General features: G+C 70.5%; 107 protein-coding genes, 1 tRNA gene and 1 pseudogene (2 of these 109 running past the window's edge). 48 read left to right on the top strand and 61 right to left on the bottom strand.

What is annotated here, in order from left to right; translation table 11 throughout:
- Both ACOZ90_RS04985 and ACOZ90_RS04990 read right to left on the bottom strand, forming a co-directional pair.
- Positions 1 to 57, bottom strand: the 5' end (the start) of a protein-coding gene (locus ACOZ90_RS04985; protein WP_422892542.1) for a hypothetical protein. The gene continues 717 nt to the left of window position 1, outside the view; 57 of the gene's 774 nt are visible here — the first part of the coding sequence; the start codon lies at positions 55 to 57; its stop codon lies beyond the left edge, outside the window.
- Positions 58 to 70: 13 nt separating this feature from the next.
- Positions 71 to 1792: a site-specific integrase gene (locus ACOZ90_RS04990; RefSeq protein WP_422892543.1), complete on the bottom strand. Its 1722-nt coding sequence runs from the start codon at positions 1790 to 1792 to the stop codon at positions 71 to 73.
- Between the two features lie 172 nt (positions 1793 to 1964).
- Here ACOZ90_RS04990 and mutS point away from each other — a divergent pair, with 172 nt between their 5' ends.
- The 3 genes from mutS (at position 1965) to ACOZ90_RS05005 (ending at position 6895) form a co-directional block, all read left to right on the top strand.
- On the top strand, positions 1965 to 4577 hold the full coding sequence (gene mutS / locus ACOZ90_RS04995; RefSeq protein WP_422892544.1) for a DNA mismatch repair protein MutS: 2613 nt from the start codon (positions 1965 to 1967) through the stop codon (positions 4575 to 4577).
- A gap of 94 nt (positions 4578 to 4671) precedes the next feature.
- Positions 4672 to 5280 (top strand): DUF937 domain-containing protein, encoded by a 609-nt coding sequence (locus tag ACOZ90_RS05000; RefSeq protein ID WP_422892545.1) that lies wholly within the window; start codon positions 4672 to 4674, stop codon positions 5278 to 5280.
- A gap of 109 nt (positions 5281 to 5389) precedes the next feature.
- Positions 5390 to 6895 carry a catalase gene (locus ACOZ90_RS05005; protein WP_422892546.1) on the top strand — a complete coding sequence of 502 codons (1506 nt, stop codon included), beginning with the start codon at positions 5390 to 5392 and terminating at the stop codon, positions 6893 to 6895.
- 92 nt (positions 6896 to 6987) lie between these two features.
- On the opposite strand, the gene ACOZ90_RS05010 is transcribed toward ACOZ90_RS05005, so the two are convergent.
- The 8 genes from ACOZ90_RS05010 to ffh form a co-directional block, all read right to left on the bottom strand.
- Complete coding sequence (locus ACOZ90_RS05010; RefSeq protein WP_422892547.1) at positions 6988 to 7386, bottom strand: RNA-binding S4 domain-containing protein; 399 nt, start codon at positions 7384 to 7386, stop codon at positions 6988 to 6990.
- Positions 7387 to 7413: 27 nt separating this feature from the next.
- Positions 7414 to 7713: a hypothetical protein gene (locus ACOZ90_RS05015; protein WP_422892548.1), complete on the bottom strand. Its 300-nt coding sequence runs from the start codon at positions 7711 to 7713 to the stop codon at positions 7414 to 7416.
- A 163-nt stretch (positions 7714 to 7876) separates the two neighbouring features.
- The gene (gene rplS / locus ACOZ90_RS05020) at positions 7877 to 8350 is read right to left on the bottom strand and encodes a 50S ribosomal protein L19 (protein WP_422892549.1); all 474 of its coding nucleotides are present in this window, start codon (positions 8348 to 8350) and stop codon (positions 7877 to 7879) included.
- Positions 8351 to 8461: 111 nt separating this feature from the next.
- A complete protein-coding gene (trmD, locus tag ACOZ90_RS05025; RefSeq protein WP_422892550.1) occupies positions 8462 to 9184 on the bottom strand; it encodes a tRNA (guanosine(37)-N1)-methyltransferase TrmD in 723 nt (240 codons plus the stop codon).
- Between the two features lie 2 nt (positions 9185 to 9186).
- Positions 9187 to 9708, bottom strand: a complete 522-nt coding sequence (rimM, locus tag ACOZ90_RS05030) for a ribosome maturation factor RimM (RefSeq protein WP_422892551.1) — start codon at positions 9706 to 9708, stop codon at positions 9187 to 9189.
- A gap of 37 nt (positions 9709 to 9745) precedes the next feature.
- Entirely contained in the window at positions 9746 to 10015 is a 270-nt protein-coding gene (gene rpsP / locus ACOZ90_RS05035; protein ID WP_422892552.1) for a 30S ribosomal protein S16, read from the bottom strand.
- An 89-nt stretch (positions 10016 to 10104) separates the two neighbouring features.
- Positions 10105 to 10878 carry an aminotransferase class IV gene (locus ACOZ90_RS05040; RefSeq protein ID WP_422892553.1) on the bottom strand — a complete coding sequence of 258 codons (774 nt, stop codon included), beginning with the start codon at positions 10876 to 10878 and terminating at the stop codon, positions 10105 to 10107.
- Positions 10875 to 12245 carry a signal recognition particle protein gene (ffh, locus tag ACOZ90_RS05045; RefSeq protein ID WP_422892554.1) on the bottom strand — a complete coding sequence of 457 codons (1371 nt, stop codon included), beginning with the start codon at positions 12243 to 12245 and terminating at the stop codon, positions 10875 to 10877. Before ffh ends, ACOZ90_RS05040 begins: the two co-directional genes overlap by 4 nt.
- 104 nt (positions 12246 to 12349) lie before the next feature.
- Between ffh and ACOZ90_RS05050 the strand changes: the two genes are divergently transcribed.
- Positions 12350 to 13138, top strand: coding sequence for a cytochrome C assembly family protein (locus tag ACOZ90_RS05050; protein ID WP_422892555.1), 789 nt, complete (start codon positions 12350 to 12352; stop codon positions 13136 to 13138).
- Positions 13139 to 13145: 7 nt separating this feature from the next.
- Here the strand turns inward: ACOZ90_RS05050 and ACOZ90_RS05055 are convergent, their stop codons facing one another.
- The 3 genes from ACOZ90_RS05055 to radA are packed head-to-tail and all read right to left on the bottom strand — an operon-like array spanning position 13146 to position 16061.
- A complete protein-coding gene (locus ACOZ90_RS05055) occupies positions 13146 to 14282 on the bottom strand; it encodes an alanine racemase (RefSeq protein WP_422892556.1) in 1137 nt (378 codons plus the stop codon).
- A gap of 60 nt (positions 14283 to 14342) precedes the next feature.
- The gene (locus ACOZ90_RS05060) at positions 14343 to 14645 is read right to left on the bottom strand and encodes a DUF817 family protein (RefSeq protein WP_422892557.1); all 303 of its coding nucleotides are present in this window, start codon (positions 14643 to 14645) and stop codon (positions 14343 to 14345) included.
- A complete protein-coding gene (radA, locus tag ACOZ90_RS05065) occupies positions 14646 to 16061 on the bottom strand; it encodes a DNA repair protein RadA (protein WP_422892558.1) in 1416 nt (471 codons plus the stop codon).
- A 169-nt stretch (positions 16062 to 16230) separates the two neighbouring features.
- On the opposite strand from radA, the gene ACOZ90_RS05070 reads away from it, so the two are divergent.
- Positions 16231 to 17901, top strand: a complete 1671-nt coding sequence (locus tag ACOZ90_RS05070; RefSeq protein ID WP_422892559.1) for a GMC oxidoreductase — start codon at positions 16231 to 16233, stop codon at positions 17899 to 17901.
- A gap of 51 nt (positions 17902 to 17952) precedes the next feature.
- Here ACOZ90_RS05070 and ACOZ90_RS05075 read toward each other — a convergent pair whose 3' ends face one another.
- The 4 genes from ACOZ90_RS05075 to ACOZ90_RS05090 all read right to left on the bottom strand — a co-directional run bounded on the left by ACOZ90_RS05075 (position 17953) and on the right by ACOZ90_RS05090 (position 22815).
- Positions 17953 to 18237: a hypothetical protein gene (locus tag ACOZ90_RS05075; RefSeq protein ID WP_422892560.1), complete on the bottom strand. Its 285-nt coding sequence runs from the start codon at positions 18235 to 18237 to the stop codon at positions 17953 to 17955.
- 156 nt (positions 18238 to 18393) lie between these two features.
- Positions 18394 to 18469: transfer RNA gene (locus ACOZ90_RS05080), tRNA-Thr, on the bottom strand.
- A 28-nt stretch (positions 18470 to 18497) separates the two neighbouring features.
- Entirely contained in the window at positions 18498 to 19448 is a 951-nt protein-coding gene (gene ispH / locus ACOZ90_RS05085) for a 4-hydroxy-3-methylbut-2-enyl diphosphate reductase (protein WP_422892561.1), read from the bottom strand.
- A gap of 4 nt (positions 19449 to 19452) precedes the next feature.
- The gene (locus tag ACOZ90_RS05090; protein WP_422892562.1) at positions 19453 to 22815 is read right to left on the bottom strand and encodes an Ig-like domain-containing domain; all 3363 of its coding nucleotides are present in this window, start codon (positions 22813 to 22815) and stop codon (positions 19453 to 19455) included.
- A gap of 182 nt (positions 22816 to 22997) precedes the next feature.
- Here ACOZ90_RS05090 and ACOZ90_RS05095 point away from each other — a divergent pair, with 182 nt between their 5' ends.
- Genes ACOZ90_RS05095 through ACOZ90_RS05105 form a run of 3 tightly spaced genes read left to right on the top strand, consistent with a single transcriptional unit; the run spans position 22998 to position 25707 of the window.
- A complete protein-coding gene (locus ACOZ90_RS05095; RefSeq protein ID WP_422892563.1) occupies positions 22998 to 24113 on the top strand; it encodes an OmpA family protein in 1116 nt (371 codons plus the stop codon).
- On the top strand, positions 24110 to 25018 hold the full coding sequence (locus tag ACOZ90_RS05100) for a hypothetical protein (protein ID WP_422892564.1): 909 nt from the start codon (positions 24110 to 24112) through the stop codon (positions 25016 to 25018). Before ACOZ90_RS05095 ends, ACOZ90_RS05100 begins: the two co-directional genes overlap by 4 nt.
- Positions 25019 to 25074: 56 nt before the next feature.
- Positions 25075 to 25707: an ECF-type sigma factor gene (locus tag ACOZ90_RS05105; RefSeq protein ID WP_422892565.1), complete on the top strand. Its 633-nt coding sequence runs from the start codon at positions 25075 to 25077 to the stop codon at positions 25705 to 25707.
- Here ACOZ90_RS05105 and ACOZ90_RS05110 read toward each other — a convergent pair.
- Positions 25696 to 28086, bottom strand: a complete 2391-nt coding sequence (locus tag ACOZ90_RS05110) for a protein kinase domain-containing protein (protein WP_422892566.1) — start codon at positions 28084 to 28086, stop codon at positions 25696 to 25698. The two genes, ACOZ90_RS05105 and ACOZ90_RS05110, sit on opposite strands and share 12 nt — an antisense overlap.
- A 62-nt stretch (positions 28087 to 28148) precedes the next feature.
- On the opposite strand from ACOZ90_RS05110, the gene ACOZ90_RS05115 reads away from it, so the two are divergent.
- From ACOZ90_RS05115 to ACOZ90_RS05130, 4 genes are all read left to right on the top strand, one after another.
- Positions 28149 to 30146: a YadA-like family protein gene (locus ACOZ90_RS05115; protein ID WP_422892567.1), complete on the top strand. Its 1998-nt coding sequence runs from the start codon at positions 28149 to 28151 to the stop codon at positions 30144 to 30146.
- A gap of 59 nt (positions 30147 to 30205) precedes the next feature.
- Entirely contained in the window at positions 30206 to 30778 is a 573-nt protein-coding gene (locus ACOZ90_RS05120; RefSeq protein WP_422892568.1) for a hypothetical protein, read from the top strand.
- A gap of 36 nt (positions 30779 to 30814) precedes the next feature.
- On the top strand, positions 30815 to 31456 hold the full coding sequence (locus tag ACOZ90_RS05125; RefSeq protein ID WP_422892569.1) for a hypothetical protein: 642 nt from the start codon (positions 30815 to 30817) through the stop codon (positions 31454 to 31456).
- Between the two features lie 77 nt (positions 31457 to 31533).
- The gene (locus tag ACOZ90_RS05130) at positions 31534 to 32121 is read left to right on the top strand and encodes a hypothetical protein (protein WP_422892570.1); all 588 of its coding nucleotides are present in this window, start codon (positions 31534 to 31536) and stop codon (positions 32119 to 32121) included.
- Between the two features lie 16 nt (positions 32122 to 32137).
- On the opposite strand, the gene lspA is transcribed toward ACOZ90_RS05130, so the two are convergent.
- Genes lspA through murJ form a run of 4 tightly spaced genes read right to left on the bottom strand, consistent with a single transcriptional unit; the run spans position 32138 to position 38100 of the window.
- The gene (lspA, locus tag ACOZ90_RS05135) at positions 32138 to 32644 is read right to left on the bottom strand and encodes a signal peptidase II (RefSeq protein WP_422892857.1); all 507 of its coding nucleotides are present in this window, start codon (positions 32642 to 32644) and stop codon (positions 32138 to 32140) included.
- Positions 32641 to 35445, bottom strand: coding sequence for an isoleucine--tRNA ligase (ileS, locus tag ACOZ90_RS05140; protein WP_422892858.1), 2805 nt, complete (start codon positions 35443 to 35445; stop codon positions 32641 to 32643). The genes lspA and ileS overlap by 4 nt, the downstream gene beginning before the upstream one ends.
- A 56-nt stretch (positions 35446 to 35501) precedes the next feature.
- A complete protein-coding gene (locus ACOZ90_RS05145; protein WP_422892571.1) occupies positions 35502 to 36455 on the bottom strand; it encodes a bifunctional riboflavin kinase/FAD synthetase in 954 nt (317 codons plus the stop codon).
- A 46-nt stretch (positions 36456 to 36501) separates the two neighbouring features.
- Positions 36502 to 38100: a murein biosynthesis integral membrane protein MurJ gene (gene murJ, locus ACOZ90_RS05150; RefSeq protein ID WP_422892572.1), complete on the bottom strand. Its 1599-nt coding sequence runs from the start codon at positions 38098 to 38100 to the stop codon at positions 36502 to 36504.
- Positions 38101 to 38257: 157 nt separating this feature from the next.
- Between murJ and rpsT the strand changes: the two genes are divergently transcribed.
- Positions 38258 to 38530, top strand: a complete 273-nt coding sequence (gene rpsT / locus ACOZ90_RS05155) for a 30S ribosomal protein S20 (protein ID WP_422892573.1) — start codon at positions 38258 to 38260, stop codon at positions 38528 to 38530.
- 96 nt (positions 38531 to 38626) lie between these two features.
- Here the strand turns inward: rpsT and cgtA are convergent, their stop codons facing one another.
- From cgtA to rplU, 3 genes are all read right to left on the bottom strand, one after another.
- Positions 38627 to 39667, bottom strand: coding sequence for an Obg family GTPase CgtA (cgtA, locus tag ACOZ90_RS05160; RefSeq protein WP_422892574.1), 1041 nt, complete (start codon positions 39665 to 39667; stop codon positions 38627 to 38629).
- Between the two features lie 420 nt (positions 39668 to 40087).
- On the bottom strand, positions 40088 to 40348 hold the full coding sequence (gene rpmA, locus ACOZ90_RS05165; protein WP_422892575.1) for a 50S ribosomal protein L27: 261 nt from the start codon (positions 40346 to 40348) through the stop codon (positions 40088 to 40090).
- Between the two features lie 12 nt (positions 40349 to 40360).
- Positions 40361 to 40681, bottom strand: coding sequence for a 50S ribosomal protein L21 (gene rplU / locus ACOZ90_RS05170; RefSeq protein WP_422892576.1), 321 nt, complete (start codon positions 40679 to 40681; stop codon positions 40361 to 40363).
- Positions 40682 to 40950: 269 nt separating this feature from the next.
- On the opposite strand from rplU, the gene uvrA reads away from it, so the two are divergent.
- From uvrA to ACOZ90_RS05185, 3 genes are read left to right on the top strand one after another with little or no spacing between them, the layout of a single operon-like run.
- Positions 40951 to 43899, top strand: coding sequence for an excinuclease ABC subunit UvrA (uvrA, locus tag ACOZ90_RS05175; RefSeq protein WP_422892577.1), 2949 nt, complete (start codon positions 40951 to 40953; stop codon positions 43897 to 43899).
- Between the two features lie 2 nt (positions 43900 to 43901).
- The gene (locus tag ACOZ90_RS05180) at positions 43902 to 44312 is read left to right on the top strand and encodes an acyl-CoA thioesterase (protein ID WP_422892578.1); all 411 of its coding nucleotides are present in this window, start codon (positions 43902 to 43904) and stop codon (positions 44310 to 44312) included.
- Positions 44313 to 44370: 58 nt separating this feature from the next.
- Positions 44371 to 45135 carry an enoyl-CoA hydratase/isomerase family protein gene (locus tag ACOZ90_RS05185; RefSeq protein WP_422892579.1) on the top strand — a complete coding sequence of 255 codons (765 nt, stop codon included), beginning with the start codon at positions 44371 to 44373 and terminating at the stop codon, positions 45133 to 45135.
- A 45-nt stretch (positions 45136 to 45180) separates the two neighbouring features.
- Here ACOZ90_RS05185 and ACOZ90_RS05190 read toward each other — a convergent pair whose 3' ends face one another.
- The 4 genes and pseudogenes from ACOZ90_RS05190 to ACOZ90_RS05205 all read right to left on the bottom strand — a co-directional run bounded on the left by ACOZ90_RS05190 (position 45181) and on the right by ACOZ90_RS05205 (position 48225).
- Positions 45181 to 45693 (bottom strand): hypothetical protein, encoded by a 513-nt coding sequence (locus tag ACOZ90_RS05190; RefSeq protein ID WP_422892580.1) that lies wholly within the window; start codon positions 45691 to 45693, stop codon positions 45181 to 45183.
- Positions 45694 to 45764: 71 nt separating this feature from the next.
- Complete coding sequence (locus ACOZ90_RS05195; protein ID WP_422892581.1) at positions 45765 to 46619, bottom strand: sulfurtransferase; 855 nt, start codon at positions 46617 to 46619, stop codon at positions 45765 to 45767.
- Positions 46616 to 47439, bottom strand: a pseudogene (locus ACOZ90_RS05200) (NUDIX hydrolase). The gene ACOZ90_RS05195 and the pseudogene ACOZ90_RS05200 overlap by 4 nt, the downstream one beginning before the upstream one ends.
- A gap of 84 nt (positions 47440 to 47523) precedes the next feature.
- Positions 47524 to 48225, bottom strand: coding sequence for an FKBP-type peptidyl-prolyl cis-trans isomerase N-terminal domain-containing protein (locus tag ACOZ90_RS05205; RefSeq protein WP_422892582.1), 702 nt, complete (start codon positions 48223 to 48225; stop codon positions 47524 to 47526).
- A gap of 186 nt (positions 48226 to 48411) precedes the next feature.
- Between ACOZ90_RS05205 and ACOZ90_RS05210 the strand changes: the two genes are divergently transcribed.
- The 3 genes from ACOZ90_RS05210 to nth are packed head-to-tail and all read left to right on the top strand — an operon-like array spanning position 48412 to position 50227.
- Positions 48412 to 49194 (top strand): enoyl-CoA hydratase/isomerase family protein, encoded by a 783-nt coding sequence (locus ACOZ90_RS05210; RefSeq protein WP_422892583.1) that lies wholly within the window; start codon positions 48412 to 48414, stop codon positions 49192 to 49194.
- Positions 49191 to 49541, top strand: coding sequence for a hypothetical protein (locus tag ACOZ90_RS05215; protein WP_422892584.1), 351 nt, complete (start codon positions 49191 to 49193; stop codon positions 49539 to 49541). Before ACOZ90_RS05210 ends, ACOZ90_RS05215 begins: the two co-directional genes overlap by 4 nt.
- Positions 49542 to 49585: 44 nt before the next feature.
- A complete protein-coding gene (nth, locus tag ACOZ90_RS05220; RefSeq protein ID WP_422892859.1) occupies positions 49586 to 50227 on the top strand; it encodes an endonuclease III in 642 nt (213 codons plus the stop codon).
- A 6-nt stretch (positions 50228 to 50233) separates the two neighbouring features.
- Here the strand turns inward: nth and ACOZ90_RS05225 are convergent, their stop codons facing one another.
- A complete protein-coding gene (locus ACOZ90_RS05225) occupies positions 50234 to 50953 on the bottom strand; it encodes an energy transducer TonB (RefSeq protein ID WP_422892585.1) in 720 nt (239 codons plus the stop codon).
- A gap of 182 nt (positions 50954 to 51135) precedes the next feature.
- Positions 51136 to 51984, bottom strand: a complete 849-nt coding sequence (locus ACOZ90_RS05230; protein ID WP_422892586.1) for a 2OG-Fe(II) oxygenase — start codon at positions 51982 to 51984, stop codon at positions 51136 to 51138.
- A gap of 316 nt (positions 51985 to 52300) precedes the next feature.
- Here ACOZ90_RS05230 and ACOZ90_RS05235 point away from each other — a divergent pair, with 316 nt between their 5' ends.
- The 21 genes from ACOZ90_RS05235 to chaB all read left to right on the top strand — a co-directional run bounded on the left by ACOZ90_RS05235 (position 52301) and on the right by chaB (position 76013).
- On the top strand, positions 52301 to 53764 hold the full coding sequence (locus ACOZ90_RS05235; RefSeq protein WP_422892587.1) for a hypothetical protein: 1464 nt from the start codon (positions 52301 to 52303) through the stop codon (positions 53762 to 53764).
- A gap of 92 nt (positions 53765 to 53856) precedes the next feature.
- Positions 53857 to 56490, top strand: a complete 2634-nt coding sequence (locus tag ACOZ90_RS05240) for a TonB-dependent receptor domain-containing protein (protein WP_422892588.1) — start codon at positions 53857 to 53859, stop codon at positions 56488 to 56490.
- A 197-nt stretch (positions 56491 to 56687) separates the two neighbouring features.
- Entirely contained in the window at positions 56688 to 57455 is a 768-nt protein-coding gene (locus ACOZ90_RS05245) for a PDZ domain-containing protein (protein ID WP_422892589.1), read from the top strand.
- Between the two features lie 8 nt (positions 57456 to 57463).
- Complete coding sequence (gspD, locus tag ACOZ90_RS05250) at positions 57464 to 59599, top strand: type II secretion system secretin GspD (RefSeq protein ID WP_422892860.1); 2136 nt, start codon at positions 57464 to 57466, stop codon at positions 59597 to 59599.
- Complete coding sequence (gene gspE, locus ACOZ90_RS05255; RefSeq protein ID WP_422892590.1) at positions 59596 to 61080, top strand: type II secretion system ATPase GspE; 1485 nt, start codon at positions 59596 to 59598, stop codon at positions 61078 to 61080. Before gspD ends, gspE begins: the two co-directional genes overlap by 4 nt.
- Before the next feature lie 2 nt (positions 61081 to 61082).
- Positions 61083 to 62279 (top strand): type II secretion system inner membrane protein GspF, encoded by a 1197-nt coding sequence (gspF, locus tag ACOZ90_RS05260; protein WP_422892861.1) that lies wholly within the window; start codon positions 61083 to 61085, stop codon positions 62277 to 62279.
- A gap of 17 nt (positions 62280 to 62296) precedes the next feature.
- Complete coding sequence (gspG, locus tag ACOZ90_RS05265; RefSeq protein ID WP_422892591.1) at positions 62297 to 62743, top strand: type II secretion system major pseudopilin GspG; 447 nt, start codon at positions 62297 to 62299, stop codon at positions 62741 to 62743.
- A gap of 3 nt (positions 62744 to 62746) precedes the next feature.
- Positions 62747 to 63241, top strand: coding sequence for a GspH/FimT family pseudopilin (locus ACOZ90_RS05270; RefSeq protein WP_422892592.1), 495 nt, complete (start codon positions 62747 to 62749; stop codon positions 63239 to 63241).
- Complete coding sequence (gene gspI / locus ACOZ90_RS05275; protein ID WP_422892593.1) at positions 63238 to 63618, top strand: type II secretion system minor pseudopilin GspI; 381 nt, start codon at positions 63238 to 63240, stop codon at positions 63616 to 63618. The genes ACOZ90_RS05270 and gspI overlap by 4 nt, the downstream gene beginning before the upstream one ends.
- Positions 63618 to 64205: a type II secretion system minor pseudopilin GspJ gene (gene gspJ / locus ACOZ90_RS05280; protein ID WP_422892594.1), complete on the top strand. Its 588-nt coding sequence runs from the start codon at positions 63618 to 63620 to the stop codon at positions 64203 to 64205. Before gspI ends, gspJ begins: the two co-directional genes overlap by 1 nt.
- The gene (gene gspK, locus ACOZ90_RS05285; RefSeq protein ID WP_422892595.1) at positions 64202 to 65188 is read left to right on the top strand and encodes a type II secretion system minor pseudopilin GspK; all 987 of its coding nucleotides are present in this window, start codon (positions 64202 to 64204) and stop codon (positions 65186 to 65188) included. The genes gspJ and gspK overlap by 4 nt, the downstream gene beginning before the upstream one ends.
- On the top strand, positions 65185 to 66318 hold the full coding sequence (gspL, locus tag ACOZ90_RS05290) for a type II secretion system protein GspL (protein ID WP_422892596.1): 1134 nt from the start codon (positions 65185 to 65187) through the stop codon (positions 66316 to 66318). The genes gspK and gspL overlap by 4 nt, the downstream gene beginning before the upstream one ends.
- Positions 66315 to 66827 carry a type II secretion system protein GspM gene (gene gspM / locus ACOZ90_RS05295; protein WP_422892597.1) on the top strand — a complete coding sequence of 171 codons (513 nt, stop codon included), beginning with the start codon at positions 66315 to 66317 and terminating at the stop codon, positions 66825 to 66827. The genes gspL and gspM overlap by 4 nt, the downstream gene beginning before the upstream one ends.
- Positions 66824 to 67534 carry a type II secretion system protein N gene (gene gspN, locus ACOZ90_RS05300; protein WP_422892598.1) on the top strand — a complete coding sequence of 237 codons (711 nt, stop codon included), beginning with the start codon at positions 66824 to 66826 and terminating at the stop codon, positions 67532 to 67534. The genes gspM and gspN overlap by 4 nt, the downstream gene beginning before the upstream one ends.
- A gap of 121 nt (positions 67535 to 67655) precedes the next feature.
- Positions 67656 to 68798, top strand: a complete 1143-nt coding sequence (locus ACOZ90_RS05305; RefSeq protein WP_422892599.1) for an OprO/OprP family phosphate-selective porin — start codon at positions 67656 to 67658, stop codon at positions 68796 to 68798.
- 99 nt (positions 68799 to 68897) lie between these two features.
- Positions 68898 to 70040 (top strand): glycosyltransferase family 4 protein, encoded by a 1143-nt coding sequence (locus tag ACOZ90_RS05310; protein WP_422892600.1) that lies wholly within the window; start codon positions 68898 to 68900, stop codon positions 70038 to 70040.
- A complete protein-coding gene (locus ACOZ90_RS05315; RefSeq protein ID WP_422892601.1) occupies positions 70018 to 70578 on the top strand; it encodes a phosphatase PAP2 family protein in 561 nt (186 codons plus the stop codon). The genes ACOZ90_RS05310 and ACOZ90_RS05315 overlap by 23 nt, the downstream gene beginning before the upstream one ends.
- A gap of 40 nt (positions 70579 to 70618) precedes the next feature.
- Complete coding sequence (locus ACOZ90_RS05320; protein WP_422892602.1) at positions 70619 to 71476, top strand: 23S rRNA (adenine(2030)-N(6))-methyltransferase RlmJ; 858 nt, start codon at positions 70619 to 70621, stop codon at positions 71474 to 71476.
- Between the two features lie 112 nt (positions 71477 to 71588).
- Positions 71589 to 72140: a GNAT family N-acetyltransferase gene (locus tag ACOZ90_RS05325; protein ID WP_422892603.1), complete on the top strand. Its 552-nt coding sequence runs from the start codon at positions 71589 to 71591 to the stop codon at positions 72138 to 72140.
- A 31-nt stretch (positions 72141 to 72171) separates the two neighbouring features.
- Positions 72172 to 75687: a transcription-repair coupling factor gene (gene mfd / locus ACOZ90_RS05330; RefSeq protein WP_422892604.1), complete on the top strand. Its 3516-nt coding sequence runs from the start codon at positions 72172 to 72174 to the stop codon at positions 75685 to 75687.
- A 98-nt stretch (positions 75688 to 75785) separates the two neighbouring features.
- Positions 75786 to 76013: a putative cation transport regulator ChaB gene (gene chaB, locus ACOZ90_RS05335; RefSeq protein ID WP_422892605.1), complete on the top strand. Its 228-nt coding sequence runs from the start codon at positions 75786 to 75788 to the stop codon at positions 76011 to 76013.
- A gap of 24 nt (positions 76014 to 76037) precedes the next feature.
- On the opposite strand, the gene ACOZ90_RS05340 is transcribed toward chaB, so the two are convergent.
- The 11 genes from ACOZ90_RS05340 to rlmE all read right to left on the bottom strand — a co-directional run bounded on the left by ACOZ90_RS05340 (position 76038) and on the right by rlmE (position 87749).
- Positions 76038 to 77330: an adenylosuccinate synthase gene (locus ACOZ90_RS05340; RefSeq protein ID WP_422892606.1), complete on the bottom strand. Its 1293-nt coding sequence runs from the start codon at positions 77328 to 77330 to the stop codon at positions 76038 to 76040.
- A gap of 112 nt (positions 77331 to 77442) precedes the next feature.
- Positions 77443 to 77634 (bottom strand): DUF2065 domain-containing protein, encoded by a 192-nt coding sequence (locus tag ACOZ90_RS05345; protein WP_422892607.1) that lies wholly within the window; start codon positions 77632 to 77634, stop codon positions 77443 to 77445.
- A complete protein-coding gene (gene hflC, locus ACOZ90_RS05350) occupies positions 77631 to 78497 on the bottom strand; it encodes a protease modulator HflC (RefSeq protein WP_422892608.1) in 867 nt (288 codons plus the stop codon). The genes ACOZ90_RS05345 and hflC overlap by 4 nt, the downstream gene beginning before the upstream one ends.
- A complete protein-coding gene (hflK, locus tag ACOZ90_RS05355; protein ID WP_422892609.1) occupies positions 78494 to 79627 on the bottom strand; it encodes an FtsH protease activity modulator HflK in 1134 nt (377 codons plus the stop codon). The genes hflC and hflK overlap by 4 nt, the downstream gene beginning before the upstream one ends.
- Before the next feature lie 122 nt (positions 79628 to 79749).
- Positions 79750 to 81057: a ribosome rescue GTPase HflX gene (gene hflX / locus ACOZ90_RS05360; protein WP_422892610.1), complete on the bottom strand. Its 1308-nt coding sequence runs from the start codon at positions 81055 to 81057 to the stop codon at positions 79750 to 79752.
- A gap of 66 nt (positions 81058 to 81123) precedes the next feature.
- Positions 81124 to 81414, bottom strand: a complete 291-nt coding sequence (gene hfq, locus ACOZ90_RS05365; protein WP_422892611.1) for an RNA chaperone Hfq — start codon at positions 81412 to 81414, stop codon at positions 81124 to 81126.
- A gap of 145 nt (positions 81415 to 81559) precedes the next feature.
- The gene (gene miaA, locus ACOZ90_RS05370) at positions 81560 to 82528 is read right to left on the bottom strand and encodes a tRNA (adenosine(37)-N6)-dimethylallyltransferase MiaA (protein ID WP_422892612.1); all 969 of its coding nucleotides are present in this window, start codon (positions 82526 to 82528) and stop codon (positions 81560 to 81562) included.
- An 87-nt stretch (positions 82529 to 82615) separates the two neighbouring features.
- Positions 82616 to 84121 (bottom strand): sodium/proline symporter PutP, encoded by a 1506-nt coding sequence (putP, locus tag ACOZ90_RS05375; protein ID WP_422892613.1) that lies wholly within the window; start codon positions 84119 to 84121, stop codon positions 82616 to 82618.
- 120 nt (positions 84122 to 84241) lie between these two features.
- Positions 84242 to 85141, bottom strand: a complete 900-nt coding sequence (folP, locus tag ACOZ90_RS05380) for a dihydropteroate synthase (protein WP_422892614.1) — start codon at positions 85139 to 85141, stop codon at positions 84242 to 84244.
- Between the two features lie 15 nt (positions 85142 to 85156).
- Positions 85157 to 87073, bottom strand: a complete 1917-nt coding sequence (ftsH, locus tag ACOZ90_RS05385) for an ATP-dependent zinc metalloprotease FtsH (protein WP_422892615.1) — start codon at positions 87071 to 87073, stop codon at positions 85157 to 85159.
- 31 nt (positions 87074 to 87104) lie between these two features.
- Positions 87105 to 87749: a 23S rRNA (uridine(2552)-2'-O)-methyltransferase RlmE gene (gene rlmE / locus ACOZ90_RS05390; protein ID WP_422892616.1), complete on the bottom strand. Its 645-nt coding sequence runs from the start codon at positions 87747 to 87749 to the stop codon at positions 87105 to 87107.
- Between the two features lie 88 nt (positions 87750 to 87837).
- On the opposite strand from rlmE, the gene yhbY reads away from it, so the two are divergent.
- Together yhbY and ACOZ90_RS05400 are read left to right on the top strand one after the other, a co-directional pair.
- Positions 87838 to 88146: a ribosome assembly RNA-binding protein YhbY gene (gene yhbY, locus ACOZ90_RS05395; protein WP_422892617.1), complete on the top strand. Its 309-nt coding sequence runs from the start codon at positions 87838 to 87840 to the stop codon at positions 88144 to 88146.
- Between the two features lie 22 nt (positions 88147 to 88168).
- Positions 88169 to 88546, top strand: a complete 378-nt coding sequence (locus ACOZ90_RS05400; protein WP_422892618.1) for an Mth938-like domain-containing protein — start codon at positions 88169 to 88171, stop codon at positions 88544 to 88546.
- Positions 88547 to 88558: 12 nt separating this feature from the next.
- Here ACOZ90_RS05400 and ACOZ90_RS05405 read toward each other — a convergent pair whose 3' ends face one another.
- Genes ACOZ90_RS05405 through surE form a run of 3 tightly spaced genes read right to left on the bottom strand, consistent with a single transcriptional unit; the run spans position 88559 to position 90779 of the window.
- On the bottom strand, positions 88559 to 89317 hold the full coding sequence (locus ACOZ90_RS05405; RefSeq protein WP_422892619.1) for a peptidoglycan DD-metalloendopeptidase family protein: 759 nt from the start codon (positions 89315 to 89317) through the stop codon (positions 88559 to 88561).
- Positions 89317 to 89997, bottom strand: coding sequence for a protein-L-isoaspartate(D-aspartate) O-methyltransferase (locus ACOZ90_RS05410; protein WP_422892620.1), 681 nt, complete (start codon positions 89995 to 89997; stop codon positions 89317 to 89319). Before ACOZ90_RS05410 ends, ACOZ90_RS05405 begins: the two co-directional genes overlap by 1 nt.
- Entirely contained in the window at positions 89997 to 90779 is a 783-nt protein-coding gene (gene surE / locus ACOZ90_RS05415) for a 5'/3'-nucleotidase SurE (protein ID WP_422892621.1), read from the bottom strand. Before surE ends, ACOZ90_RS05410 begins: the two co-directional genes overlap by 1 nt.
- Positions 90780 to 90872: 93 nt before the next feature.
- On the opposite strand from surE, the gene ACOZ90_RS05420 reads away from it, so the two are divergent.
- Entirely contained in the window at positions 90873 to 91418 is a 546-nt protein-coding gene (locus ACOZ90_RS05420) for a Smr/MutS family protein (protein WP_422892622.1), read from the top strand.
- A gap of 27 nt (positions 91419 to 91445) precedes the next feature.
- On the opposite strand, the gene ACOZ90_RS05425 is transcribed toward ACOZ90_RS05420, so the two are convergent.
- The 10 genes from ACOZ90_RS05425 to ACOZ90_RS05470 all read right to left on the bottom strand — a co-directional run bounded on the left by ACOZ90_RS05425 (position 91446) and on the right by ACOZ90_RS05470 (position 99227).
- Entirely contained in the window at positions 91446 to 91691 is a 246-nt protein-coding gene (locus ACOZ90_RS05425; protein ID WP_422892623.1) for a hypothetical protein, read from the bottom strand.
- A gap of 95 nt (positions 91692 to 91786) precedes the next feature.
- Complete coding sequence (gene truD / locus ACOZ90_RS05430) at positions 91787 to 92863, bottom strand: tRNA pseudouridine(13) synthase TruD (protein ID WP_422892624.1); 1077 nt, start codon at positions 92861 to 92863, stop codon at positions 91787 to 91789.
- The gene (gene ispF, locus ACOZ90_RS05435) at positions 92860 to 93351 is read right to left on the bottom strand and encodes a 2-C-methyl-D-erythritol 2,4-cyclodiphosphate synthase (protein WP_422892625.1); all 492 of its coding nucleotides are present in this window, start codon (positions 93349 to 93351) and stop codon (positions 92860 to 92862) included. The genes truD and ispF overlap by 4 nt, the downstream gene beginning before the upstream one ends.
- A gap of 113 nt (positions 93352 to 93464) precedes the next feature.
- Positions 93465 to 94148 carry a 2-C-methyl-D-erythritol 4-phosphate cytidylyltransferase gene (gene ispD, locus ACOZ90_RS05440; RefSeq protein ID WP_422892626.1) on the bottom strand — a complete coding sequence of 228 codons (684 nt, stop codon included), beginning with the start codon at positions 94146 to 94148 and terminating at the stop codon, positions 93465 to 93467.
- Positions 94145 to 94498 carry a cell division protein FtsB gene (ftsB, locus tag ACOZ90_RS05445; protein WP_422892627.1) on the bottom strand — a complete coding sequence of 118 codons (354 nt, stop codon included), beginning with the start codon at positions 94496 to 94498 and terminating at the stop codon, positions 94145 to 94147. The genes ispD and ftsB overlap by 4 nt, the downstream gene beginning before the upstream one ends.
- A 12-nt stretch (positions 94499 to 94510) precedes the next feature.
- Positions 94511 to 95797, bottom strand: a complete 1287-nt coding sequence (eno, locus tag ACOZ90_RS05450; RefSeq protein ID WP_422892628.1) for a phosphopyruvate hydratase — start codon at positions 95795 to 95797, stop codon at positions 94511 to 94513.
- Between the two features lie 40 nt (positions 95798 to 95837).
- Entirely contained in the window at positions 95838 to 96671 is an 834-nt protein-coding gene (kdsA, locus tag ACOZ90_RS05455; protein ID WP_422892629.1) for a 3-deoxy-8-phosphooctulonate synthase, read from the bottom strand.
- Positions 96668 to 98362, bottom strand: a complete 1695-nt coding sequence (locus ACOZ90_RS05460; protein WP_422892630.1) for a CTP synthase — start codon at positions 98360 to 98362, stop codon at positions 96668 to 96670. The genes kdsA and ACOZ90_RS05460 overlap by 4 nt, the downstream gene beginning before the upstream one ends.
- 47 nt (positions 98363 to 98409) lie before the next feature.
- Positions 98410 to 98823 (bottom strand): globin family protein, encoded by a 414-nt coding sequence (locus ACOZ90_RS05465; protein WP_422892631.1) that lies wholly within the window; start codon positions 98821 to 98823, stop codon positions 98410 to 98412.
- Between the two features lie 137 nt (positions 98824 to 98960).
- Positions 98961 to 99227, bottom strand: coding sequence for a hypothetical protein (locus tag ACOZ90_RS05470; RefSeq protein ID WP_422892632.1), 267 nt, complete (start codon positions 99225 to 99227; stop codon positions 98961 to 98963).
- A 279-nt stretch (positions 99228 to 99506) separates the two neighbouring features.
- Here ACOZ90_RS05470 and parE point away from each other — a divergent pair, with 279 nt between their 5' ends.
- Positions 99507 to 101396: a DNA topoisomerase IV subunit B gene (gene parE / locus ACOZ90_RS05475; protein WP_422892633.1), complete on the top strand. Its 1890-nt coding sequence runs from the start codon at positions 99507 to 99509 to the stop codon at positions 101394 to 101396.
- A 126-nt stretch (positions 101397 to 101522) separates the two neighbouring features.
- Here parE and hutG read toward each other — a convergent pair whose 3' ends face one another.
- From hutG to ACOZ90_RS05500, 5 genes are all read right to left on the bottom strand, one after another.
- Positions 101523 to 102296: an N-formylglutamate deformylase gene (gene hutG, locus ACOZ90_RS05480; protein WP_422892634.1), complete on the bottom strand. Its 774-nt coding sequence runs from the start codon at positions 102294 to 102296 to the stop codon at positions 101523 to 101525.
- A gap of 198 nt (positions 102297 to 102494) precedes the next feature.
- Positions 102495 to 103856 carry a glutathione-disulfide reductase gene (gorA, locus tag ACOZ90_RS05485; RefSeq protein WP_422892635.1) on the bottom strand — a complete coding sequence of 454 codons (1362 nt, stop codon included), beginning with the start codon at positions 103854 to 103856 and terminating at the stop codon, positions 102495 to 102497.
- 1 nt (position 103857) lies between these two features.
- Entirely contained in the window at positions 103858 to 105105 is a 1248-nt protein-coding gene (locus ACOZ90_RS05490; protein ID WP_422892636.1) for an NAD(P)/FAD-dependent oxidoreductase, read from the bottom strand.
- 9 nt (positions 105106 to 105114) lie between these two features.
- Positions 105115 to 106356 (bottom strand): DUF418 domain-containing protein, encoded by a 1242-nt coding sequence (locus ACOZ90_RS05495; RefSeq protein ID WP_422892637.1) that lies wholly within the window; start codon positions 106354 to 106356, stop codon positions 105115 to 105117.
- A gap of 40 nt (positions 106357 to 106396) precedes the next feature.
- Entirely contained in the window at positions 106397 to 106876 is a 480-nt protein-coding gene (locus ACOZ90_RS05500; protein ID WP_422892638.1) for an FKBP-type peptidyl-prolyl cis-trans isomerase, read from the bottom strand.
- A 177-nt stretch (positions 106877 to 107053) separates the two neighbouring features.
- On the opposite strand from ACOZ90_RS05500, the gene ACOZ90_RS05505 reads away from it, so the two are divergent.
- A complete protein-coding gene (locus ACOZ90_RS05505; RefSeq protein WP_422892639.1) occupies positions 107054 to 107530 on the top strand; it encodes a C40 family peptidase in 477 nt (158 codons plus the stop codon).
- A 185-nt stretch (positions 107531 to 107715) separates the two neighbouring features.
- Positions 107716 to 108339 carry a C40 family peptidase gene (locus tag ACOZ90_RS05510; RefSeq protein WP_422892640.1) on the top strand — a complete coding sequence of 208 codons (624 nt, stop codon included), beginning with the start codon at positions 107716 to 107718 and terminating at the stop codon, positions 108337 to 108339.
- 70 nt (positions 108340 to 108409) lie between these two features.
- Here ACOZ90_RS05510 and ACOZ90_RS05515 read toward each other — a convergent pair whose 3' ends face one another.
- Positions 108410 to 109720, bottom strand: a complete 1311-nt coding sequence (locus ACOZ90_RS05515) for a dicarboxylate/amino acid:cation symporter (RefSeq protein WP_422892641.1) — start codon at positions 109718 to 109720, stop codon at positions 108410 to 108412.
- A gap of 130 nt (positions 109721 to 109850) precedes the next feature.
- On the opposite strand from ACOZ90_RS05515, the gene ACOZ90_RS05520 reads away from it, so the two are divergent.
- Both ACOZ90_RS05520 and ACOZ90_RS05525 read left to right on the top strand, forming a co-directional pair.
- The gene (locus ACOZ90_RS05520; protein WP_422892862.1) at positions 109851 to 111536 is read left to right on the top strand and encodes an alkaline phosphatase; all 1686 of its coding nucleotides are present in this window, start codon (positions 109851 to 109853) and stop codon (positions 111534 to 111536) included.
- A 109-nt stretch (positions 111537 to 111645) separates the two neighbouring features.
- Positions 111646 to 112015, top strand: the beginning of a protein-coding gene (locus tag ACOZ90_RS05525; RefSeq protein WP_422892642.1) for a 3-hydroxybutyrate dehydrogenase. The gene runs 416 nt beyond the window's last position; the window shows 370 of its 786 coding nt (coding positions 1-370); the start codon lies at positions 111646 to 111648; its stop codon lies off the right edge, out of view.

The following is a 112015-nucleotide window of genomic DNA, read 5'->3' on the forward strand; positions in this document are numbered from 1 at the left end:
CACGTCGGGACGTGGAAGGGTGTCCGGGTCCCGATGGAGTGGAAAGGTGCCGTCCATGGCGCCAGTGTAACTAGGCGGTTTGCGGGACGGGCAACAGAGGCCAGTCGACTGGCTTGGTCTCGTTGTAGAACGTGGGCGCGCTGGAGGCCATCAGCTGCTGAATTTGCGACAGCGCCCGCTCCAGCTCGTACCACTCCGGCTCCTGGTAGCGCCGCGATGACTGGGACCCCTTGTCTTGATCATCGTCCTCGTCTCGCGGTGGCAGGTGGTTGAACAGGCGGCTGGTGATGCGATCGGGCAAATCGAGCTTGCCGGAGTAGCGTCCCAAGGTCCTGCGCAGGTCGTGAGGCGTGGGGCCGAACTCCACGGGGAGTTCGCTGGCCAGGCCCTTGAGGATGGCCTTGCTGTCCTTGTAGTGCCCTTCCTTCGCCTTGGCGCTCCTGGCCGGATAGACCCACTTCGCCCGGGGGTCGCTGGCAGGCAGTCGGCGCTCGAAGCGGTGTCGGACCAACGCCAGGCCGAAGGGCCCCAGTGGCATGTTGTGGTCGAGGCGGTTCTTGGTCTTGGCGAAGAATGCCTGCGGACCCGACTTGCCCGTGCGCGGGTTGATGGATGGCCGGCCCTCGCGCATGGCGACGGGATCCATTTCATCGAGCCACACCCAGGACGTGGTCGCACGCAGATGCTCGGGCACGCGATCGAACCACGCCAGCCTCGCCGTCTCGTTCCTTCGAGCGCCCAGGAACAAGGTGGTCAGCAGGTAATACACCCCGCTTTCGTTCTGCCCCTTCTGGGCCCGTCGACGCGACCAGAGGTATTCGATAGCGGCCCCCAGGGTGCCGTCGGCTTGGCCCAAGGGATTGCGCACGCGTGCATCCTTGTAGTGCTGCTGCAATGCCTTGGCATCGCGCATCTTCCCTTCTTCCCAGAGCACCTGAAAATCGTTGCCGCGCAGCAGCGGATTCCTGCCCAGCTTCTTGGCCGCGCGCGACTCCTTGCTCAAGACGTAGTTCACCGCGCGATTGGCCGTGGCAAAGGTTTGCTCGGTGGCGGACACGCCTGCGGCCCTCACGCGCGCACGCTTGGCGTCAGTCTCCACCCCTAGACTCATCAGCTCCTCGTCGGTGAGATTCACGCGTCCGACCTTTCGCATGTAGTCCTTGACGGGCTGGGTCAGGCGGTTGGAGTTCAGCGCCGAGGCCAGGCGGCTTGCATCGAAGGCCCGGAGCACGTCGTCCTCGGTGATCTCCAAGATTCTGCGATCCCCAAGATCCACGCCCTTGCGGCTCAGTCGCATGATCGAGGACTTGAGCATGGTCATCGTCCCTTCGGAAACGGGCGGGCTGGTGCGCCTGGCCAACATGTCCCGGTAGGCCCGAATGGCGTCATTGACGGTGGTGGCGAGCACCTTCGCCTCTTCCTCGTTGCCTTTCTCCAACACGGTCGGATGGACGTCGGTCTCCTCGGCTTGGGCCGCCTTGGTCCGCGCCAGGTCGTGGGCCCGCTGAAGGGTCATATCGCGGGTGCTGCCGACCTTGAAGCGGATCACCTTGCCGTTGAGCTTGCGCTGGACCTCGTAAGTCGCCTTCGTCTTTCCCACATACACGCCAAAGCCGGTGGGCGCGCCTTGGCTGCCATCCAGGAAGCGCCACGCCTTGCCGTCCGGCGACGGCTCCAGCGTGGCCAGCCCTCCGCGGGTCAGGACGGGCTGACCCTGCTTGTCTAGCTTCGGGCGCTGGGTGCTGCGAAGCTGTCGGAGTTGTTCTTCGGTGAAGCGCAATCGGAACGCCATGGCCGCCCTCCAAGGTTTGGCTACCGCCCCGTCTAATGGGCCGGGTAGCCAAAGAATGCCAGCATTTCCACCTGCAGGCGATCCATGGCTACTTCTTGGCTACCCGATGGACGGATGAACCCTCCCAGGGGCTCCCATACACTCCCACTCGCTCCCTGACCAGTATTTCTAAATGTCTGATTCTGTTGCACAACGCCCAAGCAAAGCCGACGCGGTAGAACACACCCCATTAATGAAGCAATTCTTCGCCGCCAAGGCGGAGCACCCGGACGAGCTGCTGTTCTTCCGCATGGGCGACTTCTACGAGCTGTTCTACGACGACGCGCGCAGGGCGGCGCGGCTGCTGGACATCACCCTGACCCAGCGCGGCAATTCGGCCGGGCAGCCGATCCCGATGGCAGGCGTGCCGCACCATTCGGCCGAGGGCTACCTGGCGCGGCTGGTGGCGCTGGGCGAGTCGGTGGCGATCTGCGAGCAGATCGGCGACCCGGCCGCCAGCAAGGGGCTGGTGGAGCGCAAGGTGGTGCGGGTCGTGACGCCGGGTACGGTGACCGACGAGGCGCTGCTCAACGAGCGCCGCGACACGCTGCTGCTGGCGGTGGCGCGCGGCAAGCGTGGTTTCGGGCTGGCGTGGGCGGACCTCGCCGGCGGGCGCTTCCTGGCCAACGAGGTGGAGAACGAGGATCAGCTGGAAGCCGAGCTGGCGCGGCTGGATCCGGCCGAGGTACTGGTGCCGGACGAGGAAGGCCTGCCGGAGTTCCTGGACGAGCGCAGCGGGCTGCGCGCGCGTCCGCCGTGGCTGTTCGACGCCGACAGCGGACGTCGCCAGCTGCTGAAGTTCTTCAAGCTGCACGACCTCACCGGCTTCGGCATCGAGGATCGGCCGCTGGCGATCGCCGCCGCCGGCGCCCTGCTCGGCTACGTGGAGGAAACCCAGAAGCAGCAGCTGCCGCACCTGACCTCGATCGCGGTGGAAACCGGCGACGGCGCGATCGCGATGAACGCCGCCACCCGCCGCCATCTTGAGCTCGACACCCGCGTGGACGGCGACACCCGCAACACCCTGCTCGGCGTGCTCGACAGCACGGTGACGCCGATGGGCGGGCGCCTGCTGCGGCGCTGGCTGCACCGGCCGCTGCGCGACCGCCAGGTGCTGGAGCAGCGCCACCACGCGGTACAGACGCTGATCGATAGCGGCGCCGAGGCCGACCTGCGCGAGGGCTTCCGCGCGCTTGGCGACCTGGAGCGGATCCTGTCGCGCATCGCGCTGCGCTCGGCGCGCCCGCGGGATCTTTCGACGCTGCGCGACGGGCTGGCGATGCTGCCGGAAGTGCGCGGAACCCTGGCCCCCCTCGACTCCCCGCGGCTGCAGCAGCTGGCCGACGGCCTGGGCGAGCACGCGGCCGAAGCCCACCTGCTGGCCACCGCGCTGGTGGAGCAGCCGCCGGTGCTGGCGCGCGACGGCGGCGTATTCGCCGAAGGGCACGACGCCGAGCTGGACGAGCTGCGCGCCCTCTCGGCCAACGCCGACCAGTTCCTGGTGGATCTGGAAGCGCGCGAGCGCGAGGCCAGCGGCATTCCCAACCTCAAGCTCGGCTACAACCGGGTGCACGGCTACTACATCGAGATCAGCAAGGCGCAGTCGGGCAAGGCGCCCACCCACTACACCCGCCGCCAGACGTTGACCAACGCCGAGCGCTACATCACCGAGGAGCTCAAGCAGTTCGAGGACAAGGTGCTCAGTGCGCGCGAGCGGGCGCTGGCACGCGAGCGGCTGCTGTACGAGCAGCTGCTGGACGCGCTCAACCAGCGCCTTGAACCGCTCAGGCGCTGTGCCGGCGCGCTGAGCGAGCTGGACGCGCTGGCCTGTTTCGCCGAACGCGCGCAGGCGCTGGACTGGTCGCGCCCGGAGCTCACGGCCGAGCCGGGTCTTTCGATCCAGCGCGGCCGCCACCCGGTGGTGGAAGCGGTGCGCGAGGAGCCGTTCGAGCCCAACGACCTGGTGCTGCACCCGCAGCGCCGGATGCTGGTGATCACCGGCCCCAACATGGGCGGCAAGAGCACCTACATGCGCCAGAACGCGCTGATCGTGCTGCTGGCCCACATCGGCAGCTTCGTGCCGGCGAACAGCGCGCGGATCGGGCCGGTGGACCGCATCCTCACCCGCATCGGCGCCGGCGACGACCTGGCCAAGGGGCAGTCCACCTTCATGGTGGAAATGGCCGAGACCAGCTACATCCTCCACCACGCCACCGAGCAATCGCTGGTGCTGATGGACGAGATCGGCCGCGGCACCTCCACCTACGACGGCCTGGCCCTGGCCGAGGCCTGCGCGCGGCACCTGGCGGCGGCCAGCCGCAGCATGACCCTGTTCGCCACCCACTACTTCGAGCTGACCGCGCTGGCGGCGCCTGGCAGCGGCATCGCCAACGTGCACCTGGACGCGGTCGAACATACCGACAGGAGCGGGGGCGAATCACTGGTGTTCATGCACGCGGTCAAGGACGGCCCGGCCAACCGCAGCTTCGGCCTGCAGGTGGCCGCGCTTGCCGGCCTGCCGAAGACGGTGGTCGCCGACGCCCGCGCCCGCCTGGCCGAACTGGAGCAGCGCGGCGACGACACCCAGGCCGCGGGCATGCGCCCCGAAGCGCTGGACTCGCCCCGGCAGATCGGCCTGTTCGCGCCCTCCTCCGCGGTGCACGACGCACTCGCCGCGCTGGATCCCGACGAGCTGACCCCGAAGCGGGCGCTGGAAGCGCTGTACCGGCTCAAGGCGCTGAAATAGCGAAAAGGCCCCGGCGCCGCCTCGCGACCGCCGGCGGCCACATTCGACACATCCCGGGGGTAGGATGGTGGTTCATCCTTGACCGGAGCCGACCATGGCCGACCTCACCCAGCAATTGCTCGCCCAGCTCCAGGGCGCCCCGATGCAGCAGATGTCCAGCCAGCTCGGCATTGGTGAGCAGCAGACCAGCCAGGCGGTGGCAACGGCGCTGCCGCTGCTGCTGGGCGCGCTGGGGAAGAACGCCAGCCAGCCACAGGGCGCGCAGGCACTGCTGGGTGCGCTGCAGAAGGATCACGCCGGCGGCGGCAGCAACATCGCCGGCCTGCTGGGCAGCGTGCTGGGCGGCGGCGGCGGACGCCAGACCGACGGCGCCGGCATCCTCGGCCACATCCTCGGCAGCAGCCAGCAGCGCGCCGAGAGCGGCCTGGCCCAGGCCTCCGGGCTGGACGGCAACAAGGCCGGCCAGCTCATGAAGATGCTCGCGCCACTGGTAATGGCCTTCCTGGCCCGGCAGACCCAGCAGGGCGACGCCAGCCCGCAGGCGCTTGGCGCCATGCTCGGGCAGGAGGAGCAGCAGATCCGGCAGGAAGGCGGCGGCGCGGCCGGCCTGCTCGGCGCCGTGCTCGACCAGGACGGCGACGGCAAGCTGGGGTTGGGCGACGTGCTGAAGATCGGCGGCGGGCTGTTGGGCGGCAAGCGCTGAGGAACCGCATGTCGATAGTTCAGCGCTATCGATCCATTGCCTTCTATCGAATTCCCCTTGTCACGGGGCCGCGCTAAGGTAGGTCCACCACCCAACGGGAGCGCCAGCCATGAGCAAGCCGTCCGACGACAAGAAGTGTCCCGTCACCCACCTGACGACCCAGTTCGGCGCCCCGGTGCCGGACAACCAGAACAGCCTCACCGCCGGCCCGCGCGGGCCGCTGCTGTCGCAGGACGTGTGGCTGAACGAGAAGCTGGCCAACTTCGTGCGCGAGGTGATCCCCGAGCGGCGCATGCACGCCAAGGGCTCGGGCGCCTTCGGCACCTTCACCGTCACCAACGACATCACGAAGTACACCCGGGCGAAGATCTTCGAGAAGGTCGGCAAGAAGACCGAGATGTTCGCCCGCTTCACCACCGTGGCCGGCGAGCGCGGCGCGGCCGACGCCGAGCGCGACATCCGCGGCTTCGCGCTCAAGTTCTACACCGAGGAAGGCAACTGGGACATGGTGGGCAACAACACCCCCGTGTTCTTCATCCGCGACCCGCGCAAGTTCCCGGACCTCAACAAGGCGGTCAAGCGCGACCCGCGCACCAACATGCGCTCGGCCACCAACAACTGGGACTGGTGGACCCTGCTGCCCGAGGCCCTGCACCAGGTGACCATCGTGATGAGCGACCGCGGCATCCCGAAGTCCTACCGCCACATGCACGGCTTCGGTTCGCACACCTACAGCTTCTGGAACAGGAAGGGCGAGCGCTACTGGGTGAAGTTCCACTTCCGCACCCAGCAGGGCATCGAGAACCTGACCGACGCCGAGGCGGCCGAGCTGGTCGGCAATGACCGCGAAAGCCACCAGCGCGACCTGTACGACGCGATCGAGCGCGGCGACTTCCCGAAGTGGAAGCTGTACATCCAGGTGATGCCGGAGGAAGAGGCCGAGAAAGTGCCCTACCACCCCTTCGACCTGACCAAGGTGTGGCCGAAGGGCGACTACCCGCTGATCGAGGTGGGCGAGTTCGAGCTCAACCGCAACCCGGAGAACTTCCACGCCGACGTCGAGCAGAGCGCGTTCGCCCCCAGCAACCTGGTGCCGGGCATCAGCGCCTCGCCCGACAAGATGCTGCAGTCGCGCCTGTTCAACTACGCCGACGCGCAGCGCTACCGGCTGGGCGTGAACTACCACCAGATCCCGGTCAACGCCGCGCGCTGCCCGGTCAACAGCAACCACCGCGACGGCCAGGGCCGCGCCGACGGCAACTACGGCGGCCTGCCGCACTACGAGCCCAACAGCTTCAACCAGTGGCAGGAGCAGCCCGAGTTCCGCGAGCCGCCGCTGAAGATCAACGGCAACGCGGACTGGTGGAACTACCGCGACGACGACGACAACTACTACAAGCAGCCCGGCGACCTGTTCCGGTTGATGAGCCCGGAGCAGCAGCAGGCGCTGTTCGACAACACCGCCCGCGCCATGGGCGACGCGCCGGACTTCATCAAGCGCCGCCACGTGGACAACTGCAGCAAGGCCGACCCGGCCTACGGCGCGGGCGTGGAGGCCGCGCTGCGCAAGCTGGGTGCGTTCGCCGGTGAGGATTCGCCCAACAGCCTCGACTGAGGCCGGCCGGCTTCCCCCGCCACGGCGGGGGAGACCGGGAGTACGATCCGGGCCGCGACTCCGCAGGGAGCCGCGGCTTTTTTGTGCGCGCCTCAGCTCGCGTCGATGTCGCCCAGGGCGCGGATCAGGCGGCGGGCGCGCTTGTCCGGGCGCTGCTCCGGGGGCCGGTAGCCGGCGCGTTCGGCGCGCAGCCGGGCCAGGCGCTCGATCCGGGCCTCGCGCGACGGCTCCGATTCCACGTACAGCGCCTGCGCCACCCGTGCCGGCCCGCGCGTATCCGACAACCCGGCCACTTCGATCTCGAAGACCTCCTCGCCGCGCACCACGCGCAGGGCGTCACCGACGCGAACCGCACGCGCCGGCTTGGCACGCTGGCCGCCGACCTCGACCTTGCCGGTTTCCACCGCCTGCTTTGCCAGCGCCCGGCTCCTGAAGAAGCGCGCCGCCCACAGCCACAGATCCAGGCGGACGCTTTCGGCCGCGTTCGTCATGGCTTCACGGCTGGTACCGGGCGCTGCTCACCGCGGTCGCGGCGGCACCGGGGACGGAATCCGGTCGCGCCCGGTGAACTTGATTTCGGCGCCATGGGCGTCGTTCCAGGCCCGCTGGCACCTGAGGGACATGTGCTGGCCGCGCAGGGCCCTGGCCTCCTGCTCGCTGGCCTCCGCGGCGACCGGCTGGGCGCGGGCGGCACGCATTTCGCGCTCGCATACCGGATCGATGCTGGCCGCATCGCGGTGGGCGAGATCCGTATCGGTGGCACAGGCGCCCAGCGCAAGGGCCAGCAGCGCGGCGCAAAGTGGTCGTGTCGGATTCATCGGCGGCTTCTGCCTGTACCGGATCGGGAGACGCGTCCCATGGTACGCCGGTGCCCCGCGGCCGCAACCGGCCCGCGATGGCTGGCGCACAAACGCGGAAAGCCCGCTTTCGCGGGCCTTCCGGCTGGGCCTGGTGTCGTCGCCCGGGGAGGCGACGGCCCGATTACTCGGCGGCGGGCTCGGCAGCGGCTGCTTCGGCGGCCGGGGCCTTGGCGGCGGCGGCAGCGGCGGCCGCGTCCTCGCGGGCCTTGGCGTTCTTGGCGCGGGCGCGGGAGGACAGATCCTCCTTGATGCGCGCCTTGCGGCCTTCCAGGCCACGCAGGTAGTACAGCTTGCTGGCACGCACGGCACCGCGGCGCTTGACCTCGACCGAGTCGATCGCGGCGCTGTGGTTCTGGAACACGCGCTCCACGCCGAAGCCGTGGGAAATCTTGCGCACGGTGAACGAGGAGTTCAGGCCGGCGCTCTTGCGGGCGATGACCACGCCCTCGTAGGCCTGGACGCGCTCACGGTTGCCTTCCTTGACCTTGACGTTGACGACGACGGTGTCGCCGGGGCCGAAGTCCGGAAGCTCGCGGGTGGCCTGCCCGGACTCGAAGTCCTGCAGGAGGGTGTTCAGGGAAGGCTTGGTGTTCATGGCGATGGCCTGTTGGTGTCGTTGTAGGCGTGGTGCACGTGGACGCACGCTCTTGGCATGGGCTGCGCTTTGACGCAGCCGCCTATTATAGCCGGATTGCGGAGCGGGATTTCAAGAAGCCAGGAATTTGCGGTCGGCTTCGGTCAGTTCGGCGGCTTCCAGCAGATCCGGGCGGCGCTCGCGGGTGCGCAGCAGGGCCTGGCGGCGGCGCCAGAGGTCGATTTCGGCGTGGTTGCCGGACAGCAGCACCTGCGGCACGTCGCCCAACTCGTGGCTGGCCGGCTTGGTGTAGTGCGGGCAGTCCAGCAGGCCGTCGGCGCTGAAACTGTCCTGGCAGGCGGACTCCGCGTCGTTCAGCGCGCCTTCCTGCAGCCTGGCCACGGCGTCGATCACCACCGCGGCGGCCAGCTCGCCGCCGGACAGCACGTAGTCGCCGATCGACAGCTCCTCGTCCACCTCGGCCTGGAGCAGCCGCTCGTCCACGCCCTCGTAGCGGCCGCACAGCAGCATCAGGCGCTCGCGCGAGGCCAGCTCGCGCACTTTCGCCTGATCCAGGCGCCGACCCTGGGGGCTGAGGTAGACAAGCTTCGCGGGCGCCGGATCCGCGGCGCGGGCGGCGGCGATCGCCGCGCGCAGCGGGTCGATCATCATCACCATGCCCGGGCCGCCGCCGAAGGTGCGGTCGTCCACCCGGCGGTAGTTGCCCTGCGCGTGCTCGCGCGGATTCCAGCCGTGCACGGAGAGTAGGCCGCGCTCAACCGCGCGCCCGACCACGCCGAAGCCCGCGCAGTCGGCCACGAAGTCGGGGAACAGGCTGATCACGTCGATGCGCATGGTCAGAACTCCGGATCCCAGTCGACCGTCATGGTGCCGGATTCGAAATCGATGTCGCGCACGAAGTCGGGGCGCACGAACGGGATCATGCGTTCGCGGCCGTCGGCGCCGTCATGCACCACCACCACGTCGTTGGCGCCGGTGGCGAACAGGTGGGACACCGTGCCCAGGCCGACCCCTTCCAGGGTCTGCACCCGCAGGCCTTCCAGATCCACCCAGTAGAACTCACCCTCGGCCGGCGGCGGCAGCACCGAACGCGGCACGTACACCTCGCAGCCGCGCAGCGCTTCGGCGGCGTCACGATCCTCGACCTCGGGAAACCGCACCACGATGCCCTTGGCGGTCTGGCGCGCACGCACGCCGGACACCTCGCGCTCGCCGCCGCGGGCGTCGCGCAGGATCCACGGCTGGTAGCGCAGGATCTGTTCGCGCGGCTCGGTGAAGGAGTCGAGCTTGATCTCGCCGCGCACGCCGAATGCGCCGATGACCCTGCCCAGCAGGATGCGACGTCCGGAATCGTTCATGCGGGGAACGGCCGCGCGCGGGGCGCGGCCGGGGCAATCAGGCCGCGGCCGGGGCTTCGGCGGCGCCCTTCTTCGCTTCCTTGTACAGGGCGCGGACCTTGTCACTCATCTGCGCGCCCTGGCCGACCCAGTGGTCGACGCGGGCGGTGTCCAGCACGATGCGCTGCTCGGCACCGGCGGCCACCGGGTTGTAGTAACCCAGGCGCTCGATGTTGCGGCCGTCGCGCGCGCTGCGCGAGTCGGTGACGATGATGTGGTAGAAGGGGCGCTTCTTGGCGCCGCCACGGGTCAGGCGGATCTTGACCATTTCGGTGTATTCCTGTGTTGCCCAGTCGCCAGGACGGCGAGGTAAGCCGGAAATTGTAGCGCACGCCACTGGCCTGCGGTAGCCCCCGCCTACGCAGCCGATTCGGCCAGCGCCTGCGCCAGCAACCGCCGCAGCAGCTCCCCGGCCACCGGATCCCCGGGGAACCGGTGGCTGTCGATGGCGCGGATATCCCCGATCCCGGTGCTGTTGAGGGCGAAGGCGGCGCGAAGCCTGCCCAGCGCGCCCACAGTCACCGCCTCACGCCGCTGCGGCACGCCGGCCCGCTCCAGCGCGTCCGACAGCAGCTGCAGGGTCACCCCGCGCAGCGCGGGGGCGTCGGGCCAGACCACGGCCTGGCCGTCCCAGAAGGCGATATTCCAGAACGTGCCCTCACCGATGCGGCCATCGGGGGCCAGCAGCAGGGCGTCATCGAACCCCGCTTCACGCGCCCGCGCACGCGCGTCGTGCTGGGCATCCAGCGCCAGGTGCTTGACCTGCGGGAACGTCCGCAGGCCCTGGTGGCTGCGCACCCGAAGCGGCGACTCCGGCGGCTGCCGCGGCGGCTCAACGTCCACTTCAACCCGCAGCTCCGGATCGGGCCGGCCCGGAGCGGCTTCGCTTCGATAGCCGGGCCGCGGCGGCAGCACCCGCACCCGCAGCGTGCAGTCGCGGCCCTGCTGGCCGGCGGCCAGGAGCGTCTTGCGGATGTCACCGCACATCGCGGCCTTGCCGGGGTCGCCGCCGTACAGCGCGCGCGAGGCCCTCACCAGCCGGATCAGGTGCGCGTCCCGCCCCTGCACCCGGCCACCGCGCACCTGCATGGTGGTGAAGTGGCCGGCGTCGGCGGCCGCTTCGCGGCTCACCGGAACGGCATGCCCCCGCGCCCGCCCATCATGCCCTGCAGGCCGCGCATCATGCCCTTCATGCCGCCGCGGGCCATCTTGCCCATCATCTTTTCCATCTGCTGGTACTGCTTCATCAGCTTGTTGACCTCGGCCGGGGTGACGCCGGCGCCGGCGGCGATGCGCTTGCGGCGCGAGCCGTTGAGCAGGGCCGGGTTGCGGCGCTCCTTCTTGGTCATCGAGTTGATGATGGCGATCATCTGCGGCACTTCCTTGCCCTGCTGCACCTGCTGCTTGACGTGGTCGGGGATGTTGCCCATGCCCGGCAGCTTGTCCATCAGCCCGGAGATGCCGCCCATGTTCTGCATCTGGCCCAGCTGCTCGCGCATGTCGTTGAGGTCGAACTTGCGGCCCTTGGCGACCTTCTCGGCCAGCCGGGTGGCGGCGTCCTTGTCGACCTGCTGCTCGACCTGTTCGACCAGGCTGAGCACGTCGCCCATGTCGAGGATGCGGCTGGCCACGCGCTCGGGGTGGAACACGTCCAGGCCGTCGGTCTTCTCGCCGGTGCCGATGAACTTGATCGGCTTGCCGGTGATGTAGCGCACGCTCAGCGCCGCGCCGCCGCGGGCGTCGCCGTCGGTCTTGGTCAGCACCACGCCAGTCAGCGGCAGCGCCTCACTGAAGGCCTTGGCGGTGTTGGCCGCGTCCTGGCCGGTCATGGCGTCGACCACGAACAGGGTCTCGACCGGGTCGACCGCGGCGTGCAGGGCCTTGATCTCGGCCATCATCTGCTCGTCGATGGCGAGCCGGCCGGCGGTATCGACCAGCAGCACGTCGATGTACGACCTGCGCGCGTCCTCGATCGCCGCGCGGACGATGGCCTCGGGCTTCTGGTCGGTGGCCGAGGGGAAGAACTGCACGCCCACCTGTTCGGCCAGGGTCTTCAGCTGCTCGATCGCGGCCGGACGATAGACGTCGGCGCTGACCACCATCACCTTCTTTTTCTGGCGCTCCTTGAGGTGTTTGGCCAGCTTGCCCACGGTGGTGGTCTTGCCCGCGCCCTGCAGGCCGGCCATCAGGATCACCGCCGGCGGCTGCACGTTCAGCTCCAGGCCGCTGGCCTGGGCGCCCATCACCGCGGTCAGCTCGTCGCGCACGACCTTGATCAGGGCCTGGCCCGGGGTCAGCGACTTGAGTACTTCCTGGCCGACGGCGCGCACCTTGATGCGCTCGATCAGGGCCTGCACCACCGGCAGGGCCACGTCGGCCTCCAGCAGGGCGATGCGCACCTCGCGGGTGGCCTCGCGGATGTTCTCCTCGGTCAGCCGGCCGCGCCCGCGCAGGCGCTCCATGGTGCCGGACAGGCGCTGGGTCAGGGATTCGAACATGCGAAGAATGACTCGGGGACGGGACTGCCCATTATAGCGTTCCGGCCGATGCCGCCCTGGACGAATCCCGCCCCGCCGGGCCCGGCATATGCGACACTGGCGCGATGACAACGGTTCTCATTGCCGCCCTGCTCTACCTGGTCGCCGCCGCGCTGCTGGTGCGGCGGGTCGCGCGCGGCCTCGCGCACGGTTCGGCCTCATGGGCGCTGCCTGCGCTGGGCGCCGTGGCGGCCCACGCGGTGTACCACGCGCTGGTCTGGCGCGAGGTCGGCGGGGCCGACATGCACTTCTTCGCCGCGCTGTCGCTGACCGCGCTGGGCATGGCCGCGCTCACCGTGCTGGTCGGCCTGCGTGGGGAAACGGGCGCGCTCGGGGTGGTGGTGTTCCCGCTGGCCGCGATCGCCGCGGTGCTCTACGCCCGGGTTCCGCACGTGGGCCACGAGGGACTGGACTGGCGCCTGCAGCTGCATGCGTGGTCGGCCCTGCTGGCCTATTCCACCCTGGCGGTGGCGGCACTGCTGGCGCTGCTGCTGTGGGCGCAGGAGCGCGCCCTGCGCCGGCGTGAGTTCCATCGCTGGCTGCGCGCGCTGCCGCCGCTGACCGCGATCGAGACGCTGCTGTTTCGCACCATCGGGGTGGGCTTCGTGCTGCTCAGCGCCACCCTGCTGACCGGGATCCTGTTCGTGCACGACTTCTTCGCCCAGCACCTGCTGCACAAGACCGTGCTCAGCTTCCTGTCGTGGCTGGTGTTCGGCGCGCTGCTGCTCGGGCGCTGGCGCTACGGCTGGCGCGGCGCGCGCGCCAGCGGCTGGACGCTGACCGCGATGGCGCTGCTGGTGCTGGCGTTCTTCGGCACCAAGTTCGTTCTGGAACTGGTGCTGCAGCGCACCTGAGGCCCGGCTACCAGCCGTTGACGCGCGGCCAGGCCGCCTCGATCACGGTGCCGCCTGCGACCACGTGGTAGCGATCGTAGGCCGCGGCGGTCAGGCAGGCGTGGTTGGGCAGGATGCGCAGGCGGCGGCCGATGTGGAAGCCGGCGTGCTCGATGGCACCGTGGCTGCGGATGATGCCGTGCTCCTGCGAGACGCCGTGCACGTACAGGCCTTCGATGATGGTGCCGGTGTCGGCATCGGCGACCAGTCCATAGCCGCAGTCGCCGGCCGCGCCCAGCGCCGCGGTGCTGATGTCCTTGCTCAGCGCCAGCGCGCCGGCGTCGACCACCAGCTGGCCGCGCTCGGGATGGTTGCCGATCACGGTGGTGAGCACGCTGACGGCGATATCGTCGCGCCCGCAGCTGCCGATGGCGGCCTGGAACAGGTCTCCGAACACGTAAACGCCCGCACGCACCTCGGTCACCCCCGCCAGCGAGCGCGCGTGCACGGCCGTGGGCGTGGAGCCCAGGCTGACGACCGGGCAGTCATGGCCCAGCGCGCGCAGCCGCTCGGCGGCAGCCGTGACCGCGGCCCGCTCCTGCTCGGCCACGGCGGCATGCGCCTGCGCGTCGCGCCCGGCGTAGGAATGGCCGCCGTGGGTGAACACGCCCGCCAGCGCGGCCCCGCCGGCCAGCGCCCCGGCGATGTGCTCCAGCTGCGGCGCGTCGGGCGCGATGCCGGAGCGGCCGTCGCCGCTGTCGATCTCGACCAGCGCCTCGAACCGCGCGCCAAGCCGTTCCCCGGCCAGGCCGACTTCACGCGCCGCCTCGAACGAATCCACCGCCAGCAGGATCCGCGCCCCGCCCCGCTGCAGCGCGGCCACCCGTTCAAGTTTGTGCGGCGCGATCGCCACGGCGTAGAAGATGTCGGTGAAGCCGGCCTGGGCGAAGTACTCCGCCTCGCGCAGGGTGGACACGGTGACCGGATCGCCCTTGCCCGCCATGCACAGCGCCACGTCGACGCTCTTGCAGGTCTTCAGGTGCGGCCGCAGGCTGACGCCCAGTGCCGCGGCGCGCTCGCGCATGCGCGCGATGTTGGCGTCCATGCGCCCGCGATCGAGCACCAGGGCTGGGGTATCGAGCTGTTCGAGGGTCTCTGCCTGCATGCCGTCCACGCATCGTCCGAACCGGGACAGCGAGCATAGCGCGGCGTGCCCCGCGCGGCGTCAGGCCTGCTTCCGCGCCGCCGGCAGCACCGACACGGGCACGTCGATGCTCTGTTTGATGTGCTTGAGGCCGGCCACGATGGTGAAGGTCATCACCACCAGCAGCACGTCGTAGCGCGGCACCCCAAGCACGCCTTCGCGCGGCACCAGGAACAGGCAGGCGAAGAACAGCCCGGCGAACAGGCAGGCGCGCGCCTCCTTCAGCCCGAACCAGAGGAACTCGATCGCGAACCTGCGCGGCCCGGAAAGCCCGGCCGGCGGACGGGCGTCCATCAACCAGGCGTCGAAGCGGGCCAGTCCCACTCAGGCGGCGTCCAGGGCGTCGGAAAGCCGTTCCACCGCGACCACCTCCAGGCCCTTGAAGGTGCCGGACTTCGGGGCGTTGCCGCTGGCCACGATCGCGCGCCTGAACCCGTGGGTGGCGGCCTCACGCAGGCGCTCCTCGCCGTTGGGCACCGGCCGGATCTCGCCCGACAGCCCGACCTCGCCGAAGGCCACGGTCTTGTCCGCCAGCGGCCGGTCGCGCAGGGACGACAGCACCGACAGCAGCACCGGCAGGTCGGCCGCGGTCTCCTGCACGCGGATGCCGCCGACCACGTTCACGAACACGTCCTGGTCACCCACCGCGACCCCGCCATGGCGGTGCAGCACCGCCAGCAGCATCGCCAGCCGGTTCTGCTCCATGCCCACCGCCACCCGGCGCGGATTGGACAGCGGCGAGGAATCCACCAGCGCCTGCACCTCCACCAGCAGCGGCCGGGTGCCCTCGCGGGTGACCATCACGCAGCTGCCCGGCTGCTGCGAGGCGCCGGAGAGGAAGATCGCCGACGGGTTCGGCACCTCCTTCAGCCCCTTGTCGCCCATCGCGAACACGCCCAGCTCGTTGACCGCGCCGAAGCGGTTCTTGAACGCCCGCAGCACCCGGAACCGGCTGCCGCTCTCGCCTTCGAAATACAGCACCGCGTCCACCATGTGCTCGAGCACGCGCGGGCCGGCGATGCCGCCCTCCTTGGTCACGTGGCCGACCAGGAACACCGCGGCCCCGGTCTCCTTGGCGTAGCGCACCAGCCGCGCAGCGCTCTCGCGCACCTGGCTGACCGAGCCGGGCGCGGCGGTGAGGGTCTCCGTCCACAGGGTCTGCACTGAATCGGCCACGATCAGCTTCGGCCGGATCTCCGCGGCGTGGCGCAGGATGGTCTCCACCCCGGTTTCGGCCAGCGCCTGCAGCCCGTCCAGCGGCAGTCCCAGCCGCACCGCGCGCCCGGCCACCTGGGCCAGCGACTCCTCGCCGGTCACGTACAGCGACGGCAGCACCGGCGCCATCTTTGCCACCGCCTGCAGCAGCAGGGTGGACTTGCCGATGCCCGGATCCCCGCCCACCAGCACCACCGCGCCCTCCACCAGGCCGCCGCCCAGCACCCGATCCAGCTCGCCGATGCCGGTTGAAACACGCGCCTCCTCGGCGTGGCGCACGTCCTTGAGCGCGGTCACCTTCGGCGGATCGACCTTGCCGGCCCAGCCGCCGCGGCGGGTCGCCGGGCCGGCGCCCTTGCCCGCGGCCGTCGCCGGTTCCACCACGAACTCGCTCAGCGTGTTCCAGGCCCCGCACTCGCCGCACTGGCCCTGCCACTTCGAGTGGTCGGCGCCACATTCGTTGCACACATAGGCGATCTTGGCCTTGGAGGCTGCGCGGCCGGGCCTGGCGGCGGTCTGGGACATCGACGGGATCCTGGGAACACTCCCCGCCACTTTAGCCGCCCGCGGTCGCAGCCGGGGAGACGTGGCGATCAGAGCCAGCCTGCCTCCCTTCGGCAGGCCGCCGCGCTGACCGCTTCCGGCCCGGCTCCACGTTGCACCAATCGGTGCCGCCAACGACTGGAACCGCCCCTTGATCCTCGACTACCTCGATCCGTCCGCCCCCGATGACTACCACTGCGACATCTGCATCATCGGAGCCGGGCCGGCGGGCATTGCCCTGGCCAGTGCATTTGCGGACAGCCGCTTTCGCGTCTGCATGATCGAAAGCGGGGGATTCGACAGTGACGCCCTCACCCACGCCCTGAGCGAAGGCGAATCGGTCGGTCCCGCGGACTTCGACCCCGCCATGTGCCGCCTGCGGGCGGTGGGCGGAAGCTGCAGGCTGTGGGGCGGCGGCTGCGTGCCCTTGACCCGCCTGGACATGGCGCCGCGCGACTGGGTGCCGGCCAGCGGCTGGCCGATCGGGTTCGACGAGCTCGCACCCTGGTGGGATCGGGCCCGCGGCGTACTCGGCATCGGCCCGGAGCAGGCCATCGGCGATGGCAGTTTCGGCTACCAGCGCTTCACCGACGCGCTGCCGCTGCGAACCGGCCACGCCGTCGACCGGGTCTGCTACATCAGCCCGGTGAAGTTCCAGTCCCGGTACCGCAGCCTGCTGGGGAACTCCGCCAACATCACCCTGGTACTCCACGCCAACCTCATGGAGCTGGTTGCCGGCACCGCTGGCAACCGGGTGCAGGACGGCCGCATCGGCAGCCTTGCCGGCCGGCGGGGCACCGTCCGCGCGCGCCACTACGTGCTCGCCAGCGGCGGGATCGAGAACGCACGTATCCTGCTGGCGTCCGACGGCAGCCATCCACACGGGATGGGCAACCGCCATGACCAGGTCGGGCGCCACTTCATGGATCATCCACGCTGCGTCGCCGGCAAAGTGGTGGACGGCGACCTCCACTCGCTGCTGCGACCCTACAACAGCGCCGCCCAGCGCAGGGACTTCCCGTTCTACCGCGAACTGGCGCTGTCCGACGCCGTGCAGCGCGACCGGCACCTGCTCAACGGCCGGGCGCGCCCGTACCCGATCATCGCCTCGACGCCGGCGGGGCTGCAGGCCCTGCGCGAACTGCGGGCCAGCTTCCGCCGGGACGCCAACGCTGCACAGACCGACGTCGAAGCCACGGTGCAGGAGGCCCTGGACACCGGCATCCCGCTGCCGTCCAGCCGCCCGGCCCCGGCCGGATCCGGGCGCGCACGGTTGATGCTGCGTGCCGGCATGAACGCCGGCCACCTCGCCGGAGCGGTGGCGCGCAAGCTCCGCAAGCGCCCGCTGGAAACCTACAGCCACGTGGAGCTGATGACCTACTTCGAACAATCCCCGAATCGCGACAGCCGCATCACCCTGGCCAACGCCCGCGACGCGATGGGCATGCGAAAAGTGAGGGTGGACTGGCGCCTGTCCGACTTCGACTACTCCTCCTACCGCACCACCGCCGGGATCCTCGGCGAGGAGGCCGCGCGCGGCTGCGGCGGGCGTTTCGAGCCCGAGCCATGGGTACGCGACCCCGGACTGCGGCCCGAGCTCGCCGGCACGGCGCACCACCTGGGCACCACCCGCATGTCCGGGCGCCCCGAAGACGGGGTGGTTGATCGCGATTGCAGGGTGCATGGAATGGAGAACCTGCACGTGGCGGGCAGCTCCGTGTTCCCCACCGGCGGCTGGGCGTTCCCCACGTTCACCATCGCCGCACTGGCCCTGCGGCTGGCCGACCGCCTGCGCACGGGGCTGGAGATCATCGGCGTCTGATGCCTTGCCGCCACGCCGGCGCAGCGCTGCCACATCCGCGGGAAGCAACGCTCAGGCGGCCAGCCGGCGCCCTTCACCTGCCTGGCAGATGCGCTCCAGCGGCCAGCCCAGCAGCGCCGCGAACTCCTCGCCGGACACCACCGCGTAGCCGGACGCATCAATGTCGGCACGAATCTCCCGCCAGCTGGCCAGCCTCACCGTCCCCGCCGTTTCCTGCGACCAGCCGAACCGCAGCCCGCCCAGCGCCCCGCCCAGCTCGGCCGGCAGCGCCACACCGGCCGGCGCCACCACGTAGCCGTCGCCGGCCAGGTGGATGTCGATGTGGGAGATATGCATGAATCACGATCCGTCGTTTGCTGCCGGCAATGATCCGCACCGCAGTCGCAGATCCTGTGAAAACCGGATGTCGGATCAATGAAAGCGCGCCAGCCCGCCACAAGCCCCGGCGAAGGAGCACAAAAAAGCCCGCGCCAAAAACAGCGCGGGCCAAGTTGGTGCCGTTGAGAGGAGTCGAACCTCCGACCTACTGATTACGAATCAGTTGCTCTACCAACTGAGCTACAACGGCAAGGGAAGCGATTCTATCCGCTGCCGGGTCAGTCCACCAGCCGCACCCGCAGCTCCTTGGGCAGTGCGAACACCATGTTTTCCGGCTCGCCGTCCAGCTCGCGCACCCCGCCCGCGCCCATCTCGTGGAGCCGGTCCAGCACCCCCTGGACCAGGATGTCCGGCGCCGAGGCGCCCGCCGTCACGCCCACGTGGCCGCGCCCTTCCAGCCAGCGCGGATCGATCTCGTCCGCCCCGTCGATCAGGTACGCCTCCACCCCGTCGCGCTCGGCCAGCTCGCGCAGCCGGTTGGAATTGGAACTGTTGGGCGACCCGACGACCAGCACCAGGTCGCACTCGCGGGCCAGCTCGCGCACCGCGTCCTGGCGGTTCTGGGTGGCATAGCAGATATCGTCCTTCCGCGGCCCCTGGATGGACGGGAACCGCTCGCGCAACGCGTCGATGATGCCGCGCGTGTCGTCCACCGACAGCGTCGTCTGCGTGGTGTAGGCGATGTTGCCGGGCTGCCCCGGCTGCAGGCGGGCGACGTCTTCGAGGTCTTCGACCAGGAAAATCTGCCCTGCCCCGCCCTCGCGGCGCCATTGCCCCATCGTGCCTTCCACCTCGGGATGGCCGGCGTGGCCGATCAGCACCACGTCGCGCCCGGCGCGGCAGTTGCGGGAGACCTCGAAGTGGACCTTGGTCACCAGCGGGCAGGTGGCGTCGAACACTTTTAAGCCGCGGCGGTCGGCCTCGGCCCGCACCGCCTGCGACACGCCATGGGCACTGAAGATCACGGTGGCGCCGTCCGGCACCTCGTCCAGTTCCTCGACGAAGATCGCCCCGCGGCCGCGCAGGTCGTCGACCACGTAGCGGTTGTGCACCACCTCGTGGCGAACGTAGATCGGCGCACCCAGGGTTTCGATGGCACGCTTGACGATCTCGATCGCGCGGTCGACGCCGGCGCAGAAACCGCGGGGATTGGCGAGGACGATCTCCATGGGCCTATTTTACCTGCTTCGGGCTGTCTCGCGCGTCCGTCACCCGTGCCCCGCCTGCATGGAAGCTCCAGCGGACCGGATTCTCCATCACCCGCCCGTCCTCGTAGCGCAAGCCGGCCCCGAGGTGCACCGTGTACCGTTCGCCGGCCAAAAGCGGCTCGCGCGGGACCCCGTGCACGCCGTCGCCAGATGGCAGCAGCCGGGCATCCACCGGAATGGCGCGCCCCTGCGCGTCGAACAGCCGGATCGCGTCGGCACCGACGCTGTCGGCCTCCAGCGTGGAGTTGAACCAGGCGCCGATGCCCTCGTCATGCACTGGGGCGGCATCATCCACGGGGAATACCAGCATCGGCCGCGTGTCCTGGACCACCTGCACCCGCAGCAGGGTGCGCGCTTCGTGCATGCCTGAATGCGCGACTACTTCCAGGGTGGGCGAGGCGCCCGCGGGCAGCACTGCCAGGTCGATCGGAACCGCGGTGGCATCGACCAGCGCCGCCAGCACGCGTGGCGAGGCCTCCGGATCGGGCCGGTAGCGCACCGAGTACCGTGCGCCTTCGACATCGACGGGCTCCCAGCGAAGCCAGTCGCCGTGCGCCAGGCGCGCGCCGTCTGCGTGGGACGTGATCCTGGGCGCCCCGGGAGGGACCCGGGCAGCGACGTCGCCCAGCTCCTGGCGCCCGCGCTTGAGGGCGATGCGGGCCGGTTCACCCTCCACCTCCACCACCGCGGAGAAATAGGCGAACGCGTCGCCGTCCTCGTCCTGGACCACGACCGCGTCGCGCGTCGCCAGAAGTGCTCCGTTGGCCGCCTCGACCACCACGGTGAGGTCACCGCCCGGCTCCGGCAGGGGGCCCGCCTCCGGCAGGTCGACCGTGGGCATGAACCGGACCCGGTCACCCTCGATGGTGCCCGAGACCAGCATCCGGCGGCGGCCGCGTGCCGGGGCGGCGACCGGCCGGTCCAACAGGACCGAACTCGAGACATCGGGCGGGCGCCGGCCGTGGTGGCGCAGGTATCGCTGAACGCGCTGCGCGTTGAGCAGCCCGGGCAGATCCTTGACCAGGCGCTTGTAGTCCCTGTCGCTGATCCACCACCAGTCCCGGTGATCGTAGACGCACGGATACATCAGGTCCTTGAGCGTGTCCGGGTCCTGGGCGTTTCCCGTCGTGCTGGACTTGCTCCAGCCATGCTCTCCACCGGCAGCGATGCGAAAGCCCTCGATGCCCCCGGAACTGGCGGCGTAGGCGGCCAACGAGCCGCAGTGCGTCTTCCGCTCGACATCGTCATTGACGAATGGATTGTGGTCGAGCCCGAACACGTGGCCGTACTCATGCGTGACCAGCGGCATGCCCAGGATCGCGGGGTGCTCCTCGCCGTCCGACGCCCTGACCGGCATCAGCACGACGTTCGCCCGCTGGGCCGGGTACTTCGCAATGCCCTGGCCCCGCCCCTCCAGCATGTTCGGCGGGTAATAGCCGACCACGATGTCCGCGTCCGACTGCAGACCCACATGGTCATGAAGGATGCGCGCCTGCACTGCCAAGCCCACGCTGGAGCGACGCAGGTCCTCGGGCGGCATGAACACGCCGCCGTAGTGGCCCCGGACCCGGACCACCGGGAACAGCTGACGCGCGAACTCGTTGTCCTGCCGGAACGCGCTGATCACATTGGCAATGGTGCCCGCGTCCGGCGGCTGCGCCAGCCACTTCCAAAGGCGCACGACATAGGCCTCCACGCTGAGTTCGTCGACCTGGGAGGAAGCGAACTCCACCGACCGCTCGCCGGTATCCTCCGGCGCCTTGCGCCTGCCCGCACCCGGCCAGGGATCGTGCGGGGATACCCGCGCCACCAGTTGCCGGATGTCCCGGGCCCGCGGCGACCAGCCGAAGCGGTTGATGGAGTCCTCGGCCATGCGCCGGTCGCGATCGTCGTACTGGTCCGGCCGCAGCACGGTGTGGGTCTGCTGCGGGAACACCACGCCCTCGTGCCCGTCGCGGGTGATCTCCAGGTCGACCTCGTACGCACGCACCTGCCAATCGGTGTCGATCTCGGGATCCGCTTCCCAGTCCACGAACACCCGGGCCATCGCCGGCTTGCGCAACAGGAGCGGCGCATCGCGCGTGGTCTGGTAGACGTGCACTCGCACCTCGTCGGGCCGCACGCGCGTGCTGAAGAAGTTGGGTGGCACCTCGTCGAGTTCGTGGAACTGCGTGCTGCGCACCCCGCCCGGGCCATGCGCGACGTCCACCTGGTAGCGCACCCCACTGCGCAGCGGTCGGGAGGGAACGAAGCGCAGCGTCCGCGGCCCGTCCAGGTCGACCGTGCCCGGCACGTGCTCGCCGTCCGGATCATCGTCATCCATTGCCGGCACCATGTGCTCGGGCGTCCAGTCCAGCTCGACAGCGTGGCCCGGTGGGGCGGGTTCGGCCACTTGTGCCGGGAATTCCCATGACGCCTTGCGGAGCCGTTCCTGCAGCTCGGGCGGCAGGGCATCAAGCCACGGCTGGCGGAGTTCCAACGCCTTCAGCTTCGTGCGTACCACGACCAGGTCCGGATTCTCCAGGCTTTGCGGATGGATGTCCTGGTTGAACTCCAGCAGGATCTCCGGGCGCTCCAGCAGCACGTTGCCACGGCCGTCCTCCGGCAGGATCTTCACCATCTCGAACGGTGGAGGGGCGTCGCACAGGCTGGTACTGAATTCCGCATCGTTCTCCAGCGTGCGCTCCACCCGCGCCTGTGCCCGCAGGCGGATGCGCGCCGGCGTGGAGGCCTGCGGGCTGAGGGGTCCGCTGGACATCACCGCGTCGAGGCCGACCTCCAGGTAATCTTCCTCCAGCCGCAGCGACACCGTACCGGACTCGGCCGTGTACATGTCGTCCCGCGGAACCGGGGTCACTCCGGCCCGCCGTGACGCGATCGCCTGCGATTCGGTGAAATACACCTCCAGGCGCCCCGGAGGCTGCTGCTCGCCGGCCCTGCGCCGCACCCAGACCGGGTACGTCCGCGGCCCGGTTCCGCAGCTGACCAGACCACCGATGGTGATCCCATCGTAGTACGCGTGGGTATCGCCCAGGTAAAAGGCGATCTTGAGCCGGCCGTCCCCCGTCTCGAAGAACTTCAAACTGGCGGTCCCCTCCAGGGAGCGGCCGAACTCACCGCTGACCGAGCCTGTCCAGCTGGCGCTCACTCCCCTGATCTGGGCACTTGCCCTCGCAAAGAACGCATCTCGATCGAACCGCGCCTGCCCCCCTTCCGGATCATCGGCGGCTTGGACATTGGCCGGGACCAACCCGGCCACCAGCGACATGGCCAGCAGCACCGCGGCCAGTACGGGAAACGCAAACAGGGCAATCGGTTTTGGGCGCACGACCAGTTCTTATCCGATGGAGGACCGGAACATGTACGGCGCCCGATCGCTGGCGCGGACACGCGGCGCTGGTGCCGCAGCCACGGCGTTGTCGGACCCATGTCCGCGAACGGACCCGGGCATCGTATATGCAGGGCAAACCGGCACAGGCGCCGGCGCCATTCCGAAACGGAGCTACCTCGATGCGATACTTCCCTTCCGCCGCCCGGACCGCCGCGGTCCTGGCGATTGCCCTCGGGCTCGCCGCCCCCCACGCCATGGCCCAGAGTTTCCTCGACCGCCTCGGCCGCACCATCGAGCGTGCCGCCGAAAGCGAGGTCCACCGCCAGGCCGATCGCCGCACCCGCGAGGCCACGCGCTGCGCACTGGGCGACGAGCGCTGCATCGCCGAAGCCCGGCGCCAGGGCCGCGAGGTGGAGGTCATCGACAGCGGCACCCGTGGCAGCGCCGATCCCGGCGGCGACCACCCATTGATCACCCCCTATGCCGGTTCGCAGCGCTGCGCGCGCGAATACTCCGATTACGACGAGGCCACCCGCGTCATTGGCAAGGAGAACGGCCTCAACGTCACCGAAACCCTCGAAGGGCGTTACACCCGCCTGTGCTACACCAACCCGGACGGCCGCTCGGTGTTCGAGATCTTCCGCAACTACCGGGACGCGCTGGCCTCGCGCGGCCTGCAGATCGAATACGAGTGCTCCGGCCCTGACGCGTGCTCGAACTTCAACGTCCGCGGCGTCGCCCTGGGCGGCGTGATGAAGATCGGCCGCTTCCAGTCTTCCAACCAGCGCGACCAGCGCTACCTCACTGGCCGACTGCACCAGGACGACGGCACCGCATTCATTTCGCTGCAGGTGTACCCGCCTCACACACTGATCCATGTGGTCGAGACGAGCCAGATGGACACCGGCATGGTGTCGGTCAATGCCAGCGCGCTGGCCGACGGCTTGGAGCGCGACGGCAAGGTCACCCTGGAGGGGATCCATTTCGATACCGGCCGTGACACCCTGCGGGCCGAATCGGATCCGGCGCTGGCACAGGTGGGCCTGCTGCTGCGTGATCAACCCGCGTTGAACCTGATGGTGGTGGGTCACACCGACAGCACCGGCAGCGCCGAGGCGAACATCCAGCTGTCGCAGCGGCGCGCCGAGCGGGTCCGGGACGCTCTGGTGGTTCGCTACGGGGTGTCGCCTGCCCGCCTGACCGCGCAGGGCGTCGGCGCCGCGACGCCGGTGGCCAGCAACGACACCGAACACGGCCGGCAGCAGAACCGCCGCGTCGAGCTGGTGCGCCGATGAGCGCGCGCAAGCCGGGCATGGGCCTGATGGTCCCGGCACTGATGCTGCTGCTGTGCACGCCCCTGGCCAATGCGCAACCCCCCGGCGAGGCCACGGGGTTCGTCGAGGTCGACCCCGTCACGCTGGCCGGTCCCGGGTACTACGATGCCGCGCGATTCCCCGACATCGGCGCTTCGGTGTTCCATCCCGACGCCGAGCTGCCGGCGCCGGTCCGCGCGGTACTGCTGGTCGACGCCGGCGAACCGGAAGTCCACCATGCCCGCTACCGGGTGCGATACGACCTGGTTCCGGCCACAACCGAAGAGGCCGAACCGCTGGCACACGTGGAGGTGGTGCGCTTCAACCTTGGCCCGGCCATCCGGGCCGGGCTGGCCACCATGGATCCCGCACTGCCCCTGGCGCCGCCGGAGGCCTTCGGAACGGGACCGCACGTGGCGTTCCGCTTCACGATGGGCCCGGTACAGGGCATGCAGGCGGCAATCCACCATGCAGAGCGGCGGGAACTGGGCGATGCCGAGGCCAGCGCAATGGACTGCCTGGGTCGGTCCTGCCTGGCTCCGGACGCGTACGCCGGGCCCGATGGCGATTGGCAGCCGCTCGATCCGGCGATGCCACCACTGCCCTTCGGGACCGGAGGGGCGGATGGAGCCGGTCCTGCCGCGGTGCTTGCCTTCCTGCACGAAGCAATCGGCGAGGACGCGAGGCGGCCGATTCCGCGCATGGAGCCAGCGACGGCGCGGTTCGAGTTCATCCTGGACAAGGATCTGGAGGGCCAGGCAGGTGCGCGGCAGGGGCTGGCGCGCAACGCGGTGGTGCTGGACGACCAGATCGGGACACACTGGATCCGCTGGCGCGCCGCGGGTGGCGAGCCGTACGATGCGGCGATACTCGCGGTTCCCCGGTAGGTTGGCCTTCCGCCCCAGTGCTAGGATGGCCCCGTTGGCCAGAGGGGGAAGGAACCATGGAAGGACCAGCCGATCGGGCGCCGGACGCCGTCGACACCGCGGAGCTGTGTGAAAGCGCCGAAGCCCTGGCGCGGCAGCTTTACCCGGATCTCAAGCGCGCCGCCCACGGCGTGCGCGCCCGGGTCAGTTGCAACAGCACGCTGCAGACCACAGCCTTGATCAACGAGGCGTATATCAAGCTGGCGCGCGGCGGCAACTGGCAAAGCCGCCGGCACTTCCTCACCGCCGCCGCGGTGGCCATGCGCCATGTGCTGGTCGACCGGGCCCGGTCGCGGCTGCGCCTGCGCCGCGGCGAAGGCGCGGTGCATGTATCACTGGACGAGTGCGCGATCCAGGCCGACGCACCGCCTGGAAGCGGTTGGACAGCCCCGGACGAAGTGTGCGTTTCGGTGGGCGATGCCCTGCAAGCCCTGGCGCGGGTGGACCCCCGGCTGGCGCGCGTGGTGGAGTGCCGCTACTTCGCCGGATACACCGACGAGGAAACCGGCCGGATCCTCGGCGTCACGACGCGTACCGTCCGGCGGGACTGGGTCAAGGCACGGGCATGGCTGCGCAATGCGCTGGACGCCGAAGCACCCCGCTCCATACGGGACCAGCACACGCCGGACGCGGGCTCGCTACAGGATTGACGCCTCAAGTTCGGCCACTTGTGCCAGCGCACCGGTGGCGGGCGCCCCCAGGCTTTCCAGGTGTGCACGGGTCGACGCCAGGCGCTCGCGCGCCTCGCCGGTCCGGCCCTCGGCGTGCAGCAGGCGCGCCTGCGAGATGCCCAGCATCCCCGCCAGCAGGTGTTCCGGCCCGCGGCTTTCGTGCACCGCCGGTTCCAGCCACGTCAGCTCGCTGCGCGCCTGCGCCGGATCGCCGGCCAGTACGAGCGCATCGACCAGGCCCATCCCCGCCGACAACACAACAGTGCTGGTGTCACCCCCGGCATGCTCGCGGCCCATCCGGATCGCCTCGCGCAGCAACCCGATCGCCTCGTCGTGGCGCTGCAACTGCAACAGCGCCTTGCCGAGGTTGTTGAGCAGGGCGGCCATGGCCGCGGACGGACCGTAGAGCTCGCGGCGCAGCTCCAATGCCCGCTCGAACAAGCCGACGGCCTGTTCGATGCGCCCCAGGCGATACTCCGCCCCCGCCCAGTTGTTCAGCGTATTGAGGGCATCGGTGCTGCGCGAACGGCCAAGCGCACGCCAGATGGCGTCGGCTCGCTGGAAATGGGTAATGGCCTCCTCGAACCGGCCAAGCCGGAAATACGCGTTGCCGATGTTGTTGACCAGCACGGCGGTATCCCGGTGCCCGGCCCCGGACAGCTCCACCCGCTCAGGCAGCGCGTCGGTCAGGGTGAGCAGCGCCTGTTCGGCCTGTCCGTCGGCAAACTCGATCTGCGACTGCAACAGGCGGCTGTCGAGGAGCTGGTCGCGGTAGCGCCCCGGGTCGGTGGCCCAGAACGCCTGGGCCTCGCGCAGCAGCGAGGCCGCGTCGGCCTGGTGTTCGTCGCGGAAGCGCAGTTGGGCCAGGTCGTGCTGGGCCATCGCGCGCTGCCCGGGCGGCAGGCCTGGCTGCTCCAGCAGGCGGGTCAGCAGCGGGCGCGCACCGGCGTAGTCGTTCAACTGCAGGTACAGCTCAGCCAATGCCAGTGACAGGTCGGCATAGCTTTCGGGTGAGTCGGAGAACTCTTCGTGCAGGCGCTCCGCCGCCCGGTCCAGCACCATCCGGGCGGTGACGTCGGCGGTGCCTTCCAGCTCGCCGGCCGTGCGGAACATGAGGGACAGGTAGTCGGACACCGCCAGGTTGCGCGCTGCTTCCCGGCGGGCCATGTCGCGCTCAAGCGCAGCCTCGCGCGCCTGCCATGCGGTCGCGGCCAGGCCTGCGGTCAGGCTCAGCAGCACCGCGGCACCCAGCCCGGCCGCCAGCTTGTGGCGCTGGAGCGCGCGCAGCGCCAGATAACCCCATGTACCTTCGCGTGCCTTGACCGGCCGGCCGTCCAGCCAGGCACGCAGGTCGTCGGCCAGCGCGCCCATGGTGGCGTACCGGCGCTCGGGTCGCGTCTGCAGCGCCTTGAGCACGATGCTGTCGAGGTCACCGGCAACCAGCCTGCGGCGGGCACCGGCCAGGCGCGCGCTGGGGCGCGGCGGCTCCTGCGTGCGGAGGCGGTCCATCGCCCGGATGATGGGCAAGCCCCCGAGCTTCCAGGGGCGTTCCCCGGTCAGCAGTTCGAAGGCGATCACGCCCAAGGCGTAGACGTCGGTTGCAGTCGAGACGGGTTCGCCGCTGAGTTGCTCCGGCGCACAGTAGTCCGGCGAGGCGCGGATCACCTGGGTTGCCCCGTCCCCGCCCGTGCGATCCGGGGCCAGGCGCTTGGCGATGCCGAAGTCCAGCAGGCGCAGCCTGCCCTGGGTGTCGACCAGCATGTTCCCGGGTTTCAGGTCGCGGTGGACGACAAGGTGGCGATGTGCGTGTTCGACCGCCGCACAGGCCTGCAGCAACAGCAGGATCTGCTGCCGCAGGGACAGCTCCCGCGCGTGCGACGTGATCGACGCCCCCTCGACATATTCCATCACCGCGTAGGGCATACCTTCGTGCTCGCCGCCATCCAGCAGGCGGGCAACCCCGGGATGTTCGAGCCGTGCCAGGATGCGGCGCTCGGCCGCGAAGCGCGCCCGCTCCTCGGCCGAGTCCATCCGGCTCAGCAGCTTGAGCGCGGCCCGTTGCTCGAAGTCGCCGCCGATGCGCGACACAAGATAGACCTCGCCCATCCCGCCGCGGCCGATCAACGCCTCCACCTGCCATTTGTCCAGCACGGTGCCGGCGGCAAGGATCTGTTCCGGCGGAGCGCACTCCGCTTCTTCCCCCATCCGCTCGAACTCGGACAGCAGGGCCTTCACCTCCCGGCGCAGCGCCGGGTCCTGCGCCTCGCGTTCAAGCACCGCCTGCCGATCCCCGGCCGACAGCTCCACCAGGCGATCGAACAGCGCCCACGCGTGCGGGCAGCCTTCCGTTTCCTCCATCACTCCCCCTGGGATTTCGTTGCCGTAACCAGCACCCCCGACGGCGCGACACAGGCTAGCACGTGGGAACGACCTGTCGTGGCCGGGATGTCAGCTTTCCCCGATACCCGTCGTACATGTGGGTTCAGAGCCCCATGGCTGTGCAAACCTCATCGAACGGAGTGATTTCCATGCAGTGCAAATCTGATACCAGCGCCAAGCGCCGTCCGGCGCGCGTCCGCACCATCGCCCCCCTGGCCGCTTCGATCACCGCCCTGCTGCTGGCGATGACCGCCACCACGGTCCACGCGGGCAACGTGTGCGAGATGGACGGCGGAACGCCGAGCACCGCGGACGGCAACGGCGCGGTCGCCTGCGGCGTCGACAACGAGGCCTCGGGGGACTATTCCATCGCGTTCGGCCGCAACAACGAGGCCACTGGAAATTCCGCCACGGCGCTGGGCATAAGCAACCTGGCCGTTGGCGGTGCCCTCGCGGTCGGCATAGCCAACGAAAGCACCGCCAACAGCGCAACCACCTTTGGCTTCTTCAACGAGGCAAGCGCCAACTATGCGACTGCCATGGGCTTTGACAACCTGGCCGAGGGCTTGAGCGCAACTGCAATCGGCTGGGAAAACCACGCCGCCGCTGAAAACGCAACCGCAATCGGCCACAGCAACACGGGGGCGGATCTGCACGCAACCGCTGTCGGCTCGGGAAACCTGGCCGGCCGGGCATCCACCGCCGTCGGCCGCGGCAACGAGGCCAACAACGTCGGTTCCACTGCGCTCGGCAACATGAACATCGCCTCGGGCGCCAATGCCACCGCAGTGGGCATCGTCAACCATGCCACCGCCAACTGGTCCACCGCCCTGGGCAGCAGCAATGAGGCTTCCGCAGCGGGTTCCACCGCAGTGGGGCGCAGCAATCAGGCTACCGGCGAGAACGCATCGGCGTACGGACACGAGAACACCGCGTCCGGCGCCCACGCGACCGCCCTGGGGCGGGAGAACCTGGCCGCTGGCGATGCCTCCACCGCGGTAGGTTTCTCCAACACCACCAATGCCGGTGCCGGCAGCGCCTTCGGCTCCAACAACGTGGTCGATGGCGAGTTCGCCACCGCCGTGGGCTACCGCAACACCGCGGCAGGGAATTCGAGCCTGGCGATGGGCTTCGTCAGCGAAGCGCATGGGAGCAACAGCGTGGCGATGGGCTACGGGGCAATCGCCCACGCCGACGATTCGGTGGCAATCGGCACCGACAGCGTCGCCGATCGCGCGAACACCGTGTCGATCGGGGCGGCCGGCGCCGAGCGCAACCTGGCGAACGTGGCCGACGCGGTGCAGGCCACCGATGCCGTGAACCTGCGGCAGATGGAGGCCGCTGACGCCGCCACCCTGTCCTCCGCGAACGCCTACACCGACACGCGCGAGGCGGCGATTCGCGCCGACATCGCCCAGGGCAGCGCCGCGGCGGTGGCCACCGCCACCGACTACACCGACAGCCGTGAGGTCGAGATCCGCAGCGACATGGAGACCGCGGACGCCGCCACCCTGTCTTCGGCCAATGCCTACACCGACGACCGGGAGGGTGCGGTGCGCAGCGACATGGAAACCGCTGACGCCGCCACCCTGTCCTCTGCGAATGCCTACACCGACGACCGGGAGGGTGCGGTGCGCAGCGACATGGAGACCGCAGACGCGGCCACTCTGGCATCGGCCAACCGCTACACCGACCAGCGCATCGCCAGCGTCGCCGGCTTCGACCCGACCTCGATGCTCGATCGCATGGACCTGCTCGAGGACCGGTTCGACGACATCAGCTACCAGATGGAACGCATGGACCGCCGGATCGACCGCCATGGCGCCATGAGCGCGGCCATGCTGAACATGGCGATCAACGCGGCAGGGGGCCGCTCGGAGCGCGGAAGGATCGCGGTGGGCGCGGGTGTCCAGGGCGGGCGTGAGGCGCTTTCCGTCGGCTACGGCCGCCGGGTCGGCGAGCGCGCGTCGTTCTCCCTTGGCGCGGCGTTCAGTGGCAGCGAGCGCTCGGCTGGCGTCGGCTTCGGCGTCGACCTGTAATCCAGCCTGTCCGGGGCCGCGCGATGCATGCCCCGGACCAACCACGGAGATACACAGTCATGACCAACGCGGCACAGGCCAACACGCGACGCTTTGCATGGACGCTTGGACTCACCGGTTTACTGGCCGCGATCCTGGCGGGCTGCAACCAGAGCGCGACCGGCGGGACCGCCCTGAGCATCGACGGCGAGCACGGGCCCTGGAGCATTCCGGCGGGTTCCGCCGAGACCGGAAGCAGAGCCGGCGCCCAATTCAACCGCCACGGCGTGGCCACGGCCGTGAGCCTGCGCGCCCACAACGGGGATCGCTACGTGGAGGTGCACTCAACGTTTCTGGGCGAGGCTTCGGAACCGGTCTTTCTGAACCAGAAAGTGACATACCGCGATGACAGCGGAACCATCTTCGAGCGCGTGGGGCCGCGCGCTGCTGATGACGACAACAGCGGAATCCGCTGGAACCGCATGGACCTGGACGTGGACAAGGGCACCGGCCACGCCTCCGTTTTCCTGGATGTTCCGGTGTGCGTGGACCACTACACCGGCCCACTCGAGTACGAGACCCGATGCCATCAGGTCCACGGTGAGCTCAGTGCCCCACTGGAACGGAACCCGCACTTGGGAATAGATCCCTGATTCCCGCGCCCCCAACAGACCTTCTGGAGAACCCGCATGAACAACCCCTGCGTCATCCCTGGAGCCACCGCGGCCCTGGCCCTGCTCCTGTTTGCCGGCTGCAGCAACGGAACCGGCGAGGACCCGGCAAATGCCATGTCGACCACCGACACGCCACCGGTCACACTCCCCGCCAGCGCCAATGCTGCATCCAGCGCTCGGCCCACGATGGGCGAGCTCGTCACGCGCGTGGACGGCCGGGACTCCTCCTGGCAGATCCTTGCCGGTGTCCCCGGCGATGAACTGCGCCGGCCCTCTGCCAGCATCGCCGCGCAGGGGCCAATGATGCTGTTGTCGCTGCAGGGCATAGCGACGGAAGACCGCAGCCGGCAGGCGACGCTCTCGGCCACACTGATGTCGCAGGGAGATGATTACACCGTGACCAGCCACGAACTGTTCGTCTATACGGGCGGAGTGCTGCGGGAAGCACAGGAGCTGGAGATCGAATGGAACCGGATCGAGCTGGACGCCCAGGGCGGACACGTCGAAGGAAATTTCAGAGGCTTCCTGTGCCCGGACGGCTCGGCCACCGGGGCGGATGAGGGTTGCTCCCCCCTCGAAGGCAGCTTCAACAGCGAAGTGGCCAGCGACGATGTCCTGCAGGACATCCTTGACGGCGGCTCGGGAGGCCAGCCATGAGGTCCGTACGGAATTGGCTGCAGCCTTCGCGCCACCCAAGCGCGACCTCTCCGGCCGGCACTGCCGGACGGGCCATCATGCTGGCGACGCTCCTGTCATGCCAGGCCTGCACGGGCGTGGACGCCACCGAGGACCCGGACGTCGCCCCGGACAGCACCTCTGCAGTCGCGTTCACGGTCTCCGGGGCACTGGAAGCGGAGCATCGCGGTGTCGCCTGGGTTCGCCAGGTCGAGCATTCGCGGGGTCAGCTGTTTGTCATCCAGGTTGCGGACAGTCATGTCGAATCGGAGCAGACCTACAGCCTCCGGCTGACCGCCATGTCGGAGGCCGGAGGCGTACCGACTCCAGGCGAGTACCCGATCGTTTCGGAGACCGATGCTTCCCGCGGCTACGCCGGCGGCTTCACCGCCCACTTCATGGACATCATGGAAAACCGCGGAGGGCGCTACGCGAACGTGGCGCTGGAGTACGACATGCCCGAGGAGTGGAAGGGTCACGGACTGGAAGGAAAGCTCGTGATCGATCACGTGGACGCAAGCCAGGTGACTGGCCGGTTCGAGCTTGAACTCATGGAAGGAGCCTCGATCAACAAGGCACCCCGCAGGGACGACAAGATCCTGCGGGTCCGGGAGGGGCGGTTCACCGCCGTAATCCCGGAGTCCTGATCCCGGTGCGCCGCCCTTAACCGGGGCGGCGCTTCTCCGAAACCCCACCGATCAGGCCGAACAGGGCGATGCCGATGGCCCCGCCGACGATGGCCGCGTCGGCCAGGTTGAACGCCGGCCAGTAGTAATCGCGCCAGTGCCACTGGATGAAGTCGACCACGTGGCCGTGGAGCTGGCGGTCGATCACGTTGCCGATCGCCCCGCCGATCACCAGCGCGAACGGCAGCGCGGTCTTCCAGTCCGCGCGCGGCGTGCGCGAGAGCCAGAACGCCAGCAGCGCGCTGATGCCGAACGCGAGCACGGTGAAGAACCATTTCTGCCAGCCGCCGCCGCCGGCGAGGAAGCTGAACGCAGCGCCGGTGTTGTAGGTACGGTACCAGTTCCAGAAGCCTTCGATCACCGGGATCGCGGTGTACTCGGGCAGGCTGCTCAGCACCCACCACTTGGTCAGCTGGTCGAGCGCGATGACGATCACCGATACGACCAGCCACGGCAGCGCGTTGGGTTTGGGCGCGTTGTTCAGAACCACTGTCGATCCTCGCCTGGGCCTTCGATGTTGGACACGCAGCGGCCGCAGATCTCCGGATGCTCCGGGTTGTTGCCGATATCGCCGCGATGCTGCCAGCAGCGCACGCACTTGGGTTTGTCGGTGACCGTGGCGGCGATGCCGATGTCGACGGCATCCTCATCCGGCTCGATGGTCACGTCGCCGCTGATCAGCAGGAAGCGCAGTTCGTCGGCCAGGGGCGCAAGCCGGTTCTGGTCGGCCACGCCGCAGCGCAGCACGATCTCGGCCTGCAGCGCGGCGCCGATCTCGCCGCTGGCGCGCATCGGTTCAAGCGCTGCGGCCACCCGCTCGCGCAGTTCCAGCAGGCGGCCGAATTCCTCCGCCGACAGCGGCGCATCGGCCGGCAGCGGCGCCAGGCCTTCGTACCAGGTGGCGAACAGCACGTTGTCCGGCCGCGCGCCGGTGTCCGTCGCCTCCGGCATGTGCTGCCACATCTCGTCGGCAGTGAAGGCCAGGATTGGCGCGATCCAGCGCACGAAGGCCTCGGCGATCCGGTACATCGCGCTCTGCGCGCTGCGCCGGCCGCGCGAATCCTCGCCCATGGTGTACAGGCGGTCCTTGGTCACGTCCAGGTACAGCGAGCCCAGCTCCACGCTGCAGAAGTTGCTCAGCGCCTGCACGATCTCCGGGAAGTCGTAGCGTGCATAGGCGGCGGTGACCTTCTCCTGCAGCAGGTGCGCGCGGTGCACGATCCAGCGGTCCAGCGCGACCATGTCGTCGAGCGGGCGCAGGTGCGCGGCCGGATCGAAGCCGTTGAGGTTGCCCAGCAGGAAGCGCGCGGTGTTGCGGATGCGCCGGTAGGCATCGGCGCTGCGCTTGAGGATCTCGTCGGACACCGACATTTCCTGGCGGTAGTCGGCCGCGGCGATCCACAGCCGCAGCACGTCCGCGCCCATCGCGTCCATCACTTTCTGCGGGGCCACCACGTTGCCCAGCGACTTGGACATCTTGCGGCCGGCCGCGTCCACGGTGAAGCCGTGGGTGAGCACCTGGCGGTAAGGCGCCACGCCGTCCATGGCCACGCCGCTGAGCAGCGAGGACTGGAACCAGCCGCGGTGCTGGTCGGAGCCTTCCAGGTACAGGTCAGCCGGCTTGCGCAGGCCATCCTGCGGGCGCTGCTCCAGCACGCAGGCGTGGCTGACGCCCGAGTCGAACCAGACGTCGAGGATGTCGGTGACCTTGTCGTAGCGGGCGGCGTCCTCACCCAGCAGCTCGGCCGGATCCAGCGCGTACCAGGCATCCACGCCCTCGCGCTCCACCCGCTCGGCGACCTTGCGCATCAGTCCGGCCGAATCCGGGTGCGGCTCGCGCGTTTCGCGCTCCACGAACAGCGCGATCGGCACGCCCCAGAAGCGCTGGCGCGAGATGGTCCAGTCCGGGCGCCCGTCGACCATGCCGGCGATCCTCGCCTGGCCCCAGTCGGGGAACCACTGCACGTCCTTGATGGCGGCCAGCGCGTCGCGGCGCAGGCCGGCCTTGTCCATGGAGATGAACCACTGCGGGGTGGCCCGGAACGCCACCGGCGTCTTGTGCCGCCAGCAGTGCGGGTAGCTGTGCTGGAGCTCTTCGTGGGCGAGCAGGCTGCCGTTGCCGCGCAGCGTGTCCACGATCAGCGGATTGGCCTTCCAGATGTGCAGGCCGGCGATGGCGGCCTCGCCCGCCGGGGCGGCCGACTCCAGGTACACGCCGCGCGCGTCCACCGGGTTCAGTTCGGCGGCCGAATAGCGTTCGTTGATGCCGTAGGCCTGGCCGACGGCGAAGTCTTCCTGGCCGTGGCCGGGGGCGGTGTGCACCGCGCCGGTGCCGTCTTCGGCGGAGACGTGGTCGCCCAGGATGAGCGGGATCCCGCGTTCGTAGAACGGATGGTGCAGCAGCATGTTCTCCAGCGCCTGGCCCTTGGCGTGGCCCAGCACTTCGACCGATTCCACGCCGTAGCGCTTCAATGCCGGCCCGGCCAGCGCCTCGGCCAGCACCAGCAGCTGGCGGCCGCCTTCGCGCGCCGGCCCGTCCACCAGCACGTAGTCCAGCTCCGCGCCCAGCGACACCGCAACCGACGCCGGCAGGGTCCACGGAGTGGTGGTCCAGATCGGTACCGCCACTTGCGTGCCTTCATCGATCTTGGCGCCAAACGCGGCCGCCAGCGCCGCCGCATCCTGCGCCTGGTAGGCAACGTCCACCGCCGGCGAGATGCGGTCGGCGTACTCGATCTCGGCCTCGGCCAGCGCCGACTGGCAGTCGAAGCACCAGTGCACCGGCTTGAAGCCGCGGTTGACATGGCCGCGCTCGAAGATCCGCGCCAGCGCGCGCAGCATGTCGGCCTCGTAGCGAAAGTCCATGCTGCGGTACGGATTGTCCCAGTCGCCGAGCACGCCCAGGCGCTTGAAGTCCTGCCGCTGCAGTTCGATCTGCTCGCCGGCATACTCGCGGCACTTCACCCGGAACGCGGCCGCATCCAGCTTCTGCCCCACCTTGCCGTGCTTCTTCTCCACAGCGTGCTCGATCGGAAGGCCGTGGCAGTCCCAGCCGGGCACGTAGGGCGCGTCGAAGCCGGCCATCAGCTTCGACTTGACGATCATGTCCTTGAGCACCTTGTTGACTGCGTGGCCGATGTGGATCACGCCGTTGGCATACGGCGGGCCGTCGTGCAGCACCCACAGGGGCCGCCCCTTCGCGTTCTCCCGGATGCGCGCATACAGGTCCTCGTCGTACCAGCGGGCCAGGGTCTGCGGCTCGCGCCTGGGCAGGTCCCCGCGCATCGGGAAATCCGTGGCCGGCAGCAGGATGGTGGACTTGTAGCGGTTGGGGTCGGAGCTCACGCGCAGGCCTGTCGGGATGGGTGGGATTGCAGGACCCGGCGCGCCATGTCGGCGTCCCGGTCCATCTGCGCGACCAGGGTCGGCAGGTCGGGGTACTTTTCCTCGTCGCGCAGTTTGGCGACGAATTCGATCGATATCCGCTGACCGTACAGGTCGCCGTCGAAATCGAACAGATGGGCTTCCAGCAGCGGCTCCACCCCGCCGACGGTCGGCCGGGTGCCGAAGCTGGAGACGGCCGGCCACGGCCGGTCGCCGACGCCGTGCACCCAGGTGGCATGGATGCCGCCCAGCGCGGGCGTCTTGCCCGCAAAGCGCAGGTTGGCGGTGGGAAAGCCGAGCATGCGCCCCAGCTGGCGCCCGCGCACCACCCGCCCGGAAACGGCGTAGGGCGCGCCGAGCAGCCGCCCGGCGGACTCGAAGTCGCCCGCGCCCAGGGCCGCGCGGATCCGGGTACTGGAGACCCGCTCGCCGTCCACCAGCACCGGCTCGATCTCGTGGGCGGTGAAGCCGTGGGCGGCGCCCTCGCGGCGCAGGGTCTCCAGATCGCCGCCGCGCCTGTGGCCGAAGCGGAACTGCGGCCCGACCCACACCTCGCGCGCGCCCAGCCGCTCCACCAGCACCCGCCGCACGAACTCCTCGGCGGTGATGGCCGTGAACGGCCGGTTGAAGCGCAGCAGCCCGGCCACGTCCACGCCCAGCCCGGCCAGGCCTTCGACCTTGCCCCGCGGCAGCATCAGCCGCGGCGGCGGGTCGCCGGCGGCGAAGAATTCGCGCGGCAGCGGCTCGAAACCCAGCGCCACCGCCTCGACCCCCAGCGCACGCGCACGCTCGACGGCGCGGCGCACCAGCGCGCGATGGCCCAGGTGCAGGCCGTCGAAGGCACCGATGCAGACCACGCTGCCGCCAGGGCACACCGGCCCACCGTCGACGTCGCGAAATAGCCTGATCATTCGAGCCGGGCAGTATACCGGCCCAACCCCCGCAGCCACGCAGCCGCTACCCGCGCAGGTGGCGGGGGCGCAGGCCCAAGGCGACCATCGCCACGGCGTACGTCGCCGCGCCGGCCGCCACCACGGCCAGCAGCCAGCCCACCCGCAGCTTCCAGTCGTCCAGCGCCGTCCACTCGCCGACCCAGCCACGCGCGGCCAGCACCACCGCCGCCATCGCCGCGCAGGCCGCCAGCAGGCGCAGGGCGAACACGCCCCACCCCGGCAGCGGCCGGTACAGCCCGGCCCGGCGCAGGTAGCGCCACAGCAGCAGCGCGTTGACCATGCCGGCCAGCGCCGTGGCCAGGGCGATTCCGCCGTGGGCGCCCTCCACCCCGCGCAGCCACAGCGGCGTGGTGATCAGCACCGTGAGACCGACGTTGGCCGCCACCGTCCAGATCGCGGCGCGCATCGGGGTCTTCGTGTCCTGGCGGGAGAAGAACGCCGGCGCCAGCACCTTGGTCAGCATGAACGCCGGCACGCCCAGGCTCATCGCCGACAGGCTGATCGCCGCCATGCGGGCGTCGAAGGCGGTGAATTCACCGTAGTTGTAGACCGTGGCCACGATCGGCCCGGCCAGCAGCAGCAGCCCGAGCGCGGCCGGCACCCCGGCCAGCAGGGCCATCCGCAGGCCCCAGTCCAGCGATTTGTTGTAGCCCTCGGCATCGGCCGCGGCGTGCCGGCGCGACAGGTGCGGCAGGATCACCGTGCCCAGCGCCACCCCGAACAGCCCCAGCGGGAACTCCACCAGCCGATCCGAGTAGTACAGCCACTCCACGCTGCCCGCCGCCAGCAGCGAGGCGAAGGCGGTGCCCACGATTAGGTTGACCTGCGCCACCGAGGAGGAGAACAGCGTCGGCAGCATCAGCCGCCCGACCTTGCGCACCTCGGCGTGGCCGAACCCCATGCGCAGCCGCGGCCGCAGCCCCAGCCGCCCCAGCGCCGGCCACAGCAGGGCCAGCTGCAGGAACCCGGCGATGAGCACGCCCCAGGCCAGCCCCACCGGCGGCACCTCGAACCGCGGCGCGAGCCAGAACATCGCCGCGATCAGGGTCAGGTTGTGCAGCACCGGGGTGAAGGCCGGCAGCCCGAACTTCCCGTGGGTGTTCAGGATCGACGCCGACAGCGCCATCAGCGAGATGAACAGCAGGTACGGGAAGGTGATCCGCAGCATGCGGGCGGTCTGGTCCAGCAACTGCGGATCGTCCAGCCAGCCCGGCGCGAACAGCCGTGCCAGCCATGGCGCCGCCAGCATTCCCAGCGCGCACACCACCAGCACCACCGCGCACAGCGCGCCGGCCATGTTGTCGATGAAGTCCTTCAGCGCGGCCTTGTCACCCTTCTCGCGGATCTCGTTGAGCACCGGCACGAACGCCATTGCCATCGAGCCCTCGGCGAAGACGCGGCGCAGGAAATTGGGGATCCGGTAGGCCACGATGAATGCGCCGATCGCCCCGCCGGTGCCGAACAGGGTCGCCTGCAGCATGTCGCGGGCGAATCCGCTGATCCGCGACAGCAGGGTCATGGCGCTGAACACCGCCGTGGAGCGCAGCAGGCCGCCGCGGGCGGGCTGCCCGGGCGGCACGGCGGCCGGATCGGGCGCGCTCACGCCCCGACCCCGGCGCGACCGGCGGTGTTGACCCAACCCATTGAATCCCCCATAATTTCCTGCTCGCTTGTGTTTTCTACCGGGATTGCCCCGGAGATTCCGTTCCCGGGCCCGCTATCGTACGCGCCCCACCACCCGCAGATTCCAGGATTCCATCGTGGCCAACATCAAGTCTTCCAAGAAGCGCGCCAAGCAGGCCGTCGTGCGCAACCAGCGCAACAGCAGCCAGCGCTCGCAGCTCCGCACCGCGGTGAAGAAGGTGATCAAGGCGCTTGACGCCAACGACGCCGCCGGCGCGCAGGAGGCCTTCGCCGCCGCCCAGCCGCTGCTCGACCGCTTCGGTGCGCGCGGCCTGATCCACCGCAACAAGGCCGCCCGCCACAAGAGCCGCCTGAGCGCACGGATCAAGGCGCTGCAGACCGCCGCCTGAGGCAGCGCGTCCGGCTTCACGCGAAAGCCCGGCCATGGCCGGGCTTTTCGTTTGCGCGCGGGAAAAGCGTTCGCCCACCCCGGCTGAGCGGCCAGATCAGCCGGCGTCACCGGCTTCGCGTTCCAGCTCGTCCAGGCGGTCAAGTTCGGCCTGGACCTTGAGCATCACCTCGCGGGTGCCCTCGTGGGCAATGCCGGAGACGAGGAACCAGGGCTGCTCCCAGCCCAGCTCCGAGACGATGCGGTCGGCCTCGGCACGCGCCTCGTCCGGATCCATCAGGTCGGCCTTGTTGATGAGCAGCCAGCGCGGCTTGTCCAGCAGGCCGGCGTCGAACTTGCCCAGCTCGTGCTCGATCGCGCGCACCTGCTCCACCGGATCGGTGCCATCCAGCGGCTGGATCTCCACCAGGTGCAGCAGCAGGCGGGTGCGCTGGATGTGGCGCAGGAACAGCGCGCCCAGCCCGGCGCCGTCGGCCGCACCCTCGATCAGCCCCGGGATGTCGGCAATCACGAAGCTGCGGTGCGCCTCCACGCTGACCACGCCCAGGTTCGGATACAGAGTGGTGAACGGATAGTCCGCCACCTTCGGCGTGGCCGCCGACACCGCGCGCACCAGGGTGCTCTTGCCGGCGTTGGGGAAGCCGAGCAGGCCGACATCGGCCAGCAGCTTGAGCTCCAGCCTGAGCAGCCGCTCCTCGCCCCATTCGCCGGGGGTGGACTGGCGCGGGGCACGGTTGGTGGAGCTCTTGAAGTGCATGTTGCCCAGCCCGCCCTTGCCGCCGCGGGCCACCAGCAGGCGCTGGCCGTGCTCGGTCATGTCGCCGATGACCTCGTCGGTGTCGACGTTGATGACCACGGTACCCACCGGCACGACGATGGTCATGTCGTCGCCGCCCTTGCCGTATTTCTGCTGGCCCATGCCGCCCTCGCCCTTCTGGGCCTGGAAGCGGCGCTCGTGGCGGAAGTCGACCAGGGTGTTGAGGTTCTCGTCGGCCTGCAGCCAGACGCTGCCGCCGGCGCCGCCGTCGCCGCCGTCGGGGCCGCCCTTGGGGATGAACTTTTCGCGCCGGAAACCTACGCAGCCATTGCCCCCCTTTCCGGCAATGACGGTGATTTCGGCTTCATCTACAAGTTTCATGGGCGGTGTTCTGTCGGAAAGATGGCTGGACGAGTTTAACGGGTGGGTCGGGATGCTTGAGGCAGGGCTCGGAGTGGCAGGTGAGGCTTGATGGGGGTTGAGCACTCGAGAGGACGCCGGCAGCTGACGGGCCCCGCCGCGGCGAGGCCGTGCAACTCGTGACGAAACGGCAGGGCTGTCCGACGGAGTGAGCCGCGTCCCGCCGGCCGGGGGTATCGCGACAAGCAATACATGGATGTATTGCGCGCGCGTCGCGACATGGACGTCGCGCCGCGCGAAAAGCGATACCCCCGGCCGGCGGGGCGCGGCGTCCATCCGAAGCCCGGACCGCCACGCCCCAAACACCCCCGGAAATCAGGCACCAACGAAAAGCCCCGCATCTCGCGGGGCCTTTCGGATGCATCGGGTTGTCGCGCGGGGTCAGTCCGCGGCGACCACGTTCACCGTGCGGCGCTTGTTGGCGCCTTTGGTGGTGAACTCGACCGTGCCGTCGACCAGCGCGAACAGCGTGTGGTCGCGGCCCAGGCCGACGCCGCTGCCGGCGTGGAACTTGGTGCCGCGCTGACGGACGATGATGTTGCCGGCCTCGATCGCCTGGCCGCCGTAGATCTTCACACCCAGGTACTTCGGGTTGGAGTCGCGGCCGTTGCGGGTCGAACCGCCTGCCTTTTTGTGTGCCATGGCTGCTGCTCCTTACTTGCTGTCGCCACCGGCGATGCCGGTGATCTCGATTTCGGTGTAGTACTGGCGATGCCCCTGCCGCTTCATGTGGTGCTTGCGGCGGCGGAACTTGATGATCTTCACCTTGTCGGCGCGGCCGTGGGCCACGACCTTGGCGGTGACGGTTGCGCCGTTGAGCGCGTCGCCAAGCTTGATGCCGTCGCTGTCGCCAAGCATCAGGATGTTGTTGAAGGTGATCTCGTTGCCGGCTTCGGCCTCGAGCTTTTCGACGCGGAGCGTTTCGCCCTGCGCCACGCGGTACTGCTTGCCGCCGGTGACCATTACTGCGTACATGGTGGTGCCTCTCTTGGTGTTCGGTTCTGTAGTTATTCTTTGATCCGCCCGCAGTCGAGTGCGGACAGGAGCGGAATTGTAGGGGATTCAAGGATTTGGGGTCAACCGCCCCCCGGGGGCCGGTCACAGGCCCTGCGACAGCCGCCGGCCATGCTTGCCGCGGCTGGGAAAATGCCGGTTTGCCCCCATATCTCCCCCTCGGTAGGCTGGTCGACTGCCTGCCCTCCCCCACCCGCCCGGCCCCGGCCGGGACATCCCCGGAACTCCCGATGGCGCTGGATTACATCCGCATACGCGGTGCCCGTACCCACAACCTGAAGAACATCGATGTCGAGCTGCCGCGCGACAAGCTGATCGTGATCACCGGCCTGTCCGGCTCGGGCAAGTCGTCGCTGGCGTTCGACACCATCTACGCCGAGGGCCAGCGCCGCTACGTCGAGTCGCTGTCGGCCTATGCGCGGCAGTTCCTGAGCGTGATGGAAAAGCCCGACATCGACCACATCGAGGGCCTGAGCCCGGCGATCTCGATCGAGCAGAAGTCGACCTCGCACAACCCGCGCTCCACCGTGGGCACCATCACCGAGATCTACGACTACCTGCGCCTGCTGTACGCGCGCGTGGGCATCCCGCGCTGCCCGGAGCACCACTACCCGCTGGAGGCGCAGACGGTCAGCCAGATGGTCGACCAGGTGATGGCGCTGGGCGATACGCCCGAGGGCGCGGACAAGCGCTGGATGCTGATCGCGCCGGTGGTGCGCGAGCGCAAGGGCGAGCATGCGCAGGTGTTCGAGCAGCTGCGCGCGCAGGGCTACGTGCGGGTGCGGGTGGACGGCGTGGTGCATGAGATCGACGAAGTGCCGACCCTGGCGCTGCGCCAGAAGCACACGATCGAGGCGGTGATCGACCGCTTCCGCGTGCGCGACGACATCAAGCAGCGGCTGGCCGAGTCGTTCGAGACCGCGCTCAAGCTGGGCGACGGCATGGCCGAGGTGCGGCCGCTGGACGATCCGGAATCGCAGGTGCTGCTGTTTTCCTCGCGCTACAGCTGCCCGGTGTGCGACTACGCGCTGCCGGAGCTGGAGCCGCGGCTGTTCTCGTTCAACTCGCCGGTCGGCGCCTGCCCGGACTGCGACGGCCTGGGCATGAGCGAGTTCTTCGACCCCGAGCGGGTGGTGGTGCATCCGGAGCTGAGCCTGGCCGCGGGCGCGGTGCGCGGCTGGGATCGGCGCAACCACTATTATTTCCAGCTGATCGCGGCGCTGGCCAAGCACTACGGCTTCGACGTGGACACGCCGTGGAACGAGCTGCCCGACGCAGTCCGCGACGCGGTGCTCAACGGCAGCGGCGAGCAGGCCATCAGCTTCACCTACGTCACCGAGGGCGGCAGCCGCAGCCAACGGCGGCACCGGTTCGAGGGCATCCTGCCGAACCTGGAGCGGCGCTACCGCGAGACCGAGTCGGCGGCGGTGCGCGAGGAGCTGTCCAAGTACGTCAGCGAGCGCGCGTGCCCGTCCTGCGAAGGCGCCCGGCTCAACCGCTCCGCGCGCAACGTGCTGGTGGCCGAACGGCCGCTGTCGGACATCGTGGTGCTGCCGATCGGCGATGCGCTGGCGTTCTTCTCGACGATGGGCCTGCCCGGCTGGCGCGGCGAAGTCGCCGCCCGCATCGTCAAGGAAATCCGCGAACGGCTGCAGTTCCTGGTCGACGTGGGGCTGGACTACCTGACCCTGGAGCGCAAGGCCGAGACGCTTTCGGGCGGCGAGGCGCAGCGGATCCGGCTGGCGTCACAGATCGGCGCCGGCCTGGTGGGCGTGATGTACGTGCTCGACGAGCCGTCGATCGGCCTGCACCAGCGCGACAACGCGCGCCTGCTGGAAACCCTGGTGCGCCTGCGCGACCTGGGCAACACGGTGATCGTGGTCGAGCACGACGAGGACGCGATCCGCCTGGCCGACCACCTGCTGGACATCGGCCCGGGCGCCGGCGTGCACGGCGGCGAGGTGGTGGCCCAGGGCAGCTACGAGGACATCATCGCCGAGCCGCGCTCGCTGACCGGGCAGTACCTGTCGGGCGCGCGCAGCATCGAGGTGCCCAGGCGCCGCCACCGGCCCAACCCGCAGATGCAGCTGCACCTGCGCGGCGCCTCCGGCAACAACCTGCAGGGGGTGGACCTGGCGATCCCGGCCGGGCTGTTCACCGCCATCACCGGCGTGTCCGGCTCGGGCAAGTCGACCCTGATCAACGACACGCTGTACAAGATCACCGCCAACGAGATCAACCGCGCCTCGCACAAGCCCTCGCCCTACCGCGAGGTGGAGGGGCTGGACCTGTTCGACAAGGTGGTGGACATCGACCAGTCGCCGATCGGGCGCACCCCGCGCTCCAACCCGGCCACCTATACCGGGCTGTTCACGCCGCTGCGCGAGCTGTTCGCGCAGGTGCCCGAGTCGCGGGCGCGCGGCTACGGCCCGGGCCGCTTCAGCTTCAACGTGCGCGGCGGCCGCTGCGAGGCCTGCCAGGGCGACGGCCTGATCAAGGTCGAGATGCACTTCCTGCCGGACATCTACGTGCCCTGCGACGTGTGCGGCGGCAAGCGCTATAACCGCGAGACGCTGGACATCCTCTACAAGGGCCACAACATCCACGACGTGCTGGAGATGACGGTGGAGGATGCGCTGGACCTGTTCGCGCCGGTGCCGCCGATCGCGCGCAAGCTGGAAACGCTGGTGGACGTGGGCCTGGGCTACATCCGCCTGGGCCAGCCGGCCACCACCCTGTCCGGCGGCGAGGCGCAGCGGGTGAAGCTGTCCAAGGAGCTCTCGCGCCGCGACACCGGGCGCACGCTGTACATCCTCGACGAGCCGACCACCGGCCTGCACTTCCACGACATCGAGCACCTGCTGGCGGTGCTGCACAAGCTGCGCGACGACGGCAACACGGTGGTGGTGATCGAGCACAACCTGGACGTGATCAAGACCGCCGACCACGTGATCGACCTGGGGCCGGAGGGCGGGCACCGCGGCGGCATGATCATCGCCGAAGGCACGCCTGAAGAGGTCGCGGCCAGCCCGCAGTCCTACACCGGCCAGTTCCTGGCCAAGATGCTGGGCGATGCCGTCCCGGAAAGCGCCCCGGCGGCGGTGCGCGACCCCGAACGCGACGCCAGGCCGGCGCGCAAGAAGAAGGCGGCCGGCAAGCGCGCCGGCGCGCGGAGATGAGCATGGAAAACGACGCACCCGCCCCGCTGTTCCGCATGCCCGTGGGCGTGCGCTGGCGCGACCTCGACGCCTTCAACCACGTCAACAACTCCAACTTCCTCACCTACCTGGAGGAAGCGCGGATCCGGTGGTTCGATTCGCTTGGCGAGGAGTGGGTGACCGAGCGCACCGCGCCGCTGCTGGCGGCGGTGCAGCTGAACTACCGGATGCCGATCCCCTACCCCGCCGACGTGGTGGTGGAGCTGCACTGCCAGCGGCTGGGCAACACCAGCGTCACCATCGGCCACCGCATCAGCAGCCAGGACGGCGCCACCCTTTACGCCGACGGCCACGTGGTGATGGTGTGGGTGGAGCGCACCAGCGGCCGGCCAACGCCGCTGCCCGACGCGGTGCGCCGCGCCGCCGGCGGCTGAAGCCGGGGCAGGCCGGCACCCGGCCTACAATGCGGCAATTCCCCAGCAAGGATTCCGCATGAGCGAGCTGATCCAGAGCGTCCGGCACGGCCGCATCCACGAACTGCGCCTGGCGCGGCCGCCGGTCAACGCGATCAACCCGGCGCTGTGTGCGGCGCTGCGCGATTCGATCGCCGCGGCGGTGGACGCGGGCGCCCAGGCCCTGGTCCTTGCGGGCGGGCCGAAGGTGTTTTCAGCCGGGCTGGACGTGCCCCTGCTGCTGTCGATCCAGGACGACGCGAAAGCCCTGCATGACGCCTGGAACGGCTTCTTCGACGCCGCCCGCGCGCTGGCAGCCTGCCCGGTGCCGGTGGCGGCGGCGATCGCCGGGCACGCGCCGGCCGGCGGCTGCGTGCTGGCGCTGTGCTGCGACTGGCGGGTGATGGCCGAGGGGCCGTTCACCATCGGTCTCAACGAGACCGAGGTCGGGATCGCGATCCCGCCGGGGATCATGCGGCTGATGCAGCGCACCGTCGGCCTGCGCCAGGCCGAGGCGATGCTGGTGCCCGGCATGATGGTGGATTCGGAACGCGCGCTGGCGATCGGGCTGGTGGACGAGCTGGCGGGCGTGGACCACGTGGTCACGCGCGCGATGACCCGCCTGGACCTGCTGCTGGACCTGCCCCGCGGCCCGATGCTGGAAACCCGCCGCCTGCTGCGCGCCGACCTGCTCGACGCCCTGTCGGCGGACAACATGCAGCTTGAGCGCTGCCTGGAATCCTGGCACAGCACCGATACCCAGCAGGCGCTGCGCGCGATGGTGGCCAGGCTGGGGAAAAAGTAGGCCGGAACGCACCGCCGCAATGCGGCGGCGCTCGTTCAGGCGGGCTCAGTTGATCGGCGGGGGGGTGGGGCGGATGCCGACACCCAGGACCTCGTCCAGGTCCCCGCCAATATCCGCAGGCAGGTTCCGGAACACGTGCTGCGAATATTCGCGTTCCTTCCGCTGGGTCTCGAGGCTGACGCAGCGCGTCTGGCGGAAGTTGGTTCCAACCCGGCTCTCGCGGGCGCACATCACCCGCTCTTCGTCCCGTCCGCTCAGGAGCGCCTTGAGGTTCTCCTGGGAGGCGAACAGCTCCGCGGCGTCCTCGCTCGACAGATCCGAAATCATGTCCTTGCCGGTCAGGATGCTGCGGATGGAGTGATCCACCTCGTCGAAAATACCCTGCTCGCGCTTGGACAGCGGCTTGGGCTTGCCTTCCTTCAGGCCCTCGCGGATTTCAGTGAGATATTCCAGATATTCGGGCGCAGTCACGATGACGTCGTCATTGGCGCGTGCGTTCCCCGCCAGCCCCACCGCCAACGCCAGCGCGGCGGCCAGGCCCCATACAGAAAGTTTCATGCCATTGCCCCAGGTTCCGTTACAAGGGCAGATTGCTGCGGGCACGCCGGGGTGTCAACCTGCGCGCGCATTCAGGCCGAAGCGACGGGACGGGCCGGATTCTCGATCCAGCCGCTCCAGGACCCTGTATAGAGCTTCCCGCCGGGCAGCCCCGCGTGCGCCATCGCGAGCAGATGGTGGCAGGCGGTGACTCCGGAGCCGCACATGACCGCGACCTGCCCCGCTTCGCGTCCGGCCATCAGGCGCTTGAAGTCATCGCGCAACACGTCCGGAGAGCGGAAGCGGCCGTCGTCGCCGACGTTTTCGGTGTAGGGCCGGTTGAGCGCGCCAGGCACGTGGCCGGCCACCGGGTCGATGGGCTCGGCTTCGCCGCGGAACCTCGGAGCGCCGCGCGCGTCCAGCAGCAGGCCGCCGGACTCCAGGTGGGCCTGCACGCCGCCGGCATCCAGCAGCCGGGACTCATCGAAGCTGCCGCTGTAGCGGGCCGGCGCGGGCGTGGCCACCGTGACCTCCACCGGCAGGCCCAGCGACTGCCATCGCGCCCACCCGCCGTCGAGCACCGCGACCCTGGCGTGCCCGAGCGCGCGCAGCAGGAACCACAGCCGCGCCGCGAACGCGCCATCGCCGCCGTCGCAGGCCACGACCTGGTGGTGCGGGGTGATGCCCCAGGTGCCCAGGCGCGCGCAAAAGTCCTGCACCCGCGGCCACGGGTGGCGCCCGCCACCGGTTCCGGGCGCGGCGGTTCCCGACAGGTCGCGATCCATGTGCGCGTGCACGGCGCCGGGCACGTGGCCCGTTGCGAACGCCGCCGCCCCGGCATCCGGATCGGCAAGCGAGTGGCGGCAATCGACCACCGCAAGGTCTTCGCGGCCCAGCGCGCCCGCCAGTGCTTCCGCCTGCACCAAGGTGGACCAGGACGCCGTCATGCAGTTGCCTCCCTGATCCGGGCCAGCCGCTCGCGCAGGTTGTACAGGATCGAGGCGGTCACGCCCCAGATGCGGTGCGGCACCAGCTCGGGCTCGCCGCGGTATTCGAGCACTTCGCGCCGGCGGCCGCCGTAGTCCACCTGCAGGCGGCGCAGGTTGTCGGGCGAGAGCAGGAAGCCGAGCTCCACTTCGAACACGTCCGCCACCTCGTTCGGATCGGGCACGGCGACGAAGGCCGGATCGATCGCCGCCACCGCCGGCAGCACCCGGTAGCCGCTGACGGTGAGCACCGGATCCAGCCAGCCCAGCGGCTCGGCCTGGGCGGGTCGCAGCCCGACCTCTTCATGGGCCTCGCGCAGGGCCGCGGCCAGCGCGTCGCGGTCGCCCGGCTCGACCCCGCCGCCGGGGAAGCTCACCTGTCCGGGATGGTGCCGCAGCACCTCGGTGCGACGGGTCAACAGCACCCGCGGGCCGTCGTCGCGCGGCACCAGTCCGACCAGCACCGACGCCTGGCGCAGCGGCCGCAGCGGCGGCAGCAGGTCTTCGACCTCGTGGCTATTCCAGCCTTCCACCCGCGGCGGCGCGGCCAGCGGGTGCAGCGCGCGAACCAGATCCGCCAGGCGCGCATCCGGGCTCACGTGCGCTGCGCTTCGCGTTCGGGCAACACGGTGTCCATCAGGTGCAGGCGCTCGTCGTCGTCCATCAGTCCCCAGCGCGCGATCTCGTCCGTGGTGCGGTGGCAGCCCAGGCACAGCCCTTCGCCATCGAGCGTGCAGACGCCGGTGCAGGGGGTGAGGATGGCGGGGAGCGGGGTGTTCATGTCACTGCGGGCTGGAGAAGAAAAAAGCCGCGCCGGCTTGCGCCGACGCGGCTGTCGTTGCGGCGCGGCGGTCGCGGCCGCCGGTCAGTTGATGCTGACCAGCTGGACTTCGAACACCACCGCCTGGTTCGGGCCGATCGGCGACTGCGGCGTGTTGCCGTAGGCCAGGTCGGGCGGCAGCACCACTTCCCAGCGCGAGCCAGCCTGCATCATGCCGATGGCCTCGCGCAGGCCGGTCAGCGGGATCTCGCCGACCTGCATGGTCACCGGATTGCTCGGCTGGCCTTCGCGCGGGGCGGTGGTGTCGATGAAGGTCTGGCCCTCGGGCAGGCTGGCCTTGTAGTGGACCTGAACCCGGTTCTGGGCGGTCGGACGCGCGCCGCTGCCGTTTTCGATCACCCGGTACTGCATGCCGCTCTCGGTGGCCTGCACGCCGGACTTGGCGCGATTCTGCGCCAGGAACGCGTCGCTCCGGGTCTTGTTCTCGGCCGAGGCCTCGTTGAAGGCCTGCTGGGCGCGGGCCATCTGGCGCTCCTGCATGCTTTCCACAGCGGTGCGCAGCTGCTCGACCGGCACGGTGGGGTCGCGGCGTGCGTAGCCGTCACGCAGGGCCTGGACGACGGTTTCAACGTTGACCTGCTCGCCGCTCTCGACGAGGTTCCGGCCCAGGTCGTAGCCCAGCGCGTAGCTCAGCTGACCCTGTTCGGTGGACGTGTCCTGGGCCGCGGCGGCGCCGCTGGCCAGGGTGAGGGCCGCAACGGTGGCGGCCAGAAGGCGCAACTTCATTCAGTGGTTCTCCAGAAACTTCCGGGGGTTCGGGGACGGATCCGGCCCACCCTGGAAGGGGGCCGGCTCAGGTCTAACGCGCTAGGATAACGACGAACGCGCTGAACTGTCACTTGATGACGGGCTCTGGGATCGGCCGGGGCGGCGCAAAGTTCCCTTCCAGCCTCCCCATCCAGCCAGGTACTCATGAACCATTCACCTCTGCAGATCGACGACCGCGGCGCCGTGCGCGTGGTCACCGTCAACCGCCCCGACAAGCTGAACGCGCTGGACGCGCAGACCCTCGACGCGCTCCATGACGCATTCGAAGCCGCTGCCGACGCCGACACCGTGCGCGCCGTGGTGCTGACCGGCGCCGGCCCCAAGGCCTTCGTGGCCGGCGCCGACATCTCCCAGATGGCCGGGCTGAGCCCCGTCCAGGCGCGCGATTTCTCGCTGCGCGGCCAGCGCACCATGCGCCGCATCGAGACCATGCCCAAGCCGGTGATCGCGATGATCAACGGCTTCGCGCTGGGCGGCGGGCTGGAGCTGGCGATGGCCTGCCACCTGCGGGTGGCCGCCGATACGGCCCGGATGGGCCAGCCGGAGATCAACCTGGGCCTGGTGCCCGGTTTTGGCGGCACCCAGCGCCTGCTGCGCCTGGCCGGGCGCGCGGCGACGCTGGAGCTGTGTCTGGTCGGCGCGCCGATCGACGCCGCACGCGCGCACCAGCTGGGCATCGTCAACCAGGTGCTGTCCCCGGCGAAGCTGGAAGAAGGCACGATGGAGCTGGCCAACCGGCTGGCCAACGCCGCGCCGCTGGCCCTGCGCGGGATCCTGGACTGCGTGAACACCGGCGGCGAATGCGGCATCGGCGAGGCGCTGGAGTTCGAGAGCACCCAGTTCGGACTGGTGTTCTCCACCGGCGACATGCGCGAGGGCACCCGCGCGTTCCTGGAAAAGCGCAAGCCGGAATTCAGCGGCACGTGAACGCGGACGCGCTGGCCACGCGCCTGCTGGAGCTGCTGGATCGCGACGACATGGACGCGGCGATCGAGGCCGGGCTGGCCGGTTTCGACCCGGACGCGTGCACGTCGCTGCCTGCCGCCGGGCGCGAACGGCTGGCGCAGGCCCGCGGCCGGCTGCTGGAGGCCTGGGCCGCCCGCGAGCGGCACCTGGCCCGCAATGCGCGGCTGGCGCGCCGGGCCGAGGAACTGCGGGCCAGGCGCCAGGCCGGCGCGGCATCGACCACGGGGCCACGCCGCAGCGCGCTGCCGTCCGCCGCCGCCGCGGCGCTGGCGCGCGCCCGCCAGCGGGCAGGAAGCGGCGCGTCGTGAGCGCCAATGAAACCGCCGCACCAAAGCGCCGGCGCGGCCGGCAGATGACCCGGGCCGACATCGAGGAGATGTTCGAGCGCCTGTCGGAGCTGAATCCGAACCCGACCACGGAGCTGGAGTACGCCTCCCCGTTCGAACTGCTGATCGCGGTGATCCTGTCCGCGCAGGCCACCGACGTGGGGGTGAACAAGGCCACCAGGCGGCTGTTCCCGGTCGCCAACACGCCGCAGGCGATCGCGGATCTGGGCGAAGAGGCGTTGAAGGGCTACATCAACACCATCGGCCTGTACAACGCCAAGGCGAAGAACGTCATCGCCACCTGCCGGATCCTGGTGGAGCAGCACGGCGGCGAGGTGCCGCGCGGGCGGGCCGCGCTGGAGGCCCTGCCGGGCGTGGGGCGCAAGACCGCCAACGTGGTTCTCAACACCGCCTTCGGCGAGCCGGCGATGGCGGTGGACACCCACATCTTCCGCGTCTCCAACCGCACCGGGCTGGCCCCGGGCAAGGACGTGCGCGCGGTGGAGGACGCCCTGCTCAGGCGGGTTCCCAGGCACTACCTGCAGGACGCCCACCACTGGCTGATCCTGCACGGTCGCTATGTGTGCAAGGCACGCAGGCCGGAATGCCCGGCCTGCGTGATCCACGACCTGTGCCGCTGGCCGGACAAGGTGCCGCCGGCCGGCTGAAGCGGCTCAGTCCTCGAACGCCAGCGGGGTGACCCTGCTGGCGACCGGATCCAGCGCCAGCACCATCTTGCTGGAGTAGCGCTGCGCCTGCGGGCCGCTCCAGGCGCACTCGGTGGCGCTGGTGGCCGCGCCCAGGAAGCACACTGGCCACAGCACGGTGCTGCCCACCGTCTGCGCGTCCACGCGCTCGGGCGCGAACCGCCACTGCGCCGCGGCGTGGCTGGCGGACGCCACCATGTTGCGCGAGACGTTGCCGTGGACGCTGTCGACCTCGGCGCTGGTGACCCGCCCGTCCTGGCCGATGTCCAGCTTCATCACCACCGTGCCCTCGCGTCCTTCGCGCTGCTCGCGCACCGGATACTGCGGCAGCACCAGGTGCCGCGGCGCGGGGCCGGTGGTGGCCGATACCAGCTCGTAGTCCCCGGCGACCGCGCCGGGCGCCACCACCAGGCGCAGGAAGGTGCGGAACTCGCTGCCTGCGGCATCGCCGGAACGACCCTCGGCGTTAAACAGCCAGGAGCGGGCCTGATCCTCCAGCTCCTGGCCGACGGCATCTGCGGTGCCGCCATAGCGCGAGATCTGCTGCACCTCGCCGTTGGCATCGATCTGTACGGCGTAGGTATAGACCCGCTGCCCCTGCTCCTGCCCGTGATCGACAGCCAGCGCCGCCGGCGCCATGCATGCCAGCGCGAGCAGCGCCGGGAAACCGAGGATGGAACGCTTCATTTTTGTGCCCCTAGCATAAGTTTGCGACAAACCCATGACACACCACGCGGGGCTGTTTCTTGATGACACCTCGATGACACGAGCCGCCTTATCCGATGGGCGGCACCTTTTGGCAGACAAACGGCTGGCAGGCGCCCTGTCAGCGCCCGGTTACCGTGAAAAAACGCCGCGCCGGGCGCGGATCAGGCGTGCTGCCGCTCCCGCAGCCATTTGGTCGCCACCCACTTTTCGCCTTCCAGCACCGGCGCTCCCCCGTGCAGGGTTCCGGTCATCGGGTGCGGGCGGTCGTAGCTGAAGAACACCGCGTTGCCCTTGACCGCCGCGGCTTCGAAGCGCGCGTCCGGGAACGTGGTCGCGCCGCCGCGGGCGGGCGTGTTGAGGTACATCACCACCGACGCCACGCGCTGGCCGCCGCGGGCGAGGATCCTGCCCACGCCGGGGCGGGCGGGATCGAAATAGTCGTGGTGCGGCTTGTATTCCGCACCCACGCCGTAGCGCAGCACCTGCATGGCCTCGCCGTTTTCCACCGGCCACTCCAGCAACGCCGCGATCCGCGCCTCGATCCGCGCCACCAGGGCGTTCTCGCCACGCTGCAGGAACATGCCCTGGCTGGTGCGGGCGGCGTGGACCTCGTCGGCACCGGTATCCTGGTTGACCGTGGACGAGCGCGCCAGCCGGCCGCGCGAGAGTTCCACCAGCGCATCGCATTCTTCATGCGAGAGCAGCCCGCCGAACACGACGACCTGCGGGTGCACCAGGTGCGCCAGCACCGGCACCTCGCGGTCACCGGCAGCCAGGATCGACGGCCCGTTCCAGGACACCGGCGCGGGAACCGGAACCGGAGCCGGGAGATCGCTCTTGCGGGCGTGGTCTTCCAGGTGTTTGCGCAGCACTGATTCCACCGCGTCGATCGCGGCCTGCTCCTGCCAGCCGCGGGCCAGCATGGGCTCGACCACGGCTTCGGGCGGGTGGCCTGCCCGCACCTGGTCGAGGATCCAGGCCTCCAGTTTGGGATCGGTCTGCTGTTCCAAGCGGCTCTCCGGATGTGACCAGGGCGATGTCGGCCTGACAGCCCTGCGAGGCTACGCGCGGCCAGTGACATGGCCGTGACATCCACGCGGCGCACTCCCCCAGCGGGGTCGCCGTCACATCCGGGACGGACACGCCATCCACCCCGTACACGGTCATCCCATCGTCCCGAAACTGTCATCGAACACCTCTACAAAACCCCCTGTCCACTGCCCGCCGGGGAGGCGGATACCCGGAAGCTGGTCACCAGTCTTCTTCCTCTGTCAGCACCCCCTTCTCACTTCACTGCCCCACCGAACCGAATCGGAGAGTTTCACGATGGCTGCGAACAACTACCGGACCCTGATGATGACCTTTGGCGCGGCGCTCGCGCTGAGCGCCTGCGGCAACGGCGCCGACCGCGTCGCCTCCCCTGGCGAAGGCGCCTTCCCGCCGCCGCCGCCGACCGCCCCGCCGCCGCCGGCCCCGCCGCCGCCGAGCGAGCCGCCGCCGACCGGTGGCCCAGCCGCCGACTGCCCGACCGGCTTCGCCAACGCGGGCACCGTCGCCAATGACACCCTGCGCGCCTGCCGCCTGCCGCAGCTGATCACCGGCAGCCTGCTGGTGCCCAAGCGCGACGGCACGGTGTACGCCATTTCCGGCGCGGTCAACGTCGGCCAGGACCAGGGCGGCGACGCCGACAGCCCGACCGCTGCCCCGCGCGGCACGCTCACCATCGAGCCCGGCGTCACCCTGTATGCCTCGTCCGGCAACGACTACCTGATCGTCAACCGCGGCTCGGAAATCTTCGCCGAAGGCACCGTGGAAGAGCCGATCATCTTCACCGCCCGCGCCGACGTGGAAGGCGACACCAACGCCGACACCATCGGCCTGTGGGGCGGCCTGATCCTGGCCGGCCGCGCGCCGATCAATGCCTGCCCGGGCGAAACCGAATCCGGCACCCCGCAGTGCCAGAGCCAGGTCGAGGGCACCAGCGCCTTCTACGGCGGCAACGACCCCGAAGACAGCAGCGGCACCATCCGCTACGTGCAGGTCAAGTACTCGGGCTTCGAGATCTCGCCGAACAACGAGCTGCAGGGCATCACCGCGGCCGGCGCCGGCCGTGGCACCACCCTGGAGTACTTCCACATCCACAACAGCTCCGATGACGGCATCGAGATCTTCGGCGGCACCCTGAACGCCCGCTACCTGGTGGTGACCGGCGCCGACGACGACTCGATCGACACCGACACCGGCTGGGACGGCGGCATCCAGTTCGGCATCGTGATCCAGCGCGCCGGCGGCGGCGACCGCATGAACGAGTGGAGCAGCATCAACCGCACCCCGTACTCGCAGCCGCGCGTGGCCAACATCACCTACATCGGCCGTCCCGGCGGCGGCTCCGCGATCCACCTCAACCAGGGCACCCAGGCCTCGTTCTACAACACCGTGGTGACCCGCCCGGGCGGCGGCGACGGCTCCGGCACGCGCTGCCTGGAGATCCGCGACGCCAACACCAAGGGCACCTTCCACTCGGTGCACTTCTCGTGCCCGGTGGCGTTCGAGGATGACCGTGCCCGCGCCGACTTCGAGGCCGGCACCAACAACGTGGTCGGCTCCTCCAGCCTGGTCAACGGCTTCATCAACGGCCCGGAGGAAAGCGCGGTGCCGGCCTACCAGGACCTGAGCGCGGACTTCCCGTACTTCGAGACCGTGGACTACATCGGCGGCGTGCGCGACGCCAGCGACACCTGGTGGCAGGGCTGGACCTGCGGCCTGACCGACGACTCCCCGGGCTGCTGAGCGGAACCCACCGAAGGAGCACGGGGCGGCGGCAACGCCGCCCCGTTGCAATGACAACCGGGACCTCGCCGTCCGCAGCCAAGGCCACTGCCATGAAATCCATCCTGAAACAAAACCGACCGGCCCGGCGCCACCTGTCGCTGGCGATCGCCGCCCTGCTTGCGCCGTCGGCGGCGCTGGCACAGCAGGCGCCCGAGCCGGACAGCACCGACCAGGCCGCCACCCTCGACACCATCCAGGTGCGTGGTGAGTACATTCCCGAGCCGATGCTCCAGACCTCCGAGGTGGCCTCGTTCGTCACCCGCGAGGACTTCCAGCGCACCGGCGACAGCGACGCCGCCGCGGCGCTGACCCGCGTCACCGGCCTGAGCCTGGTGCGCGGCAAGTTCGTCTACGTACGCGGCCTGGGCGAGCGCTATTCCTCGGCGCTGTTCAACGGCTCGCCGCTGCCCAGCCCCGAGCCGCTGCAGCGGGTGGTGCCGCTGGACCTGTTCCCGAGCGAAGTGCTCGAGAGCGTCACCGTGCAGAAGACCTATTCGGCGCGCTACCCCGGCGAGTTCGGCGGCGGCGTGATCGACCTGCAGTCGCTGGCGGTGCCCGACGAGCCGTTCCTGAACCTGTCGATCGGAACCGGCGGCAACTCCGTCACCACCTTCGAGAAGGGGCTGACCTATTTCGGCTCCGACGATGATTACTGGGGCTACGACGACGGCACCCGCAAGGTGCCGAGCGCGCTGCGCGAAGCCATGGCCACCGGCCAGCGCGTCGACCTGGGCAACTTCAGCCGCGAGGACATCCGCCGCATCGGCCGCAGCCTGCAGAACGCCAACATCCGCGTGCTGCAGGAAAAGGACAGCATCGACCCGGATCTGAGCTTCGGCGGCAGCGCCGGCTGGTCGATGGACATGGGCAACGACGCGCGCCTGGGCTTTGTCGCCGTGGGCGGGTTCGACAACGAGTGGCGCACGCGCTTCGGCGTGCAGCAGGACCCGGTGTTCGTTGGCGACGCGGTCCAGTACAACTCCAGCTACGACTTCCTGTCCACCACCAACAACGCCAAGGTCAACGTCATGCTCGGCGCCGGCTGGGAAAGCCCCCGGCACCGGGTGGCGCTGACCTCGCTGTACGTGCACGACACGCTCAAGGAGACCCGCAGCCGCTCGGGCGCCGACAACCTGGCCGGCTTCGACGTGCGCGACGACTACACCGAGTGGTTCGAGCGCGAGCTGATCAACAACCAGATCACCGGCAGCCACAGCTTCGGCGAATACGACGACCTGAAGATCGAGTGGCGCGGCGCCGTGGCCCGCGCCACCCGCGACGCGCCCTACGAGACCAGCATCCGCTACGAGAACGTGGGCGGCTACTGGTCGCACGACGGGTCGCGGGTGCAGAACTACCTGCGCTTCAGCGACGTGGAGGACGAGGTGGCCAGCGGCGGCATCGACGTCACCTGGCGCCTGCCGGTGGAACGCGACATCACCCTGGCCGGCGGCGTCGCCTATTCCGACAACGACCGCAACGCCGAGAACCGCGAGTTCCGTTTCCTGGCCCTGGACGGCCCGCTGCCGCATTACAACCGCTTCCAGCGGCCGGACTACCTGTTCTCCGACTACAACCTGAGCCACGACCTGCTGCGCCTGCGCGAGGTCACCGGCAACTCCGGCGATGCCGCCTACGACGCCACCCTCAAGACCAAGGCGGGCTACCTGCAGGTGGAGGCCGAGATCAACCCGTTCGTGCGCGCCACCGTGGGCGTGCGCTACGAGGACGCGACGCAGGCGGTGCACACCTACAACATCTTCACCGGTGAGCGGCAGGGCGGCGTGGAGCCGCTGGACAACAGCTACGTGCTGCCGGCGGCGACGGTGACCTGGAACTTCTCGGACAACCAGCAGATCCGCTTCGGCGCGTCCAAGACCATCGCCCGCCCGCAGTTCCGCGAGCTGTCGCCGCTGCAGTACCTGGATCCGGACAACGACCGCGTCTTCTACGGCAACCCGTACCTGGTCGACAGCGAGCTGGTGAACCTGGACGCCCGCTACGAGTGGTTCTTCGGCTCGGGCGAGTACTTCACCGTCGGCGCGTTCTACAAGGACATCGACAAGCCGATCGAAAGCAACGTCAACGACGCCCCTGGCGGCGGCATCCTGCAGAGCTTCCTCAACGCGCCTTCGGCCACGCTGTTCGGCTTCGAGGCGGAGGTGAAGAAGTACCTCGACCTGCCGATCCAGGCCAACTGGTGGGGCGACAAGCGCCTGTACCTGGCGGCCAACTACACCTGGTCGGATTCCGAGGTCGAGGTGAAGGACGGCGACATGGTGCATCCGTACGGATTTACCACGCCGCAGGACGCCACCCTGTTCGTGCGCGACGGCAGCGAACTGCAGGGCCAGTCCAACCACATCGGCAACCTGCAGCTGGGCATCGAGAGCGAGACCTCGGGCACCCAGGCCACCCTGATCGCCAACTACGTCGGCGAGCGGGTCAGCGCCCGCGGCCGCCCCGGCCAGCCCGACTACATGGAAAATCCGGGCACCTCGCTGGACTTCGTGCTTCGCCAGGACATCAACCTCGGCCGCACCGGGATGACCCTGGGCTTCAGCGCCCGCAACCTGCTGGAAACGGACTTCCGCGAATACCAGCAGGCCGGCGGCAACAAGATCGACGTGTACCGGTACGAGCCGGGCGTGTCCTACACGCTGAGCCTGTCGGCCTCGTTCTGACCGCTGTTCCCGCCCTCCCGCCCCGCCGCCACGGCCGGGCGGGAGGCGCCGGGACGCATAGATGGCAGCTGACGCCGAACTGTCATTAATCAGTCGCATCCTGTGCGGACTCCTGAAACCTGGCCGCGCCATCGCGGACGCCCGTGCCCCGATTCCCCGCGCCATTGCAGTCTTTGACCCACGCCGATCACAGCACCTTGTTGCGCACCGGTGTGGAAGTGGTGCTGATCCTGCTGCTCGCCGCCCAGGCCGCGCGCATGGCCTGGCTGCTGGTGTCCCCGCCCGGCCCGGCGGGTGACTGGCCCCCTGCCGATGCGGGCCGTGCCCACGGCCCGGCCCCTGCCCTGGCGCTGTCCGTCGACCCCTTCCATCCCGGTGCCCGCGGCGGGCCGGTGGCTGCCAATGCCAGCGGCTACCGCCTGCACGCGGTGCGCGTTGCCGGCACCTCGGGTTCGGCCATCCTCTCGACCTCCGACGGAGGGCCACAGGCGGCCTTCCAGGTGGGCGATGCAGTCGCCCCGGGCGTGATCCTGGCCGACGTGGGTGCAGGCCACGCCCTGCTTCGCACCGGCAGCGGCAACCAGCGGCTGGAACTTGAATCCGCGCCCTCGACCCTCCCCTCCCGCCCCGCGCCGGCAGCCGGCCTGCCCTCGGCCGCCCCTGCACCCGCTGCGCCGGCCGCGGAAGTCGACCCGGCGGCGCTGCTTGCCCAGGCCGGGCTGCGCGCCCGCACCGAAGGCGGCCGGGTGACCGGCTACACCCTGATTCCGCGCGGCGGCGGCGACGTGCTGCGCCAGGCCGGACTGCAGGCCGGCGACGTGCTGGTGGCGGTCAACGGCAACCAGCTCAACCCCGAACGCCTGGCCGAGCTCGAATCCGAGCTGGCCGGACGCGACGAAGTGCGGCTGACCGTGCAGCGCAACGGCCAGCCGCAGACCCTGACTTTGCGGACGAAATCGCCTTGAACCTTCGAATGTTCCCCTGGCTGCTCGCAGCCGCCTTCGCGCTGTCCGCAGCCGCAGCCGCGCCCGCCCGGGCCCAGGCAGCGCCGGAGCAGGCCCCCGCCCTGAGCGTGCAGAACGCCGACATCCGGGCCTTCATCCAGGACGTGGCCCGCGCCACCGGCACCACCTTCCTGGTCGACCCGCGGGTGCAGGGCACCATCACCCTGTCCAACGAGGAGCCGCTGAGCGAACCCGAGCTGCTCGGGATACTGGTAGCGACCCTGCGCGCCAACGGCCTGATCGCGGTGCCCGCCGGCGACGGCGTGTACCGGGTGGTGCCCGACGACACCGCCGCCCAGCAGCCGGGCGCGGCGACCGCCGGCGGCTCGAGCTTCTCCACCGAGGTGTTCCCCCTGCGCCACGTCGACGCCGCCTCGGCGGTGGACACGGTCAGGCCGCTGCTGGGCCGCGGCGGCGTGGCCCTGGCCACGCCGCAGGGCAACAGCCTGCTGGTGGCCGACTACGTGGACAACCTGCGCCGCCTGCGCGGCCTGATCCGGCAGATCGACCAGGACCGCTCGCGGGTGGAGGCGGTGAGCCTGCGCAACAGCTCGGCGCGCGAGATCGCGGCCGTGGTCAACGGCCTGTACGGCGGCCAGGGCCGCGGCGCGGTGCTGACCGTGCTCCCGGTGGAGAGCAGCAACGCGGTGATGCTGCGCGGCGATGCCGGCCTGGTGGACACGGTGCGCCGGGTGGTGGAAGACCTGGATCTGCGCGCGGAAAGCAGCGGCGACGTGCGGGTGATCCGCCTGCAGCACGCCAATGCGGAGGAGCTTCTACCGGTGCTGCAGCAGGTGCTCGGCACGCCCGGGGACGCGGTGGACGCGGCCGGCCAGTGGGGGCTCAACGGGGGCACGGCTTCGCGCCAGCTGTCCATGCCCTCCGGCGACGGCATGACTGCCGGCGGGATGATGGACAGCGCGATGGCGCTGGGGCGCGACAGCCAGGGCCCCGGCGCCCCGCTGGCCGCCTCGGTGACGGTGGCCCCCGGCCGTCGCGCCACCATCGCCCGTTACCCCGGCGCCAACGCCATCATCATCAACGCCGACCCGGAGACCCAGCGGATGCTGGTCGACGTGATCACCCAGCTCGACGTGCGCCGCGAGCAGGTGCTGGTGGAAGCGCTGGTGGTGGAAATCTCCGACGCGGCCGCGCGCAAGCTCGGCGCCCAGCTGATGGTGGCCGGACGCGACGGCAACATCCCGCTGGGCTACACCAACTTCCCCGGCAGCGCGCCCGGCATGGGCGCGCTGGCAGCGGGCGCGGCGGCGCTTCGTGATGGCGACACCACCTCGCCCGCGGTCGACAACGCGCTGCGCTCGCTGCTGGGCTACAACGGCGGCCTGATGGGCCTGGCCGGCGAGACCGGCAGCGCGGTGTTCGGCCTGATCATCGACGCGGTCAAGAGCGACACCGCCTCCAACCTGCTGTCCACGCCTTCGATCCTGACCCTGGACAACGAGGAGGCGCGGATCCTGGTCGGCCAGGAAGTGCCGATCACCACCGGCGAGGTGCTGGGCGACTCCAACAGCAACCCCTTCCGCACCATCAATCGCCAGGACGTGGGCGTGCAGCTGCAGGTGCGCCCGCAGATCAACGCCGGCGGCGGCATCACCCTGGCCCTGCGCCAGGAGGTGTCCTCGATCGCCGGGCCGGTCAGCGAGGACTTCAACGAACTGATCCTGAGCAAGCGCCAGATCGACACCCGGGTGCTGGCCGACGACGGCTCGATCGTGGTGCTGGGCGGCCTGCTCGACCAGGCCGACCGCAACACCGTGAACAAGGTGCCGGTGCTGGGCGACATCCCGGGCCTGGGGGCGCTGTTCCGCAGCACCGCGCGCGAGCGCAACCAGACCAACCTGATGGTGTTCATCCGGCCCACGATCGTGCGCGACTCGGCCCAGGCCCAGGCGATCACCGCCCCGCGCTACGACTACATGCGCAACCGCCAGCTGGTCGGCGGCGGCACCGCCGCCGACGGCCGGGCGCTGCTGGATGCGCTGATCCAGGACTACTTCGGCACCACCCCGCCGGTGGCGCCGCCGGCGCAGCTGCCGGCGCCCGCCGCCGAAGCTCCGCCTGCGGCGGACGAGCCGATGCCGTGAGCGAAGCCGACGCGCCCGCGCTGGCCTACAGCTTCGCCCGCCGCCACGGCCTGGTGCTGCTGGCGCTGGGCGAGCGCGCGCGCCTGGGGCTGCGCGAAGGCAGCCCGCCCGACGGCCTGGTCGAGGCCCGGCGCGCGCTTGGCCGGGCGCTGGACGTGCAGGTGCTGCCGCGGGCCGAGTTCGACCGGCGGCTGTCGGAAGCCTATGCCGGCAACGGCCTGGCCGGCGCGGACGGGCTGGAGGAAGCCGGTGGCCTGGACGCGCTGGCCGACGATCTGCCCGCCGCCGAGGATCTGCTCGACGCCCAGGACGACGCGCCGGTGATCCGCCTGATCAACGGCCTGATCGCCGAGGCCGCCCGCAGCGGCGCCTCGGACGTGCACATCGAGCCGTTCGAGAGCGCCCTGCGGGTGCGCTTCCGCGTGGACGGGGTGATGCGCGAGGCGCTGAGCCTGCCGCCGCGGCTGGCGCCGATGCTGGTATCGCGGGTGAAGGTGATGGCGCGGCTGGACATCGCCGAACGCCGGGTGCCGCAGGACGGGCGTATTTCCCTGGCGATGGGCGCCAAGGCGCTGGACGTGCGCGTGTCCACCCTGCCCGCCCGCAACGGCGAGCGGGTGGTGATGCGCATCCTGGACAAGGACCAGGGCGCGCGCGGGCTGGACGAGCTGGGCATGCCGCCGCAGGTGCTGGCCGCGTTCAACGCCGCCCTGGCCCAGCCCAACGGCATCGTCCTGGTCACCGGCCCCACCGGCTCGGGCAAGACCACCACCCTGTACGCCGGGCTGACCCGGCTCAACGACGGCAGCCGCAACATCCTCACCGTGGAGGATCCGGTCGAATACGCGGTGGACGGCGTCGGCCAGACCCAGGTCAACGGCAAGGTGGGCATGACGTTCGCCGCCGGGCTGCGCGCGATCCTGCGCCAGGATCCGGACGTGGTGATGGTGGGCGAAATCCGCGATCCGGAGACCGCGCAGATCGCGGTCCAGGCCAGCCTCACCGGCCACCTGGTGCTCTCCACCGTGCACACCAACGACGCCCTGGGCGCGATCACCCGCCTGCGCGACATGGGTACCGAATCGTTCCTGCTCGCCAGCACCGTGCGCCTGGTGCTGGCGCAGCGGCTGATCCGGCGGCTGTGCCCGCACTGCCGCCGGCCGCGCGAAGCCGACGCGCTGAGCGCGCGGCTGATGGGCCCGGACTACGCCGGCCCGCTGTATGCGGCGGCCGGCTGCCCGCAGTGCCAGCACACCGGCTTTGCCGGGCGCATCGGCGTGTACGAGGCGGTCACCATCGACGAGCGCCTGCGCGCGCTGATCGGCGCCGGCGCCGACGAGGACGCGCTGGCCCGCGAAGCCGCGGTCTCCGGCGACTGGCTGGCCGACTCGGCCCGCGCCTGCGTCGCCGCCGGCACCACCACGCCCGAGGAAGCCCTGCGCGTGGTTCGCCAGGACGAGCGCGGCGAAGGAGGCGCGTGAGCGTGGCGGTGTTCGAATACGAAGCGCTGGATGCCGGCGGCCGCAGCCGCAGCGGCACACTGGCCGCCGGCAGCGAGCGCGAGGCCCGCGAGCGGCTGTCCGGGCGCCGCCTGGTGCCGGTGCGCCTGGCCCCGGCCGCCGCGCAGGGCGAGGCCCGGCGCGGACGCTTCGGCACCCGCGACCTGGCCCTGGCCACCCGCCAGCTCGCCACCCTGGCGGCGGTGGCACCGATAGAGGAGGCCCTGCGCACCATCGGCACCCAGGCCGAGCGGCCCGGCACCCGGCGGGTTCTGCTCTCCACCCACGCCGCGGTGGTGGAAGGCTTCCGCCTGTCCGACGCGATGGCCCGCCAGGGCAAGGCGTTCCCGCCGCTGTACCGGGCGATGGTCGCCGCCGGCGAAGGCACCGGCGCGCTGCCGGAGATCCTGGAACGCCTGGCCGACCTGCTCGAACGCCAGCAGCAGGTGCGCAGCAAGCTGGTGGCGGCGCTGGTGTATCCGGCCGCCCTGGCCGCCACCGCGCTGGTGGTGATCGCGGCGCTGATGACCTTCGTGGTGCCGCGGGTGGTGGAGCAGTTCGACTCGATGGGCCGCACCCTGCCCTGGCTCACCCGCGCGGTGATCGGGGTGTCCGAAGCGATGACCGGCTGGGGCCTGCTGTTGCTGGCGCTGCTGGTGGCCGCCGGCATCGGCCTGGCCGCGCTGCTGCGCCGGCCGGGGCCGCGGCTGCGCTTCGACGCCATGCTGCTGCGCGCGCCGTTCCTGGGCCGGCTGCTGCGCGACCTGCACGCCGCGCGCCTGGCCCGCACCCTGGCGATCATGCTCGCCAGCGGCCTGCCGGTGCTCGAAGGCCTGCGCATCACCGCGCGCACGGTCGGCAACCGGGTGCTGCGCGGGGCCACCGACGGCATGGCCGACGCCATCCGCGAAGGCGCCAGCCTGTCCTCGGCCATGCGCCGGGCCGGGGTGTTCCCGCCGACCCTGCTCTACATGGCCTCCAGCGGCGAGGAGAGCGGGCGCCTGGCGCCGATGCTCGAGCGCGCCGCCGACTACCTGGAGCGCGAGTTCACCACCTTCACCTCGGCCGCGATGAGCCTGCTGGAGCCGGCCATCATCGTGGTGATGGGGGTGCTGGTGGCGCTGATCGTGCTCTCGATCCTGCTGCCGATCCTGCAGTTCAACAGCCTCGTGCTGGGCTGATCCTCCGGAGTATCCACATGCGCAATTCCCCGTACCCCTCCCGATCCCGCGCCGCCGGCTTCACCCTGGTGGAGGTCATGGTGGTGGTGGTGATCATCGGCCTGCTGGCCACGGTGGTGATGATCAACGTCATGCCCAGCCAGGATCGGGCCATGGCGGAAAAGGCCCGCGCCGACATCTCGGTGCTGGAACAGGCGATCGAAACCTACCGCCTGGAAAACCTGGCCTACCCGCCCCAGCAGGACGGACTGCAGGCGCTGCTGCGCCCGCCGGCCGGCCTGGCCCGGCCCGAGCGCTACCGCCAGGGCGGCTACATCCGGCGCCTGCCCGAGGATCCGTGGGGCAACGCCTACCAGTACCGCCATCCGGGCAGCCGCGGCGGCGCCTTCGACGTGTTCTCCTACGGCAGCGACGGCACCGAGGGTGGCGAGGGCGACGCGGCCGATATCGGCAACTGGAACTGAGCCATGCCCGCGCGCTGTCCGGCAGGGCCCGCCTGCGCACCCCGGCTGCCCCGGCACCTGGCCGGCTTCACCCTCGTGGAGCTGATGGTGGTGCTTGCGGTGGTGGGCCTGCTCGGCGCGGTGGTGCTGCTGACCGCGCCCGCCCCGGACGCGGCGCTGCGCCGCGATGCGGAAACGCTGGCAACCCGGCTGGCGCAGGCGCAGCAGGAGGCGATCCTGTCCACCCGCGCGCTGCGGGTGCAGGCCGACGGGGGCGGTTACCGGTTCCTGGTGGCGCGCAGCGGCGGCTGGCAGCCGCTGTCGGGCCCGCCGTTCGAGCCGGCGGCGTGGGCGCCCGGGATCACCCCGGTGCTGGACGGCGACGACCAGCCGGTGTGGTTTGCATTCGATCCGATCGGCACCGCCGAGCCGGTGGCGCTGGTGCTCGGTGACGGCAGCGGCGCGCTGCAGGTGCGCGTGGACGCGGACGGCGGCGTGCGGGTGGCGCAGGCGCCGTGAGGAGCCGTGACTGCCGCCGCCGGCCGGCCGGGTTCACGCTGCTGGAGCTGCTGGTGGCGCTGGCGGTGTTTTCGCTGGTGGTGCTGGCCCTGCTCAACCTGGCCGGCGAAAGCACGCGCACGGCGGTAATCGTGGAGGAGCGGGTGCTGGCCGGCATCGTCGCCGGCAACCGCGCGGTGGAGGCGGCGGTGGAGCCGCTGGACACGCTGGCCGCCCGTGGCGAAGGCGATGAGCAGCTGGGCGATCGCGGCTGGCGCTGGACGCGATCGCTGTCGGCCACCGATGACGCGGACGTGCTGCGCGTGGACATCACGGTCTATGCCGCCGACAGCGACCGCATCGCCGCCGAAACGGTGCTGTTCCGGAATGCACGCTGATGGCGCGCGGATTCACCCTGGTCGAGATGCTGGTCGCGCTGGCGGTGTTCGCCCTGCTCGCCGCCGGCGGCGTCACGGTGATGGCCTGGGCCAGCACCAGCCAGGGCGCCACCCAGGCGCGGATGGCGCGCGTGGGCGAGCTGCAGCGCGCGCGCGCCATGCTCCAGGCCGACCTCTCGCAGGCGGCCCCGCGGCGCACCCGCAATGCGGCCGGCATTGGCGCGGTGCAGGCCTTCACCGGCAACGCCGAGCCGGTCGCCGGGATGCTGTTCGCGCTCACCCGGCGCGGCTGGGACAACCCGCAGGGCGCGCCGCGCGCGTCGCTGCAGTACGTGGAATACCGGCTGCGGGATGGCCGCCTGGAGCGCAGCGCCCGGCCCATGCTCGACGGCGCCCGCTTGGAGCCGCCGCAGGTGGTGATCGAAGGCGTGCGCGAGGCACGGGTGCTGTACCGCTTCCAGGGCCAATGGATGGACGGCTGGCCCGGCGGCATCGACCGGGTGCCCGAGGCGCTGCGCCTGAGCCTGGAGCTGGAGGGGCTGGGACGGATCGAGCAGGCGTTCCTGATGCAGGGGCAGTGGCCGTGAGCGCGCACCGCCAGCGCGGGGTGGCCCTGCTCACGGTATTGCTGCTGGTGGCGGTGATGGCGGTGCTGGTGGTGGCGATGCTCGACGACATCCGCTTCGCCCTGCGCCGCGCCGGCAACGCCCAGGCCGTGGCCCAGGCCCAGTGGCATGCGCTGGGCGCCGAAACCCTGGCCATGGCCCAGATCGAACGCCTGGCGCTGCGCGACCCGGGCGTGACCACCCTGGCCGGCAACTGGAACGGGCGCAGCTTCCTGTTCCCGGTCGACGACGGGGTGATCCGCGCCACCCTCTCCGATGCCACCGCCTGCTTCAACCTCAACAGCGTGGTGCAGGGTGCGGGCGAGCTGTTCACCCGCAATGAACCCGGGATCGGGCAGTACGACGCCCTGCTGCAGGCGCTCGGTTTCCCGGCCGCCCAGGCGCGCGCGCTTGCGGACGCGCTGGCCGACTGGATCGACAGCGACCAGCAGCGCGAAGGCCTGGGCCATGAGGATCCCGGCTACGCGCGCGGCCGCGACGGCTACCGCACCGGCGCCACCCTGCTCGCCGAGCCCAGCGAACTGCGCGCCATCCACGGCTACACCAGCGCGGTCTATGCCCGGCTGCGCCCGCATGTATGTGCGCTGCCCACCACCGCGCTCTCGCCGGTCAACCTCAACACCCTGCAGGATCGGGACGCGCCGGTGCTGGTCATGCTGACCGGCGGCGCGATCGACGTCGAACGCGCGCGCCGGGTGATCGCGTCGCGCCCGGTTTACGGCTGGCGCAGCTTCGATGAATTCTGGGCCAGCCCCGGCATCGACACGGTGCCCGACAACACCGTTCTGGATCAGGTGGCGCTGCGCACCCGCTATTTCCGCCTGCACGCCGAGGTCGACAGCGGCCCGGCCCAGGTGGTGCTCAGCGCGCTGATCGAACACCGGGGCGAGACGCCCGACGCCCCCGCCCGCCTGCTGGCAAGACGCTGGAGTCCCGAGCAATGAAACCGCACGATCCCGTCCACGTGGTGCTGCTGCCTGCCCGGGCCGACGCACCCGCGGTGCGCCTGGTCGTTGCCTCCGACGGCAGCGTGCTGTCGCGCGACGTGCTGGCTGCCGACGGCCCGCAGCTTCCAGCGGACGCTCCCCGCCCCCGCGTGGTGGTCGTGGTGCCCGGCACGCAGGCGCCGGCGCGCTGGCTGCAGCTGCCCGCCTGGAGCCAGGCCCAGGCCCGGGCCGCCGCGCTCGCGCTGGCCGGCGACGAACTGGCGGCCGGCGATGACGCCCACGTTGCCGTGGGCGCGGCCGCCGATCCCGAGACGCCGCGTCCGCTGGTGGCGGTCGCCGATGCGACGATGCAGGCCTGGCTGGCCCAGGCCTCCGCGCTGGGCCTGCGCCCGGACACAATGGTGCCCGACCACCTGGCCCTGCCCGCGCCCGACGACCCCGAAAGCGCACAGGTCGCGACCCTGGACGGCGACTGGATCGTGCGCACGGCGTCGCGCGCGTTCCGGGTGGAAGCGGATCTGGCCGCCACCGTGCTCGGCGACACCGCGGTGGAACCGGTCACCGGAGCGGACGCCGTCCAGGCCCTGCTGGCCCGGGGCGCGCTGGACGCGCCCGTGGATCTGCTCCAAGGCCCGTACGCCCCGACCGACGAGCGCCCCACCGGCCTGCGCGCCTGGCGCCGCGCCGCCGTGCTGGCCGCGCTGCTCGTTGCATCGGTGCCGCTGGCGTGGGGGGTGGAAGCGATCGCCCACGTGCTCGCCGCGCGCAGCCTGGAATCGGACGCCGCGCAGCGCGTGGCCCGGGCCCTGCCGGGCGCGCCCGCCGATGCGGATCCCGCGGCGAGCGTGCGCACCGCGCTGGCCACGGTGCGCGCCCGCGAGGACTTCCCGCGCGCGTTCGCCGCCCTGTCCGGCGGCGTGCAGCAGCTGGAGGGCGCGGCCATCGACCGGATCTCCTGGCAGGCCGGGGCACCCCTGCGCGCGGTCGTCCTCCACGACAACGCCGGACAGCTGGAGACGCTGGACGGCTTCGCGGCCGGCCACGGCCTGGCGGTGGCCACCGCCGGCACCCAGCGCGCGGACGGGCGCCTGCGCAGTGAAATCGACCTAGTGGAGCAAACGCCATGAGCACGGACAAGACGGGCGCGGCCCCGGCCGCCACCGCGCAGCTGGCCGGATGGTGGCACGCCCGCGAGCCGCGCGAGCGCTGGATGCTTGCGGTCATGTGCGCCGCGATCGCCGCGTTCGTGGCCTGGTACGCCGTGCTGGCACCGCTGCAGGGGCTGCGCCAGCGCGCCGCCGACCGCCATGCGGCGGCGGCGCTGGACGCCGCCGAGGTTGAACGCGGCCTGGCCGTGGTCGCGGCCGCCAGCGATCCCGCCAGCGCGCCGCTTCCGGCCGAAGCGCTGCACGCGCTGGTCACCGACAGCGCCGGCGCGGCGGGGATCACCTTCGACCGCCGCGAGGCCACGCCCGATGGCGGCCTGGAAGTGGGCACGGATGCCGTGGACGCCCTGCCCCTGTTCAACTGGCTGGACGGCCTGCGCCTGGAGCACGCCGTCGCCCCGGTTGCGGTCGACATCGAACGCCGCGAAGGCCGGCTGCGCGCCCAACTGCGCTTCGCACCCGCGCAATGAGCCGCCGGGCCCTGCTGCTGCTCTTCGCGCTGGCGGTGCCGGTCATGCTGCTCGCCGCCCTGCCGCTGCGCCTGGCGCTGGACATGGCCGATGCCGGCCGCGCGGGCCTGTCCGCACGGTCTGCCAGCGGCAGCGTGTGGAGCGGACGCCTGCAGGGCGCCAGCCTGCGCGGCATCGAGCTGGGCGACATATCCGCGCGGCTCTCGCCGCTGCCGCTGCTGCTGGGCACCCGCGCCGTGCGACTGTCGGCGCCGCATCTGGACGCACGGCTGCTGCAGGGCCGCCACCGCGGCATCGACCGCCTGGACGGCCGGCTGGCGCTGCCACCGTCCACCCTGCTGGCCGGAGTCCCGCTGCGGGTGCAGGCGCACGGACTGCAGATCCTGTTCTCGGCCGATGCCTGCCACGCCGCCGAGGGCCGCGTCACCCTGGTGGGCGATCACGCGGACGGCTCCCCCCTGTTCACCCTGGAAGGCAGCCCCGCCTGCGAGGGCCGGGCCGCGGTGCTGCCACTGGCCGCGCTGGCTGGCGAAGGCCCGCTTGCCCGCATGCAGGCCTCGCTCCGGCTGCATCCCGACGGGCAGTGGGACATCGAAGCCCGGGTGCCGGTGGTGGAGGATCCGGCCGCGGGCCTCATGCTGGAGGCGGCGGGATTCCAGCCGGGCCCCGGGGGCTGGAGCCGCACCGCGCGCGGGCAGCTGCGGTAGCGGCAAGGGCGTCCGCGCGTTCGGCCTTCATCCGGCCACCGGACGGGAGCTGGCAGCATGCTGGGGATATCTGTCATTGAAATGACATAATCCACGCCCCGCCCCCCACCGAGGCCAGACCTTGTCCACCGTCCGCACCGCCTGTCCGCCGCTGGCGCTGGCCCTGCTCCTGGCCGCGGCGCCGGGTGCGCGCGCAATCGAGCTGGGCACGGTGGGCGGCTTCGACCTGGCCTTCGAAGGCCTGCTGCAGCTCGACGGCTACCGCTACCGCGGCGACTGGAGCGGCCACGGCGACGACACCGATTTCCGCCGCGCCGAGCTGGTGCTCAAGGGCGAGCACGCGGGCGGCTTCGACTGGGTCGTCGGCTATGACGCGAAGTCGGAGGCGTGGCTGGACGTCAACGCCCGCCTGCGCCTTGCCGACACCGGCCAGCACCTTCGTGCCGGCCAGTTCAAGCAGCCCGTCGGCATGGAGGAGCTCAGCTCCACCGGCGGCAACGACTTCATCGCCAAAGCCGCGGCGACCAACACCTTCGCCCTGTCGCGCCGGCTCGGCGTGGACTGGGGCCTGGCGCGCGGCAGCTGGAGCCTGGCGGCCAGCTGGTTCGACCGCGAGCTGACCCGGGGCGAAGCCGAGGGCCGCGGCGTGGCGGCGCGCGGCACCTGGGCGCCGCTGCACGACGACGGCCACGTGCTCCACCTGGGCCTGGCGGCGACCCGCCTGGACGCCGCGGACGACGGCATCCGCCTGCGCGCCCGGCCCAACGCCGACCTGGCAGAGATCCGCCTGCTCGACACCGGTGCATTGGCCGACGCCCGGCGCCAGACCACCGTGGGCGCCGAGGCGATGTGGTTCCAGGGGCCGGTCAAGCTGCAGGCGGAGTGGTTCCAGTCCACCGTCGAACGCGGCGCGGCCTCCGATTTCGACGCGTCCGGCGGCTATGTCTCCGCAATGTGGAACCCCGCGGGCCAGACCTGGGGCTATCGCGACGGCCTGCCGCGCACGCCCGACACCGGCAGCGGCTGGCCCGGGCTGTGGCAGCTGGGCGTGCGCTACGACCGCCTGGATCTGGACGACCCCGGCGCAGGCGTCCACGGCGGCGGCATGGACGTGTGGACGGCCGGGGTGAACTGGTACCACGGCGAGCACCTGAAGCTGGCGCTCAACTACGTCGACGCCTCCACCCGGCGCCAGGCCGCCCCGGCGGGGTGGCTGCAGGTCGATCCGGCCAGCATCCAGCTGCGGGCGCAGCTGAGCTGGTAGCCGGGGAATCCGGCCCTTTACCGGTGTCACCGTCGCGTCACCGGGACGAAACATCGATGACACTGCCCACGGACATTCTGGTCAAAACCGGAGTCTCCGATGCACTACGTCCTCGTCACCGAAACCTGGCCGCCTGAAGTCAACGGCGTTGCACTGACCGTGCGCAGCCTGCAGCGCGGGCTCCAGGGGCGTGGCCACCGGGTCGGCGTGGTGCGTCCGACCCAGCACCGCGGGCAGACGCCGGGGCCGGACGAGCTGCTGGTACGCGGCGCGCCCCTGCCGCGCTATCCGGGGCTGCGCTTCGGCCTGGTGTCGGCATCCCGGCTGCAGCAGGCCTGGAAGCGCGACCGGCCCGACGCGATCTACATCGCCACCGAGGGCCCGCTGGGCTGGAGCGCGCTGCGCGCCGCCCGGCGCCTGTCGATCCCGGTGGCCTCTGCGGTGCATACCCGCTTCGACCTGTACATGCGCGATTACGGCGTGGCGCTGCTGGAGCCGGTGGCACTGCGCTGGATGCGGCGCTTCCACAACCGCGCCCACGCCACCCTGGCCCCGACCCGGGAGCTGGAGCAGTTCCTGCAGGAATCGGGCTTCCAGCGCACCCGGCGCCTGGCCCGCGCCGTGGACACCAGCCGTTTCCAGCCGCAGCTGCGCGACCCGGCGCTGCGTGCCCGCTGGGGCGCGGAGCCGGAGGAGGTCGTGGCCATCCACGTGGGCCGGATCGCCGCGGAAAAGAACCTGGCGCTGGCGGTGAACGCGTTCCGCGAACTGCAGCAGCACCGGCCGCGGGCGCGGATGGTGTGGGTCGGCGACGGCCCCCAGCGCGCGACGCTGGAGCGCGACAACCCCGACTTCATCTTCTGCGGCGTCCAGCGCGGCGAGGCGCTGGCCCGGCACTTCGCCAGCGCCGACATGTTCCTGTTCCCCAGCCTGTCGGAGACCTTCGGCAACGTGACCCTGGAGTCGATGGCCAGCGGCATCGCCACCGTCGCCTTCGACTACGGCGCCGCCCGCGAGCACCTGGTGGACGGCATGCACGGGGCACGGGTGGCCGATGAACAGGGATTCATCGAGGCCGTGGTGCGCATCGGCTGCAACGACGCCCTGCGCAGCGCCATGGGCGCGCGCGCGCGTGACGCGGTGACCGGCCTGCACCCGGATCGCGTAGCGGCGGACTTCGACGCCCTGCTGCAGGATATCGCCACCATGGAAGAGCCCCATGCGTCCATCGCCGCTGCGTAACCGCCTGCTCGCCAGCGACTCCGGCTGGTGCCTGGCCGCCAACCGCATGGCCACCCGCCAGGCGGTGCGCAGCTATTTCTGCGCGATCAGCCGGCTGGGCGATGGCGTGTTCTGGTACGTGCTGATGGCGGCGATGATCGCGGTCGACGGCCTCGACGGGCTGGCGGCGTCGATCCACCTGGCGCTGACCGGCATCGTCGCCCTGATGCTCTACAAAGGGCTCAAGCGCTGGACACGGCGTCCGCGCCCGTTCGCATCCGACGTGCGCATCCAGGCCTGGACGGCGCCGCTGGACGAGTTCAGCTTCCCCTCCGGCCATACCCTGCACGCGGTCACCTTCACCCTGGTGGCGCTGGCCCACTACCCGGTGCTGGCTTGGCTACTGCTGCCGTTCGCGGCCAGCGTGGCGGTCTCGCGGGTGGTGCTGGGGCTGCACTATCCCAGCGACGTGCTCGCGGCCACCGCGATCGGCTGCGTGCTGGCGGGGGTTTCGATCGCCCTCGCGCCGGGCGTGGCGTTCATGGGTCTGGGCGCCTGAAGTCCAGCCGGGCGCGAACCGGCCCGGCTAACATGGGCGGGTGAACTACCGCCACGCATTCCACGCCGGCAACCACGCCGACGTCCTCAAGCATGTCGTCCTGCTGGCGCTGTGCGACGCCCTGGCCGCCAAGCCCGCCGCCTGCTTCGCGCTGGACACCCATGCCGGGCGCGGGCTGTACCTGCTCGACGGCGACCAGGCCACGCGCACCGGCGAAGCGCTGGAGGGCATCGCCAGGCTGGGCGATGGATCCGGCGCGCCGGCGCCGGTGCGCCGATACCTGGCGGCGGTGGACGCCTGCCGCCGGCAGCACGGGCCCGCTGCATACCCGGGCTCACCGTGGCTGCTGGCACACGCGCTGCGGGAACAGGACACGATCGCCTGCTGCGAACTGCAGCCTGAGGAAGCCGCCGCCCTGAAGCAGGCGCTGCGCGGCGAGCGCCGGATGGCCGTGCACCAGCGCGACGGCTACGCGGCCATGCGCGCGCTGCTGCCGCCGCGGATCGGCCAGACCCGCTACGCGCGCGGGCTGGTGCTGATGGATCCTCCCTATGAGCGCCAGCTGGATGAATTCGACGAGGTGCTGGCGGCGCTGGGCGAAGGCCTGCGGCGCTGGCCGCAGGGCTGCTTCGCGCTGTGGTATCCGATCAAGCAGCGGCGCAGCCTGCAGCACTTCCTGCGCCGGGCGGCGGCGCTGGACGCCCGCTCGGCCCTGGCCTGCGAGCTGCTGGTGCGCAGCGACGACTCCCCGCTGCGCATGAACGGCAGCGGCATGCTGCTGCTCAACCCGCCGTGGCGCATCGAGCAGGCGCTGGAACCGGCGCTGGCCCACCTGCACGCGCGCCTGGGCGACACCGGCGCCGGGCACGACCTGCGCTGGCTGCGGACGCCGGCCTGAGCGCCCGGCGCGCCGGGGCACCGCGGATTGTGGACGCCTTATTCAGGCACGGTCGGCGAGACTCGACGGGGCTGAGCAAATCCTTCACTTCCCCCATGGCAGCATCCAACCAATGGCCGCCAGAAACCGACTCCCACCGTGGCACGACGAGGTTCGCCTCGCCAATGGACGCGAAATCCTGATCCGCCCCATCCGGCCGGACGACGCGACGCCGGTGCGCGCAGGCTTCGGCCTGCTGCAGCCTGACAGCCTGCGGCACCGCTTCCTCAAGGAAATGAGCGAGCTGACGCCGGAGATGGCCGGGCGCCTGGCCCGACCCGATCCCAGAACCACCTTCGTGCTGGTCGCCGGCGAGAACCTGCCGGCCGGCGAAGCCGTGATCGGCGCGATTGCCCGCGTCCATGCCGCCCCCGGCAGCCGCGACGGCGAGTTCGCGATCCTCGTGGGCCAGTACCTGGCCGGGATGGGCGTGGGCCGCCAGCTGATGCTGCGCCTGGTGCGCTGGGCGCGTGGCAAGCGGCTTGCGCGCCTGGTCGGCGATGTTCCCCAGGAGAACGAGCCGATGCTGGCGCTGGCCGAATCGGCCGGCTTCCGTCGCGAGGGCGAGCCGCACGACGGGCTGGCCCGGGTGGTGCTGGATCTGGACTCCCCGGCCCGGGCCTGAGTCCGCCGCGGCCGTTACAATAGGGGGTTCGATGACACCCCCTTCCCCTCCCCCCGCTCCCCCGCTGCCCCGCCGCGGCCAGCAGCGCGCCTTCTGGCGCGCGCCGGCCTCGCCGTCGGCGCTCGCCTGGATGCTGGCCAGCGCCGCGCGCGCCCACGGCCGGCCGCTGCTGGTAGTGGCCCGCGACAACCAGCACGCGCACCAGCTGGAAGGCGACCTGCACACCCTGCTGGGCGATGCGCCGGATCTTCCGGTGCTGCCGTTCCCGGACTGGGAAACCCTGCCCTACGACCAGTTCAGCCCGCACCCGGACATCGTCAGCCAGCGGCTGTCCGCGCTGTACCGGCTGCCCGCGCTCAAGCGCGGCATCGTGGTGGTGACGGTGGCCACGCTGATGCAGCGGCTGCCGCCGGTGGGCTACGTGGTCGGCCAGACCTTCGACCTGCAGGCCGGCCAGGCGCTGGATCTGGACGCGGAGAAGCTGCGCCTGGAATCGGCCGGCTACCGGCACGTGCCGCAGGTGCTCGACCCGGGTGATTTCTCGGTGCGCGGCGGCCTGCTGGACGTGTACCCGATGGGCGCCGACGCGCCCTATCGGATCGAGCTGCTGGACACCGACATCGAATCGATCCGCCGCTTCGACCCCGAATCCCAGCGCTCGCTCGACCGGGTCGACGCGATCCACATGCTGCCCGGCCGCGAGGTGCCGCTGGACGAGGCCCCGCGCGCGCGCGCCATGGACGCGCTGGTGGAGCGCTTCGACCTGGACCAGCGCCGCAGCGCCCTGTTCCAGGACCTCAAGGCCGGCAGCGCGCCGGCCGGGGTGGAGTACTACCTGCCGCTGTTTTTCGAGGCGCCGCGCGAGCGCTTCGGTGCCGCACCTTCGCAGCCGGCCACCGCCACCCTGTTCGACTACCTGGCCGACGATGCGCTGCCGGTGATCACGGCCGGCGCGCCGGAGGCGGCCGAACGCTTCCAGGCCCAGGTCGAAGAGCGCTACGAGCAGCGCCGCCACGACGTGGAGCGGCCGCTGCTGCCGCCGGACGAACTGTGGCTGCCGGCCGAAGCCCTGCGCGAGCGCCTCAACCGCGGCGAGCGGGTCGAGATTGCCGGCGCCGAGCATCCGCGCCACGCCGAGGCCTCCGCGCTGGGCGAGCAGCCGGCGCCCGACCTGCCGCTGACCGTGCGCAACCAGGAGCTGGCCGCCGCGCTCAAATCGTTCCTGGCCAGCTACCCGGGCCGGGTGCTGCTGGCCGCCGACAGCCCGGGACGCCGCGAGGCGCTGCTGGAGATGCTGCAGCCGACGGGCGTGGAGCCGGTGGTGCTGAGCAGCTTCACCGCGTTCCTGGACAGTCCGCCCCCACAGGGCACGCCCGCGCTGGCGGTGGCGCCGCTGGAGAACGGATTCGCGCTGGACCAGCCGCAGCTCACCGTGCTCACCGAGCGCCAGCTGTTCCCCGAGCGCGCCAGCCAGCCGCGCCGCTCGCGCCGCGCCGGGCGCGAGCCGGAGGCGATCATCCGCGACCTGGGCGAACTCGCCGAGGGCGCGCCGATCGTGCACGAAGACCACGGCGTGGGCCGCTACCGCGGCCTGGTGGTGCTGGAGGCCGGCGGCCGGCCGGCCGAATACCTGGAGATCGAATACGCCAAGGGCGACCGGCTGTACGTGCCGGTGGCCCAGCTGCACCTGATCAACCGCTACTCCGGCGCGTCGCCGGAGACTGCGCCGCTGCACTCGCTGGGCGGCGAGCAGTGGACGAAGGCCAAGCGCAAGGCCGCCGAAAAGGTGCGCGACGTGGCCGCCGAGCTGCTGGAGATCCACGCCAAGCGCATGGCCCGCAGCGGCCTGGCGCTGGAGGTGGATCGCTCGATGTACGAGCCGTTTGCCGCCGCCTTCCCGTTCGAGGAAACGCCTGACCAGCACGCCGCGATCGAGGCGGTGATCCGCGACCTGGGCTCCAGCCAGCCGATGGATCGGGTGGTGTGCGGCGACGTCGGCTTCGGCAAGACCGAGGTCGCGGTGCGGGCGGCATTCGTGGCCGCCAGCGCCGGCAAGCAGGTGGCGGTGCTGGTACCCACCACCCTGCTGGCCGAGCAGCACTACCGCAATTTCGCTGACCGCTTCGCCGACTGGCCGCTGCGGGTCGAGGTGCTCTCGCGCTTCAGGAGCGCCAAGGAGATCAAGGCCGAGCTGGAGAAGCTGGAGCGCGGGGAGATCGACGTGATCGTCGGCACCCACCGGCTGCTGCAGAAGGACGTGAAGTTCAAGGATCTGGGCCTGGTGATCGTGGACGAGGAGCAGCGCTTCGGCGTGCGCCAGAAGGAGGCGCTCAAGGCGCTGCGCGCCAACGTGCACCTGCTCACCCTCACCGCCACGCCGATCCCGCGCACGCTCAACATGGCCATGGCCGGGATGCGCGACCTGTCGATCATCGCCACCGCGCCGGCGCACCGCATGGCGGTGCAGACCTTCGTCACCCAGTGGGACGGGGCGATGCTGCGCGAGGCGTTCCAGCGCGAGCTTTCGCGCGGCGGCCAGGTGTACTTCCTGCACAACGACGTGGAGTCGATCGGGCGCATGCAGCGAGAGCTGGAGGAGCTGGTGCCCGAGGCGCGCATCGGCGTGGCCCACGGCCAGATGCCCGAGCGCCAGCTGGAACAGGTGATGCTCGATTTCAACAAGCAGCGTTTCAACGTGCTGCTGTGCACGACCATCATCGAGTCGGGCATCGACATCCCCAACGCCAACACCATCATCATCAACCGCGCCGACCGCTTCGGCCTGGCCCAGCTGCACCAGCTGCGCGGGCGCGTGGGACGATCGCACCATCGCGCCTATGCCTACCTGGTGGTGCCGGACAAGCGCTCGATCAGCGCCGATGCGAAGAAGCGGCTGGACGCGATCGCCTCGATGGACGAGCTGGGCGCCGGCTTCACCCTGGCCACCCACGACCTGGAGATCCGCGGCGCCGGCGAGCTGCTGGGCGAGGGCCAGAGCGGGCAGATGGCCGAGGTCGGCTTCAGCCTGTACACCGAGCTGCTCGAACGCGCGGTGCGCTCGATCCGCCAGGGCAAGCTGCCCGACGCGGACGAAGAGCCCGAGCGCAGCGCCGAGGTGGAGCTGCACGCGCCGGCGCTGATTCCCGAGGACTACCTGCCCGACGTGCACACCCGCCTGACCCTGTACAAGCGCATCAGCAGCGCGCGCGACTCGGGCCAGCTGCGCGAGCTGCAGGTGGAGATGATCGACCGCTTCGGCCTGCTGCCCGAGCAGGCGAAGATGCTGTTCGCCACCGCCGAGCTCAAGCTCGACGCCACCCGCCTGGGCATCCGCAAGCTCGACCTCGGGCCCGAAGGCGGTCGGGTGCAGTTCGTGGAGAAGCCCAGGGTCGACCCGATGGCGGTGATCCGCCTGATCCAGGGCCAGCCGAAGCACTACCGCATGGACGGCCCCGACAAGCTGCGCATCAGCCTGGATCTGCCCGAGGCCGCCGACCGTGTGAAAGCGGCACGCGGCCTGTTCGTCGCCTTGGCGCCGGCTGGTTGATGCTTTGCGGGCCGGGAGGGCGGGGTATGCCCATGCGGGACACGGCCATCTAACCGGCGCTGATCTACGCTGCCGTTCCCCACGAAGGGAGCGTGACCATGCCCTATTCAAGCATCAGCGACCTGCCCGATTCGGTGCGCGACAACGTGCCCAAACACGCGCAGGAGATCTACAAGGAGGCGTACAACAGCGCCTGGGATCAATACAAGGATCCAGACGACCGCCGCGGCGACGCCTCGCGCGAGGAGGTCGCGCACCGCGTGGCATGGTCAGCGGTGAAGGAGAAGTACGAAAAGGGCGACGACGACAGGTGGCACGCGAAATAACCGCATGCCACCTGCCGCAAGGCGTCAGTCGAACGGATCCTGCAGCACCATCGTGTGGTCGCGATCCGGCCCGGTGCTCACGATGCTCAGCGGGCAGCCGGCCAGCTCCTCCAGCGCGCGCAGGTAGGCGCGGGCGGCGGGCGGCAGGTCTTCCCACTCGGTGATCCCGTGGGTGTTTTCGCTCCAGCCGGGGAACTCCAGGTACACCGGCTCGCACTCGTCCCAGCCCTGGGCGTCGAGCGGAGCGTATTCGGTCTCCTTGCCGCGGTAGCGGTAGGCGATGCACATCTTCAGGCGCTCGAAGCCGTCCAGCACGTCGAGCTTGGTGATGCACAGGCCGGTGATGCCGTTGATCGCCACCGCGCGCTTGAGGGCGACGATGTCGATCCAGCCGCAGCGACGCGGGCGGCCGGTGGTGGCGCCGAATTCCTGGCCGCGCTCGGCTAGGCGCTTGCCGTCGTCGTCGTGCAGCTCGGTGGGGAACGGGCCGCTGCCCACGCGGGTGGCGTAGGCCTTGCAGATGCCCAGCACGTAGTCGATCGAGTCCGCGCCCACGCCGGTTCCGGCCAGCGCGCCGCCGACGGTGGTGTTGGACGAGGTGACGTACGGATAGGTGCCGTGATCCACGTCGAGCAGCGAGCCCTGGGCGCCTTCGAACAGCACCCGCTTGCCCTGCTTGCGCAGGTCGTGGAGGATCCCGGCCACGTCGGACTTCATCGGCTCCACGTACTCGCCGAACTCCAGCGCCTCGTCCAGCGTCTGCTGGAAATCCACCGCCTTCACGCCCAGGTACTTCGTCAGCACGAAGTTGTGGTAGTCCAGCGCGCTGCGCAGGGTCTCGGCCAGCTGGTCGGGATAGTGCAGGTCGGCCACGCGGATGCTGCGCCGGGCCGCCTTGTCCTCGTAGGCCGGGCCGATGCCGCGGCCGGTGGTGCCGATGGCCTTGCCGCCGGCGGCCTTCTCGCGCGCCTGGTCCAGGGCAATGTGGTACGGCATGATCAGCGGCGTGGCCGGGCTGATCTTCAGCCGCGAGCGCACCTCCACCCCGGCCTCTTCCAGCTCGGCGATCTCCTTCATCAGGGCGGCCGGGCTGAGCACCACGCCGTTGCCGATCAGGCACAGCGCGTCCTCGCGCAGGATGCCGGAGGGAATCAGGTGCAGGACGGTCTTCCTGCCGCCGATCACCAGCGTGTGGCCGGCATTGTGCCCGCCCTGGAAGCGGACGACGCCGCCGATGTCCTGCGTCAACAGGTCGACGATCTTGCCCTTGCCCTCATCGCCCCACTGGGCGCCCAGCACCACCACCGACTGACCCACGGCACACTCCTGCAGACACGGAAAAAGCCGGCGGGCCAAGTGCCCGTCCGGCTTTTGCGGATTATCCGCTAATCACCCCGGCCCCGCCAGTAGGAGCGCGCCATGCGCTCTCCTACGAAGCGCCGCGAACCAGGTAGAGGGCGACCAGGCCGGCCACCAGCACCACCGCGCCGACGATGCGGATCTGGCGCTCGGGCATCATCAGCACCTGCTCGGCGGCGCGCTTCCAGCCGCGCGGGGCGATGAACAGGACGAGGCCCTCGATCACCGCCACCAGGCACAGCGCGACCCACAGGTCGCTCACCGGTCGCTGCGCATGTACTGCAGGAACGGGTCGTCGCGTTCGAGCACGATCATCGCCTGGCCGTCCTCGAACGCGGAGCGGTAGGCCTCAAGGCTGCGCTGGAACGCATAGAACGACGGGTCTCGGTTGGCCGCCTCGCCGTACAGGCGCGTGGCCTCGGCATCGCCCTCGCCTCGCAGCACCTGGGCATCGCGCTCGGCCTCGGCCAGGATCACCGCCTGGTCGCGATCGGCCTGGGCGCGGATCTCCCGGGCCTGCTCCTCGCCTTCCGCACGCAGCCGCGCGGCGACCTGCTTGCGCTCGGCGCTCATGCGGTTGTAGACCTGATTGATCACGTCGCTGTCGGTGGGCAGGTCGATGCGCTTGAGGCGGATGTCGATGACCTGCATGCCCAGGGTTCTCGCACCCTCGTTGATCGAGGCCAGCTGCTTGGCGATCACATCCGCCCGGTCTCCGGACACCAGCTGGGTCAGCGTGCGGGCGTTGATCTCGTTGCGCAGCGAATCCTTGATGATCGGCGCCAGCCGGTCCTCGGCCACGGCCATGTCGCCGGCGGTGGCGCGGTAGAAATCGGCCACGTCGGCGATGTAGCCGATGGCCACGAAGTCCACCTCCACGTCCTTGCGCTCGGAGGTCAGATAGCGCTCGGGCGAGAAGTCGACCGCGTTGAAGCGGCGGTCGAACACATGCGCCGACTGCATCAGCGGGATCTTGAAATGCAGGCCCGGACCGATGTCGGTGCGCACCACCCGGCCCAGCTGCAGCACCATGCCCACCTGGCCCTCGCGCACGACGTAGACCGATCCCATCAGGCCGATCACCAGCAGCACCGCCAGCAGCGGAACCAATGTCTTGAATCTCATCGCTGGCCTCCTTCACGGCTCGGGCGCGGCAGCCGCTGGCTGGCCGCCGGCGGCTGCTGGCTGCCTGTGCCGGTGCGTGCCGGCGGCATCTCGATCGGTACCACCGGTGGCGATGACCCGGTACGGGCCTGGCCGTCCATCGGCACGTAGATCAGCTGGCGGCCATCGCCGCCAACCACGGTGCGGTTCTCGGCCAGCACCTGTTCCACGGTCTCCAGCCACAGGCGCTTGCGGGTCACCTCGCTGGCGTTGCGGTATTCGTCCAGCAGCAGCGAGAAGCGGGTCGCGTCACCGGTGGCGCGGGCCACGGTGGCTGTCTTGTAACCCTCGGCCACGGTACGCGTGCGGGCGGCCTCGCCTCGCGCCTCCGGCACGATCCGGGCGGCGTAGGCCCGGGCCTCGTTGATCAGGCTTTCCTGCTCCTGCTGGGCGCTGTTGACCTCGTCGAACGCAGGCTTCACCTGATCCGGCGGGCGCGCGTCCTGCAGGTTCAGCTCGGTCACGATCAGGCCGGTGCGGTAGATGTCCAGCGAATCCTGCAGCTGCTTGGCGGCAACCGCAGACAGCGGGCCGCGGGCGCCGAGCACGGTGTCCAGGTCGGCGCGGCCGACCTGCTCGCGCACCACACTCTGGGCCACCTGCTCCAGCACCCGGACGGCATCGCGGGTACCGAACAGGAACAGCTCCGGATCGCCGACGCGATACTGCACGTTCAGCGACACCACCACGATGTTCTCGTCCCGGGTCAGCACCGGCACGGTATTGGTGAAGGTACGGATGCCGGTGGCGTCCACCTTGACCACGCGCTCGATCGGCCACGGCAGCTTCAGGCTCGGACCCGGCTGCAGGATCCGCACCGCCTGGCCGAAGCGCAGCACCACGCCGCGCTGGCGTTCGGCGACCAGCACCACCGAGGTGAGCACCAGCCAGGCGGCCAGCGCGATCACCACCCAGCGCAGCGGATTGCCGCCGCCGGCGCCGCCGAACAGGTTGCGCACGCGGTCGAAGACGTCATCCAGCCCGCCGCCGCCACCGCGACCGCCGCCTGGCCGCCACGGGCCACCGCCGTCGCCGCCGGATCCACCGCCGCGACCGCCGCGGTTGTTGTTGCCGGGAATGTTCCAGGGCATGCCTGCTCCAATCTTTTGATTCGCGCCGCGGCAGGCCGGCCGGCCCCGCGGGACGCACATTCTACAAGGAGTTGATCACCGCGCCCGCCCCGCCGGAACGGCGGCGGCCGCGGATCCCTCTATCAATCGGCCACCAGCAGCTCGCGCAGCGCGCTCCCTTCCGGGCCAGCGGCCAGCCGCGCCGCATCAGCGTGCGGCAGGTCGATGCGCAGGTGCCAGCCATGCTCGTCGTGGCGCTCCTCGCGCACCGCGTCCAGTTCGTGCAGCCGCGCGCGCAGCCGGCCGGCCGAAGACGGCAGCTCCAGCTCGCCGGCCACCCGCCTGAGCCCGAGGCTGCCGGCCAGCGCGCCGCGCAGCAGCTCCAGGCCGTCGCCGTCGCGGGCCGAGACCCAGACCCGCTCGCGCTGCGGCTGGCCCTGGCCGGTGGCGCCGTGGGGCCGGTCGTGGCGCGGCACGGCGCCTTCGATCCGGTCGATCTTGTTGAACACCAGCAGCTGCGGGATGTCGCCGGCGCCGATCTCCTCGAGTACCGCGTCGACCTGGGCGATGCGCTCGTCGCGCAGCGGGTCGGCGGCATCCACCAGGTGCAGCAGCAGGTCGGCGTCGCGGGCCTCACCCAGGGTGGAGCGGAACGCGGCGACCAGCTCATGCGGCAGGTCACGGACGAAGCCGACGGTATCGGCCAGCACCAGGCTGCCGCCCGGCAGGGCGACCTTGCGCACGGTCGGGTCCAGGGTGGCGAACAGCTGGTCGGCTGCGTAGGCGCCTGCGCCGGTCAGGGCGTTGAACAGGGTGGACTTGCCGGCGTTGGTATAGCCCACCAGCGCCACCCGCGGCAGCTCGCTGCGCACCCGCGCCCGGCGCATCTGGCTGCGCTGCACCTCCACCTTCTCCAGCCGCTTCTGCAGCTGGTCGACGCGCTTCTGCAGCAGCCGGCGGTCGGTCTCGAGCTGGGTTTCACCCGGCCCGCGCAGGCCGATCGCGCCGCCGCGCTGGCTGTCCAGGTGGGTCCAGCCGCGCACCAGGCGCGTGGCCATGTGCTTGAGCTGGGCCAGTTCCACCTGCAGCTTGCCCTCGTGGCTGCGGGCGCGCTGGGCGAAGATGTCCAGGATCAGGCCGGTGCGATCCACCACCCGGCGCTCCAGCGCCTTCTCCAGGTTGCGCTCCTGGACGGGGCTGAGCGGATGGTTGACCAGCACCAGGTCGGCGCCGGTGGCGTCGGCCGCGGCGCGCATTTCCTCCAGCTTGCCGCTGCCCACCAGGGTGGCCGGATGCGGGCGATCCAGGCGTGCGCCCAGCACCGCCGCCACGGTAGCGCCGGCCGAACGCGCCAGTTCGGAGAACTCCTCCAGCGCATCCTCGTCGGCGGCGCCCGCGGAGTGGGGCTGGATCAGCAGGGCGTGCTCGCCCTTTCGGCTGCGTTCAAACAAGCGGCGGGCGCTCCTGGAAGGTCAGACTCCCGAGATGAGGCCGCCGCGTGCCGATGTCAAGCCGGATCAATCCTCCGCGGGCTCCGGCTCGGGCGCGGGCTCGGCCCCGGCCTCGCCGGCCGCCTGGACGTGGCCGCCACCCGGCCCCACGCGCACGTTGCGTGCCGGCACCACGGTGGAAATGGCGTGCTTGTAGACCATCTGGCTGACGGTGTTGCGCAGCAGCACCACGAACTGGTCGAACGATTCGATGGTGCCCTGCAGCTTGATGCCGTTGACGAGGTAGATCGAAACCGGAACGCGCTCGCGGCGCAACGCGTTCAGGAAAGGGTCCTGCAAGGACTGCCCCTTGGACATTGTGTTTCCCCAGCTTGGTTATTGTTGTGGCGGCTCCTCCGGCCGCGTCATCCGCCGTATATCCCCTGACGGTGACGCGCCGATGGTACACAAACGGGCGCCGGCATCGGCAGACCGGCGCCAAAACCCCGACCATGGCCCCAATTCAGGCATGGCCGGGGGCCGGCCGGCCCAGGAAAAGCCCGATCGCATCTTCCAGGCGGCCGGCATCGGTGGCGGGGTCGAACCACCTGGCATCCAGCTCGCCGCGCAACCAGGTCAGCTGGCGCTTGGCCAGCTGGCGGGTGGCGGCGATGGCGCGTTCGCGGAAACCCGCGGCATCGGTGGCGCCGTCCAGGTGTTCCCAGGCCTGGCGATAGCCGACCGCGCGCAGCGCCGGCAGATCCAGCGGCGCGGGATGGCCGCGCAGCTCCGGCAGCGCGCGCAGGGCTTCGACCTCGGCCAGGAAGCCGGCGTCGAGCATGGCGTCGAAGCGGCGGGCGATGCGCTCGTGCAGCACCGCCCGTTCGGCGGGCGCCAGCACCAGCCTGAGCACCCGGTACGGCAGCCGCGGCGGCGCTTCGCGCTGCAGCTCGCTGATGGCGCGACCGGTCAGCCGGTACACCTCCAGCGCACGCTGGATGCGCTGCGCGTCGGTGGCATGGATGCGGCGCGCGGCGTCCGGATCCACCCGCGCAAGCTCTGCGTGCAGCGCCGTCCAGCCGCGTTCGGCGGCCTCGTCGGCCAGCAGCGCGCGCAGCGCCGGGTCGGCCGGGGGCATCGCCGACAGGCCGCGCAGCAGGGCGTGGAAGTACAGGCCGGTGCCGCCGGCCAGGATCGGCAGCCGGCCGCGGGCGGCGATGTCGTCCAGCGCCGCCCGGGCATCGGCCGCGAACTCGGCCGCCGAATACGGCTGCCAGGGCGCGCGCACGTCGATCAGGTGGTGCGGCACCCCGGCGCGTTCGCGCAGATCGGGCTTGGCCGCGCCGATGTCCAGCCCGCGGTACACCAGCGCCGAATCGACGCTGACGATTTCACCGCCAAGCACGTGCGCGCACTCCAGCGCGAACGCGGTCTTGCCCGACGCAGTCGGGCCCATGATGGCGATGACGGGCGGGCGGATATCGATCGACATCCACGGATTATCCGGCAGCCGCAGCCGGGGCGCCTCCCGGCCGCCGCAGGAGCGCGCCGCGCGCGCTCCCGTGGCATCGACGCAGAATCAGTAGCCGGTTTCGCGCAGCGACAGGCTCACCTGGTCGTGGGTGGCGCGCACCTCCGCCTCCGGCTCGCGGCCGAGCAGGCTGACCACGACGATCGCCAGGGTCGCGGCGATGAAGCCGGGCACCATTTCATACAGCGCGAACCCGAGCTGCTCGACCACGATCTGCTTCCACGCGATCACAACCACCGCGCCGGTGAGCATGCCCGCCAGCGCACCGTTGCGGGTCATGCGGCCCCAGAACAGCGACAGCACCAGCACCGGCCCGAACGCCGAGCCGAAGCCGGCCCAGGCGTAGGCCACCAGCCCCAGCACCCGGCTGTCCGGGTCGCGCGCCAGCCACAGCGCCACCAGCGAGACCAGCAGCACGCTGGCCCGGCCCACCCAGACCAGCTCGCGCTGGCTGGCGTCCTTGCGCAGGAAGCCGCGGTAGAAATCCTCCGACAGCACGCTGGAACACACGATCAGCTGGCTGGACAGCGTGCTCATCACCGCCGCCAGGATCGCGGACAGGATGATGCCGGCGATCCAGGGGTTGAACAGGACCTCCACCGCAATGATGAACACCCGCTCCGGGTTGGCCTCCACCGGCCCGGCAACGTCGGGATGGAGGGCGAAATAGGCGATGCCGAAGAAGCCGACCATCAGCGAGCCGATCATGCACACGATCATCCAGCTCATGCCGATGCGGCGCGCCTTGGGGATCGACTCGATGCTCTCGGCGGCCATGAACCGGGCCAGGACGTGCGGCTGGCCGCAGTAGCCCAGGCCCCAGGCCAGCGCGGAGACGATCGCGACCAGACCGCCGGCACCGATCCAGTTCAGCTGGGTGGGGTCCAGTTCGCGGATCAGCTCGAGTCCGTCGCCCATCCCGCCGCTGTGCATCACCACCAGCACCGGCGTGACGATCAGCGCGAACAGCATCATCGTGCCCTGGGCCACGTCCGTCCAGCTCACCGCCAGGAAGCCGCCGACCAGGCTGTAGGCCACCGTCACCGCGGCGCCCCAGAAGATCGCCTGGGTGTAGCTCAGTCCGAACACGCTCTCGAACAGCCGCCCGCCGGCCACCACGCCCGAGGCGCAGTACACCGCGAAGAACACCAGGATCACCAGCGCCGCCAGCACCCGCAGCAGCTTGCTGCCGTCCTTGAAGCGGTTGGTCATGTAGTCGGGCAGGGTCAGCGCGTTGCCGGTGCGCTCGGTGTAGACCCGCAGCGGCCCGGCCACGTAGCGCCAGTTGAGGTAGGCGCCGGCCACCAGGCCCAGGCCGATCCAGGCCTCCGACAGGCCGTTGAGGTACATCGCACCCGGCAGGCCCATCATCAGCCAGCCGCTCATGTCCGACGCGCCCGCCGACAGCGCGGTGGTGGTGGGACTGAGCCTGCGCCCGCCGAGGATGTAATCGTCGAAGTTCTTGGTCGAGCGCCAGGCGTAGTAGCCGATCAGCAACATGCCGGCCAGGTAGACAAGGAAGGTGACGATGAGCGGCGTGCTGGACTGGATCATTGGCAGCGGTTTCCTCGCGATTCCGGGCGCCCGGGAGGGCGGCAGCGACGGCGCAGCCTAACGCAGCTTGGACAGCGATGCAGCCGCGCACCGGCGCGGCAGGCGCTGATCCGGCCGGGATCAGCCCTCGTCGGGCCAGGAAATCGCGGGCGCCGCGGAGGGGCCGCGCGGCACCGCCACGCCGTCGATCGCGGCCCACACCCTGAGCGCATCGACGGTGTCAGCCACGTCGTGCACGCGCAGGATCTTCGCCCCGCGCTGGGCGGCCACCAGGTGCGCGGCAACCGAGCCGGCGACCCGCTCGGCGGGCACGTCACGGCCGGTGATCTCGCCGATGCTGCGCTTGCGCGACAGCCCCGCCAGCACCGGCACGCCCAGCTCGGTGAAGCGACCAAGCTGCGCCAGCAGGGCGAGGTTGTGCGCGGTGGTCTTGCCGAAGCCGAAGCCCGGGTCGGCGACGATCCGGCGCTTGTCGATGCCGGCCATCTCGGCGGCGAAAATGCGCTCGGCCAGGAACCGGTGCACCTCGCCGACCACGTCGTCGTACTGCGGGGACTCCTGCATCGAGCGCGGCTCGCCCAGCATGTGCATCAGCACCACCGGCACGCCCAGCTCGGCGGCAGCGTCGAGCGCGCCCTCGCGGCGCAGCCCGTAGACGTCGTTGATCATGCCCGCGCCCGCCTGCACCGCGGCGCGCATCACCTCCGGCTTGGAGGTATCGATGCTGATCGGCAGTCCGGTCTCCTGCGCCAGCCGCTCGATCACCCGAACCGTGCGCCGCAGCTCTTCCTCCACCGGCACCTCGTCCGAACCCGGACGGGTGGACTCGCCGCCGATGTCCAGGATGTCGGCCCCCTGTCCGGCCAGCGCCAGCCCGTGGGCCACCGCGGCCTCCAGGTCGAAGTGCGCCCCGCCGTCGGAGAAGGAGTCCGGGGTGATGTTGACGATCCCCATCACCCGCGGGCGGTCGAGCGCCAGCAGGCGCCCGCCGCAGTCAAGCGTTGGGGTGGTGTCGAACATCGGCCGCGGCCGGGGTCAGGTCTGCTCGGCCGGCCCGCCGATCGGCAGCGGCTTGCTGTCGCCACCGCCGCCGCTGTCACCGCCGCCGTCCTTGCGCGACTTGTCCCAGCCCATCGGCGGGGGCGGATCACGGCCTTCCATGATGGCGTCGATCTGCGGCACGTCGATGGTCTCGTACTCCAGCAGCAGCTTGCTCATCGCGTGCAGCTTGTCGATGTTCTCGGTCAGGATCGCCCGGGTGCGCTCGTAGGCCTTGTCCAGGATCCCGCGCACCACCTCGTCGATCTTGCGCGCGGTGTCGTCGGACACGCTCTTGTGCTGGGTCACCGAGCGGCCCAGAAACACCTCGTCCTCGTCCTCGCTGTAGGCGATCGGGCCCATCTCGTCGCTCAGGCCCCACTTGGTGACCATGTTGCGGGCGATCTTGGTCGCGCGCTCGATGTCGTTGGAGGCGCCGGTGGTGACCTTGTCCTCGCCGAAGATCAGCTCCTCGGCCACCCGCCCGCCGTACAGCGAGCACAGCTGGGACTCGATCGCCACCCGGTTCATCGAGTACTTGTCGCCCTCGGGCAGGTACATGGTCACGCCCAAAGCCCTTCCCCGGGGAATAATGGTGACCTTGTAGACCGGGTCGTGCTCGGGCACCAGCCGGCCGACGATGGCGTGGCCGGCCTCGTGGTAGGCGGTCAGCGTCTTCTCGTCCTCGCTCATGGCCATCGAGCGGCGCTCGGCGCCCATCAGGATCTTGTCGCGGGCGCGGTCGAAGTGATCCATGCGCACGTCGGTGGCGTTCTCGCGCGCGGCGAACAGCGCCGCCTCGTTGACCAGGTTGGCCAGGTCCGCGCCGGAAAAGCCGGGGGTGCCGCGGGCCACGATCATCGCGTCCACGCCCTCGTCCAGCGGCACCTTGCGCATGTGCACCTTGAGGATCTGCTCGCGGCCCTTCACGTCCGGCAGCCCCACCACCACCTGGCGGTCGAAGCGGCCCGGGCGCAGCAGCGCCGGATCCAGCACGTCGGGGCGGTTGGTGGCGGCGATCACGATCACGCCCTCGCCGCCCTCGAAGCCGTCCATCTCCACCAGCAGCTGGTTCAGGGTCTGCTCGCGCTCGTCATGCCCGCCGCCCAGGCCGGCGCCGCGGTGGCGGCCGACGGCGTCGATCTCGTCGATGAAGATGATGCACGGCGAGTGCTTCTTGGCCTGCTCGAACATGTCGCGCACGCGCGAGGCGCCCACGCCGACGAACATCTCGACGAAATCGGAGCCGGAAATCGAGAAGAACGGCACCTTGGCCTCGCCGGCGATGGCGCGCGCCAGCAGGGTCTTGCCGGTACCCGGCGGGCCCACCATCAGCACGCCGCGCGGGATCTTGCCGCCCAGCTTCTGGAACCGGGACGGATCGCGCAGGAACTCGACCAGCTCCGACACCTCCTCCTTGGCCTCGTCACAGCCGGCCACGTCGGCGAAGGTGACCTTGGTCTGCTCCTCGTTGAGCAGCTTGGCCCGCGACTTGCCGAAGCTCATCGCGCCCTTGCCGCCGCCCTGCTGCATCTGCCGCATCATGAAGAAGAAGAAGCCGATGATCAGCAGCACGGGCAGGAAATTGATCAGGATGTAGGCCAGCGACGGCCCGGTGGCCGGCGGCGCCTGCTTGATGTCGACGTTGTGGTTGATCAGGTCGTCGATCATGCGCTCGTCGCGGCGCGGCGCGATCACGGTGCCGCGCGCACCGTCGGTACGCTCGAACGAAATGGTGCGCTCGTCCTCGGCGATGTCGACGCTGCGGATCCGGTTGTTGCGCACCTCCTCCATGAACTGCGAGTACTGCACTTCCTGCGGGCCGGCGGTATTCGGGCTGAAGCTCTGGAACACCATCATCAGGACGATGGCGACGACCACCCAGAGCAGCAGATTCTTGACCAGATCGTTCATTCAGTTCATTCCAGTGCGCATCGGCGCCATGCTACTTGATATGGGTACGCTTGCCGTGTGCAAGGGCATAGACTTCCGGCGAACGCTGGCGCGACGCCGAGGGTTTGCGGATCACGACCTTGTCGTAGCGCCGGCGCAGTTCACGCACGTAGTCGTCGAAACCCGTGCCGTGGAACAGCTTGATCAGGAACGCCCCGCCCGGCCGCAGGTGCCGGTCGGCGAAATCCATCGCCAGCTCGGCCAGGTACATCGCCCGCGGCTGATCCACCGTGTCCATGCCACTCTTGTTGGGGGCCATGTCGGATAAAACAAGGTCGACGGGCTGGCCGTCCAGCGCAGTCTCAAGGGCTGATAAGACCGCATCCTCCCTGAAGTCGCCATGAAGGAACTCCACCCCGGCCAGGGGCGGCATCTCCAGGATGTCCAGGGCGATCACCCGGCCGGGCCGCTTCGCATCCAGCCGATCCAGCTCCTGGCGCACCCACTGCGACCAGCCGCCCGGCGCCGCGCCCAGGTCGACCACGGTCATGCCCGGCTTGAGCAGCCGGTCGCGGGCCACCAGCTCCTCCAGCTTGTAGACCGCGCGCGAGCGCATGCCCTCCGCCTGCGCCCGCTTCACGAACGGATCGGAGAAATGTTCCTTGAGCCAGCGCTGGCTGCTCTTGCTGCGGGCCATGGGGGAGTGGTCGCGGACGGCGGGGAGCGGGCGGGAGGCGCCCGCGCTCATGATAACCTGCCCATCCCCAACGACTCGCCTGCCCCGTATGCCATCCGCCCTGACTGCCGCCCAGATCCGATTCCTCCGCGGCCAGGCACATGACCTCAAGGCGATCCTGCAGGTCGGCGGCAAGGGCCTGACCGCGCCGGTACTGGCCGAGCTGGACGGCGCGCTGGAGCACCACGAGCTGGTCAAGGTGAAGATCGCCGCGGGCGACCGCGAGGCACGCGACGCGATCGTGGCCGAGCTGGCCGATCGCAGCGGCGCCTCGCTGGTGCAGCGGATCGGCAACGTGGCGGTGCTGTACCGCCCCACCACCGACGGCAAGCGCCAGATCGTCCTGCCCAGGCCCTGACCGGCGCCCGGCAACGCTCCCGATGGAACTGCACCTCGACAAGCCCGACTACGAATTCTTCCTGCGCAGCGCGGACGGCGCCTCGGCGCTGGTCAACGAGCGCCGGCTGCAGCACAGCTTCGTGATCGCCCCGGACACCCTGGTCGAGGACTGGCCGGTGCGCGACGCCGCCGCGCTGGGCACCGCCGACCTGGAGGCCATCCTCGCGCTCAAGCCGGAACTTGTCCTGCTGGGCACCGGCGCGCGCCAGGTGTTCCCGTCCGCCGAGGTGATGGCCGCCTGCCTGTCGCGCGGCATCGGCCTGGAGAGCATGGCCAACGATTCGGCCGCCCGCACCTACCACGTGCTGGCCGGCGAAGGCCGGCGCGTGGTCGCCGGCTTCATTTTCCCGGCGGCCTGAAGCCGCCCCGCCTCAGCGGCGCGGGAGGTAGGACAGCGGGTCGACCGGCCGGCCGTTGTGGCGGATCTCGAAGTGGAGCATGTCGCGGGCGGCGCCGGTGCGGCCCATCTCGGCGATCTGCTGGCCGGCACGCACGCGCTCGCCCTCGTTGACCAGGCGCGAGCGGTTGTGCCCGTACGCGGACAGCCAGTCGTCGTCGTGCTTGACGATGATCAGCTCGCCGTAGCCCACCAGGCCCGAGCCGGAGTACACCACCACGCCGTCGCCGGCCGCGGTCACCGATTGCCCGCTGCTGCCGGCGATGCCGATGCCCTGGCGGGTCGGGTCACCGGCGGAGAAGCGGTTCACCAGCTGCCCCTCGGCGGGCCAGCGCCAGGACACCGAGCTGCGTGCCGGTGCGGCCGCGGGGGCCGGCGCTGCGGGCGGCGGGGTGCGGGTGGTTCGGGTGGGGCTTTGCCGCGGGGGCGTGGAGGCCGTGCGCGACGGGGTCGCGCCACCAGCGGACGGATACAGCCGCAGCCGCTGGCCGGGATAGATGGTGTACGGCGGGGCGATGTTGTTCCAGGTGGCCAGATCCAGCGGGCTGATGCCGTTGTTGACCGCCAGCCGGTACACGGTGTCGCCGCGCTTGACGGTCACGGTCTGGCCGGGACGCGGGGTGGAGGCACCGGCCTGCGGGGTTCCTCCCTCGCGCACCACCCTGCTCGAACCACAGGCGGTCAGGAACAGGGACACGGCCAGCAACATCACGGCAACGCGGAACAGGTGCATCAGTCGATCACTCCGGACAGCAGCGGCACGAACACCACGGGCGCGATTTCGGTGCGCTCGATGGTGCCATCCTCGCGTTTACGCAACTTGACCAGCACCTGACCGCTGCCGCCGCCCACCGGCGCCACCAGCACCCCGCCGGGCGCAAGCTGGTCGGTGAGCGCGTCCACCAGCGCCGGGGCGCCGGCGGTGACCAGGATCGCATCGAACGGCGCGTGCTCGGGCCAGCCGATGCGGCCGTCGTCATGGCGGCTGCGCACGTTGAGCCCCAGCGAGCGGAACCGCTTGCGCGCCACCCGCAGCAGCTCGCCGATGCGCTCGACGGTATAGACCTGGATGCCCAGCGAGGCCAGGATCGCGGCCTGGTAGCCCGAGCCGGTGCCCACCTCCAGCGCGTTGGCGGGCATGCCGTGGGCAAGCGCCTCTTCGGTCATCTTCGCCACCACCCAGGGCTGGGAAATGGTCTGGCCGTGGCCGATGGGCAGCGCGGTGTCCTCGTAGGCGCGGGTGGCCAGGGCCTCGTCCACGAACAGGTGCCGCGGCACCACCCGGATCGCGTTGAGCACGCGCTCGTTGGAGATCCCGGCCTCGCGCAAGCGTTCGATCAGCCGGTCGCGCACGCGCTGGGAGGTCATGCCCATGCCGATCGCCTCGGGCTGCAGGCGCAGTCGCGGGGTCATCATGCCTGGCCCTCCTTCAGCTCCGCGGCCAGGCCCCCGACCCAGGCGCTCACCTGCTCCAGCGCCTGGTAGCGGGTCAGGTCGACCAGGATCGGGGTGATGGAGATGTTGCCGGTGCGCACGGCGTGGAAGTCGGTGCCCGGCCCGCCGTCCTGCTCCGGCCCGGCCGGCCCGATCCACCACCAGCTGCGCCCGCGCGGATCCTCCAGCGGCACGCAGGCCTCGGAGCGGTGGCGGTTGCCCAGGCGGGTGACCTCGAAGCCCTTGACCTCGCTCCACGGGATGTCCGGCACGTTGACGTTGAGGATGGTGTCGGCCGGCAGCGGGTCGGCCTTCAGCCGCTCGACGATCTCCACCGCGGCGCGCGCGGCGGTTTCATAGTGCTTGCCGACATGGTCGGCGGTGACCAGCGACATCGCCACCGCCGGCAGGCCCAGGAAGCGCCCCTCCATGGCCGCGGCCACGGTGCCCGAATAGATCACGTCGTCGCCCATGTTGGCGGCGTTGTTGATGCCCGAAACGACGATGTCCGGCTCGCGCTCGAGCATGCCGGCGATCGCCACGTGCACCGAATCGGTCGGCGTGCCGTGCACCCGCCACACGCCCTCTTCCATCTGCGCCACGCGCAGCGGCATGTCCAGGGTGAGCGAGTTGCTGGCGCCGGAGCGGTCGCGGTCGGGCGCGACGATCAGCACTTCATGGCCGGCATTGCGAAAGCCTTCGGCGAGGATCCTGATGCCCGGCGCGTCCACGCCGTCGTCGTTGCTGACCAGTATCCGCATGCAGTTTTCCGCGCCGCCCCGTGTCTTGAACCAGGGCCACATGATAGCGGATGCACAGGCGCGGCTGGCCGCGGCTCGGGTACCCTGCCCGGCATGGGCAGCGGGCGCGACAACGGTGACGACGGGCAGGACGACGGAGCGCTTTTCCGCGACGCGATCGGCCCGGTGCGGCGCCTGCCGGAGACCCCGGCGGCACCGCGCGGGCCGCGCGCGGCGCCGCGGCCGAGGATGGCCGAGCGTGACGAACGCGAGGCGCTGAGCGAGTTCGAACGGCTGCTGGAGTCGGGGCCGCTGGAAGCCGGCGACAGCCTGCGCTACCGCCGCGACGGGATCAGCCCGCGGGTGCTCAAGCGCCTGGCCCGGGGCCAGTACGCGGTGCAGGACGAACTCGACCTGCACCATGCCGACCTGCGCCAGGCCGAATCAATGCTGCGCGGGTTCCTGGCCGAAGCCCGCGATGCCGGCAGCACCTGCGTGCTGATCGTGCATGGCAAGGGCCTGCACGCCGACGGCGCACCGGTGCTGAAGAACATGGTCGACCGCCTCCTGCGCCGGCGCGCGGACGTGCTGGCGTTCCATTCCGCGCCGCCCACCCGGGGCGGTACCGGCGCGGTGCTGGTGCTGCTGCGGCCGGGCTGACGCCGGAAGCGCCAGCCGCGCTGCCGGTCAGTCCTGGCCGTTGTCGTCGACCGAGGCAACCATCCGCTTGAGCGGCGGATTGACCCAGCGAACCTCGACTCCGCGGCGACGCGCCACGGTTTCGACGGCCTGGATGTACAAGTTGTCCTGCTCGTACATGTCCTGCGTGGCCGCTGCCGCCGCCGGCTGGCTGTGCATCGTTCCATGGGTTGCGCAGCCGGCCATCAGCAGGAGCGCGGCGCAGGGGATGGAGCATCGAATCAGGGTGTTCATGACGGAACCTCCCGTGGGATCGGCGCCTGCAGGCGTGCCCGGCGCCTGTGTTCCGTTATACGCCGCCGGTCACGGGCCGCCAGTGCGGCAGCCGCTTATCCGACGAACGGCGCGGGCGCGTGGCCGGCCGCATCGCGCACCGGGCCGAGCTCCTCCAGCACCGTGGTGGCATAGGTTCCCGGCGCAAGCGCGAAGCGCAGCTCCAGCAGGCCGTCACCGCGCCAGTCCCACGCCATGTCCTGCGGCCGCAGTCGGGTGGCGCGGCGCTCCTGGCGCAGGCCGGCCTGTTCCAGCCCCGCGCGCAGCGCCAGGGCGTCGGCAGCATCCAGCGCGGCGACTTCCAGATCCTGTGCCTGCCCCTGGCTGCGCAGTTCGCCCCGGCCCCACAGCGGCGCGCTCGGGTGGATGTCGAACGCCGCCAGCCGCGCTTCCAGCCCGGCCGTCCACGGCTCCGGGCCGAACACGCTGCGGCTGCCGTCCAGGATCCAGACCTCGCCGTCCAGGGCCCGGTTCCAGCTGCCCCCGCTCACCCGCGCGGCCAGCACCCGGTTGAACAGCTCCGAGCGCGCGGCCGACAGCAGCAGGCTGCGCTGGTCGCGCCGCACCCGGCGCCCGGAAAACATCGCCAGCGCGGCGGCCACGTTGCCGCCGCCATGCCCGAAACGCTGCGCGCCGAACCAGTTGGGCACGCCGTCCGCCGCAATCCGCTGCAATCGGGCGTCGATCGCCGCGCGCTCGCCCTGCACCTGGCGCAGGATCAGCACGAACCGGTTGCCCGCCAGCGCCCCGCGCGGCAGCTTCTTCGCATGCCGGGCCTGGGCGATCACCCGCAGCGCGCCGTCCTGCAGGCCCTCCAGCCCGGGATCGGCGCGGCCGGGGAGGTGCACGCTGAAGCGCTGCCGGGTGACGGCATGGCGATCCTTCAGGCCCGCATAGCCCACCGCCTGCTCGGCCACCCCCGCCCAGCGGGCGATCCGGCGCGCCGCCTCGGCGGTGTTCATGCCGCGCTTCTCCACGGTGAGCAGCAGGTGCTCGCCGGCGCCGCTGGCCTGGAACCCGTCGATCTCCTCGACGAAAAAATCCTCCGGCGCACTGCGGATGACCGCCTCCAGCACCGGCGCTCCCCAGGCCCGCGGCAGGCCTCCGGCGGCCGCCTGCCCCGCTTCGCTCACGCGCGAACCAGCAGGCAGACCGCGTGCGCGGCGATGCCCTCTTCGCGACCGATGTGGCCCAGCTTCTCGTTGGTGGTGGCCTTGACGCTGACCGCATCGACATCCACCTGCAGGTCGGCGGCGATCAGCTCCCGCATCGCCGCCGCATGCGGCCCGATCTTCGGCCGCTCGCAGACGATGGTGATGTCGGCATTGCCCAGCCGCCACCCGCGCTCGCCGATGAGCTCACGGCAGCGGCGCAGGAACATCCGGCTGTCGGCGTCCTTCCAGCGGTCATCGCTGGGCGGGAAGTGGGTGCCGATATCGCCCATCGCCAGCGCCCCGAACATCGCGTCGCACAGCGCGTGCAAGGCAACGTCGCCATCGCTGTGGGCCACGAAACCGCGCCCGTGCGCGATCCGCACCCCGCCGATGGTCACATGGTCGCCCTCGCCAAAGGCATGCACGTCAAAGCCCTGGCCGATGCGGAACGGGATGTTGTCGGACATATGGATTTCTTCGTGGCCGTCGTCGATATCGAGGGCGACATGCTAACGCCTGCGAGTGCGCGGGGCCCCTCGGCTCGCGGCTGATGCAGGCAAAGCCGCCCGCCATTACAGGCCTACCGCCGCGACAGCAGAAACTCGAAATACGCCAGATCCGCGGGCGTGGTGATCTTGATGTTGTCCTCGCGCCCCTCGATCAGCAGCGGCCGCGCGCCCTTGCGCTCCATCGCCATCGACTCATCCGTCACCGCCACCCCCACGTCGCGCGCCGCCTGCATCGCCCGGGCCAGCTGCAAGCGGCGGAACAGCTGCGGCGTCAGCGCGCGCCACAGCCGCTCGCGCGGTTCGGTGCGGTCGATGCCGCCCTCGTCCCCCGCGCGCTTGAGCGTGTCGCGCACCGGCGCGGCCAGGATCGCCCCGACCGGATCGGCGCGACCGCGCTCCAGCAGCTGCCCCAGGTCATCGGGATGCAGGTTCGGCCGCGCCGCGTCATGCACCAGCACGAAGTCGTCCGCCCGCACGCTGTCGGGTAGCGCTTCCAGCCCCGCCAGCACCGACTCCGCGCGCGACTGCCCCCCCACGCAGGTCAGCACCGGCTTGCCATCCAGCTCGTTCCAGCCCGGCCAGCGCGGATCGTCCTGCGCCAGCACCACCACCGCCCCGGCCAGCCCCGGGTGCGACAGCAGCGCGCGCAGCGTGTGCGCCAGCAACGGCTCGCCGGCCACCTCCAGGTACTGCTTGGGCACGTCCCCGCCAAAGCGGCTGCCGTGCCCGGCCGCAGGCACCACCGCCCAGGTCATGGCGCCGGCTCCGCGTCCGCGCCTTCAGCGTCTGCCGGCCGCGGCGGCGCCTGCCGCACCGGCGCGCCGTCGACGACCCGGTAGAAGGTTTCACCCGGCCGGATCATCCCCAGCTCGCTGCGCGCCCGCTCCTCCACCGCCGCCTCGCCGGTGGGCGACTTCAGATCCGCCACCTCGGCCGCCAGCGCGGCGTTGCGCTCGCGCAGCCCCGCGTTCTGGTGCGCCTGCTGCGCCACCTGTGCTTCAAGCTGGGAGACCTCGGCCGTACCGCCGATGCCGAACCACAGCCGGTACTGCAGCCAGCCCAGCAGCAGCACCAGGGCCACCAGCACGATCCACAGGGCGCGCATGGCGGCCCGTGCCTACCGCGGCAGCGACACGAACGCGTCGCGGCCGGCGTAGCGCGCCTGTTCGCCCAGTGCCTCCTCGATCCGCAGCAGCTGGTTGTACTTGGCCACGCGGTCGCTGCGGCACAGCGAACCGGTCTTGATCTGGGTGGCGCTGGTGGCCACGGCGATGTCGGAGATGGTGGTGTCCTCGGTCTCGCCGGAACGGTGCGAGACCACCGCCGCGTACTTCGCCGCATCGGCCATGGCGATCGCCTCCAGGGTCTCGCTGAGGGTGCCGATCTGGTTGACCTTGATCAGGATCGCGTTGGCGGTGCCCGAATCGATGCCCTCGCGGAAGATCTTCGGGTTGGTCACGAACAGGTCGTCGCCCACCAGCTGCACCTTGCCGCCCAGGCGGTCGGTCAGCTGCTTCCAGCCGTCCCAGTCGCCCTCGTCCATGCCGTCCTCGATGGTGACGATCGGATACTGTTCGCACCAGTCGGCGAGGAAGTCCACGAACTGGCCGCCGGACAGGCGCTTGCCCTCGCCCACCAGGTGGTACTTGCCATTGTCGAAGAACTCGCTGGAGGCCACGTCCAGGCCCAGCAGCACGTCGTCGCCGGCGCTGTAGCCGGCCTTGCCGATGGCCTCCAGGATGGTGTCCAGCGCCTCCACGTTGCTGCGCAGGTCCGGCGCGAAACCGCCCTCGTCGCCCACCGCCGTGCTCAGGCCGTGGCCCTTGAGCACCGACTTGAGCGCGTGGAAGATCTCGGTGCCCGCGCGCAGCGACTCGGAGAACGAATCGAAGCCGACCGGCAGGATCATGAACTCCTGGAAATCGACGTTGTTGTCGGCGTGGGCGCCGCCGTTGATGATGTTCATCATCGGCACCGGCAGCACCGGCGCGCGGTCGCCGGCCAGCAGCTTCCACAGCGGGATCTTCTTCGAGGCTGCCACCGCGTGGGCGTTGGCCATCGACACGCCCAGCAGCGCGTTGGCACCCAGCCGGCCCTTGTTCTCGGTGCCGTCCAGATCCACCAGGCGCTTGTCCAGGCCGGCCTGGTCGGCGGCATCGAAGCCCTTCAGGGTGGACGCGATGGTGCCGTTGACGTTGGCCACCGCCTTGCGCACGCCCTTGCCCAAGTAGCGGGTGCGGTCGCCGTCGCGCAGCTCCACCGCCTCGCGCGCGCCGGTGGAGGCGCCCGAGGGCACCGCGGCGCGGCCGAAGCTGCCGTCTTCCAGCGTGACTTCCGCTTCCAGGGTGGGGTTGCCGCGGCTGTCGAGGATCTCGCGGGCGTGGATGCTGGCAATCGTGGTCATGGCGTGCGGGTGTGCTCCGGGGTTGGGGGCTGGGGTGGCGTCAAAGGGTGGTTTCGAGGAAGCCGTTCTTCCTGGTGGCCTGGTCGAGCTCGACCAGCGTTTCCAGCAGGGCGCGCATCTTCGCCAGCGGCCAGGCGTTGGGGCCGTCGCTGAGGGCCCTCTCGGGCTCGGGATGGGTTTCCATGAACACCCCGGCCACGCCCACGGCGACCGCCGCGCGGGCCAGCACCGGGATGAACTCGCGCTGGCCGCCGCTGGAACCGCCCTGCCCGCCCGGCAACTGCACCGAGTGGGTGGCGTCGTACACCACCGGGCAGCCGGTGTCGCGCATCACCGCCAGCGAGCGCATGTCGCTGACCAGGTTGTTGTAGCCGAAGCTGGCGCCGCGCTCGCAGACCATGATCTGCTCGTTGCCGGTGGACTTGGCCTTCTCCACCACCGGCTTCATGTCCCACGGCGACTGGAACTGGCCTTTCTTGATGTTGACCGGCTTGCCGGCCGAGCAGGCGCGCAGGATGAAATCGGTCTGCCGCACCAGGAACGCCGGCGTCTGCAGCACGTCGACCACGCTGGCGACCTCGTCCATCGGCGTGTACTCGTGCACGTCGGTCAGCACCGGCACGCCGACCTGGCGCTTCACCTCGCCCAGGATCCGCAGCCCCTCCTCCATGCCCGGGCCGCGGAAGCTGCCCAGCGAGGTGCGGTTGGCCTTGTCGAAGCTGGACTTGAAGATGAAGGGGATGCCCAGCGCGGAGGTGATCTCCTTCAGCTGTCCGGCCACGTCCACCTGCAGCTGCTCGCTCTCGACCACGCAGGGGCCGGAGATCAGGAAGAACGGCTTGTCCAGACCCACCTCGAATCCGCACAGCTTCATGCCGATACCTCCTTGAGCAGCTGGCCACCGACCCGGCCCTCATTGGCCTTGCGCTCGCGCGCGGCGCGGATGAAGCCGATGAACAGCGGATGGCCGCTGCGCGGGGTGGACTGGAATTCCGGATGCGCCTGGCAGGCGATGAACCACGGGTGCTGCGGCAGTTCCACCATCTCCACCAGCAGGTCGTCCATCGACTTGGCGCTGATCACCAGCCCGGCGTCCTCGAGCTGGGTGCGGTAGCGGTTGTTGAACTCGTAGCGGTGGCGGTGGCGCTCGGCGACCACGTCGCGGCCGTAGATGGCATGCGCCTTGGTGCCCGGCTTGATCCGCTGCTCCTGCAGGCCCAGGCGCATGGTGCCGCCCAGGTCGCTGTCCTCGCTGCGGCGCTCGACCTCACCGGTCTTGGTGCGCCACTCGGTAATCAGGCCGATCACCGGATGCGGGGTCTGGCGGTCGTTCTCGGTACTGTTGGCGCCTTCCAGCCCGGCCACGTGGCGAGCGAAATCCACCACCGCCGCCTGCATGCCGTAGCAGATGCCGAAGTAGGGAATGCCTGCCTCGCGCGCGTGCCTGGAGGCCAGCACCTTGCCCTCGAAGCCGCGGTCGCCGAAGCCGCCCGGCACCAGGATCCCGTCCAGCCCCGCCAGCACCTTGTTCGCGCCGTCGCGCTCGATGTCCTGCGACTCGATCCACTTCAGGTTGACCCGGGTGCGCTGGCGGATGCCGCCGTGGCGCAGCGCCTCGGCCACCGACTTGTAGGCGTCCTTGTGGTCGACGTACTTGCCGACCACGCCGATGGTCACCTCGTCGACCGGATTCTGGGCCGCGTCCACCACGTCCGCCCACTCGCCCATGTCCGCCGGTCGGGCGCGGTCGGCCAGGCGCAGGCGATCCACGACGATGCCGTCCAGCTCCTGGGCATGCAGCCACAGCGGGATCTTGTGGATGTTGTCCATGTCCACCACCGAGATCACCGCCTTCTCGGACACGTTGGTGAACGAGGCGATCTTGCGCCGCTCGCCGTCGGGCAGCGGCTGCTCGCTGCGGCACAGCAGCACGTCGGGCTGGATGCCGATCGAGCGCAGCTCCTTGACCGAGTGCTGGGTGGGCTTGGTCTTGAGCTCGCCGGCGGCGGCGATCCACGGCACCAGGGTGAGGTGGATGAACATCGCCTTGTCCGGCCCGCGGTCGGTGCGGATCTGGCGGATCGCCTCCAGGAACGGCAGCGACTCGATGTCGCCCACCGTGCCGCCGATCTCCACCAGCCCCACGTCGTAGCCGTGGGTGGCCACGTCGATGCAGCGCTTGATCTCGTCGGTGATGTGCGGGATCACCTGCACCGTGGCGCCCAGGTAGTCGCCGCGGCGCTCCTTGGCGATCACGTTCTCGTAGATCTTGCCGGTGGTGATGGAGTTCTTCCCCGACAGGCGCACGTCGAGGAAGCGCTCGTAGTGGCCCAGATCCAGGTCGGTCTCGGCGCCGTCGTCGGTCACGTACACCTCGCCGTGCTGGAACGGGCTCATGGTGCCGGGATCGACGTTGATGTAGGGGTCGAGCTTCATCATCGTCACCCGGAGCCCGCGGGACTCCAGGATGGCGGCCAGCGAGGCCGCGGCGATGCCCTTCCCGAGGGAAGAGACCACGCCGCCGGTGACGAAAACGAGCGGGGTGACTGAACTGGGGGCTGTCATGGCGCAGCAGGTCGCTGGAAAGCCCTATTCTACACCGGCGCGGTGACTCAGGCTGCCTCGTAGCGCCCGGAGAAGGTCTCGCAGACCACGCCCATGGCCTGGCGCCAGCGCATGCGCAGGCGGTCGTCCATTTCCGGGTCGGTCTGCTCGATGACCCTGACCAGGCTGTCGATCCAGTACGGATACAGCGCCGGATCCACCGGACAGCGACCCTTGCCGCCGTGTACATCGGCCATCTGCTCCACCGTGCGCCGGCTCAGGGTGCTGCCGGCGGCGTGGAAAATGGCGGCACTGATGCCGCGGCGCATGGCCATGCGCTGCTTGCTGAAGTCGGTTTCGGCGAACATCGCCGGGATCGAGGGGTGGCTTTTCAGGAACACATCGTAGAAACGGCTGATGAACGCCTTGTCGCGCAGGCAGCGGCCGTAGCTCTGCTGCAGGTCTTCGTACTGGTCGGTCATGGGGGACTCTGGAAGGAAAGCCGCCATTGTGGCCATCGGCCCCCGCGGGGCATTGCGCGCGATCAATGTCCCGGATGCGGAAAAAGGAAACGCCCCGCGGGGCGGGGCGTTTCCAGATCCGCGTTCCAGTCCCTGGATCAGGCCGGATCTTCTTCCTCTTCTTCTTCCAGCTCGTCCTCGGCCTCGGCGGCGTCCACAGCCTCCTCCGTCGCGACCTCGGCCTGCTGGGCCTGGACGTCGGCGGCATCGGCCTGCTGCTCGGCGGCCTCCGCGGCTTCGGCGGCCTGCTGGGCGGCGACCTCGGCGTCGCGCAGGGCCTGCTCGTCGACCTCCTGGGCGAAGGCGGACGGGGCGGCAAAGGCAGCGGCGATCAGGGCGGTAAACAGAACATTGCGCTTGGTCATGGGTCTCGTCTCCAAAAAATCAAAAAGTGGATCAAGTAGCCGCTTCCACTACAGCGACGGCCCGAACGGTAGCGGCATTCCCCCGTATCAACACTGAACAACAATCTCTTAACCAGCCCGCCGTAACTCCATGTGGACAAAGGGTTTTCCCCAGCTTTCCGGGGCCCTCCCGACATGCTTGGGCGCGGCCGGCCGGGCGGCTCCCGCGGGCCCTCCCCGCCCGCGGGCGCCGGGCCGGCGCTGGTAAGCTAGGCGCCCTTTTTCCGCCGCAGCCCCTGCATGAGTTCGCGCTACAACGCCGTCGACATCGAAGTCCTCTCCGGCCTGGATCCGGTCAAGCGCCGCCCGGGCATGTACACCGACACCTCGCGCCCCAACCACTTGGCGCAGGAAGTGATCGACAACTCGGTCGACGAGGCCCTGGCCGGGCACGCGCGGGTGGTCGAGGTCACCCTGTACAGGGACGGCAGCTGCGAGGTCGGCGACGACGGCCGCGGCATGCCGGTGGACATCCACCCCGAGGAAAAGGTGCCGGGCGTGGAGCTGATCCTGACCCGGCTGCACGCCGGCGGGAAGTTCAGCAACCGCAACTACACCTTCTCCGGCGGCCTGCACGGCGTGGGCGTGAGCGTGGTCAACGCGCTGTCCACCCGGCTGGAGGTGGGCATCCGGCGCGACGGCAACGAGTACGCGATGGCGTTCGCCGATGGCGACCGCGCCTCGGAGCTGGAGGTGGCGGGCAGCGTGGGCAAGCGCAACACCGGCACCCGCCTGCGCTTCTGGCCGGATCCGAAGTACTTCGACAGCCCGAAGTTCGCCCTGCGCCCGCTGCGCCACCTGCTGCGGGCCAAGGCGGTGCTGTGCCCCGGGCTCACGGTGAAGCTGTTCGACGAGGCCACCGGCGAGCGCGACGAGTGGCACTACGAGGACGGCCTGAGCGACTACCTCAAGGGCGAGCTGGCCGGACGCGAGCTGCTGCCGCCGGAGCTGTTCACCGGCGCCCTGGCCAAGGACACCGAGACCGTGGACTGGGCCGCGTCCTGGGTGCCCGAGGGCGAGCTGGTGCAGGAAAGCTACGTCAACCTGATTCCCACCGCCCAGCACGGCACCCATGTCAACGGCCTGCGCAGCGGCTTCACCGACGCCCTGCGCGAGTTCTGCGACTTCCGCAACCTGCTGCCGCGCGGGGTCAAGCTGGCGCCCGAGGACGTGTGGGATCGGGTGTCGTTCGTGCTCAGCCTGAAGATGACCGACCCGCAGTTCTCCGGCCAGACCAAGGAGCGGCTGAGCTCGCGCCAGGCGGCCGGTTTCATCGAGGGCGCGGCGCACGACGCCTTCAGCCTGTGGCTCAACCAGCACGTGGAGACCGGCGAGCGGATCGCCCAGCTGGCCATCGAGCGCGCCAGCGCGCGGCTGAAGACCGAAAAGCAGATCGTGCGCAAGAAGGTCACCCAGGGCCCGGCGCTGCCCGGCAAGCTGGCCGACTGCATCAGCCAGGATCTCTCGCGCACCGAGCTGTTCCTGGTGGAGGGCGACTCGGCCGGTGGCAGCGCGCGGCAGGCCCGCGACAAGGACTTCCAGGCCATCCTCCCGCTGCGCGGCAAGATCCTCAACACCTGGGAAGTGGCCTCCGGCGGCGTGCTCGCCTCGCAGGAAGTGCACGACCTGGCGGTGGCGATCGGCTGCGACCCGGGCAAGGACGACATCGCCGGCCTGCGCTACGGCAAGGTGATCATCCTGGCCGACGCCGACTCGGACGGCCTGCATATCGCCACCCTGCTCTCGGCCCTGTTCCTCAGGCATTTCCCGGCGCTGGTCGAGGCTGGCCACGTGTTCGTGGCGATGCCGCCGCTGTACCGGGTGGACGTGGGCAAGCAGGTCTTCTACGCCCTGGACGAGGAAGAAAAGCGCCTGCTGCTGGAGAAGATCGAGCGCGAGAAGCTCAAGGGCCAGGTCAACGTCACCCGCTTCAAGGGCCTGGGCGAGATGAACCCCTCCCAGCTGCGCGAATCCACCATCCACCCGGACACCCGGCGATTGGTGCAGCTGACCGTGGACGACGGCGAGCAGACCAGCGCCCTGATGGACATGCTGCTGGCACGCAAGCGCGCCGGCGATCGCAAGGCCTGGCTGGAACAGAAGGGCGACCTGGCGACGCTGGAGGTCTGAAACCCGCTTCCGCCGCCGAATCCCACACGGGCCACGTGCTTTACCGTCGCGGGCGGGCCGGCCGGGAAGCCATGGGCGGGACACGCCGTGAACCCGTCCATGGGGGCTTGTCGGCGGCTGGCGCTGTTACAGGGCCGCTTCGAGCAGGCTGCGGATCAATGCCTGCGCGTCGGCTGCCTTGGCGGGCAGGTACTCGAAGCTGTCCTCGTCCATGTAGGCGCGCTGGCTGGTCTCCATCTGCACCGCCTCGATACCGCTGGCCGGTTCGCCGTAGTGGCGGGTGATGTGGCCGCCCTTGAAGCGGCCGTTGACGACGAAATCGTAGCGATCCTGCCCGGCCAGCACCGCCTCAAGCCGCCGCTGCAGCGCCGGTGAGCAGCTGGCGCCGCCGGCCGTGCCCAGGTTCATGTCGGGCAGGCGGCCTTCGAACAGGAACGGCAGCTCGCCGCGGATCGAGTGGCCTTCCCACAGCACCGCGCGGCCGTGCCTGGCGCGGATACGATCCAGCTCCGCACGCAGCGCCTCGTGGTACGGCCGCCAGTACGCCTCCACCCGCGCGGCGATTTCCTCCGGGGTCGGCTCCATCCCTTCTCGGTACACCGGCTCGCCGCTGAAGCGCACCACCGGGCACAAGCCGGTGGTGTTCTGACCCGGGTACAACGACACGTCGTCCTCGGAGCGGTTGAGGTCGACGACGTAGCGCGAATACGCCGGCACGATCATCGACGCGCCCATGTCCCGCGCGAAGTCATACAGGCGCGCAATGTGCCAGTCGGTGTCGGGAACTGCGCGCGCGGCATCGGTGAAGCGCGCAGCGATGTCATCCGGCACGGCGGTGCCGTCGTGGGGGACGCTGACCAACAGCGGCACCGTGCCCTGGTGGAGGGTGAAGATATCCATGCCAGCCATGCTATCGCAGGAGGAACGCGGGGGACGTGCCCCCGGCCTGCCGAAGCGCCGAAAACAAAAGTGGAGTGAGCCGCGCCCTGGCGGTGGGGTGTCGCGTCAAGCAATACATGGATGTATTGCGCGCGCGTCAGGGCAGGACGCCCTGCCGCCAGGGCGCGGCGTCCACCCGAAGCCCAAACACTCCCCGAATCAGCGCATCAGGACGAACTCTTCGGCACTGGTCGGATGGATAGCGACGGTATCGTGCAGATCGGACAGGGTAATGCCGCGCTTGAGCGCCACCGCGAACCCCTGCAGGATCTCGTCCGCCGCCTCGCCAAAGGCATGGATGCCCACCACGCGCTGCTCCTCGCCCACGCACACCAGCTTGAACAGGCTGCGCAGCGGCGTATCCGCCAGCGCCTGCAGCATCGGCCGGAAGCTGCTGCGGTACGCCCGCACCGCGTCGCCGTGCTCCTCGCGCGCCTGCTCCTCGGTCAGCCCGATTCCGCCCAGCGGCGGATGCGAAAACACCACGAACGGCACGTCCCGGTAATCCAGCTTCGAATCCGCCCTGCCCCCGAACACCCGATCCATCAGCCTGCGCGCCGCCGCGATCGCCACCGGCGTGAGCGTCAGCTGCCCGGTCACGTCGCCCACCGCATACACGCCCTCGGCCGAAGTGTTCTGGAACGCATCGACCTGGATCGTGCCGTCCTTGCCCAGCCCCACGCCTGCCGCTTCCAGCCCGATGCCGGAGGTATTGGCCCGCCGCCCGATCGCGAACACCACCTCGTCGAACGGCTCGCTGGCCCGACCCGAATCGTCCACCAGCACCAGCCCACCGCCCTCGCGCCGCACCTCCCGCAGCCCGTAGTCCAGGTGCAGCCCGACGCCAAGATGCCGGTAGTTGTCCTGCAGCTGCTCCACCACGTCCGCGTCCATCTGCTTCAGCAGGCGCCCGCCGCGGGCAAAGATGTCGGCCCGGCTGCCCAGCGCCTGCAGCACCCCGGCCAGCTCCGCGCTGATGTAGCCGCCGCCGAACAGGGCCACCCGGCCCGGCGCCGGGCACCAGGTGAAGAAGTCATCGGATACCCCGCCCAGCTCCGCCCCCGGCACGTCCGGCCGCACCGGATGCGAGCCGGTCGCCAGCAGCACGTGCGGCGCGCACAGCCGCGCATCGCCCGCCTGGACCGTGTGCGCATCCAGCAGCACCCCGCGTTCGGTGACCAGGGTGATCCCCGCCGCGTCCAGCCGCTTGCGGTAGCTCTCGTGGATGTTGGAGATGTAGCGCTCGCGATCGACGATGAACTCGCGCCAGTCCAGCGCCGGCCGCTCAGGCACGCCGAATCCCAGCCGCGCCGCGATGTCGATCTTCGCCGCCAGGTCGGCCGCCAGCCACATCGCCTTCTTCGGCACGCAGCCCTCGTTGACGCAGGTGCCGCCCAGCTCGCCCGGCTCCAGCAGCGCCACCCGCGCACCGTGTTCGGCCGCGCGGAACGCACCGGCCAGGCCGCCGGAGCCGCCGCCCAGCACGATCAGGTCGTAGTCGAACTCTCTCGGGTCGCTCATGTCAGGCAAAGCGCGCCGGGTCGAACGGCGCCGGATCCAGGTGGGGGTCAAGGCCGCACACCAGCTCCGACATCAGCCGGCCGGTCGCGGTGCTCATGCTCACTCCGAGCATACCGTGGCCGGTCGCCAGCCACAGGTGACGGTGGCCCGGCGCGCGGCCCAGCAGCGGCAGGTCGTCGACGCTCAGCGGACGCCAGCCGTACCACTCCTCCTGCTTCTCCGGCCCCACCGGCTCGTGCAGGTACTCGGCCGCTCCGCGCTCGAGCGCGTCCAGCCGGCGCCGGTTGAGGCTGGTGTCGTAGCCGGAAAATTCCATGGTGCTGCCCAGCCGGTAGCCGCTGCCCCAGCTGCTCACGCACACGCTGCGCTCGTGCAGCACCAGCGGCCGCTTCGGCGCCAGCGCCGGCCGCGAGTAGGTGATCGAATAGCCCTTGCCCGGCTGCACCGGCACCCGCAGGCCCAGCCCGCGCGCCAGTCGCGGCGACCACGCGCCGGTGGCGATGATCATGTCGCGACCGCGGAACTCGCCGGCGGTGCCGATGGCGGCCACGCCCGCATCACCGGAATCGATCCGGGTGACCTCGCAGCCCTCCACGATCTCGCCGCCGCGCTCGCGCACCACCCGCGCCAGCTCGGCCACGTAGCGATCCGGACGCAGGCGCGCATCGCCGGGGAAGCGCACCACCTGCACCACCCCGTCGCGCAGCGCCGGCTCCGAGCGCACGTAGGCGGCGCCGTCCACGCGTTCGTAGGCCACGCCGATCTCGTCCAGCAACGCAAGCTCGCCGCCGAAGTCCCGCAGCTCACGCTCGGAGCGGAACACGTAGTCCACGCCCGCCGGGTCGTACTCGCAGGCCAGGCCGTAGCGCTCCACCCACTCGGGCAGGGCGTCGCGCGCCGCCTGCAGGATCTCCAGCCGGACTTGGGCGGCCCGGCGCCAGTGGCCGTGCGTGGAGCGCCGGGCGAAGCGCAGCATCCAGCCCCACAGGGCCGGGTCGAAGCGCGGCTTGAGGTAGAAGGGCGCATCCGGCGTGAGCATCCAGCGCAGCGCCTTGGTCACCGTGCCCGGCGCCGACAGCGGCGGGGCATGGCTGGGGGTGATGGTGCCGCAGTTGCCGTGCGAGCTCCCGCTGCCGACCTGGCCGGAGTCGATCACCCGCACGCTGCGGCCCTGCTCGATCAGCGACAGCGCGCAGGCCAGGCCGATCACGCCACCGCCGATGATCAATACGTCGTCGTTTGAATCCATGTGGCGAGTCTACGCGCCGGCCGGCAGATTCCGCATCGGCGGCCGCCGGCCATAGGTCAGCCAGCGCCACGCCCACTCCAGCGGGCCGAAGCGGTAGCGCCCCAGCCACCAGCGGCTGGCCACAACCTGCAGCGCGAACACCGCCACCGCCAGCGCCACCATCGCGGCGTATCCGACCCGCCCCCACATCGCCAGCCCGTAGCCGTAGAACACCAGCGAGGCGACCAGCGACTGCAGCAGGTAGTTGGTCAGCGCCATGCGCCCGGCCGGCGCCAGCACGCCCAGCAGGCGCGCACCGGCCGGCACCTGCCACGCCAGCGCCAGCGCCGCGACTCCACCCAGCGTCATCGGCAGCGCGCCCAGCCCGTGCAGGCTGGAAGCAAGCACCCAGCGCGGGTTGAAGAAGCCATCCGGATGGCCGGTCGACAGCATCGCCCCGGCCAGGGTCAGCGCCAGCCCCGGCGGCAGGCACCACGCCGCCATGCGGATGAAAAAGCCGCGATTGGCCTCCACGTCCCCGAGCCGGCCCGAACGGAACAGCCAGCTGCCGACCAGGAACACCGCCAGCGCCAGCGGCACCACGCCGGAGGCATTGCCCAGCAGCATCGCGAAATCCCTCATCCGCTGCCCGGTGACCTCGGCAAAACCGCCGCCGGCATAGACCGCGGCGGCGGCCTCCCCGGCCCGGACGCCCTCGGCCAGCGTCGCCTCGAACTCCGCCTGCCCAACCGGCATCGCCATCATCGCCACGCCGCCGAGCACCGACAGCCCGTACAGGCCCAGGTAGATCGCCAGCCCGATCCCGAGCTGCGCGCGCGCGGACAGCCCGCGCATCAGCAGCAGGCCCAGCGCCGCGATCGCGTAGGCATGCAGGATGTCACCCACCCACGCCAGCAGCGCGTGGGCGATGCCGAGCGCGAACAGCACCGCCAGCCGCCGCAGGTACAGCCCGGTCGCCCGCCCCGAGGCCTGCGCCCGCTCCATCATCAGCGCGAAGCCGACCCCGAACAGCAGCGAGAACAGCACCCAGAACTTGCCGGACACGAACAAGTACGCCGCCCAGGCCACCGCCAGGTCGATGCCCGCCAGCCCCTGCGCCATGCCGTTGCCGAACTCCTGCCACGGCCGGCTGAACCACTCGATGTTGGCGATGAAGATGCCCAGCAGGGCCAGCCCGCGCAGCGCGTCCAGCAGCCCGATCCGCTCGGACGCGCCCGTCGGCGCGAAGCCTGCCGCCGCTCCGGTGTTCATCCACGCCTCCCGTTGGCCGGCCCGCCGGCCGGGCGCGCCATCAGTGCTGGTGGCCGCCCTCGCCGTGCACGTGGCCGTGCTCGATCTCGGCCGCGTCGGCCTCGCGCACGTCGACGACCTCGATGTCGAAGCTCAGATCCTTGCCGGCCATCGGGTGGTTCAGATCCACGTCCACCACGCTCATGCCGACCTTCTGCACCGTGACCGGGCGCGGGCCGAAATTGGTGTTGAGCATCACCTGCATGCCCGGGGCCAGGCGCTGCTTGCCGAAGTGCTTCTTGGGCACCCGCTGGGTCATCTCCTCGCGGCGCTCGCCGTAGGCGTCGGCGGCGGTGACTTCGGCGCTGAAGCTGTCGCCGGCCTCGTGGCCTTCCATCGCCTTCTCCAGGCCCGGAATGATGTTGCCGTGGCCGAACAGGATGGCCAGCGGCTCGCGGTCCTTCGAGCTTTCCACCGGCTCCTGGCCCGGCTCGGACACGGTGTAGTGGAAACGGACGACGCGGTCTTTTTCGATCTTCATGGGCGGCAAACCTGGTGTGGCGGCGCATGGCCGCGCTTGTCAGCGGAAAGGGGATCGGCCACGATGCGGGCCGTGAGTGAAGCGCATTATCCGGGCTGCGGCCGCGCCGCGCCAACCCGAACGCTCCGCTGCCCGCGGTGGGCGGTGTGCCTTGTTTTCGCCGCCACGGTAACGCTGATGGCCAGCTGCGGCGGCAAGCAGGTGCGCCCGGCCTCCAGCGCGCCGGCACCGGCGCCGGCGCAGCAGCGCCACTGGCCGGTGGTCACCCCGGCCAACCCGGCGGCGGCCAACTCGGTCACCATCCGCGCCATCGGCCTGGTCGGCACGCCCTACCGCTACGGCGGCAACACCCCCGAGGGCGGCTTCGACTGCAGCGGCCTGGTCAACTACGTCTACAGCGACATGCTGGACATGCGCCTGCCGCGCACCACCCGCGACCTGTTTGCCTGGCAGGGGCCGCGGATCGCGCCCGAGCAGCTCGCCGCCGGCGACCTGGTGTTCTTCGGCAGCCGCGGCGGCGTCACCCACGTGGGCATCTACGTGGGCGAAGGCCGGTTCGTGCACGCGCCCAGCAGCGGCGGCACCGTGCGCCTGGATCACCTGGACGGGTACTACTGGCGTGACCACTACACCGGGTCGCGGCGCATCCTCTGATTCCTGAATGGGGATCGGCGGAAAATGAGCGGTTTTTTTGGTGAACTGCGCCCCATTCATTAACTTTTTTCTAACAAAACGCCGGATTTCGTCGGGCACCATCACGCCACGCCTACATCTGTGAATCCTCACGCGTGACGATCAACGCCCAGTCTCCGGCTTCCCGCCAACCCCTTTCGCGCCGCGTGCGGCGAATTTCCGCCCTCCTCGTCTCCGCCCTGCTGGCAACGGCAGCGGTGCCGGCGTTTGCCGCCACCGGCCTGGCCGCGGACTCGGCGGACGGATTCCCGATCTCCACGTCGGTCAGCCAGCAGCTGGCCGATCCGCTGCCGGCCGCCAGCCGCGAGCTGCTGTTCGCCGCCGATGTCAGCCAGCTGATCAGCACCGCCGCGCAGCTGCAGATCGACCTGGCGCCCGCGCCGCAGCAGACCGTGCGCCAGAGCCTGCTGCAGCGCGGCCTGGCCCTGCTCGGCACGCCCTACCGCTGGGGCGGCACCACGCCCGAGCGCGGCTTCGACTGCAGCGGGCTGGTGAGCTACGTGTTCAAGACCACCCTGGGCATCGACCTGCCGCGCGTGTCGCGCGACATGGCCCGCGCCGGCGAGCACGTCGAGCGCGCCCAGCTCGACCCGGGCGACCTGGTGTTCTTCGCCCTGCGCGGCAGCCGCATCGACCACGTCGGCATCTACGTCGGCAACGGCCGCTTCCTGCACGCCCCGCGCACCGGCCGCGACGTCACCGTCTCGGCCCTGGACGCGGGCTACTGGGCCGGCAAGTTCAAGCACGCGCGGCGGATCGCCACGCACTGAGCGCGCCAGCCGCACCGCGATGACACGAGGCCGCCCCCGGGGCGGCCTTGTTGTTCGTGCAGCCGGCTGATCAGTCGCCGCGCGCCGGCTGCTCCAGCGCATCGTCCGTCCGCTCCACCGGATGCTCCGCCGGGTGCTCGACGCCGACGTTGCTCGACGCGCGGCCGTAGACCTCCTCGTCCAGCAGGCCGGTCTCCTTGGCCACCAGCACCGGCACCAGCATCTGCCCGGTGACGTTGGTCATGGTGCGCATCATGTCCAGGATCCGGTCGATCGCCAGCAGGATGCCCAGCACCTCCAGCGGCAGGCCGGCGGCGCTGAGCACCACGGTGGCCATCACCACCGCCGTGCCGGGCACGCCGGCGGTTCCGAAGCTGCCCAGTACCGAGGCCAGGGTGATCGCCACGTACTGGGCGAAGCTCAGCTCGATGCCGTAGAACTGCGCGGCGAACACCGCCGCCAGCGCCGGGTAGATCGCGCCGCAGCCGTCCATCTTGATGCTCGCGCCCAGCGGCACCGCGAAGGCGGCGTAGTTCTTGTCCACGCCCAGGTTGTGGGTGACGCTGCGCAGGGCGACCGGCATCGAGGCGAAGCTGGACGAGCTGACGAAGCCCACCTGCATGCCCGGCGCGGCGCCGCGGAAGAACTTCAGCGGATTCAGGCCGTGCGCCAGCAGCAGGCCGCCGTAGACGAACACGATGTGCAGCACGCAGGCGACGTAGATCGCGACCACGAAGTTGCCCAGCGGCAGCAGCTGCTCGAAGCCGTAGGCGCCCACCAGCCCGGCGATCAGCCCGAAGGTGCCGATCGGGGTCACCTCCAGCACGAAGCGGGTGACCTGGATCATCGCCTCGCTGGCCTGGCCGGCGATGTCGCGCAGCCCGGCGGTGCGGTCGCCCAGCTTGACCAGGGCGAAGCCGAGCAGGCCGGCGAAGAAGATCACCTGCAGGATCTTCCCTTCGGCCAGGGCCGCGAACGGGTTGGTCGGCACGATGTCCAGCACCACCTGCACCGGCGTGGGCACCTCGCGCGGCGCGTAATCCTCCGGCGGCAGCAGGTCCACGCCGTGGCCGAGGCTGATCACCGAGGCCACCGCGAACGCCACCCCCACCGCCAGCACCGCGGTCAGCGCGAACCAGCCGAAGGTGCGCCCGCCCAGCGAGGCCATCCGCTGCTGCCCGTGCAGGGCCGAGACCGCGTTGAGCACGGCGAAGAACACCAGCGGCACCGCGATCATGCGGATCAGGTTGACGTACAGCGTGCCCAGCGGCTGCAGCCAGGTTTCGGCGGCCGGGCCCATGGCCCAGCCCGCAAGCGCGCCGAGCACGAAGCCTGCCGCCACGCGCTGCCAGAACGGAATACGGAACCACCAGGCGAACATTGCCTACCTTCAGATCAACGAAACGGTGCACATTAACCCGCCGCCGGGGCCGGCAGTGTCTCCGGGCTGCAACACAGAAGCGCACCGGCGGCGGCATAATGCCGCGTTGACCAGAACCAACCAGGATTCCATGCGCATTCCCGCCGCCGTCTGCCTCACCACCCTGCTCGCCGCCTGCGCCACTCCCGTGCGCGACCAGGCCCCGCCCGCCCCGCTGCCCGCCTCCACCGCCGTTGCCCCCGTGCAGGTGCCGGACATTTCCCGTCCCGACGGCGAGACCTCGCAGTGGTGGTTCCGCAGCGGCGCCGCGGCGGCCGCCGAGCGCGGCGCGATGGACGGCGGCGCCCGCAACGTGATCCTGTTCGTCGGCGACGGCATGGACCTGACCACCGTGGCCGCGGCGCGGATCCTGCAGGGCCAGCGCGCCGGCGGCAGCGGCGAGGAGCACCTGCTGAGCTGGGAGCACTTTCCGCACACCGCGCTCAGCCGCACCTACAACACCGACATGCAGACGCCGGACTCGGCCGGCACCATGACCGCGATGGCGACCGGGGTGAAGACCCGCGCCGGAGTGGTCAACCTCGACCAGTCGCTGCCGCGTCGCGACTGCGGCCGGCTGGCCGAGCGCAGCCTGCTCAGCGTGCTGGAGCTGGCGCAGGACGCCGGCATGGCCACCGGCATCGTCACCACCACCCGCATCACCCACGCCACCCCGTCGGCCACCTTCGCCCGCTCGCCCGAGCGCAACTGGGAAGATGACGCCGCTGTGCCGGAAGCGCCCGCCGCCCAGGGCTGCACCGACATCGCCGCCCAGCTGGTGGATCTGCCCGAAGGCCGCTTCCCGGACGTGGTGCTGGGCGGCGGCCGCCGCCATTTCCTGCCCGCCGGCCAGCCCGACCCCGAGCACCCGGACAAGTCCGGCCGCCGCCAGGACGGCCGCGACCTGATCGGCGAATGGCAGGCCCGCCACCCTGGCGGCGCGTTCGTCTGGAACCGCGAACAGATGCAGGCCGCCGCCGGCAAGGCGCCGCTGCTGGGCCTGTTCGAATACGACCACCTGAACTTCGAGCACGACCGCGCGCAGCACGATCCGGGCGAGCCGACCCTGGCCGAGCTGACCCGTGAGGCGATCGGCCGCGTGCAGGGCGCAGCCGAAGGCTACGTACTGGTCATCGAGGCCGGTCGCATCGACCACGCCCACCACGCCGGCAATGCCTTCCGCGCCCTGACCGACACCGTGGCCATGGCCGACGCGGTGCAGGCGGCGGTGGACATGACCGACGAGGCCGAGACTCTGGTGCTGGTCACCGCCGACCACGGCCACACCCTGACCTTCGCCGGCTACCCGGCCCGCGGCAACCCGATCCTGGACAAGGTCCGCAACAGCGAACAGGTTCCCGCCCGCGACGGCCTGGGCCTGCCCTACACCACCCTGGGCTACGCCAACGGCCCGGGCTACCGCGGCCACGATGCCGAGGGCGCGGACATCAGCTACTGGGGCGCACCGGACGATTTCACCCCGCGCACCGGCCGCCCCGACCTGACCTCGGTCGACACCGAGGATCCCTACTACCAGCAGGAAGTCGTGGTGCCGAGGTCGGACGAAACCCACGGCGGCCAGGACGTGGGCATCTGGGCGCGCGGCCCTGGCGCGCACGCGGTGCGCGGCACGGTGGAGCAGAACGTGATCTTCCACTTCATGGTCCAGTCCACCCCGCGCCTGCGCCAGCACCTGTGCGAGGCCGGCCTGTGCAACGCCGACGGCGTGCCGGTAGAACTGCCCCACCCCGGCCGTTTCGGCGCCACCGCCCCCTGACCCGCCTTCGTAGGAGCGCCTCTCAGGCGCCGGTTTGCCCGTTGGTACGACTGACCGTCCACCCCGGCACCGGTAAGCTGGGGCCATCCCCACATTCGGAGCACGCCCCATGAACCAGCTCGACGGCAAGGCCTGCATCGTCACCGGCGCGGCCAGCGGCATCGGCAAGCGCATCGCCGAGGTGTACGCGCAGGCCGGCGGCCGGGTGGCCATCGCCGACCTCAAGCTGGACGCCGCCGAGGCGGCCGCGCAGACGATCCGCGACGGCGGCGGCCAGGCCATGGCGGTGGCGATGGACGTCACCGACGAGCAGCAGGTCGTCGACGGCGTGGCCAGGGTGGTCGGCGAATGGGGCCGCGTGGACGTGCTGGTCTCCAACGCCGGCATCCAGATCGTCAACAAGGTCACCGACTTCAGCCTCGCGGACTGGAAGAAGATGCTCGCCATCCACCTGGACGGCGCCTTCCTCACCACCCGCG

The sequence above is a fragment of the Luteimonas dalianensis genome (assembly GCF_049339425.1).
Taxonomy (GTDB): domain Bacteria; phylum Pseudomonadota; class Gammaproteobacteria; order Xanthomonadales; family Xanthomonadaceae; genus Luteimonas; species Luteimonas dalianensis.

Excerpts from the sequence above, each read along its gene's own strand:
- ACOZ90_RS04990 (WP_422892543.1), bottom strand. The coding sequence starts at position 1,792 with ATGGCGTTCCGATTGCGCTTCACCGAAGAACAACTCCGACAGCTTCGC.
- mutS (WP_422892544.1), top strand. The coding sequence starts at position 1,965 with ATGTCTGATTCTGTTGCACAACGCCCAAGCAAAGCCGACGCGGTAGAA.
- ACOZ90_RS05000 (WP_422892545.1), top strand. The coding sequence starts at position 4,672 with ATGGCCGACCTCACCCAGCAATTGCTCGCCCAGCTCCAGGGCGCCCCG.
- ACOZ90_RS05005 (WP_422892546.1), top strand. The coding sequence starts at position 5,390 with ATGAGCAAGCCGTCCGACGACAAGAAGTGTCCCGTCACCCACCTGACG.
- ACOZ90_RS05010 (WP_422892547.1), bottom strand. The coding sequence starts at position 7,386 with ATGACGAACGCGGCCGAAAGCGTCCGCCTGGATCTGTGGCTGTGGGCG.
- ACOZ90_RS05015 (WP_422892548.1), bottom strand. The coding sequence starts at position 7,713 with ATGAATCCGACACGACCACTTTGCGCCGCGCTGCTGGCCCTTGCGCTG.
- rplS (WP_422892549.1), bottom strand. The coding sequence starts at position 8,350 with ATGAACACCAAGCCTTCCCTGAACACCCTCCTGCAGGACTTCGAGTCC.
- trmD (WP_422892550.1), bottom strand. The coding sequence starts at position 9,184 with ATGCGCATCGACGTGATCAGCCTGTTCCCCGACTTCGTGGCCGACTGC.
- rimM (WP_422892551.1), bottom strand. The coding sequence starts at position 9,708 with ATGAACGATTCCGGACGTCGCATCCTGCTGGGCAGGGTCATCGGCGCA.
- rpsP (WP_422892552.1), bottom strand. The coding sequence starts at position 10,015 with ATGGTCAAGATCCGCCTGACCCGTGGCGGCGCCAAGAAGCGCCCCTTC.
- ffh (WP_422892554.1), bottom strand. The coding sequence starts at position 12,245 with ATGTTCGAATCCCTGACCCAGCGCCTGTCCGGCACCATGGAGCGCCTG.
- ACOZ90_RS05050 (WP_422892555.1), top strand. The coding sequence starts at position 12,350 with ATGACAACGGTTCTCATTGCCGCCCTGCTCTACCTGGTCGCCGCCGCG.
- ACOZ90_RS05055 (WP_422892556.1), bottom strand. The coding sequence starts at position 14,282 with ATGCAGGCAGAGACCCTCGAACAGCTCGATACCCCAGCCCTGGTGCTC.
- radA (WP_422892558.1), bottom strand. The coding sequence starts at position 16,061 with ATGTCCCAGACCGCCGCCAGGCCCGGCCGCGCAGCCTCCAAGGCCAAG.
- ACOZ90_RS05075 (WP_422892560.1), bottom strand. The coding sequence starts at position 18,237 with ATGCATATCTCCCACATCGACATCCACCTGGCCGGCGACGGCTACGTG.
- ispH (WP_422892561.1), bottom strand. The coding sequence starts at position 19,448 with ATGGAGATCGTCCTCGCCAATCCCCGCGGTTTCTGCGCCGGCGTCGAC.
- ACOZ90_RS05095 (WP_422892563.1), top strand. The coding sequence starts at position 22,998 with ATGCGATACTTCCCTTCCGCCGCCCGGACCGCCGCGGTCCTGGCGATT.
- ACOZ90_RS05100 (WP_422892564.1), top strand. The coding sequence starts at position 24,110 with ATGAGCGCGCGCAAGCCGGGCATGGGCCTGATGGTCCCGGCACTGATG.
- ACOZ90_RS05105 (WP_422892565.1), top strand. The coding sequence starts at position 25,075 with ATGGAAGGACCAGCCGATCGGGCGCCGGACGCCGTCGACACCGCGGAG.
- ACOZ90_RS05110 (WP_422892566.1), bottom strand. The coding sequence starts at position 28,086 with ATGGAGGAAACGGAAGGCTGCCCGCACGCGTGGGCGCTGTTCGATCGC.
- ACOZ90_RS05120 (WP_422892568.1), top strand. The coding sequence starts at position 30,206 with ATGACCAACGCGGCACAGGCCAACACGCGACGCTTTGCATGGACGCTT.
- ACOZ90_RS05125 (WP_422892569.1), top strand. The coding sequence starts at position 30,815 with ATGAACAACCCCTGCGTCATCCCTGGAGCCACCGCGGCCCTGGCCCTG.
- ACOZ90_RS05130 (WP_422892570.1), top strand. The coding sequence starts at position 31,534 with ATGCTGGCGACGCTCCTGTCATGCCAGGCCTGCACGGGCGTGGACGCC.
- ileS (WP_422892858.1), bottom strand. The coding sequence starts at position 35,445 with ATGCGCGGGGACCTGCCCAGGCGCGAGCCGCAGACCCTGGCCCGCTGG.
- ACOZ90_RS05145 (WP_422892571.1), bottom strand. The coding sequence starts at position 36,455 with ATGATCAGGCTATTTCGCGACGTCGACGGTGGGCCGGTGTGCCCTGGC.
- cgtA (WP_422892574.1), bottom strand. The coding sequence starts at position 39,667 with ATGAAACTTGTAGATGAAGCCGAAATCACCGTCATTGCCGGAAAGGGG.
- rpmA (WP_422892575.1), bottom strand. The coding sequence starts at position 40,348 with ATGGCACACAAAAAGGCAGGCGGTTCGACCCGCAACGGCCGCGACTCC.
- rplU (WP_422892576.1), bottom strand. The coding sequence starts at position 40,681 with ATGTACGCAGTAATGGTCACCGGCGGCAAGCAGTACCGCGTGGCGCAG.
- uvrA (WP_422892577.1), top strand. The coding sequence starts at position 40,951 with ATGGCGCTGGATTACATCCGCATACGCGGTGCCCGTACCCACAACCTG.
- ACOZ90_RS05180 (WP_422892578.1), top strand. The coding sequence starts at position 43,902 with ATGGAAAACGACGCACCCGCCCCGCTGTTCCGCATGCCCGTGGGCGTG.
- ACOZ90_RS05185 (WP_422892579.1), top strand. The coding sequence starts at position 44,371 with ATGAGCGAGCTGATCCAGAGCGTCCGGCACGGCCGCATCCACGAACTG.
- ACOZ90_RS05190 (WP_422892580.1), bottom strand. The coding sequence starts at position 45,693 with ATGAAACTTTCTGTATGGGGCCTGGCCGCCGCGCTGGCGTTGGCGGTG.
- ACOZ90_RS05195 (WP_422892581.1), bottom strand. The coding sequence starts at position 46,619 with ATGACGGCGTCCTGGTCCACCTTGGTGCAGGCGGAAGCACTGGCGGGC.
- ACOZ90_RS05205 (WP_422892582.1), bottom strand. The coding sequence starts at position 48,225 with ATGAAGTTGCGCCTTCTGGCCGCCACCGTTGCGGCCCTCACCCTGGCC.
- ACOZ90_RS05210 (WP_422892583.1), top strand. The coding sequence starts at position 48,412 with ATGAACCATTCACCTCTGCAGATCGACGACCGCGGCGCCGTGCGCGTG.
- nth (WP_422892859.1), top strand. The coding sequence starts at position 49,586 with ATGACCCGGGCCGACATCGAGGAGATGTTCGAGCGCCTGTCGGAGCTG.
- ACOZ90_RS05225 (WP_422892585.1), bottom strand. The coding sequence starts at position 50,953 with ATGAAGCGTTCCATCCTCGGTTTCCCGGCGCTGCTCGCGCTGGCATGC.
- ACOZ90_RS05235 (WP_422892587.1), top strand. The coding sequence starts at position 52,301 with ATGGCTGCGAACAACTACCGGACCCTGATGATGACCTTTGGCGCGGCG.
- ACOZ90_RS05240 (WP_422892588.1), top strand. The coding sequence starts at position 53,857 with ATGAAATCCATCCTGAAACAAAACCGACCGGCCCGGCGCCACCTGTCG.
- gspD (WP_422892860.1), top strand. The coding sequence starts at position 57,464 with ATGTTCCCCTGGCTGCTCGCAGCCGCCTTCGCGCTGTCCGCAGCCGCA.
- gspG (WP_422892591.1), top strand. The coding sequence starts at position 62,297 with ATGCGCAATTCCCCGTACCCCTCCCGATCCCGCGCCGCCGGCTTCACC.
- ACOZ90_RS05270 (WP_422892592.1), top strand. The coding sequence starts at position 62,747 with ATGCCCGCGCGCTGTCCGGCAGGGCCCGCCTGCGCACCCCGGCTGCCC.
- gspJ (WP_422892594.1), top strand. The coding sequence starts at position 63,618 with ATGGCGCGCGGATTCACCCTGGTCGAGATGCTGGTCGCGCTGGCGGTG.
- gspL (WP_422892596.1), top strand. The coding sequence starts at position 65,185 with ATGAAACCGCACGATCCCGTCCACGTGGTGCTGCTGCCTGCCCGGGCC.
- gspM (WP_422892597.1), top strand. The coding sequence starts at position 66,315 with ATGAGCACGGACAAGACGGGCGCGGCCCCGGCCGCCACCGCGCAGCTG.
- gspN (WP_422892598.1), top strand. The coding sequence starts at position 66,824 with ATGAGCCGCCGGGCCCTGCTGCTGCTCTTCGCGCTGGCGGTGCCGGTC.
- ACOZ90_RS05310 (WP_422892600.1), top strand. The coding sequence starts at position 68,898 with ATGCACTACGTCCTCGTCACCGAAACCTGGCCGCCTGAAGTCAACGGC.
- ACOZ90_RS05315 (WP_422892601.1), top strand. The coding sequence starts at position 70,018 with ATGCGTCCATCGCCGCTGCGTAACCGCCTGCTCGCCAGCGACTCCGGC.
- ACOZ90_RS05325 (WP_422892603.1), top strand. The coding sequence starts at position 71,589 with ATGGCCGCCAGAAACCGACTCCCACCGTGGCACGACGAGGTTCGCCTC.
- mfd (WP_422892604.1), top strand. The coding sequence starts at position 72,172 with ATGACACCCCCTTCCCCTCCCCCCGCTCCCCCGCTGCCCCGCCGCGGC.
- chaB (WP_422892605.1), top strand. The coding sequence starts at position 75,786 with ATGCCCTATTCAAGCATCAGCGACCTGCCCGATTCGGTGCGCGACAAC.
- hflC (WP_422892608.1), bottom strand. The coding sequence starts at position 78,497 with ATGAGATTCAAGACATTGGTTCCGCTGCTGGCGGTGCTGCTGGTGATC.
- hflK (WP_422892609.1), bottom strand. The coding sequence starts at position 79,627 with ATGCCCTGGAACATTCCCGGCAACAACAACCGCGGCGGTCGCGGCGGT.
- hfq (WP_422892611.1), bottom strand. The coding sequence starts at position 81,414 with ATGTCCAAGGGGCAGTCCTTGCAGGACCCTTTCCTGAACGCGTTGCGC.
- miaA (WP_422892612.1), bottom strand. The coding sequence starts at position 82,528 with ATGTCGATCGATATCCGCCCGCCCGTCATCGCCATCATGGGCCCGACT.
- putP (WP_422892613.1), bottom strand. The coding sequence starts at position 84,121 with ATGATCCAGTCCAGCACGCCGCTCATCGTCACCTTCCTTGTCTACCTG.
- folP (WP_422892614.1), bottom strand. The coding sequence starts at position 85,141 with ATGTTCGACACCACCCCAACGCTTGACTGCGGCGGGCGCCTGCTGGCG.
- ftsH (WP_422892615.1), bottom strand. The coding sequence starts at position 87,073 with ATGAACGATCTGGTCAAGAATCTGCTGCTCTGGGTGGTCGTCGCCATC.
- rlmE (WP_422892616.1), bottom strand. The coding sequence starts at position 87,749 with ATGGCCCGCAGCAAGAGCAGCCAGCGCTGGCTCAAGGAACATTTCTCC.
- yhbY (WP_422892617.1), top strand. The coding sequence starts at position 87,838 with ATGCCATCCGCCCTGACTGCCGCCCAGATCCGATTCCTCCGCGGCCAG.
- ACOZ90_RS05400 (WP_422892618.1), top strand. The coding sequence starts at position 88,169 with ATGGAACTGCACCTCGACAAGCCCGACTACGAATTCTTCCTGCGCAGC.
- ACOZ90_RS05405 (WP_422892619.1), bottom strand. The coding sequence starts at position 89,317 with ATGCACCTGTTCCGCGTTGCCGTGATGTTGCTGGCCGTGTCCCTGTTC.
- ACOZ90_RS05410 (WP_422892620.1), bottom strand. The coding sequence starts at position 89,997 with ATGACCCCGCGACTGCGCCTGCAGCCCGAGGCGATCGGCATGGGCATG.
- surE (WP_422892621.1), bottom strand. The coding sequence starts at position 90,779 with ATGCGGATACTGGTCAGCAACGACGACGGCGTGGACGCGCCGGGCATC.
- ACOZ90_RS05420 (WP_422892622.1), top strand. The coding sequence starts at position 90,873 with ATGGGCAGCGGGCGCGACAACGGTGACGACGGGCAGGACGACGGAGCG.
- ACOZ90_RS05425 (WP_422892623.1), bottom strand. The coding sequence starts at position 91,691 with ATGAACACCCTGATTCGATGCTCCATCCCCTGCGCCGCGCTCCTGCTG.
- ispF (WP_422892625.1), bottom strand. The coding sequence starts at position 93,351 with ATGTCCGACAACATCCCGTTCCGCATCGGCCAGGGCTTTGACGTGCAT.
- ispD (WP_422892626.1), bottom strand. The coding sequence starts at position 94,148 with ATGACCTGGGCGGTGGTGCCTGCGGCCGGGCACGGCAGCCGCTTTGGC.
- ftsB (WP_422892627.1), bottom strand. The coding sequence starts at position 94,498 with ATGCGCGCCCTGTGGATCGTGCTGGTGGCCCTGGTGCTGCTGCTGGGC.
- eno (WP_422892628.1), bottom strand. The coding sequence starts at position 95,797 with ATGACCACGATTGCCAGCATCCACGCCCGCGAGATCCTCGACAGCCGC.
- kdsA (WP_422892629.1), bottom strand. The coding sequence starts at position 96,671 with ATGAAGCTGTGCGGATTCGAGGTGGGTCTGGACAAGCCGTTCTTCCTG.
- ACOZ90_RS05460 (WP_422892630.1), bottom strand. The coding sequence starts at position 98,362 with ATGACAGCCCCCAGTTCAGTCACCCCGCTCGTTTTCGTCACCGGCGGC.
- ACOZ90_RS05465 (WP_422892631.1), bottom strand. The coding sequence starts at position 98,823 with ATGACCGACCAGTACGAAGACCTGCAGCAGAGCTACGGCCGCTGCCTG.
- ACOZ90_RS05470 (WP_422892632.1), bottom strand. The coding sequence starts at position 99,227 with ATGACCAAGCGCAATGTTCTGTTTACCGCCCTGATCGCCGCTGCCTTT.
- parE (WP_422892633.1), top strand. The coding sequence starts at position 99,507 with ATGAGTTCGCGCTACAACGCCGTCGACATCGAAGTCCTCTCCGGCCTG.
- hutG (WP_422892634.1), bottom strand. The coding sequence starts at position 102,296 with ATGGATATCTTCACCCTCCACCAGGGCACGGTGCCGCTGTTGGTCAGC.
- gorA (WP_422892635.1), bottom strand. The coding sequence starts at position 103,856 with ATGAGCGACCCGAGAGAGTTCGACTACGACCTGATCGTGCTGGGCGGC.
- ACOZ90_RS05490 (WP_422892636.1), bottom strand. The coding sequence starts at position 105,105 with ATGGATTCAAACGACGACGTATTGATCATCGGCGGTGGCGTGATCGGC.
- ACOZ90_RS05495 (WP_422892637.1), bottom strand. The coding sequence starts at position 106,356 with ATGAACACCGGAGCGGCGGCAGGCTTCGCGCCGACGGGCGCGTCCGAG.
- ACOZ90_RS05500 (WP_422892638.1), bottom strand. The coding sequence starts at position 106,876 with ATGAAGATCGAAAAAGACCGCGTCGTCCGTTTCCACTACACCGTGTCC.
- ACOZ90_RS05505 (WP_422892639.1), top strand. The coding sequence starts at position 107,054 with ATGGCCAGCTGCGGCGGCAAGCAGGTGCGCCCGGCCTCCAGCGCGCCG.
- ACOZ90_RS05515 (WP_422892641.1), bottom strand. The coding sequence starts at position 109,720 with ATGTTCGCCTGGTGGTTCCGTATTCCGTTCTGGCAGCGCGTGGCGGCA.
- ACOZ90_RS05520 (WP_422892862.1), top strand. The coding sequence starts at position 109,851 with ATGCGCATTCCCGCCGCCGTCTGCCTCACCACCCTGCTCGCCGCCTGC.